This window comes from Paenibacillus agricola (genome assembly GCF_011440305.1).
Lineage (GTDB): Bacteria > Bacillota > Bacilli > Paenibacillales > NBRC-103111 > Paenibacillus_S > Paenibacillus_S agricola.
This window is the reverse complement of sequence record NZ_JAAOIW010000022.1, coordinates 1-103,585: the sequence shown is the minus strand read 5'-3', so window position 1 is coordinate 103,585 and position 103,585 is coordinate 1. Positions and strand designations below refer to the sequence as shown.

At 42.6% G+C, this 103,585-nt stretch carries 98 protein-coding genes and 14 pseudogenes; 76 read left to right on the top strand and 36 right to left on the bottom strand.

Annotation, left to right across the window (positions count from 1 at the left end):
* The 13 genes from G9U52_RS34325 to G9U52_RS34265 all read left to right on the top strand — a co-directional run.
* The coding region (locus G9U52_RS34325; RefSeq protein WP_166156486.1) for a transposase at nt 1-606 on the top strand (606 nt) is incomplete at its 5' end.
* A 124-nt stretch (nt 607-730) separates the two neighbouring features.
* On the top strand, nt 731-895 hold the full coding sequence (locus G9U52_RS34320) for a hypothetical protein (RefSeq protein ID WP_166156483.1): 165 nt from the start codon (nt 731-733) through the stop codon (nt 893-895).
* Nucleotides 896-1,577: 682 nt separating this feature from the next.
* Nucleotides 1,578-2,471, top strand: coding sequence for a DUF6744 family protein (locus G9U52_RS34315; RefSeq protein WP_166156480.1), 894 nt, complete (start codon nt 1,578-1,580; stop codon nt 2,469-2,471).
* A gap of 90 nt (nt 2,472-2,561) precedes the next feature.
* Nucleotides 2,562-3,674, top strand: a complete 1,113-nt coding sequence (locus G9U52_RS34310; protein ID WP_243767724.1) for an AAA family ATPase — start codon at nt 2,562-2,564, stop codon at nt 3,672-3,674.
* A 69-nt stretch (nt 3,675-3,743) separates the two neighbouring features.
* A complete protein-coding gene (locus G9U52_RS34305; RefSeq protein ID WP_166156477.1) occupies nt 3,744-5,075 on the top strand; it encodes a hypothetical protein in 1,332 nt (443 codons plus the stop codon).
* Between the two features lie 85 nt (nt 5,076-5,160).
* Complete coding sequence (locus G9U52_RS34300; protein WP_166156474.1) at nt 5,161-5,400, top strand: hypothetical protein; 240 nt, start codon at nt 5,161-5,163, stop codon at nt 5,398-5,400.
* Between the two features lie 112 nt (nt 5,401-5,512).
* Nucleotides 5,513-6,073, top strand: coding sequence for a hypothetical protein (locus G9U52_RS34295; RefSeq protein ID WP_166156471.1), 561 nt, complete (start codon nt 5,513-5,515; stop codon nt 6,071-6,073).
* On the top strand, nt 6,070-6,453 hold the full coding sequence (locus tag G9U52_RS34290; RefSeq protein ID WP_166156468.1) for a hypothetical protein: 384 nt from the start codon (nt 6,070-6,072) through the stop codon (nt 6,451-6,453). The genes G9U52_RS34295 and G9U52_RS34290 overlap by 4 nt, the downstream gene beginning before the upstream one ends.
* A 75-nt stretch (nt 6,454-6,528) precedes the next feature.
* On the top strand, nt 6,529-6,951 hold the full coding sequence (locus G9U52_RS34285) for a DUF1249 domain-containing protein (protein ID WP_166156465.1): 423 nt from the start codon (nt 6,529-6,531) through the stop codon (nt 6,949-6,951).
* Nucleotides 6,952-7,068: 117 nt separating this feature from the next.
* The gene (locus tag G9U52_RS34280) at nt 7,069-7,398 is read left to right on the top strand and encodes a hypothetical protein (RefSeq protein ID WP_166156462.1); all 330 of its coding nucleotides are present in this window, start codon (nt 7,069-7,071) and stop codon (nt 7,396-7,398) included.
* A gap of 15 nt (nt 7,399-7,413) precedes the next feature.
* Entirely contained in the window at nt 7,414-8,550 is a 1,137-nt protein-coding gene (locus tag G9U52_RS34275; RefSeq protein WP_166156459.1) for a hypothetical protein, read from the top strand.
* A complete protein-coding gene (locus tag G9U52_RS34270) occupies nt 8,537-8,746 on the top strand; it encodes a hypothetical protein (RefSeq protein WP_166156456.1) in 210 nt (69 codons plus the stop codon). The genes G9U52_RS34275 and G9U52_RS34270 overlap by 14 nt, the downstream gene beginning before the upstream one ends.
* Nucleotides 8,747-8,881: 135 nt before the next feature.
* Nucleotides 8,882-9,040 carry a hypothetical protein gene (locus G9U52_RS34265; protein ID WP_166156453.1) on the top strand — a complete coding sequence of 53 codons (159 nt, stop codon included), beginning with the start codon at nt 8,882-8,884 and terminating at the stop codon, nt 9,038-9,040.
* Between the two features lie 44 nt (nt 9,041-9,084).
* Here the strand turns inward: G9U52_RS34265 and G9U52_RS34260 are convergent, their stop codons facing one another.
* Both G9U52_RS34260 and G9U52_RS34255 read right to left on the bottom strand, forming a co-directional pair.
* Nucleotides 9,085-9,711, bottom strand: coding sequence for a hypothetical protein (locus tag G9U52_RS34260; RefSeq protein ID WP_166156450.1), 627 nt, complete (start codon nt 9,709-9,711; stop codon nt 9,085-9,087).
* 1 nt (nt 9,712) lies between these two features.
* A complete protein-coding gene (locus G9U52_RS34255; protein ID WP_166156447.1) occupies nt 9,713-10,120 on the bottom strand; it encodes a hypothetical protein in 408 nt (135 codons plus the stop codon).
* Nucleotides 10,121-10,590: 470 nt separating this feature from the next.
* Between G9U52_RS34255 and G9U52_RS34250 the strand changes: the two genes are divergently transcribed.
* The 5 genes from G9U52_RS34250 (at nt 10,591) to G9U52_RS34235 (ending at nt 14,799) form a co-directional block, all read left to right on the top strand.
* Nucleotides 10,591-11,711, top strand: a protein-coding gene (locus tag G9U52_RS34250) for an IS3 family transposase (protein WP_166156444.1) whose coding sequence is annotated in 2 segments (ribosomal slippage) — nt 10,591-10,840 and nt 10,840-11,711 — 1,122 coding nt in all. Because the reading frame shifts where the segments join, the coding sequence is not laid out codon by codon here.
* Nucleotides 11,712-11,991: 280 nt separating this feature from the next.
* Entirely contained in the window at nt 11,992-12,225 is a 234-nt protein-coding gene (locus G9U52_RS34245) for a DUF2538 family protein (protein ID WP_512699217.1), read from the top strand.
* Between the two features lie 72 nt (nt 12,226-12,297).
* Nucleotides 12,298-13,521 (top strand): IS256 family transposase, encoded by a 1,224-nt coding sequence (locus G9U52_RS34240; RefSeq protein ID WP_166156438.1) that lies wholly within the window; start codon nt 12,298-12,300, stop codon nt 13,519-13,521.
* Nucleotides 13,522-13,754: 233 nt separating this feature from the next.
* A complete protein-coding gene (locus G9U52_RS41145; RefSeq protein WP_279538793.1) occupies nt 13,755-13,877 on the top strand; it encodes a hypothetical protein in 123 nt (40 codons plus the stop codon).
* Nucleotides 13,878-14,067: 190 nt separating this feature from the next.
* Nucleotides 14,068-14,799, top strand: a complete 732-nt coding sequence (locus tag G9U52_RS34235) for a hypothetical protein (RefSeq protein WP_166156435.1) — start codon at nt 14,068-14,070, stop codon at nt 14,797-14,799.
* A gap of 150 nt (nt 14,800-14,949) precedes the next feature.
* On the opposite strand, the gene G9U52_RS34230 is transcribed toward G9U52_RS34235, so the two are convergent.
* Nucleotides 14,950-15,675: a geobacillin-26 family protein gene (locus G9U52_RS34230; protein ID WP_166156432.1), complete on the bottom strand. Its 726-nt coding sequence runs from the start codon at nt 15,673-15,675 to the stop codon at nt 14,950-14,952.
* A 158-nt stretch (nt 15,676-15,833) separates the two neighbouring features.
* On the opposite strand from G9U52_RS34230, the gene G9U52_RS34225 reads away from it, so the two are divergent.
* Nucleotides 15,834-16,103, top strand: a complete 270-nt coding sequence (locus G9U52_RS34225) for a hypothetical protein (RefSeq protein WP_166156429.1) — start codon at nt 15,834-15,836, stop codon at nt 16,101-16,103.
* A gap of 290 nt (nt 16,104-16,393) precedes the next feature.
* Here G9U52_RS34225 and G9U52_RS34220 read toward each other — a convergent pair whose 3' ends face one another.
* The 5 genes from G9U52_RS34220 to G9U52_RS41140 all read right to left on the bottom strand — a co-directional run bounded on the left by G9U52_RS34220 (nt 16,394) and on the right by G9U52_RS41140 (nt 18,839).
* Complete coding sequence (locus tag G9U52_RS34220; protein ID WP_166156426.1) at nt 16,394-16,879, bottom strand: YhjD family protein; 486 nt, start codon at nt 16,877-16,879, stop codon at nt 16,394-16,396.
* Nucleotides 16,876-18,135 carry a DNA polymerase IV gene (locus tag G9U52_RS34215; protein WP_207953382.1) on the bottom strand — a complete coding sequence of 420 codons (1,260 nt, stop codon included), beginning with the start codon at nt 18,133-18,135 and terminating at the stop codon, nt 16,876-16,878. The genes G9U52_RS34220 and G9U52_RS34215 overlap by 4 nt, the downstream gene beginning before the upstream one ends.
* Entirely contained in the window at nt 18,132-18,341 is a 210-nt protein-coding gene (locus G9U52_RS34210) for a hypothetical protein (protein WP_166156420.1), read from the bottom strand. The genes G9U52_RS34215 and G9U52_RS34210 overlap by 4 nt, the downstream gene beginning before the upstream one ends.
* A gap of 52 nt (nt 18,342-18,393) precedes the next feature.
* A complete protein-coding gene (locus tag G9U52_RS41975) occupies nt 18,394-18,564 on the bottom strand; it encodes a LexA family protein (protein ID WP_375790314.1) in 171 nt (56 codons plus the stop codon).
* Between the two features lie 149 nt (nt 18,565-18,713).
* Nucleotides 18,714-18,839: a hypothetical protein gene (locus tag G9U52_RS41140; protein WP_279538792.1), complete on the bottom strand. Its 126-nt coding sequence runs from the start codon at nt 18,837-18,839 to the stop codon at nt 18,714-18,716.
* Between G9U52_RS41140 and G9U52_RS39535 the strand changes: the two genes are divergently transcribed.
* Complete coding sequence (locus G9U52_RS39535; RefSeq protein ID WP_207953385.1) at nt 18,778-19,008, top strand: hypothetical protein; 231 nt, start codon at nt 18,778-18,780, stop codon at nt 19,006-19,008. The genes G9U52_RS41140 and G9U52_RS39535 overlap by 62 nt on opposite strands.
* A pseudogene (locus G9U52_RS34200) lies at nt 18,971-19,406 on the top strand (xylose isomerase); the annotation flags it as partial. The gene G9U52_RS39535 and the pseudogene G9U52_RS34200, both read left to right, overlap by 38 nt.
* Here the strand turns inward: G9U52_RS34200 and G9U52_RS34195 are convergent.
* Nucleotides 19,384-19,554, bottom strand: a complete 171-nt coding sequence (locus G9U52_RS34195; RefSeq protein WP_166156413.1) for an Arm DNA-binding domain-containing protein — start codon at nt 19,552-19,554, stop codon at nt 19,384-19,386. The pseudogene G9U52_RS34200 and the gene G9U52_RS34195 overlap by 23 nt on opposite strands.
* A 295-nt stretch (nt 19,555-19,849) precedes the next feature.
* Here G9U52_RS34195 and G9U52_RS34190 point away from each other — a divergent pair, with 295 nt between their 5' ends.
* The 5 genes from G9U52_RS34190 to G9U52_RS34170 all read left to right on the top strand — a co-directional run bounded on the left by G9U52_RS34190 (nt 19,850) and on the right by G9U52_RS34170 (nt 27,080).
* Nucleotides 19,850-20,704, top strand: coding sequence for an ABC transporter permease (locus G9U52_RS34190; RefSeq protein ID WP_166156500.1), 855 nt, complete (start codon nt 19,850-19,852; stop codon nt 20,702-20,704).
* 28 nt (nt 20,705-20,732) lie between these two features.
* On the top strand, nt 20,733-21,614 hold the full coding sequence (locus tag G9U52_RS34185; RefSeq protein ID WP_166156410.1) for a carbohydrate ABC transporter permease: 882 nt from the start codon (nt 20,733-20,735) through the stop codon (nt 21,612-21,614).
* Between the two features lie 83 nt (nt 21,615-21,697).
* Nucleotides 21,698-23,320: an extracellular solute-binding protein gene (locus tag G9U52_RS34180; RefSeq protein WP_166156406.1), complete on the top strand. Its 1,623-nt coding sequence runs from the start codon at nt 21,698-21,700 to the stop codon at nt 23,318-23,320.
* A gap of 95 nt (nt 23,321-23,415) precedes the next feature.
* Nucleotides 23,416-24,549, top strand: a complete 1,134-nt coding sequence (locus tag G9U52_RS34175; RefSeq protein WP_166156403.1) for an alpha/beta hydrolase family protein — start codon at nt 23,416-23,418, stop codon at nt 24,547-24,549.
* 173 nt (nt 24,550-24,722) lie between these two features.
* A complete protein-coding gene (locus G9U52_RS34170) occupies nt 24,723-27,080 on the top strand; it encodes a helix-turn-helix domain-containing protein (protein WP_166156400.1) in 2,358 nt (785 codons plus the stop codon).
* A gap of 269 nt (nt 27,081-27,349) precedes the next feature.
* Here the strand turns inward: G9U52_RS34170 and G9U52_RS34165 are convergent, their stop codons facing one another.
* The 4 genes and pseudogenes from G9U52_RS34165 to G9U52_RS34150 all read right to left on the bottom strand — a co-directional run.
* Complete coding sequence (locus tag G9U52_RS34165; RefSeq protein ID WP_166156397.1) at nt 27,350-27,541, bottom strand: hypothetical protein; 192 nt, start codon at nt 27,539-27,541, stop codon at nt 27,350-27,352.
* A complete protein-coding gene (locus G9U52_RS34160) occupies nt 27,538-28,245 on the bottom strand; it encodes an HsdM family class I SAM-dependent methyltransferase (RefSeq protein ID WP_311764971.1) in 708 nt (235 codons plus the stop codon). The genes G9U52_RS34165 and G9U52_RS34160 overlap by 4 nt, the downstream gene beginning before the upstream one ends.
* Nucleotides 28,246-28,282: 37 nt before the next feature.
* Nucleotides 28,283-28,558 (bottom strand): annotated as a pseudogene (locus G9U52_RS34155) (histidine phosphatase family protein); the annotation flags it as partial.
* A 14-nt stretch (nt 28,559-28,572) separates the two neighbouring features.
* Nucleotides 28,573-28,887: pseudogene (locus tag G9U52_RS34150) on the bottom strand (NUDIX hydrolase); the annotation flags it as partial.
* Between the two features lie 187 nt (nt 28,888-29,074).
* Between G9U52_RS34150 and G9U52_RS41505 the strand changes: the two are divergent.
* Nucleotides 29,075-29,353, top strand: coding sequence for a hypothetical protein (locus tag G9U52_RS41505; RefSeq protein ID WP_311764970.1), 279 nt, complete (start codon nt 29,075-29,077; stop codon nt 29,351-29,353).
* Here the strand turns inward: G9U52_RS41505 and G9U52_RS34140 are convergent.
* Together G9U52_RS34140 and G9U52_RS34135 are read right to left on the bottom strand one after the other, a co-directional pair.
* Nucleotides 29,275-29,580 (bottom strand): annotated as a pseudogene (locus G9U52_RS34140) (reverse transcriptase domain-containing protein); the annotation flags it as partial. The gene G9U52_RS41505 and the pseudogene G9U52_RS34140 sit on opposite strands and share 79 nt — an antisense overlap.
* Nucleotides 29,581-29,696: 116 nt before the next feature.
* Nucleotides 29,697-30,362, bottom strand: coding sequence for a GntR family transcriptional regulator (locus tag G9U52_RS34135; protein ID WP_207953381.1), 666 nt, complete (start codon nt 30,360-30,362; stop codon nt 29,697-29,699).
* Nucleotides 30,363-30,668: 306 nt separating this feature from the next.
* Between G9U52_RS34135 and G9U52_RS34130 the strand changes: the two genes are divergently transcribed.
* From G9U52_RS34130 to G9U52_RS34080, 11 genes are all read left to right on the top strand, one after another.
* Nucleotides 30,669-31,640 carry a sugar phosphate isomerase/epimerase family protein gene (locus G9U52_RS34130; protein WP_166156384.1) on the top strand — a complete coding sequence of 324 codons (972 nt, stop codon included), beginning with the start codon at nt 30,669-30,671 and terminating at the stop codon, nt 31,638-31,640.
* Nucleotides 31,641-31,768: 128 nt separating this feature from the next.
* On the top strand, nt 31,769-32,581 hold the full coding sequence (locus G9U52_RS34125; RefSeq protein ID WP_166156381.1) for an SDR family NAD(P)-dependent oxidoreductase: 813 nt from the start codon (nt 31,769-31,771) through the stop codon (nt 32,579-32,581).
* A 149-nt stretch (nt 32,582-32,730) separates the two neighbouring features.
* Entirely contained in the window at nt 32,731-34,059 is a 1,329-nt protein-coding gene (locus G9U52_RS34120) for an ABC transporter substrate-binding protein (protein ID WP_166156378.1), read from the top strand.
* A gap of 47 nt (nt 34,060-34,106) precedes the next feature.
* Nucleotides 34,107-34,985, top strand: a complete 879-nt coding sequence (locus G9U52_RS34115; protein WP_166156375.1) for a carbohydrate ABC transporter permease — start codon at nt 34,107-34,109, stop codon at nt 34,983-34,985.
* Nucleotides 34,986-35,003: 18 nt separating this feature from the next.
* Nucleotides 35,004-35,846: a carbohydrate ABC transporter permease gene (locus G9U52_RS34110; RefSeq protein WP_207953380.1), complete on the top strand. Its 843-nt coding sequence runs from the start codon at nt 35,004-35,006 to the stop codon at nt 35,844-35,846.
* Between the two features lie 47 nt (nt 35,847-35,893).
* Complete coding sequence (locus G9U52_RS34105) at nt 35,894-36,661, top strand: SDR family NAD(P)-dependent oxidoreductase (protein WP_166156372.1); 768 nt, start codon at nt 35,894-35,896, stop codon at nt 36,659-36,661.
* 23 nt (nt 36,662-36,684) lie between these two features.
* A complete protein-coding gene (locus tag G9U52_RS34100) occupies nt 36,685-37,680 on the top strand; it encodes a sugar phosphate isomerase/epimerase family protein (protein WP_166156369.1) in 996 nt (331 codons plus the stop codon).
* 11 nt (nt 37,681-37,691) lie between these two features.
* Complete coding sequence (locus G9U52_RS34095) at nt 37,692-38,474, top strand: SDR family NAD(P)-dependent oxidoreductase (protein ID WP_166156366.1); 783 nt, start codon at nt 37,692-37,694, stop codon at nt 38,472-38,474.
* A 54-nt stretch (nt 38,475-38,528) separates the two neighbouring features.
* Nucleotides 38,529-40,502: a YjhG/YagF family D-xylonate dehydratase gene (locus G9U52_RS34090; protein ID WP_166156494.1), complete on the top strand. Its 1,974-nt coding sequence runs from the start codon at nt 38,529-38,531 to the stop codon at nt 40,500-40,502.
* A gap of 1,460 nt (nt 40,503-41,962) precedes the next feature.
* On the top strand, nt 41,963-42,274 hold the full coding sequence (locus G9U52_RS34085) for a hypothetical protein (protein ID WP_207953379.1): 312 nt from the start codon (nt 41,963-41,965) through the stop codon (nt 42,272-42,274).
* A gap of 122 nt (nt 42,275-42,396) precedes the next feature.
* Nucleotides 42,397-43,623 (top strand): MFS transporter, encoded by a 1,227-nt coding sequence (locus G9U52_RS34080; RefSeq protein WP_166156360.1) that lies wholly within the window; start codon nt 42,397-42,399, stop codon nt 43,621-43,623.
* Between the two features lie 356 nt (nt 43,624-43,979).
* Here the strand turns inward: G9U52_RS34080 and G9U52_RS34075 are convergent.
* Nucleotides 43,980-44,393 (bottom strand): annotated as a pseudogene (locus tag G9U52_RS34075) (tyrosine-type recombinase/integrase); the annotation flags it as partial.
* Nucleotides 44,394-45,348: 955 nt separating this feature from the next.
* On the opposite strand from G9U52_RS34075, the pseudogene G9U52_RS41970 reads away from it, so the two are divergent.
* Nucleotides 45,349-45,580, top strand: a pseudogene (locus G9U52_RS41970) (ATP-binding protein); the annotation flags it as partial.
* A 168-nt stretch (nt 45,581-45,748) separates the two neighbouring features.
* On the opposite strand, the gene G9U52_RS34070 reads toward G9U52_RS41970, so the two are convergent.
* The 5 genes from G9U52_RS34070 to G9U52_RS34050 form a co-directional block, all read right to left on the bottom strand.
* Complete coding sequence (locus tag G9U52_RS34070) at nt 45,749-46,234, bottom strand: IS3 family transposase (RefSeq protein WP_166156357.1); 486 nt, start codon at nt 46,232-46,234, stop codon at nt 45,749-45,751.
* A gap of 44 nt (nt 46,235-46,278) precedes the next feature.
* The gene (locus G9U52_RS41135; RefSeq protein ID WP_207953378.1) at nt 46,279-46,575 is read right to left on the bottom strand and encodes a transposase; all 297 of its coding nucleotides are present in this window, start codon (nt 46,573-46,575) and stop codon (nt 46,279-46,281) included.
* A 92-nt stretch (nt 46,576-46,667) separates the two neighbouring features.
* Nucleotides 46,668-47,210 carry an IS4 family transposase gene (locus G9U52_RS34060; protein WP_311764974.1) on the bottom strand — a complete coding sequence of 181 codons (543 nt, stop codon included), beginning with the start codon at nt 47,208-47,210 and terminating at the stop codon, nt 46,668-46,670.
* Nucleotides 47,211-47,394: 184 nt separating this feature from the next.
* The gene (locus G9U52_RS34055) at nt 47,395-47,691 is read right to left on the bottom strand and encodes a hypothetical protein (RefSeq protein WP_166156348.1); all 297 of its coding nucleotides are present in this window, start codon (nt 47,689-47,691) and stop codon (nt 47,395-47,397) included.
* A 217-nt stretch (nt 47,692-47,908) separates the two neighbouring features.
* Nucleotides 47,909-48,778 (bottom strand): coiled-coil domain-containing protein, encoded by an 870-nt coding sequence (locus G9U52_RS34050; RefSeq protein WP_166156345.1) that lies wholly within the window; start codon nt 48,776-48,778, stop codon nt 47,909-47,911.
* A 309-nt stretch (nt 48,779-49,087) separates the two neighbouring features.
* Here G9U52_RS34050 and G9U52_RS34045 point away from each other — a divergent pair, with 309 nt between their 5' ends.
* The gene (locus G9U52_RS34045) at nt 49,088-49,285 is read left to right on the top strand and encodes a hypothetical protein (RefSeq protein WP_166156342.1); all 198 of its coding nucleotides are present in this window, start codon (nt 49,088-49,090) and stop codon (nt 49,283-49,285) included.
* Nucleotides 49,286-49,515: 230 nt separating this feature from the next.
* Nucleotides 49,516-50,487: a site-specific integrase gene (locus G9U52_RS34040; protein WP_243767722.1), complete on the top strand. Its 972-nt coding sequence runs from the start codon at nt 49,516-49,518 to the stop codon at nt 50,485-50,487.
* A gap of 572 nt (nt 50,488-51,059) precedes the next feature.
* On the opposite strand, the gene G9U52_RS34035 is transcribed toward G9U52_RS34040, so the two are convergent.
* The 3 genes from G9U52_RS34035 to G9U52_RS39530 are packed head-to-tail and all read right to left on the bottom strand — an operon-like array spanning nt 51,060 to nt 52,512.
* Nucleotides 51,060-51,437: a VOC family protein gene (locus tag G9U52_RS34035; RefSeq protein WP_166156339.1), complete on the bottom strand. Its 378-nt coding sequence runs from the start codon at nt 51,435-51,437 to the stop codon at nt 51,060-51,062.
* Nucleotides 51,427-52,158 carry an MFS transporter gene (locus G9U52_RS34030; RefSeq protein WP_166156336.1) on the bottom strand — a complete coding sequence of 244 codons (732 nt, stop codon included), beginning with the start codon at nt 52,156-52,158 and terminating at the stop codon, nt 51,427-51,429. Before G9U52_RS34030 ends, G9U52_RS34035 begins: the two co-directional genes overlap by 11 nt.
* Complete coding sequence (locus G9U52_RS39530; RefSeq protein WP_207953384.1) at nt 52,159-52,512, bottom strand: SRPBCC family protein; 354 nt, start codon at nt 52,510-52,512, stop codon at nt 52,159-52,161.
* Between G9U52_RS39530 and G9U52_RS34020 the strand changes: the two genes are divergently transcribed.
* From G9U52_RS34020 to G9U52_RS33985, 9 genes and pseudogenes are all read left to right on the top strand, one after another.
* A complete protein-coding gene (locus G9U52_RS34020; RefSeq protein WP_375790311.1) occupies nt 52,422-52,727 on the top strand; it encodes an ArsR/SmtB family transcription factor in 306 nt (101 codons plus the stop codon). The genes G9U52_RS39530 and G9U52_RS34020 overlap by 91 nt on opposite strands.
* Before the next feature lie 108 nt (nt 52,728-52,835).
* Nucleotides 52,836-53,045, top strand: a complete 210-nt coding sequence (locus tag G9U52_RS34015; protein WP_166156328.1) for a hypothetical protein — start codon at nt 52,836-52,838, stop codon at nt 53,043-53,045.
* A 482-nt stretch (nt 53,046-53,527) separates the two neighbouring features.
* The gene (locus G9U52_RS34010; protein WP_166156325.1) at nt 53,528-55,261 is read left to right on the top strand and encodes a protein kinase domain-containing protein; all 1,734 of its coding nucleotides are present in this window, start codon (nt 53,528-53,530) and stop codon (nt 55,259-55,261) included.
* A gap of 123 nt (nt 55,262-55,384) precedes the next feature.
* Nucleotides 55,385-55,519 carry a hypothetical protein gene (locus G9U52_RS41130; RefSeq protein WP_279538791.1) on the top strand — a complete coding sequence of 45 codons (135 nt, stop codon included), beginning with the start codon at nt 55,385-55,387 and terminating at the stop codon, nt 55,517-55,519.
* 96 nt (nt 55,520-55,615) lie between these two features.
* Nucleotides 55,616-56,425 (top strand): peptidylprolyl isomerase, encoded by an 810-nt coding sequence (locus tag G9U52_RS34005; protein WP_166156322.1) that lies wholly within the window; start codon nt 55,616-55,618, stop codon nt 56,423-56,425.
* Nucleotides 56,383-58,577 (top strand): annotated as a pseudogene (locus tag G9U52_RS34000) (cyclic nucleotide-binding domain-containing protein); the annotation flags it as partial. The gene G9U52_RS34005 and the pseudogene G9U52_RS34000, both read left to right, overlap by 43 nt.
* A 36-nt stretch (nt 58,578-58,613) precedes the next feature.
* Nucleotides 58,614-59,498, top strand: a complete 885-nt coding sequence (locus tag G9U52_RS33995) for an ABC transporter ATP-binding protein (RefSeq protein ID WP_375790313.1) — start codon at nt 58,614-58,616, stop codon at nt 59,496-59,498.
* 502 nt (nt 59,499-60,000) lie between these two features.
* Nucleotides 60,001-61,273 (top strand): annotated as a pseudogene (locus G9U52_RS33990) (IS110 family RNA-guided transposase).
* Between the two features lie 532 nt (nt 61,274-61,805).
* Entirely contained in the window at nt 61,806-62,363 is a 558-nt protein-coding gene (locus G9U52_RS33985) for a pyridoxamine 5'-phosphate oxidase family protein (RefSeq protein ID WP_166156313.1), read from the top strand.
* Nucleotides 62,364-62,580: 217 nt separating this feature from the next.
* Here the strand turns inward: G9U52_RS33985 and G9U52_RS33980 are convergent, their stop codons facing one another.
* Nucleotides 62,581-63,789: an IS110 family RNA-guided transposase gene (locus G9U52_RS33980; RefSeq protein ID WP_166156310.1), complete on the bottom strand. Its 1,209-nt coding sequence runs from the start codon at nt 63,787-63,789 to the stop codon at nt 62,581-62,583.
* A 335-nt stretch (nt 63,790-64,124) separates the two neighbouring features.
* On the opposite strand from G9U52_RS33980, the gene G9U52_RS33975 reads away from it, so the two are divergent.
* From G9U52_RS33975 to G9U52_RS33940, 8 genes and pseudogenes are all read left to right on the top strand, one after another.
* Entirely contained in the window at nt 64,125-64,862 is a 738-nt protein-coding gene (locus G9U52_RS33975) for a hypothetical protein (RefSeq protein WP_166156307.1), read from the top strand.
* A gap of 183 nt (nt 64,863-65,045) precedes the next feature.
* Nucleotides 65,046-65,315, top strand: coding sequence for a hypothetical protein (locus G9U52_RS33970; RefSeq protein WP_166156304.1), 270 nt, complete (start codon nt 65,046-65,048; stop codon nt 65,313-65,315).
* 1,039 nt (nt 65,316-66,354) lie between these two features.
* The gene (locus G9U52_RS33965) at nt 66,355-67,869 is read left to right on the top strand and encodes a GGDEF domain-containing protein (RefSeq protein ID WP_243767720.1); all 1,515 of its coding nucleotides are present in this window, start codon (nt 66,355-66,357) and stop codon (nt 67,867-67,869) included.
* Nucleotides 67,870-67,980: 111 nt separating this feature from the next.
* Nucleotides 67,981-69,516 carry an HD domain-containing phosphohydrolase gene (locus G9U52_RS33960; RefSeq protein ID WP_166156282.1) on the top strand — a complete coding sequence of 512 codons (1,536 nt, stop codon included), beginning with the start codon at nt 67,981-67,983 and terminating at the stop codon, nt 69,514-69,516.
* 580 nt (nt 69,517-70,096) lie between these two features.
* A pseudogene (locus tag G9U52_RS41965) lies at nt 70,097-70,273 on the top strand (IS110 family transposase); the annotation flags it as partial.
* Nucleotides 70,233-70,745 carry a sigma-70 family RNA polymerase sigma factor family protein gene (locus G9U52_RS33950; protein ID WP_207953377.1) on the top strand — a complete coding sequence of 171 codons (513 nt, stop codon included), beginning with the start codon at nt 70,233-70,235 and terminating at the stop codon, nt 70,743-70,745. The pseudogene G9U52_RS41965 and the gene G9U52_RS33950, both read left to right, overlap by 41 nt.
* Nucleotides 70,746-71,020: 275 nt before the next feature.
* The gene (locus G9U52_RS33945; RefSeq protein WP_166156277.1) at nt 71,021-71,209 is read left to right on the top strand and encodes a hypothetical protein; all 189 of its coding nucleotides are present in this window, start codon (nt 71,021-71,023) and stop codon (nt 71,207-71,209) included.
* A gap of 33 nt (nt 71,210-71,242) precedes the next feature.
* Nucleotides 71,243-71,419 (top strand): hypothetical protein, encoded by a 177-nt coding sequence (locus tag G9U52_RS33940; protein WP_207953376.1) that lies wholly within the window; start codon nt 71,243-71,245, stop codon nt 71,417-71,419.
* Nucleotides 71,420-71,445: 26 nt separating this feature from the next.
* On the opposite strand, the gene G9U52_RS33935 is transcribed toward G9U52_RS33940, so the two are convergent.
* The gene (locus G9U52_RS33935; protein ID WP_166156274.1) at nt 71,446-71,964 is read right to left on the bottom strand and encodes a tyrosine-type recombinase/integrase; all 519 of its coding nucleotides are present in this window, start codon (nt 71,962-71,964) and stop codon (nt 71,446-71,448) included.
* A gap of 320 nt (nt 71,965-72,284) precedes the next feature.
* On the bottom strand, nt 72,285-72,731 hold the full coding sequence (locus tag G9U52_RS33930; protein ID WP_311764973.1) for a MerR family transcriptional regulator: 447 nt from the start codon (nt 72,729-72,731) through the stop codon (nt 72,285-72,287).
* 226 nt (nt 72,732-72,957) lie between these two features.
* Between G9U52_RS33930 and G9U52_RS33925 the strand changes: the two genes are divergently transcribed.
* The 9 genes and pseudogenes from G9U52_RS33925 to G9U52_RS33890 all read left to right on the top strand — a co-directional run bounded on the left by G9U52_RS33925 (nt 72,958) and on the right by G9U52_RS33890 (nt 79,114).
* Nucleotides 72,958-73,938, top strand: a complete 981-nt coding sequence (locus tag G9U52_RS33925) for an aldo/keto reductase (RefSeq protein ID WP_166156268.1) — start codon at nt 72,958-72,960, stop codon at nt 73,936-73,938.
* Nucleotides 73,939-74,124: 186 nt separating this feature from the next.
* On the top strand, nt 74,125-74,442 hold the full coding sequence (locus G9U52_RS33920) for an MFS transporter (protein WP_166156265.1): 318 nt from the start codon (nt 74,125-74,127) through the stop codon (nt 74,440-74,442).
* Between the two features lie 208 nt (nt 74,443-74,650).
* Nucleotides 74,651-75,046 carry a (R)-mandelonitrile lyase gene (locus tag G9U52_RS33915; protein WP_166156262.1) on the top strand — a complete coding sequence of 132 codons (396 nt, stop codon included), beginning with the start codon at nt 74,651-74,653 and terminating at the stop codon, nt 75,044-75,046.
* 78 nt (nt 75,047-75,124) lie between these two features.
* A complete protein-coding gene (locus G9U52_RS33910) occupies nt 75,125-75,454 on the top strand; it encodes a hypothetical protein (protein ID WP_166156259.1) in 330 nt (109 codons plus the stop codon).
* A gap of 136 nt (nt 75,455-75,590) precedes the next feature.
* Nucleotides 75,591-76,573 (top strand): annotated as a pseudogene (locus G9U52_RS33905) (aldo/keto reductase).
* An 89-nt stretch (nt 76,574-76,662) separates the two neighbouring features.
* Complete coding sequence (locus G9U52_RS41125) at nt 76,663-76,794, top strand: hypothetical protein (RefSeq protein ID WP_279538790.1); 132 nt, start codon at nt 76,663-76,665, stop codon at nt 76,792-76,794.
* Between the two features lie 388 nt (nt 76,795-77,182).
* Nucleotides 77,183-78,046 (top strand): aldo/keto reductase, encoded by an 864-nt coding sequence (locus G9U52_RS33900; protein WP_166156256.1) that lies wholly within the window; start codon nt 77,183-77,185, stop codon nt 78,044-78,046.
* Nucleotides 78,047-78,106: 60 nt separating this feature from the next.
* A pseudogene (locus tag G9U52_RS41960) lies at nt 78,107-78,571 on the top strand (cupin domain-containing protein).
* Between the two features lie 132 nt (nt 78,572-78,703).
* On the top strand, nt 78,704-79,114 hold the full coding sequence (locus G9U52_RS33890; protein WP_166156253.1) for a hypothetical protein: 411 nt from the start codon (nt 78,704-78,706) through the stop codon (nt 79,112-79,114).
* Nucleotides 79,115-79,250: 136 nt separating this feature from the next.
* Here G9U52_RS33890 and G9U52_RS33885 read toward each other — a convergent pair whose 3' ends face one another.
* From G9U52_RS33885 to G9U52_RS33875, 3 genes are all read right to left on the bottom strand, one after another.
* Entirely contained in the window at nt 79,251-79,862 is a 612-nt protein-coding gene (locus G9U52_RS33885) for an IS4 family transposase (RefSeq protein ID WP_207953375.1), read from the bottom strand.
* A gap of 1,421 nt (nt 79,863-81,283) precedes the next feature.
* Nucleotides 81,284-81,946, bottom strand: a complete 663-nt coding sequence (locus G9U52_RS33880; RefSeq protein ID WP_166156247.1) for a hypothetical protein — start codon at nt 81,944-81,946, stop codon at nt 81,284-81,286.
* A gap of 18 nt (nt 81,947-81,964) precedes the next feature.
* Nucleotides 81,965-82,336 carry a PadR family transcriptional regulator gene (locus G9U52_RS33875; RefSeq protein WP_166156244.1) on the bottom strand — a complete coding sequence of 124 codons (372 nt, stop codon included), beginning with the start codon at nt 82,334-82,336 and terminating at the stop codon, nt 81,965-81,967.
* A 707-nt stretch (nt 82,337-83,043) separates the two neighbouring features.
* Here G9U52_RS33875 and G9U52_RS33870 point away from each other — a divergent pair.
* From G9U52_RS33870 to G9U52_RS33855, 4 genes are all read left to right on the top strand, one after another.
* Nucleotides 83,044-83,766 (top strand): IS6 family transposase, encoded by a 723-nt coding sequence (locus G9U52_RS33870; protein WP_375790310.1) that lies wholly within the window; start codon nt 83,044-83,046, stop codon nt 83,764-83,766.
* Nucleotides 83,767-84,009: 243 nt separating this feature from the next.
* Complete coding sequence (locus G9U52_RS33865) at nt 84,010-84,495, top strand: hypothetical protein (protein WP_166156241.1); 486 nt, start codon at nt 84,010-84,012, stop codon at nt 84,493-84,495.
* 493 nt (nt 84,496-84,988) lie between these two features.
* Entirely contained in the window at nt 84,989-85,570 is a 582-nt protein-coding gene (locus G9U52_RS33860) for a hypothetical protein (RefSeq protein ID WP_166156238.1), read from the top strand.
* Nucleotides 85,571-85,652: 82 nt separating this feature from the next.
* Nucleotides 85,653-88,202 carry a DEAD/DEAH box helicase gene (locus G9U52_RS33855; RefSeq protein WP_166156235.1) on the top strand — a complete coding sequence of 850 codons (2,550 nt, stop codon included), beginning with the start codon at nt 85,653-85,655 and terminating at the stop codon, nt 88,200-88,202.
* A gap of 856 nt (nt 88,203-89,058) precedes the next feature.
* Here G9U52_RS33855 and G9U52_RS33850 read toward each other — a convergent pair.
* Nucleotides 89,059-89,781: pseudogene (locus G9U52_RS33850) on the bottom strand (IS6 family transposase).
* A gap of 1,189 nt (nt 89,782-90,970) precedes the next feature.
* Nucleotides 90,971-91,948, bottom strand: coding sequence for a tRNA dihydrouridine synthase (locus G9U52_RS33845; RefSeq protein WP_166156231.1), 978 nt, complete (start codon nt 91,946-91,948; stop codon nt 90,971-90,973).
* A gap of 322 nt (nt 91,949-92,270) precedes the next feature.
* Between G9U52_RS33845 and rlmD the strand changes: the two are divergent.
* The 4 genes and pseudogenes from rlmD (at nt 92,271) to G9U52_RS33825 (ending at nt 96,814) form a co-directional block, all read left to right on the top strand.
* Nucleotides 92,271-93,642 (top strand): annotated as a pseudogene (gene rlmD, locus G9U52_RS33840) (23S rRNA (uracil(1939)-C(5))-methyltransferase RlmD).
* A gap of 274 nt (nt 93,643-93,916) precedes the next feature.
* Entirely contained in the window at nt 93,917-94,891 is a 975-nt protein-coding gene (locus G9U52_RS33835; protein ID WP_166156228.1) for an ABC-three component system protein, read from the top strand.
* Nucleotides 94,875-95,102, top strand: a complete 228-nt coding sequence (locus tag G9U52_RS33830) for an ABC-three component system middle component 6 (protein WP_036651942.1) — start codon at nt 94,875-94,877, stop codon at nt 95,100-95,102. Before G9U52_RS33835 ends, G9U52_RS33830 begins: the two co-directional genes overlap by 17 nt.
* Nucleotides 95,081-96,814 (top strand): DUF2326 domain-containing protein, encoded by a 1,734-nt coding sequence (locus G9U52_RS33825; protein WP_243767718.1) that lies wholly within the window; start codon nt 95,081-95,083, stop codon nt 96,812-96,814. Before G9U52_RS33830 ends, G9U52_RS33825 begins: the two co-directional genes overlap by 22 nt.
* A 604-nt stretch (nt 96,815-97,418) precedes the next feature.
* Here the strand turns inward: G9U52_RS33825 and G9U52_RS41955 are convergent.
* The 4 genes and pseudogenes from G9U52_RS41955 to G9U52_RS39520 form a co-directional block, all read right to left on the bottom strand.
* Nucleotides 97,419-97,850 (bottom strand): transposase, encoded by a 432-nt coding sequence (locus tag G9U52_RS41955; RefSeq protein WP_375790312.1) that lies wholly within the window; start codon nt 97,848-97,850, stop codon nt 97,419-97,421.
* A 54-nt stretch (nt 97,851-97,904) separates the two neighbouring features.
* A pseudogene (locus G9U52_RS33815) lies at nt 97,905-98,964 on the bottom strand (IS110 family RNA-guided transposase); the annotation flags it as partial.
* A 1,029-nt stretch (nt 98,965-99,993) separates the two neighbouring features.
* On the bottom strand, nt 99,994-100,158 hold the full coding sequence (locus tag G9U52_RS39525) for a hypothetical protein (protein WP_207953374.1): 165 nt from the start codon (nt 100,156-100,158) through the stop codon (nt 99,994-99,996).
* A 25-nt stretch (nt 100,159-100,183) separates the two neighbouring features.
* Nucleotides 100,184-100,435 carry a hypothetical protein gene (locus tag G9U52_RS39520; protein WP_207953373.1) on the bottom strand — a complete coding sequence of 84 codons (252 nt, stop codon included), beginning with the start codon at nt 100,433-100,435 and terminating at the stop codon, nt 100,184-100,186.
* 103 nt (nt 100,436-100,538) lie between these two features.
* On the opposite strand from G9U52_RS39520, the gene G9U52_RS33805 reads away from it, so the two are divergent.
* On the top strand, nt 100,539-102,848 hold the full coding sequence (locus G9U52_RS33805; protein ID WP_166156224.1) for a stalk domain-containing protein: 2,310 nt from the start codon (nt 100,539-100,541) through the stop codon (nt 102,846-102,848).
* Nucleotides 102,849-103,585: the final 737 nt, after the last annotated feature.

Sequence of the window (103,585 nt, the reverse complement as noted above, 5' to 3'; positions counted from 1 at the left end):
GGCAAGTTGCCTGGAACCCTCATTGCGGATGCTGGGTATGGTGGGGAAGAAAACTATGCGTACTTGGAGGAAAAGCAGGTGGAAGCCCTCGTCAAGTACAGCACCTACCACAGGGAAAAGTCAAAGGCCTGGAAAGCCGACATCAGCAAGGTCGACAATTGGACTTACAACGAAACCGAAGACACTTGGACTTGTGCGGCAGGGAAACCGCTGGCTTTTCGCTATGAAAGCAAAGAAAAGACGGAAAGCGGTTATGAAATCCGCCATCGCCATTACCGGAGTGCAAGCTGCGAGGGCTGCCCGCTTAAACCATCCTGCACCAAAGCAGCTGGGAACCGGGAAGTGAAAGTAAGCCACGCGTACATGAGGTTCAAGAAGCAAGTGAGGGAAAAGCTCAAAAATGAAGAAGGCTATGCACTCATGGTCCGAAGAATGGTGGAACCCGAAAGTGTGTTTGGCCAGATCAAAAACAATCGGGGATTCAAGCGCTTCCTGCTTCGTGGCTTACCCAAAGTGAGCTTGGAGGTAGGTTGGCTTTCGCTTGCCCACAATTTGCTCAAGGTAGCAGCTGTGGACGAAAAACGAAAAAAGGTTGGGCAGAAGTAATCCTCTGCCCAACCCTTTTCGTTTTTTTTCATCATTTTGAGATGAATGGCTGCCCCTTTATAGAAAATTATCTACTTATGGGACAGCCCCTGATCTTGTTATTGCTATGAAAGGAGTGGTTCGAATGCTGTACCAAGTGATCAACCTTCTTAGCCATGAGCTTAACACTTTAAAGCCTTCTGATATTCTTGATATGGATTATGATTCCGACAACAGGATTATTGTTACTGGAAATAATCAGGAAAAATATTTTTTGCTAGCGACCGAAGACATAGTTAACAAACATTAAACCGTAACAACAAAATGATAAGCATACTTATTTAGAATGATTTTTCTAACTTCATTTATGGCAGGAAAGAATTTCATGGCAGAGTTTTCTTAAGGTCCTTATATTAAGCATCTCAATGCGCTACAGCCCAAGTATCTCTTAGAGGTATTTGGGCTGTAGCGCATTCTTAATGTCCATTATTGTAATAAATAGACAAATCCCTTATAATAAAACGGAACACTACACTAGGCACACGTCTTTTTTTAAACTTAAAAAAGATAGTGACTGAAACCAGCGAGTGTATTCCCCCGAATAATTTTATTAATTTATGTATTATTCGAGCAGGGAAACGGGACTCACACCAAAGGGAATCAAAAGAATCGCATTGATTCGAAGTTGTCAAAGCCCTAATTACAGCCTTTAAGCGATAGTAATTAGACTGGTGAGCACAACGCGACCTTCGTCGAAAAAATAGGATTACGCTACCCGTGTGTCCTTTGTATCTAATTGCTAAAACAAAAGCTGATTCATTCTCTTTCTTTGAGGATGCAATCGGCTTTTTTTATTTCTTCATAAAATTAACGATCCTTCTGCCTTACTTGGTAGCCATCTGCTTTTTTAGTAGACTAGCTCATATCACAAGTAAAAGTAGAATGATCGTTATTTTTATATATAAAAAAATAGCTTTAGGAGGAATATTATAATGATCAATTTAGAAAATGTACATGCAACCCAACATGAAGGTGCTGAAAGTATTATTGGGTATTTAACCTGGTTTTCCGTACCTGATCAAGTGGTTACATTGGAGAAGCTCCAGGATCTTTTTGATGAATGCGACTTGGACAAAGAACACTTACCAACCAAAATCCTTGTGCATCATGCATTCCGAAGGGCTACACAAATTAAAGACAAACGCAAAACAGAACATGCAGGGGTCCACGAGAATTACATAACTCGTGAAGTTGCCTGCAATCTGGATGGAATTATTCGCCATATTGTTTGCGAAACGGTGGATACTAAAGGGAAACGACTTAAATATGAAGAAGATGCAGCCATACTGATTCTCGAGCGAAAAAGCGAGATCGTCAAGTACTACGGTATGAATGCTTATGCAAAAGCATTAGCGAAACAAGCAGCAATAGAATTTGAATTGTACAAAAAGACAGTAAGTGTCCAGACGCTGAGAAGCATCGTTCAAAGTCTATTACAGACAATGGCACCAACGCCTGTAAGACCTTCTGGAGGCGTATATTTTGTGCCTAAAAAATTCGAAGAGCAGATTAATAACATGAATCGCTTCTTGTCTGTATTGGACAAAGGAGAAGGTCGAGCCATCCCTCTGATCAACGACGAGGAAAACCGAGACATGATTCGCGGCAAGCTATTGGATCATATCGGCGGCACGATGGATTTATGCAATAAATCCTTGAGCGGCGAATTAAAAGACCACCAGGTCCGAGAAGTGTTGGATAATGCAAAGCGTGTGTTAAGAGATTACACGAATTACACATCCATCATTTCAAAAGATGTAACAACAATGGAGGATATGATTGATCAGATTAGAAAATCTGTGATAACCATAACCGAGAAATTTTAAGCAAATGGCTAAGCTAACTCGCTTGCCTTTTTTTATGCCAAAAATAAAATATAGAAAGAACGTTCAAATGAACGTTTAGGAGGAAATATCATGCCCATGCAAAAATTAGTCCAAATTCGGGCCTACTTAACTAGTAAATTCGTTGAACGTGAATCCGTAGTGGAAGCCTTGTTGATAGCATTAATTTCACGTCAGCACCTCTTACTGATTTCTCCTGCAGGAACAGCAAAATCTGCTTTATCAGCAGAGCTTGCCAAGATTGTCGATGGTGCCAGTTATTTTCAGTGGCTGCTAACCCGATTTTCGACTCCTGAGGAATTGTTCGGCCCTATTTCACTTAAAGGATTGGAACAGGATGTTTACCGGAGAAATACTACAGGTAAATTGCCTGAATCGCATATCTCTTTTATTGATGAAATTTTCAAGGCAAATTCAGCAATATTGAATGCCCTTTTAACCATCATTAATGAAAGGTTATTCTATAATGACAACCAGATTGTTAAATGCCCATTAATGAGCGTAGTTGGTTCAAGCAATGAGTATCCTGAAGAAGGGGAAGGGTTGGAAGCTTTGTTTGACCGTTTCTTGCTTCGGTATGAAATCGGTTATATCGCAGATGAACCCAACTTCATTTCCATGATGAGAGGTACAGGATACCAGGTTACAGCACCCAGCATGACGCTTACTGAGTTGGAGCATTTACAAGATACCGCAGATCTCGTGGATGTGCCTGACAGTCTGTTGTTCGCTTTATCGGCTATAAGGACAGAACTGAGAGACGCAGGTATCACACCATCAGACAGGCGGTATAAACAGTCTTTGTCTTTGCTACAAGCAAAGGCATTGATTGACCAAAGAACTGAGGCCAAGCTTAGCGACCTCATGATACTGTCCAACGCACTTTGGGAAACAGTTGGACAAAAGGCGAAAGTAAAAGAAGTTGTTGAAAAATTTGCAATGGATCGTATCATGAAGGCGCTGCAAGATATTGAACAGTCCATCCTTGATATTAACAATACACCGTTACCTACTTCTGCTGTCGCTATGGAGCAGTTAGAAAAATTAAAACGACTGGAACAGGAGCTTACAAACCTTCAGAACGACCTAAGTAAAACACCGGATCACCAGGTTGATTTAGACCGGATCACGGGCTTGAATAAACAAGCAAAATCTAATGTTGGCTCAAAATTGCTGGAATATTAGGGGGCTAATCACATGAATCAATCCGTGATGAATACCGATACCTATGACCGCAGGCGATGGGGGCAGATCTTGGATCTTTCCCCTCGTTTACAGATAATTGAAGCCGATGGATTAGGGAGCTTACCCTTATTTTCACCTTTAATGGGTGATATGTGGTCCTCCCTTTTCAAAGTAGCACCTACCTTGTTAGAGGAAGTAGAAACACAATTATTGCCTAACCATAGTGTAATTGAACGTTTGTTGAAAGATGAAAATTATCAACAATTCCGTTCAACCACTGTGCTCGATGATTTTGCTTCAGCCGTCGGCTCGATTAACTTATCAGAGAAGGTGCTTGAATGGGTCAACCAACAAGCATCCAAGGATCAGGAATTTGCCAAAATGATGCGAGAAGCTAGAGAGCTGCAGCATGCAGATGTAAGACATCCAGAAGATCAACAAAGCATGGATGATGCCGCGCAAGCTATCCAGCAAAAGCTTCAGGAAATGATGGCTCTTCCATCGTTTTCAAAAGCGCTACAGCAAGGGTATGACGACACAAAATCAAGCCAAGAGGCGTTGCAAACCCTTTTTGGTGGTTTAACAGCAGGTGACCAGAAAGGGGAACTACATAAGGTTCCCTTAAATGAAAAAATAGCCTTAGCTGATAAACTCAAACGTACACCCAAGCTTAAAAAAATTGCAGAATGGGCAGGGCGTTTTAAAGTCATTGCCCAAAAAAAACAACGTACTAAAAGCAAAGATTCCCTTTCTCGTAGCGGTGTATCCATTGGCGATACATTAGAACGTCTGCTGCCTACTGAATTAGCCTTGCTTCAAAACCCGCTGACAAAGCTAGACTTTTACCGTAAATACTCGGAGAAGCAGCTTATGCAGTATGAGGTCAAAGGAAAAGAGGAGCTTGGAAAAGGTGCTTTTATCTTATGCCTGGACCAATCCGGAAGTATGAGCAGATTAGATGACCAAAGCAAGGGTTTCATGCTTGCTCTAATGGCAATTGCAAAGAAGCAAAAGCGCGACTTTGCTTTTATTCCATTCGATACAGCGGCAAAAACCTACAAATACGAAAAAGGTAAAATCACCATGACACAAATGGTTGAGCTTGCCGAAACATTTCTAGGTGGTGGAACAGACTTTATTCCTCCCCTAAGCCATGCGCTTGAAGTGGTGAAAAATAGTAAATTCAAAAACGCGGATATCATTTTCGTCACCGATGGAGTTTCTTCACATAACCCTTGGTACGAAAAGGTGTTTAGTGCAGCGAAAAAGGAGCATGGTTTCAACGTTCTTTCGATTCTGCTTGGCACATCGAATAAGAGCATTGTCAAACTGTTCTCAGACAATATCGTTTTGGCGAATGACTTCACTAGTGAAGAAGCGCTTAAAGCTTTTGAAATTTAATATATTCGTAGAAAAAAAGAAAAGAATACCCTTGATTTTTTGGGGTGGTTCTTTCCTTTTTTTTATTTTAAGGAGGATATCAAAAATGTCAAAAAAAAGATGGATCACCTTTGAAGCAAGGATCGATATGTTAATCGATGTCGGTGAGGAAACGTTAGGTGCCACAGTAAACTGCTTGAAGGAACACGTTCAAGTTGCATTGGCTGAAGGCAATTCCTTTATCCGAAATGTGCTCGAAACTGAAACCCAACAGAAAGTGGAGATGGACTTGTTCCGGATCCCTCCTATTACCCACACAGAGGTGATAAAGCAAATATCATATTAAAAAAGTAAGTTGGCCTGGTTAAGATAGGGATCACCCTTAAATGAATATTTAATAACTGAACATAAAAAGGGTTTTCTGTTCCACTATCTGACTTATTAATGGAGGTTTTATTGTGATCGATAATATTCTAGTTATTCTTATGGCTGTTGGGCTAATAGCTCTCTGCTTTATAGTTGTTCCTGCTTCATTTATCTTCCATAAGAAGAAAAAAGGTCTGTTTTTGAACAAACGTTATATTTGTTCATGGAATAAATCATACGAAGCCTATGAAATACATTGTTTCGTGAGATATGTTATTTGGAGATCCAGCAGCACGGATTACAAGGCTGACCGAAAAGAAGCCGTCGAGATCCTTAAGCAACGTTATCCAGATAATAAAATTATTGCAATTACTGCGATGCTTCAATACCACTACGAAAATGAGTTGCGATTAGTAGGCATACCGATCCATTATTCGTTTTTGAAGCGCATATCCGTATTTGCCAATAATATTTTCTCCATTTTTTTGAATGTTTCGAATTGGTTTCATGTACGCAAAACGGGTGAATGGCAGATTTTACATTTAGTAAACCGGGCTTGGATAACCCCGCCAAAGTGTTATGTGATCCATAGTCCAAGCAACAAATTAACCAGCTTAAGGAGTCAGAATCCACTACGGAGGAAGACTCAATGAAAAAACAAGCGATTATCCAATTAAAAGACCGGCATAGGTTGAGTGCGTCTATAAATGAAATGTTCGATGGCAACCCAGATGAAAAAGAGCGTCCTAGCCATGATCTGGTGGGAACTCTATTGTTTATAATTGGAATGAACTTTCTGAAAGTTCAAAAATTGAAACGCCCACTTTCTAGTGTGATGACTAATCCTGTCACTGGGATAGACCAGGAAGAAGCTTGCAAGTTATTAAGTAAAAATGGATTTACAAAAGAGGAATTATATACACTAGAGTTCTTCAATATACACGGTACGAATGAGGATCTAATCCGTTATTTAGATAGACTCATAGAAACATATGAGAATCCTCATTCTAAATTTATAAAGAAGTATTCATAGGTATATCCCTGAAGCACAGGGCAAGTAAAATCATCTTCCCCTGTGCTTCGGGGGAGTACTATGGAGGCTATGAAGATGACAAATATTTACGAAGATAACTTTAAATTGATGGATCAGCTGCTAGGTAGGGAACTCCATAACTTCGCATCCGGAGAAAAAACTTATATTAAACTGCATGCGCCAGGTTACATGGACTTAATCGTTGAATTCATTGGCATAAATACATTGTCCATGACACATTATTTCTCCATGAATGGTGATTTGGTGCAAGATCCTGAAATGGTGATTCTTGTAGATTTAAATTTGTCTATGGTAGAAGCTTTGTCCTTTCAAAATATGTATGTATACCAAGAGGTTTATGAAAATCTGGAACGAACCCTGGTATATACACAAAGGAAAGCGGCGCAAAACATGTTTCTAACCGAATGGCTCAAGAATTTAAGAGATCAGGGTTACTTCCTTTCAGCTCCCCTAGAAGGAAGGAATCTTGATTGTTAAAAACGCTGGTTACTTATCCAGCCTAACAGAATAACTTCATAATAATACCCCTGATGCACAGGGAAATCTAAAATCCCCCTGTGCATATTTTAGGGGTGATCTATGGAGGGACTGCCATTGAAACATATTATCTGCTACAGCGGCGGTGAAGCTTCAGCTCAAGTAGCTATAGAAGTTGCCCGTAAGTATGGAATATTTGAAAAGGCTAAACGAGCTGAAGAAATTATAAAATACAGCATCTTAAAAGGAATTTATATGAGAGAGCTTGAACCGATGTTTGCAGACATGCAGGCAGCTGGTATCCAAGGTGATGAAAAAATGAAGCCCGGCACTTTTTGGAGCAAAGCAAAAAAAATTCTTGGAGAACAACCTTTAGATGATGAAACATCTGGCAGCTGCGAAATCTTGCACCAGATGGATCTATCTGAATTTCTTGTTTTTCAATAAAAAAGGAGGCATCCAATGAGTAGAGAATTGTTTTTCGGTACTTTACGTAAATTGAAAGATGATATGGACAAACCATTAAACGAGATTAGGAAAAAGTACCAGGCACCCTATCAAGGCATGAAGAAAACTGGTTGGATCGGGAAGCTGCTCTTTAAAACCTTTTTAGGCTTTAAAGGGCAACCGGCTCCGAATCCCAGTGATGTAAATATTGTATTGGCTATGCTTTCTAATACAATTATAACTTGGGGCGTATATGTTGGATCAGCTGCATTTCTAGGCTTCAATAACATCATCAACTTGCAATGGGGCAGTATTCTTACATGGTTGTTTCCAGCTGTCTTTTTCCTCATAGCAGCTTATACAAACTTTTCGAGAATGCTAGACATAGAAGATCCTATGTTCGATATTGATGCTTATAGCATCTTTAGAAGAAAAGAATACCGGATGATTTTGACGTATTTAAAAGAACCTCTATTTTCGTTTAATGAATTAAATGATTGGATCGACAAAGAGATCATAGCAAATAAAGAAGATAGCCAAACAGTAAGAGACTTAAACGAACATAATCAACAGTTAGAAAACGATAAGGCAGTGCTTCGTTACCAGAAACAAGTTCTGTTAGATCAAAGCGTTCAAATGCAATCAGACTATATTGCAATTCGTGATGAACTCTTGAAATCAGTAACAAAAACAAGTGGAATGCTTATTGTGTATAACCGCGCAATTGACATTTTATACTGGATAAAGGAACCTTCCCAGTTAAGGAAGGAAAATCTACATTTACTTTCGGATTACAGTTTATTTGAGCTTAGAAGGGACAATCTGTATAAACTTGACTCTCTGGGACCCACTGAGACTCCCGATATTATACCCGTAAATGACATAGCCTTCAGCCATTATTCATCAGTAATGGTTATTAAAAACCAAACCAAAATTGAAGTAAGTGAAAGTGATCGGCCAGGGCGCTTTGTCGCCTCCTATCGCATTCCCATGCCTGGTAATCTGATATGGGTTTACAACTTCCATTACACTATTGAATCAACTTATGATATAATACAGACAGAGGAGTTATATCGTCTTGTAAAGATTATGTGTCAACTCCTCAATGAACGAAATTTGATCAAAGAGGGTGTTTCAGATGGTACAAACTAAAGCTAAATTAGTTTCATACGCAACAGTACTGCAGGAAATTACACAACAGGTGCGGCTTCTGGATGACGTACATCAAAGAAACATTCAATCCTTTGAGATCAAAATGAACAAATACGATCTCCTCAGCGAAAAAATGGATGAAACTATTAAAGAACAAAAAATACTTATAGAATCATTAGTAAAAAGTACAGCCTAACTATTACTACAAAAAAAGCGAGGAACAGAGTCTTTTACTCTGTTCCTCGCTTTTTTATATTTTCTTTTAGTAGTTTAATATGTTCTTCATTAGACCATACTGGGATTTATCAAATCTCAGAAAGCAGGGATTCTTTTGAAGGAGAAAAAAGGAAAGTTGATAAAAGGAGATTTTAAGCGCCTTCCCTCTTACAAAGATCAGTTAGATGAAGTTCTGAAAAAGGTCGAGCAGCATGATCGAAGTATGGCTAAAGCCAAAAAAACTATCAATGATATCTTAAATAATAAAAATTAAGGGCAACATGTATAAAACTAAATTTTTTGGAAACGATTAATGTTTCATTCTGTTAGTCTATCAATGAATACGCCCATAATTTCCCTATGGTCTTTCGTTCGGATTTCATGAACTATATCCCGAAGCAAAATCGTGACTACTTCTTCAACGGTTAATGAAAAGTTAGGATCATTAAGGTTCAAATCCAATAATAGAAAGTTCATTCTACGCATTGCCTTTGGATGGATATGAAATGAAATTATTTTGTATTTCTGCCGCGGCTCGGTAACTTTGCTTTCAACTAAAACCCACCGGTTCTGTGATTGTTGTTTTAAATCACTTTGAATAGACTTCAGGTATTTATTTTGCTTTGCCTGCAGCGTATTAGCTAAACTCGCTAATGGAAGCCCGATGCTAATTTGTTTAAGAAAATCGGCTAATAGAATCGAAGTTAGTCCTTTGAATGTTATTGAACATTCTCCCTCCGTTGCATCGTAAATATCATCTAAAAACACTCCTAGACGCGAATATTCAGAGATTGGGATTTTAACTAATATTTCTTCGTATTCTAGTGGCTTTTCAGCTTTCGATCTAAATAAAGAAGATATGAGCTGCCATGTTAGATTCTTATGGCTCTCAATATGGGGGGTATCTGCAATTAACGGTAGATTTGTTGCCTCTTGTTTTAACATATTAAATACTTCCCTCCTTAAAAAAGCATTCTAATGAATAGTGGATCAAGCGGTAGACCATTTGACGCTCTGAAATATCATAGTGGATTGCTAATTCTGCAATGACCTTATACCACTCTTCAGCAGGTTTAACATGCATATACCTTCTTGTGTCTTCATATGGGTAACTGGGTATTCTCGGCTCTTGCAGCTGCAAGGCTAACACTAATAGATGTGTGCAGCAAGCAGTCTCGGTCAATTTCAAGTGCTTTCCAATGCGCCTTAACCTCATTCGTTCATCTGGAGTTACCGGAAATCGGATGTCATGAAGTTTATCCGAACGAGTCTTTCTCTCTTTCTTTAATGGCTCCTTCAACTTTTTATGAGCATTTTGATTTCTTGCTTCTTCTATAATTTGGTTTATGAACACCCATCTTCCCCCCTATTATAATTTATTAGCTCATTTATGAGTTTATCTCAGGGCCACTTGACCACTTGACCACTCCTTAGTACAAGTTATGAGTGGGGGAGAGGATATATACACTTTTTCAATAATAATCTATTAGGAGTGGTTGATAATGAATACGAAGCAAAAAAGTCTCAAGGATCTGGCAATTGAATTTTGTAAACTTGCCAAAAAAAATCAAAAAGAAATAATGGTTCGTGAAAAGCCAAAACCGCACAAATGAATTTCTATGATTTTAGTATGCAGAAAAATAAATAAAAAAGCTCCAGTCAGCTTATGAGCCCTGGAGCTTTTTGTGTTTAATCAATCGCAAAGTTTGTCCTGTGGAAATTGCAAAACTATTTCATGATATCGTGAATCGGCTACACTAAGTTGGACAGAAAAAATAAGGGCTTGTAGAATAAACTTATCATGCTAAGGAGCGGATCTCTACAATGCCTGAAAAACAACGACGCACGTTTACAACCGAATTCAAAAAGCAAAAGGTGCAGCTCTATGAAAATGGGAAATCCAGAGCAGCCCTTGTGGAGGAATATGACCTCACAGCTTCTGCTTTAGACCGCTGGATCAACCAAGCTCAGACAACGGGCTCCTTTAAGGAGAAGGATAATCGCTCATCAGAAGAAGAGGAATTGATTGCTTTACGAAAAGAGAACCAGCGTTTGAAAATGGAGGTGGATATTTTAAAGCAAGCCGCGCTGATCATGGGACGAAAGTAGCTATCATCCAGAACAACCGTGATAAATACTCGGTATCAGCAATGTGCGACGTCCTGCAAATCGCAAGAAGTACATTTTATTACGACGCCCAAGAACGAGCCACTGAAGATGATATCACTGAAGCTATTGTAGACATCTTTCTCAAGAACCGAAAAGCCTACGGCACACGCAAGATCAAAGTGAAGCTTCACGAGCGCGGGTTCATCGTCTCCAGACGCCGCATTGGCCGCATCATGAAAGAGCAAGGGCTTGTTTCCACTTACACGGTGGCACAGTATAAGCCCCATAAAACGGCGTGTAACGAAGCGACAACGGCGAATGTTCTGAAACGGGAGTTTGAGCAAACGGAAGCTAAACGCTTCGTCTTCAGTGATTTGACGTATGTGAAAGTCCAGAACCGATGGCATTACATTTGTGTGCTGGTAGATCTGTTTAATCGAGAAATCATTGGCCATAGTGCAGGACCGAACAAGGACGCTGCTCTGATTACCCATGCCTTCGCGACCGTTAAGAGTGATCTACGCCAGATTCAATGGTTTCATACCGACCGTGGCAGCGAGTTCAAAAATCAAAAGATGGATGAGCTCTTGGAGACTTTTGAAATCGGTCGATCGCTAAGTATGAAAGGCTGTCCGTACGACAACGCTGTGGCTGAAGCCACTTACAAGATCATGAAAACAGAGTTTGTGAACCAGATGAACTTTCAGAGCCTTCGTCATCTAGAGCTGGAATTATACGATTACGTCAACTGGTTCAACAAGCATCGCATCCATGGAACTTTAGACTATATGACGCCTGTTCAGTATCGACAAGAAGCCCTTAAAAAAGTTGTCTGATTTACTGTTGACAATCCAATCGTTAATATAGAAAGTGAAAGGCAAGAGTTACAAGTTGGTATTTTTGAATTTAATTTCTCATTTTTTTTATCCAATACTTTGCGGCGGAGTTAAAAAAAATATTGAGGTATCCGGAAGGATCTACCTATTCAAAAATAAAGCCTTGGCTCGATGCAAATCCAACAATAGAACAACAATTCACAATAAAGAAATTCGGAGAAGGAAATTATAAATTTGTAATATTTCAACTTAAAGGATAGAGAGGATTGCGAATAATAAAATGGAGGTTTCAAATATGTATTTTACAAATGATGTACATCTTGAGAATTATGCCGCAATTCAAAGAGCCTTAAATATTAATCCGAGTAGGTATGAGTATTTAGCAGTTGCGTATGTACTGGCATATCCAGATATTTATCAGAATATTGAATGGTCGGCATTTCAAATTACAAGAAAATTCGAAGGGCAACATGCATTCGACTTTCCCAGCTTGTCTGGAGGTTCTGTACAATAAATTGTGTAACCTACTAAAGTCAACGAAACATGGGCAAGCTACATGTAAGAGTTGAATGAGGAGGAGTTACACATGATCACGAATGGATTATTGAACAAACAACAGCTGCGCCAATTTGTAAAAGAGCACAATTTCCAGTCTACCGAGGACATCCAGGCTACGCTGAAAGAATTATTTAAGGATGTGCTGCAGGCTACTTTAGAAGCGGAATTAGATACGGAATTAGGCTATGACCGTTATGATGCCAAAACGAAAACAACCAAAAATAGCCGGAATGGGTTTACGAAAAAGACGGTGGCCAGCGAGTATGGTGATGTCGAGATCCAGGTGCCACGGGACCGTCTGGGTGCTTTCCAGCCCGTGGTGGTGAAGAAAAACCAAACGAATGTGACGGGCATTGAAGAGCAAATCATTGCGTTATATGCCAAGGGTGTAAGTACTCGGGACATCCAGGATCATTTGGAACAGCTGTATGGGATTGAAGTCTCGCCTACACTCATTTCCAATGTAACCAACAAAATCGTGCCCGTGATTAAAGAATGGCAAAACCGCCCGTTACAAAATGTGTATGCCGTCGTCTTTCTGGATGCGATCCACTTTAAAGTGAAGCAGGACGGGCATATTGTCAATAAAGCGGCGTATATGGTGATCGGGATTGACCTCGATGGCAACAAAGATGTGTTAGGTATCTGGATTGGTGAGAACGAGTCTTCCAAGTTCTGGTTAAGCGTCTTGACAGAATTAAAAAACCGCGGCGTGCAAGATATCTTGATTACCTGTGTAGACAATCTCACGGGTTTCAGCCAAGCAATTGCTGCTTGTTATCCGCAAACGGAAATCCAGAAGTGCATCATCCACCAAATCCGCAATTCCGTCCGCTATGTCTCGTACAAGGACTTGAAAAAGGTCACGGCGGATCTCAAGCCGATTTACAAGGCAGCGACCGAGGCGGGCGCTTTATTGGAGCTGGAGCGCTTTGAAGAAGTGTGGGGAGAGAAATACCCGTTGATGGTTCGTTCCTGGCACCAAAATTGGGATGAGCTCGCTACATTTTTTAAATACCCGCCTGAGCTGCGGAAATTAATCTACACGACCAACATGATTGAAAGCTACCACCGCCAATTACGCAAAGTGACCAAAGGCAAAAGTATCTTCCCGACGGATGAATCCCTGTTGAAAATGCTGTATCTCGCCACGGTGGATGTGTTACGGAAATGGACGGGGCGGGTCCAGAACTGGGGGCAGATCCTGCTACAGCTCACCGTTCATTTCCCGGAACGCGTCCAAGTCCGCTAAAGCAGCTTTATATGGAGGGGCAGGCCTGATAGGCTATCTGCCCCGTGCGGAGAAGCGTTTAGCTGATTCGCAGCACCGTACGTTCATCAGGCCTGCCGGAGGCTCCGTGTCAAGCCCGGCACCGCAGTTGCTAGATTTGATTTTGAGAGGTTACACAAAATTCTTGACAGACTCTGTCTGGATCCACAATCCATCTTGCTTTCCTGGCTGAAAGCCTCATGGATCGAACCTCTGTGAATATAGGAAAGGCTCTAGAACGGTTCGATGATGAACAGTACCTAGTAGCTCTACAGGCGATTGATATACGCCGCGGCACACTATCTATCGGTATTTTAAATAAGCTAACGAATCTTTGAGCGAAAAGGCGATGGAACCGGATCGTTAATGGAGATATTCGTATATAGATACAAAACAAGCAAATTCGCGAATAGTATATATCTGCAATGCTGGGGCTGAACCCTCAGTAGTCCGAGCATCGTTCGATACTCATGAATGTTGGTTATACAATGATCTTTCTAAAAACAAATATATGGGAAGACATGCAGCATGAAGCAACTAAATGTAACCTCTATGGTCTTTGAGACAGAGGAACTAAAAAAAGATTTTATAGCAACACTCAATGGCAGTAAAATCAATAAAATATTCACTATCGAATCAAATGATATCATGTATGAAAAGCCTGAGTTTATGCTAAGCGAATTAAAAGGGCAATGGTATATATATAGCTCATCAGAAGAAAATTTACCTATATACCCTTTTAGTAATCTGGATGAAGTCATCGCATATGCTCAAGATACATATAAAGATAACTACCTTCAAGTCAGCTGGTTCATTATGGAAAACATGCTCAAACGGTATAGCAAGCTATTCCTGGATACTAGCGTATTCACAGCCATATTAAATAAAAATATTGAAGAGCACGTATTTATAGCATCAAAAATGTTGAGCCTTGTCGAAAAAGGATCTGTTGAAGCCATCGCTTCAGTCATATCTCTGAGTGATATTCTTCCATTAGGTAAGAGTGAACACGAGCAAGCGCATTTATATCTATTGATGAATAAATTTAAAAATCTAACTTGGGATCCAGTGGATTTGGAAACCGTTAAAGAAACCACGAAACATCATTCTAATTACCTGGGAGACTTTAAGACTAGTCTTATTATTGCAAGCGCCATTACCACCAATAAACAAATTGATGGCAAGATTGCGTTTATTAGCATAGGGGAGCCTAATAACAGATTGGTTGAAATCGATCACTACGCGTTCTATAAATCATAGTTCAACTTCATAGGGTAAAGTTCCCCGTGCCTAACTAAGAAAAGCCTTAAGACAAATGTCTTAAGGCTTTTTTTTGTTAACAAAATATAATAGATTTCGTTAGTTTGGGTGTTAAATTCATCAATCTATCAATTTTATTTTAACTATATTTTAGATTACATATGATAAATAAAATTTCGCATCATTATGTGCCGAGAATGCATTCCAGCAATAGGTACCTGCAGCTGCTCCGCCCCCTGCAGCAAGTGCAATTCCAATAATTGTGGATGCGCCTGCTGTTGTAGGGGCCGCTATTACACCTGCAATAACAGCCGCTGCAGCGCTACCTAGAGCTGCAACTGCCGCAATTTCTGAAGACTTAGTTGTATCGACTGCTATTCTGAAATAATTTAAATTGCTGAAATTTGCACTTGTTTCATCAACAGCGTATACTGGCGAGGCAGCTACACTGATATCCCATAAGTTTTCCCAATAAGGACTTTGATCGAATACCTTATAACTTGAACCCCACCAATTTTCATATCCTGAAGATATTAAATCTCCAAAAGCGAACGGAGTTATGGATGGATTCGTTGTTTGCGGCGATTTTCCAGTGAAACTAACAATTGGTGCATTATTCTCCTGGACACTAAATACATTTGTTACTTTGTTGTATGTCACAACAGAAACATCATTTCCGTGTACGACTTTTACAGTTCGTTCATCCGCAGTTTCTTTGATAATTGACGTTGTAAGCTTGACTCCATCTTGAGTTGTTATTGATTGTGGAGAGTCAATTGGTGCAGAAGCAGCAAATGCAACGGGTGCTGCTAGCATACTTAATACCAATACTAAGGACAATAACGTAGTAGATATGATATTTTTACTTTTCTTCATTCGTTTAACCTCCATATATTTCTATTTTTATATTACACTGTAAATAATTACATATATTAAATATATTGTATATAGGTATGGGATAATCTTCCTATATTTTAATATATTTGGAAATATGATATTATCTAGGTAAATATGTTTATACAGGTGGTGATTAAATGAGTGCTATGAGTGATCTGTTTATGATGATGTGGACTATTATCATCATCTTTGCTATGTCAGTATTTTTTAGGATCGTATTTATACGACAAAAATTTACCATTGATATGTTGCGTATTATAGTTAAAGGGATGGAATTAAAAAATCCAATAGATATCGAGCTTCAAAAACTTCTAGCTCAAGGAGAAAGAAAGAGAGCAATTAAAATGGCTCAGAAAATATATGGATTTACTCCACAAGAAGCGGAAGATCACATAAATTCCCTTTAATGAAAAAAATGATATCAAATCAATAAATAAAAAAACAGGATCCCCTTTAGCGGATTCTGTTTGTGCTTAACATACATGGCATAAAGGAGACGATCATTAATCGATATGCTCAACACGAAGATATGAACCGAACCATGTGCTTATTTGAGAAAGAAGGAAGATACTACGAACATATCCAAAAAAGACGCGACCGATAAAAACCAGCAATGATCGTTTTTGTGAACTGAGGAGTCCTTCAGAATAAATAGCAGTGAAAAAGAAGCCCTAAGGATAAACTCATCCCTAGGGCTCTAAACGTCTTTAATAATATTCAGCATGCTTTTAACATACTCGCCAAGCATAACACTGAGCCGAGACTTCACCACATCGCGCATGATTGCAAACGGATACTCGTAGCCGCGGCAAAGATATTTATAGTTCAGGTCATCATCAGGACGTATATCTTCATAAACCTTGATTTTCCTTGCCTTCAGCTCGTTTTTATTTTTGACCATTTCAGTATGGATCCGGTGCATAAGGATTTGAGTTGCTGATATATAGTAACGCCTGAGCATGTTGGTGGATACCTCAAACTCTTTCCCATTTTTCTCCACCATAGTAAGTAACATCGGGAGCAAAATAGATTTAAGAATCATTTCATGCTCCTCAGCAGTTGGTTTTTGTACCTGCTTGTTCACTGTCTCTGGATTTTGTCGATTGATCAGTGCTTCTTTGTGTTGCGGCAGTATCATCCTGGAAGACTCCCAGCGACCATTACCTTCAAGCTTTTTACTCATTTGTAATGACCTCCTATAATAAGCGCCCTATGTTTCGCCTTGCCTGCTGCACCAAATGATGAAGCCCTAGCGATTGCGGCGCTGCCAAATCTGTCTTTAATCGAATCTGTAGCTTTTTCTAGCGCTCTTTGCCTCTCTTGGTCTTCGAACATAGTGAGCTGGTAATCAGTATCTTCAATTAGTCCGCTGATAGTCACGCCAGCTCTGCGTACAGGCATTCCATCCCAAAATTGGTAGAACAGCTTTCTGGCTGCCTCGTACACCGTGTTAGTAATGTTAGTTGGATCAGGCATAGTCATTTGCCTAGAGAATCCTGTGGGGGCATCGTAGGGGCTGCACATGCAGCCAACCGTTATAGTCGATCCCATATAGCCTTTACGCCGCGCATCCCTGCATATTTCCTCAGTCAATTCGAGTAAAATCGTATCTATCTGATCTTCTCTAATAAATTCAAATGGAAGGGTCATCATGTGGCTGATAGACTTTGGAGCCACTCTGTGGGTGCTTGGCGTTACCTTAGAATCATCAATGCCATTTGCTGTTTGCCAAAGCAGAGTCGCATGAATATCTGCATTTTTCCCAAATCTAGTCCTAAGCATGCTTTTGAGCTTTGGCAGCGGGGTCTGCGCCAGCTCTTCTATGGTATGGACACCTAATCGGAAGAAATGCTGTGTCATACGCCCTGCAACACCGAACATTTTTTCAATCGGGAGCTTCCATAAATCGTCGGCAATAGTTTCTTTATTCATTATATATATACCTTCAGCATTCTTCTTTCCGAAGTGATCACAGGCTAATTTTGCAATCATCTTTGTACTTGAAACTCCAAACCGTACCTTAACCCCTGTCGCAAGCATGACTTGAATTTGGATCTGCTTTGCCATTTCTTCAGGCGAACCAAACATCCCTACCGAATCGGTCACATCCAAAAACGACTCATCGATGCTAAATATTTCGACAAGATCTGTAAATGATTCATAAATTTCTGTAATTCTAAGAGAAACATCAATATACATTTGCATACGCGGTTTTACTATGATCAGATCAGGACACTTGCTTAGAGCCTCTCCCAGCCGTTCAGCAGTTGCTACTCCATATCCCTTTGCAATAGGGCAAGCACTTAATATAACTCCTGAACGGCGAGATGGGTCGCCAGCAACTGCAAGAGGTTTACCCGTATACTCTGGGTGGGATGCCTTCTCTACGGAGGCATAAAAAGCCTCGCAGTCTATTAAGCAGATGACTTTATCCTTCATACAGAACACTTCTTGGCAAGAGAAATAGCTAGAATATTTTGCAAACTAAATACTCTCAACCTTTTTTTTGTGAAGCAATAAGCACATAAAAAGTTATTTTTTATTGAATGTATCTCAATAAATCGTTGTGTAATGACATTCGGCTTATCTATATATACAATTTCCACTTGTTGACCTACATAACGACTAAGCTGTTTTTTTTCCATCTTCATCACCATCCCATTGCACGATTTTGAGTGTCCGAGGCTTACCACTTTCCTAGTCTATGTATCCAAGTTTTCTCATGCGTTCCAGGTAACCATGAGCTGTGGAAGAAGATTTTAATCCTGTATACAAACAGATATCCTGAATGGATGGTGAATACTTGTGAGTACTTATAAAAGAAACAATAACCGTAAGGATACTTCTTTGCTTTTGAGTTAAATTCATAAGCGCGCAAAACGGGTGATTGCTGCTATCAGGAAAATTCATGACGGCACGGATGTCACGATTGCGATTGTTTGCCATGCCGCTTTTGGCTCTGTTATGCTAAACGAATTGCTGGGGAGGGTCCATGCGATCATAACCGGTTCAGCTTTTCACATGCGGCTATAGCTAGGGTTGATATTGAGGATGACGATACGGTAAGCCTTCGGCTCCTGAATGATGTCGGACATCTTCGGCGGGAGATGGTCACCGAAGGGCTGGACTTGTAGGCTAGCCATTCAAATTAGGGTTTACAAGATGCAAAAAAACAAAATGATTTATTTGCGGCAGGTGAAGCAGAATAATATGTCGGAAATTTTTCGAAGAGATCTGGCGCTACAAGCAGCTGTCGAGGTTGGAACTGGTCGTCGATGCAGCAACTACACTGTCCTTTCTGCAAAAATATGATCTTATGCAGCACTTCAAGCTGAATCTGGAAGCGAACCATGCCACGCTCGCTGGGCATACGTTCGAACATGAGGCTGCGTGTGGCGCGGATCAACGGCGCACTTGGATCAATCGACGCTAACCAAGGCGATTTGCTGCTGGGCTGGGATACGGATGAATTCCCTACGGATCTATACGCCTCAACACTGGCTATGTACGAAATATTGCAAAATGAAGGCGGAATCGGCCGTGGCGGAGTCAACTTCGATGTGAAGGTTCGCCGTACGTCCTTCGAGCCGATTGATGTTGTCTACGCACACATCAATGGTATGGATGCATTCGCCCGCGGGCTACAGGTAGCAGCCAAATTGATCGAAGACCGGGCATTCGAGAGCGTTATCGAAGACCGCTACGCTTCTCCTGCTTTGTTTTGAAGCCCCGCTTTTTATATTGCTGTGGCTTGCCATCTGTTTTAATCCCATGGGTTAATGTAAAGTACCAGCTCTTGTCATCCTTTTTTATGATCCGCACGTACGACGGTTCTGTGATAGCCCCATGCAACTGCATGGGGCTACTCGATTTTTTCGATGATTGTCACATCGGGCTAGTGAATCTTAAGAATAGAATACCGTTTAATCAATTCAATATGGCCACATGAAGAATTGCATATTCCATAAAGAATTATATATTTACATTTCTTACACGTCACCATTAGGATGAAATTCATAACCGAAGTATAGCAGGCCTGCTGATTCTGGATATTTTACAGTTTTAAAATGAATAAACAATAATAATAAGTTAAGAGGTAACTGCGGTGAATAAAACAATTTCTGTCCTTATCCAGTATCGTTATCTTTATTTAATGCTTCTTCCGGTAGTCTTGTACTATTTATTGTTTCATTACGTTCCCATGTTTGGCGCTGTGATCGCCTTTAAGGATTACACTCCCGGGAGAGGAATTATGGGAAGCCCATGGGTAGGCTTCTCAAACTTTACGGATTTTTTTCAAAGCGTTTATCTATGGCGTCTTGTGCGGAATACTATCACTATCAATTTATATGAACTCATTTTCGGATTTCCGGCACCCATCATTCTGGCGCTTATGCTCAATGAAGTCAGGGTACGAATATTTAAGAGTGCGGTGCAGACCATCACCTACCTGCCTCATTTCATATCCGTAGTAATCGCTGTTGGTATCGTTCTGGATTTTTTTTCAACCGACGGCATTATCAATGCATTGGTTGTCGCCATGGGAGGAAAGCCTATTTCTTTCATGACGGAGTCCAGTTTGTTCTATCCCATCTTTGTAGGATCCAATTTGTGGCAGCATCTTGGGTGGCGAAGTATTATCTACCTAGCAGCCTTAAGCGCCATTAATCCTTCCTTGTACGAAGCTGCTAACGTCGATGGTGCCGGCAGATGGGCCAAATTGAAGCACATCACTTTACCCGGTATTATGCCTATCATCGTCATCATGCTCATCCTGCAAATAGGTAATATGATGAGTGTGGGGTTCGAAAAGGTTATGCTTATGTACAATCCTTCCATTTATGAAACAGCAGATGTTATTTCAACCTTTGTTTACCGCAAAGGGCTGCAGGATATGAATTTCAGCTACAGCACCGCGGTTGGCCTGATTAATTCAGCGATAAACTTTACGCTACTGATTTTCGCAAATACTATCAGCCGTAGAGTAAGTGAAAATAGTTTATGGTAGAGTTTATCAGATAAGGAGAACACCGATTATGAAACATTCCGTTTCCATTTCAAATCGTTCATTTGATGTCATCAATTCGACATTGCTCCTGTCATTAATGGTGATAACGGTTTACCCATGCCTGTACGTGTTATTTGCTTCCGTATCTGATGGCGTGGCATTGAATGCCGGGAACAAATTTTTGCTGTGGCCAAGAGGTTTCCAACTGGAATCTTACAAGCGTGTTTTCCTCAACCCCATGCTCTGGATAGGTTACCGCAATACTCTCGTTTACGTAGGGCTGGGTACGGCCTTGAATTTACTGCTGACCTCTTTTGCGGCATATGCTTTATCCCGGCGCTATCTTCCCGGAGGCAAGACTCTTATGAAATTGATTATTTTTACCATGTTCTTCTCCGGGGGGATGATTCCATCCTACCTTCTGGTGATGAATCTTGGAATGATCAACACCATTTTTGCCATGATCATCCCAGGGGCTATCAGCACATGGAATCTTATTATCCTTCGATCGGCCTTTATGGGGCTGCCCCCAAGCCTCGAAGAGTCTGCTAAGATCGATGGGGCCAATGATTTTCTGATTCTGTTCCGGATTGTAATTCCATTGTCCTTGCCTGCGATGTCGGTTATTTTTCTATATTACGCTGTAGGACATTGGAATGCGTTCTTTGACGCCCTTATCTATCTGAGAAAGAGAGAAATGTTTCCCATTCAGATGGTTTTACGTGAAATCCTGATCCTCAACGACCCCTCCATGCTGGTGGGGGTTACCGACACTGTAGACCGCATGCAGGAAACTATACCGCTCAAGTACGCAACCATCGTTGTATCTTCGATTCCCATTTTACTTCTGTATCCGTTTCTCCAGAAGTATTTTGTAAAGGGCATGATGATTGGGGCGATCAAGGAGTAAATGGTGAAGGAATCGCAACAAAATAGGCATGCCGTCCCATTTGGGATATAACATAAAATTAATTAAATCTAGGAGGATTCTTAATGAGAAAGTTAGGTTGGAATAAATCTGGTACTCGTGCCATGGCGGTTTTAATGTCCGTCAGCCTGTTGTCCGCTTGCACACCAGCAGCCTCCGACAAGCCATCGGAAGCCGCAGAGCAAACCAAGGATGCCAAGAAGATGACAAGTATGAAAATATTCACGGAAATGGGTTCATGGGCTTCACAGTCCACAAAAAATTATGGAGAAAATCTGGTATTTCAGGAAATGGAGAAAAAGACGGGCGTGAAGGTGGACTGGATTCACCCCCCATCGGGCCAGGGAAAAGAACAATTCAATCTGATGATCGCCTCCAATGATTTGCCGGATGTGATCGTATACGATTGGTTCAACGTTCCAGGAGGAGCAAAAAAATACGTTGATGATGGGGTTATCCTTGATCTAACGCCTTATATAGAGAAGCAGGCGCCCAATTTCACGAAGCTTATGAATGAAAATCCAGAGGCCAAAAAGCAGACTATGGATGATGCAAGTAAGTACTATTGTCTTCCTATGCTGCGTCTTCAGGATTCTCTAAGAGTTACGGATGGGCCTCAAATTCGTGTGGACTGGCTTGATAAGCTTGGCCTGAAAAAGCCGACAACCATTGATGAATGGTACAATGTGCTGAAGGCGATTAAAACCGGGGACCCTAATGGCAATGGCAAGCAGGATGAATGGCCTATGACCGGCCAGAAGTTTACAGGCGGCAACGGGATCGGAAACTTAGCAGCGGCATGGGGCATATCCTATGATTTCTATATTGATAGCGGCCAAGTCAAATATGGACCTATGAATCCTAAATTTAAGGAGGTTTTGACGTTCATCAACAAGCTCTTCGCAGAGGGTTTAATTGATCCGGATTACATGCTGAATAATAGGGAAAAACAGGACTCCAAGGTGATTAGCGCTGTATCCGGGGCATTGTTTGCGGTTCAGCCCAGCAACTTTATGAGAACTATGGCAGAATCCGGACGGGATCCGAAATTTCAGATGAGTGGTATTTCATGGCCTGTGGGACCAGCAGGAAAGGCTTATTCGCTAAGCAGTTCGTACACTTACCAGGCCGTATCCCCCTGTGTGGCAGTGACCAAGAAGGCAAAAAATCCGGAAGAAATTATATCGTGGCTGGATTATGCCTATGGCAAAGAAGGCAACCTTCTATTTAACCTTGGCGTAGAAAACCAGACCTATACAATGAAAGATGGTAAAGCAATTAACACTGACCTCATTGAAAAAAATAAAGATGGATTGTCCTCATCTGCTGCCCTTGGCAAATACACTATGGCTCTTAACGGATGGGGCATGTCACAGGATATTCTTTATCATCAACAACTTATGAGTCAATATGGTTATCCTGCTGCGGAAAACTGGCGTACTTCGGATACAAGTTTGATTTTACCCCGTCTTTCCTTTACAGCGGAGGAAACCCAGGTCGTAGCGCGCAGTAAGACTGACGTTGATACTTATGCTTTGGAAATGTTTGACAAGTTTACGACAGGTAAAGAGCCTCTCGCCAACTATGATAAATTTATGCAGCGTTTAAAGGACATGGGAATCGATAATCTGACCAAGACTTATCAGGCAGCTTATGATCGATATCAGAAACGCGGAAACAATAAATGATTGTAACGAGTGTCTCGCAGCAGTTCTGCCTGCGAGATACTTGTATTTGGACAACAGACCTAAAAATAGTTTGTGAAGAAAGTGAGTGAGGAAAAATGTCGAATCATTTTTATAAGAGCCCCTTACTGCCCGATCCTCTTTTGGGGTGCGAAGGAGAAAAGATCCTTACTGCAGAGCAATGGCAGCAAATACGGCGTCCTGAGATTCTGGAATTGTTTCATGAGCATGTCTACGGCAGGGCTCCACTACAACGCCCCCAATACTTGAGATTTATAACCGTGGATAAAGGCGAAGGATGGATGGGCGGAAAAGCGGTGAGGAAAAAAATAGATATCGGTTATGAAGGCCCTGGGGGAAACGGCGTCATACATCTTTATCTTTTTGTTCCCGCTCAAGCCATCCGACCAGTTCCAACTTTCCTTCTGATCTGTAACCGGGAAGCTGAGAATATGGATCCAGACCGAGAGGTGCAGAGCCCATTCTGGCCGGCGGAACATATAGTATCCAGGGGCTATGCGGCAGCGGTTTTTCACGTCGAGGACCTGGATCCAGATAAACATGACGGATTTAAGAACGGTGTTCACGGTATTTTTGATCCGCCGGAGGTTCCTCGACCTAAAGATGCCTGGGGTACGCTTGCTGCTTGGGCATGGGGAGCCAGTCGCGTCATGGATTATTTGGAAACCGACCCGGATATCGACGATAAAAGCGTAGCCCTCGTCGGCCATTCCAGAGGCGGCAAGACAGCGCTATGGTGTGGGGCACAGGATGAGCGCTTCGCCATGGTGGTTAGCAATGACTCAGGTTGCGGCGGAGCTGCAATCACCCGATGCAAAAAGGGCGAAACCATTAACAATATAAATGAACGTTTTCCCCACTGGTTTTGTGAAAATTACAAGAGCTTTAACGGCAGGGAAAATGAGTTGCCGATAGACCAACACATGCTGCTATCCCTAATTGCTCCCCGGCTACTTTATGTTGCAAGTGCTTCTGAGGACACATGGGCGGATCCGGATTCGGAATTTCTTGCTTGTACCCACGCTGAACGTGTCTATAACCTGCTCGGCCTCAAAGGTTTGGAAACCTTAGATATGCCGGCACCCGAATGCCCACTGCATCAGGGAAGCATTGGATATCATCTGAGAACCGGCAAACATGATCTGACCCTTTTTGATTGGAATTGTTTTATGGATTATGCGGACCGCCATATGAAGGAAGCTCGATTGTAAGCTCATAAGTTCATGCTAAAGTTGATTCTTTTATCTCTTAATTGTAACCTACAAATTAATTGGCTATGGTATACTCATAAGAAAACCGCAACAGTTAATAAAGTAAACCGTCACATCTATCAACAGGACGAGTATTGTATGATTTACAAAGTGAATGAGAGTGGGTGAAAACGATGGGTATTTGGAAGCATCTTTACAATTTGAAAAAAGAGAATCTTTTTTTATGGTATTTTGTCTCCTATACCCTCATGCTGGTCATTCCCATCGGCATCATCTCGGTCATCGTTTATGGAAGTCTTCTACGTACTCTGGAGGAAGAGACCGTAAAATCCAACATAACCGTCATCAATCAAGCTCGGAATACCATTGATATGAATCTGAGAGAGCTGGACCAATTTGCCTTTGAAATATCCAATAATCCCAATGTATACGATTTTGTATCTAGTAAAGAGACAGATGTTGTCGAGGCCAATATTAAGATGAAGAATATTATAAAGGATATCAATATTTCTGGTGTAAATGTGTCTAAAAACTTTGGTGAGGCAATCGGCATCTACTCTATAAAAAACGACATTATTATATCCAACACCACTAAGTACGAACCCGATTCTTTTTACAAGACGTTTGCAAACAACGAAAGCATTCCCTATCTTACCTGGATATCACAAGTCAAGAGTGCCACTAGCCGCCAGTTCTGGCCAGCAGTCACTACGATGAGTAAAAATAAGTCAGACCAAAGAAGCATAACCTATCTGCAGCCGCTTACCCAATTCGGGATCAGCAACAACGCGGTCCTGATTACTATAATGGCAGAAGATAAGATCTGGAATTTCTTTGGAAAAGGCGACATGGATACGAAGAGTTACCGTGCGATCCTTGATAAGGACAACCAGTTGATTACTTCTGCGCCGGGTTCCATCGATTCCATACCCGTTGATTATTCCACACTATTCCAAAATGGTCGTGATCATCTGTTTTTCAACCATGACGGGAAAAAATACATTGCGATCTATTCCTTTTCCCTGGTGATTGGCTGGAAATATGTAACTATACTCCCGGTCACCGTTTTCATGGAGAAAATATCCTACATGTATCTCCTGTTTTCTGTGGTTCTGTTGATCTGCATTCTACTGGGCCTTGCCCTGTCCTATATTTTTTCCGTACAAAATTACAAGCCCGTCATAAGTGCCCTTCAATGGATCCGTGTAAACCAGAAGGAAGAGATCGTAAGCCAAAAAGGCGAATATGAGACCATCATGAGCACGATCAAGGAGATGTTTACAGAAAACCACCTGCTGGAGAACCAGCTTCACAAACAGCTCCCCATTCTGAAAGTTCACTTTCTGCTCAGACTGCTGAAAAATGATACCATTGATGCCACTGAAGTGAATGAACTTCTGGAATTTCATTCGATGAGGTTTCCCTACGGTTTTTATATGGTTGCCGTAGTAAATATTGATGATTACAGCCGATTTCTGCAAAAGGAAGTTGGCGCAGGCAAAAGCCTGGTCCGTTTTGTGATCAGCAACATCTGCGAGGAAGTCATCAGGACCAAAGGACATGGGTTTGCCTTCGAGATTGAAGGGGATAAAGTTGCGCTTCTGATCAATACGGATGCACCATTGGAAGTAGAGGGCGAAGATACTCCTGGCGGCATACTGAGGCAGATTAAGGACTACCTGAATACAAAATTTAAAATCGAGGTAAGCATAGGCGTGGGTAGTGGATATTCCAGCTTGGAGATGATTCACCAATCCTATAATGAAGCCATTACCGCATTGAACTACGGGCTGATCCGGGCAAGAAACGTCATTATCAACTTCGAACACACCAAAGAGTATGCTAATAATATTCATTACCCTCTGGAAAAGGAAAATCAGCTGATCAATTATGTGAAAATGGGGGATTTTCCTTCAGTAGAAAGCTCTCTGGACAAAATTTATGAAATCAATTTCATACACCGGAAGCTCTCCCCGGGAATGATATACTGCCTCCTTAACAATATGGTTAGCACATCCTTTAAAATCCTGGAGGAAATCCAATTGGACTACCGGGATATATTTGATGAAGAGACGGATGTCTTCCAGGGCATTAGCAACAGTAAGGACGTTGAAAGCATCTTTGTCAAAATTAAGGGGATTTTTAACAGGCTCTGCGTCTTAATCAACGATAAAAAGGCATTTAGCAATGTTTACTTGCGAGATGGGATCATCCAATACATTTGTGGGCTATATGCGGATAAAGATTTGTCCCTGGTTAAAGTGGCCAACCATTTCAATCTTTCGCCTCCCTATATCAGCACATTTTTCAAACAGCAGACAGGGTACAATTTTTCCGATTATTTGAACCGCTTTCGCGTACAGCGGGCAAAGGATCTCCTTGCGGAGGAAGGTCTATCCATTCAGGAGATTGCGGACCAGATTGGCTATAACAGTGCAAATACGTTTATTAGAATATTCAAAAAATATGAATCCGTAACTCCCGGGCAATACAAGGAGAGCCGGCGCGCCGGTGCTGTCCCGGTATTATAGGTATGAAGTTATTTGGGAATACCTTGAATCTACTTGGGAGAATGAAAATGAAGGGTTTGACGTATCTTGAAGGCGCGGCTGGGATAGAGAAGTTCACCCAAACACGTCCAGGAGATGGATTCCCAGAACATGTTGCTGCATCGAGGAAGCTATTGTCTCGTGAAGTAAACGCCTGCATAGAAGGAATACGCTCCGTTTATCCCGACTGTATTATTGACGTTTGGGACGGTCATGGTCACTTTTTGGGACAGGGGTTCGACTCGATTGAATCAAAAATAGCGACGGTACGGTCGGTTGCGTTCAAAAGACGCTTCCTGGTGTACCGTCGCACTGCCTAGGGGAAGTCTATATTTAGTTGTACGATAAGGAATAATTTGGTTGGAGGCGCCACCCGGAGTCGAACACGGGGATAAAGCTTTTGCAGAGCTCTGCTTGTACTCCGAATATCTGGAAAAGCTCATACCTTTAATCCCTCCAGCATCGCTTTTATACGCTCTGTAACCGCCATGAGATCGGCATCAATTTCCTCCAATGGGCGTGGCGGCTGAAACACGTAGAAATGCCGGTTGAAGGGTATCTCGTAACCTACCTTGGTTTTATCGTGATCGATCCAGGCGTCTGCGACATGGGGAAGCACTTCTCGCTTGAAGTAGACAATTACATCCTCATTCAGTGGTACGTTCTCTGTGTCACGTAGGCTAGAATCAGGCTGTGGCTTGCCTTTCAGCTTACCCTTTTGTCCTAATAGGATGTTGCCGATTTCATCACGTATTGGCCTCTCTACAGTGACGGTACGGTATCCAAAGTCGGTGTTATGAAAGATGCGGCTGATTGGCTTCCCGTCTTTATTAGCTTCCGAGAAGCTGCCAAATAGTTGGGTGATCTCGGCGATGTGATCCTCGGCCAGTTCCTTGCGCTTACTGCCCAGTGATTTGCGGATCTTCTGCCACATACTACTGGCGTCAATCAGCTGCACTTTACCTTTGCGATACTCGGGTTTGCGGTTGGAAAGAATCCATATATAGGTAGAGATACCAGTGTTGTAAAACATGTCCGTAGGCAAACCAACAATTGCTTCCAACAGATCGTTTTCAAGCACGTAGCGGCGTATTTCACTTTCGCCGCTGCCTGCTCCTCCGGTAAACAGTGGCGCTCCATTAAGCACGATGCCGAGCTTTGTCCCCCAACCCGCAGGACGGTTAGGATAAGCCGGCTAGCACTCCGTTATTATATTCCATTAAATCAGCTTCAAATCGGACCGGGCATCCAACGGTACTGCCGAGTACTGAAGCGGTTTCAATTGCCCGTTTCAAAGTGCTTGCCCATATGTAATCCAGCGGGAATTTGGCCTTCACCTGCTGAGCCATCGCCTGTACTTGCTGCCGGCCTGCTGCGGTCAATTCGAAATCAGCTCGTCCTTCGTGGACATGCAGAAGGTCTGCCTCGGATTCACCGTGCCTAATTAATAAAATTTGCATGTCATTGCTCCTTTTTATAACCCAATATAGCGTTTATGTCCTTGATAGCTTCCAGCTTGGGGAAATTCATCGAGAACCAGATTCATGAACGTTTCCGAGAATCCATACTCGGGCAAAGCGCGGATAGGAACCATTAACACATCATGGATGTGAGTAGTCTCAAATTCATTGGTAGGACGGGTAAGCTCGCCAGACTTTTTGTGCAATAGGAAGGTGATATGAACCAGAGAAGGCTCGGCTTCGGGCAGATCGCACACATAAAGAAGCTTTACGATGCCTACATCAAGCCCGGTTTCTTCCTTCATCTCTCGGATCAACGCCCTATCGAGTGCCAGCTCACCCACGATCGCCATCTTGCTGTTTCAAAAAAATATGGCTGGTGAACTCGATCCGACAGAGATTATCACGCATAAAGCACCTATGGATCAGGCACACGACGCGTATAACACCTTTTACAACCACGCAGACGAATGCAATAAATTCATCTTGAAGCCTTAAATAATGGCATGAGAAGACATGATGGCTCCCAAACCACTAGACTTACAACAGGGGGGCTTGCTGTCAACACTGCTCTCGAATATTGTGCTGAATGACCTCGATCACTGGGTAGCTGGTCAATGGGAACTCTTTCCGCTGACGCAACCTTTCAAATCAAGAGCTGGCGAAAGGTACGCGAAAATACGCTCTAGCCTGAAAGAAGGCTACCTGGTGAGGAAGCCTTTTGAAGGTATTCCTTCTCCCTTGATTTCAGCTTTTAGCATTTTAGAGATGCACGCTAAAACCTTTTTATCCTGAATGCCCATATTCCAAAGTTGCTTCACGAGCAAGGTATGGTTGACGTTGTCGAAGAACCCCTTTATGTCAATGTCGACTACAAAATACATCGACGCCTGATTGATAAGGAATGGAACTCTTGCCATGGCATGGTGTGTTGATCGAAGGGGTCCTTTAGCTATGGGCTCAAGGACTTGCTTAAAGCACTGCTGAATAATGCGGTCGAGGATACAAGGGATGCCAAGCGGTCAACAGCCTCCACGAAGACCCGATACTCACTTTCGGATAGTTCTCGAAAGCTCGCACGGCCGCTTTGGCAACCTCGATGCGTTCGCGACCGTACTGCCACTGGCGTAATTAGATGTTAATCGATGAATATTTTTAATAATTCACTTTGCGCTCGTCTTATATGTGCATCCACTATTGCGACAGCCTTGTAGGTATCGCCTTGCTGTAGGTGGTGTAATATTTCTGTATGCTGTGCGTATTGGGAAATCATCCGCTCAAAGGCATTCGCATAAAAAGCTCTTGCAGTAATGTAATGCGTATTTAATTGAACGAAAGAGTTCACCAAAATTTCATTTCTGCTTAGACCTACAAGAAGCATGTGAAACTTGTGATCGGCATCATTATACGCTAGATATTCAAACGATTTTTTTTCGCTCATTTGATTCATAAGTTCCGTTTCTTTCTCAAGAGCTTGAAGGCTCTCAGGATCCACTGTTCCATTGGTAACAGCAAAGACCTCGATCATCCGACGGGCTTCCATAATATTGAGGACATCGATACGATTGAATTTGCGCACAAAAGTTCCGACCCGCGGCCTGATTTCCATAAGCCCTTCCTGAGCCAGACGGTTAAGCGCCTCTTTGACAGGCTGACGGCTTACGTTCAATTGAGTTGAAATTTGTCCGATATCAATCTGTTCCCCAGGTTTATATAGGTTTTGGAACAAAGAAAGTCGAATACGACGATATACTTCGTCGGTCAACGTTTTTAAAACAATGGGTCCATTCAGCAAATAAATCACTCCGTATTAGAATTATTGACAACGCATATTGTACACTTGATCTTCCGACAAGAGTAATATTCTAGACATTCGGTTAAAAATGAAGTAGACCGACATCACATTAGAGTTGACAATTTATATGATCACTGTTATATTTTACTATGTAATATATTACATATTACATGTGATATAATTATAACACAATATCTAGACATAATGCTTGATTTTTGGAAGTTAATGTGAAATATTCTTCTTTTCTGAAATCAAGAGAATAAATTTACCGATTAAATGATAGCGCATACATTTGTTGAAGAGGGGAGCAACGAAATGCGACTGGGTCTATCTGTGTATGGAACGGTCTACAGTATGGGCATTTCACCGGATTCAGGTCGTCCTACGATCAGACCAACAGAACTTATTGATCAAGCTCTTGCATATGGATTAGAGGGGGTAGAGATTCCCATCTCGTTGTTGGAGAACGAAGATGCAGCAGCCGTTGCAAAATACGCGAGCGAGCGAGGTGTGTTTATCGGTCTCGAGACGGTCGGATTCGAGCCGCATCATCTCGCCGAATCCATTGAGCTGGCGGCGCGTATGGGAGTCCCTACTCTGCGCACAATTGTTATGGGAGCCAAATTAGGCGGGGATCGGCGGGCTTTGGCAGGACGTTGGAAATCGTTTCTGGATGACATACATACAGAGCTTCGCAAGGCGTTAGAAGTAGCTGAGCATGCGGGTGTAAATCTCGCTGTTGAAAATCACCAGGATATTGCCTCCGAGGAGCTGCTGTGGCTCTGTGAATCACTTAATTCAGAGAATTTCGGTGTCATCTTCGATACAGGCAGCACTTTGGCCACTGCCGAAGATCCTGTTGACTTTGCAAGACGGGTGGAGAAATATATCAAGCATGTCCACTTAAAGGATTACTCGATTTATCTGAGCGAAGAAGGCTATCGGCTTGTCCGTTGTCCTCTTGGGCAAGGAGCGGTCAATTTTTCAGAACTATTTTCGATTTTTTCCAAAGCTTGCCCGAATGTAACCATGTCAGTAGAAGTAGGGGCGCTGGAGGCCAGACATGTCCGTATGCTCGCCGACGACTACTGGCCGGATTATCCCCCACGTACCGCTGCTCAACTTGTTAAAGTATTACGCATGGTTCAGGCGAATGCGAAGCCACCGGGAGATTGGCGGACTCCTTATGAGAAGGGCGAATCGGTAGAAGCGATCATGGCATACGAAAACCGACAATTGGAATCAAGCTTGGCTTATATCCAACACGCTCTCCGAAAATATGGATAACAGGTGATTGCGAATATGCGATTGCTGTCAATACATCCATGAAAGCAATTGACTGAGGGGGGATGTCGAAGTATAAACATCTGTATTGCTATCTTACTTGGGGCGGACAAACGGAAGGAGGACTACTTTTGCTCATTGATCTGCATGGTAAAGTAGCTATCGTTACTGGAGCGGGGCGGGGAATCGGTCGAGAGATTGCTCTGACATTGGCCAGGGAAGGAACGAAAACGATCGTCATCGACTTAAACCCAGCCTTTTTGGAAGAAGTGAAAAAAGTTTTTGATGAAAATGGTCTGGAAGGGTTCCAACAAGTCTGTGATATACGGGATTTCTCCGATATCCAGCGAGTAATCCTAGAAGCTGAACAGAAGTATGGGCGTATCGACATCTTGGTTAACAATGCCGGAGTGGCGGGCGGAGGACCGGTAGAAAGTCTGTCCGAAGAGATTTGGGACCTTAACATTGATGTAAATTTAAAAGGTACTTTCCTAATGTGCAAAGCTGTAATTCCTATTATGAAAAAGCAGAAGTATGGACGCATCATTAATGCCGCTTCATTTGCGGCCATTATTCCCAGTTATGGGGGTGCGGCCTATGCTACATCCAAAGCAGGCGTTGCCCATTTTACGCGGGTGCTTGCCGGTGAATTGGGTCCGTGGAACATTACGGTTAACTGTTATGCACCAGGGGTTATCCCTACCGAGATGAATCACTTTGCGGAACTGTCTCCTTTAGAACAAAAACAGCTGCTAGATAATCTTTCGCTGCGCAGGTGGGGCAACAAAGAAGAAATAGGAAATTTGATTTGTATTTTGGCCTCCGATTATGCGGGATATATTACTGGAACGATGATCGACATCAGTGGAGGGAAGCTGGCGACCCAGGTTCCTCGTATAGCCTATGAACGAGCTGAAGCCGAAGGATGGAAGGAAAATTTGTAAGCCCTTTCATCATGTAACCTCAGTTATACTGACACAGTAATAAGATTGAATCCGAATTAAGCGGATGCTTACGGGGGTAAGTTTCTGCAAAAAATCAGTAGATGCTTACAAAGTAAGTTCTGCTACACAAAACTTTAAGGAGGAGAAATATGTTAAAAAAGGGATTATCTCTAATGCTTATGTTCGTGTTAATGTTCGTTAGTGCCTGCAGCTCGGGAGGAAGTACGAACACACCCACAGCAACCCCCAAAGATGGAGCAACTGCTCAACCTGCTCCAGCCGCAGAAGCTAAACCCAAAGGTAAGCTGGTGTTTTGGGATAAATCGGAGTATGTAAAGGATTACAATGATTTTCAAAAGGAAAGAGTTGCACAATTCGCGAAGGATTTTAATGTTGACGTTGAATATGTGGCCATCCCGCCAGCAGATGTTAAAACCAAGCTGCTTGCTGCCGTCGAAGCAGGAAATCCGCCTGACCTCCTATTAGCGGATGATTTTGTCGCCAAACAATTTGTTGCGAACAACCAACTCGTGGAAATTTCAGATATTCTGAAGCAGCATGATTTTAGAGAAGATTCGAAGAAATATGCATATGCATTAGAAGGTTGGTTCGAAGTTCCAGCTTATCATAGTCCCAATGTTATGTATGTCCGCAAAGATAAAATGGAAGAAAAGAAGCTTGGACAACCAAAAACATGGGAAGATGTGAAAAACGCGGCCATAGCCATGAATGATCCGAAAAACAACTTCTATGGACTTGGTTTTCAACTTGGCGGAGGTGGAGATTCGGAAGGCCGGATCAACAATCTAATCAGGACCTTCGGTACTGATTTGGTCGATAAGGATGGGAAGGTCACCATCAACACACCGCAAGCTTTGGAAGCTATTAAATATGACGCAAGCTTCTTCACGGAAGGTCTATCCCCCCAAGGAGCTGTAACCGGGGACGATGCTTATAACAATAACGCATGGTTGGCCGGGCAGGTTGGAATTATTTTTAATTCCAGTAGTGTCTATGCGGCTATGAAAAAAGATAAGCCTGAATTGCTAGAAAAAACTTGGATCCTGCCGTGGCCTGCCGGTCCTAAAAGACAGTTTGGTTCTGGCGGCGGCACAGCTTTCATTATGTTCAAAAAAGCCAAAAATACGGATACCGCCAAGCAATACATCAAATTTTTCTTTGACAAAGATTCTTATGGGAAATTGCTTGAGAAGCTCAACGGCTTGGGTGGACCGGTTCTAAACGGGCTCGAAAATACACCATTCTGGCAAAAACCGGAAAATAAAGCTTGGTTCGATGCAACGAGAAACATTGTACCGCTTGGCGACCCTGGACCTCCGGATGCCCGCGCTTCCCAAGTAACCAGCGAAAATATTCTTTCTAAAGGCGTTCAAAAAATTGTCGTCAATAAGATGGATCCGCAAAAAGCGTTAGACGAAATCGAAAGAGATTACAAGAAAGTGTACGAGAAAAAATAATACGCCGGTTCCTACACTGGCGTACTCTCCCTTGGGCAGGTGAAATCATGCTAAAATCGAACCGAAAAAGCGATTTGCTTTTGGGGTATACGTCAGTAATGCCGATCATCATCATCATCTTCGTGGTGATCGGCATTCCTTTTTGTAACGCGCTGTACCTCAGTTTGACCGATAAAACGGTGGGTGCCGATGCACATTTTATCGGTTTGGACAACTATCGTGAGATTTTCTCCGACCCCGTCTATTGGAAGGTGTTAAAGAATACCTTTGTTTATTTCATTACAGACGTATTTTTCAAACTGGTTTTCGGGATGATATTCGCTTTGACCCTCAACCAGCAATTTTTCGGAAGATCCGTTATCCGTGTGCTCTTCCTCGTTCCATGGGCTATTTCGGGGATGGTTGCGGCACTCACTTGGAAATGGATGTATAACGATACCTTCGGCATTATTAACCAAGTGTTGCTCAGCAGCGGTTTGATTGACATTCCCATAGCTTGGCTGAGTGGTCCCAACATTGCTCTGGTTTCCGTCATTATCGTAAATATATGGCGTGGAATTCCATTCTTTTTATTCAGCATTCTTGGAGGGCTGCAAACCATTGACAAGCAGTTGTACGAGGCTGCCAAAATTGACGGGGCAGGGACGATACGCCAGTTTATTTCGGTAACGATTCCCTCCATTAGTTCGGTAATTATTATTACTACCATGCTTTCCTCAATTTGGACCTTTAACGATTTTGAAAATATTTTTCTGATTACAGGCGGGGGACCTTTGTACAATTCGGCCGTAATTTCCGTATACACCTATGAGGTGGCATTCCTCCAAAATAATATGGGTAAATCGCTAAGTGTTGCGGGATCTATTATCCCTATCCTGCTTGTTTTGATGTTCTTCATGACAAGGAAGCTGGGCAAGGAAGAATGAGGGGAGGTGGAAATAGTCGTGAGAGCATCCGCTATACGTGACATTCGAAAGAAGGTTCTGATTTATTTCATTGTAGCGGTCGGTTTGATTTGGACGCTGTTCCCTGTGTACTGGATGGTCAAGACGTCCTTTACGCCTAACAATCAGATGTACGATGCCAAGCCAACATTAATCCCTACTGAAATCACGACACAACATTATTCCGATCTGTTCAAAGAAACGGAATTCATGGGCAATATGAAAAACAGTTTATATGTATCCGGTTTGGCCACAATATTATCCCTGGTGATCAGCATTTTCGGTTCCTACGCTCTAACCCGGCTGCAATTCCGGGGCAGGAGCTTTCTTACAAAGAGTATTATCATTTGTTATTTGATGCCGGCGGCGGTCCTGTTTATTCCGATGTATGTGCTTATCAGCAAGCTCGGTTTTGCCGATAACAAGTTCGGTTTGCTCATTATTTATCCGACATTTATCGTCCCTTATTGCTGTTATATGCTGCTCAGTTACTTCAAAGCCATTCCGAAATCTCTGGAGGAGGCTGCACTTATCGATGGCTGCAACCGGCTGCAAACGCTATGGAAGATTGTTCTCCCTATTGCTGCACCAGGGATAGCGGTTGTTGCTACCTTTGCCTTCACCATGTCATGGAATGAGTTTTTATATGCGCTTGTTGTAACTACCAGCCCGAGCCAGCAGACCGCGACGATCGGGATTGCGAGCTTTAAATTTTCTGATACCTTCATATGGGGGCTACTTATGAGTTCCTCGGTTGTCGCTTCCATCCCGGCAGTGATTTTATATCTGGGTGCGCAGACTTTTGTAATCGGTGGACTTGCCGATGGTGGGGCAAAGTATTAAAAAAGCTGTACAAAAATGGCTGAAAAAGTCAAAAGGGGAGGAAGCCGATGAGTTTGGATAAGTTCAAATTAGATGGCAGGGTTGCGCTGATTACCGGCGGATGCCAAGGGTTGGGGTTGGTTTTTGCCCAAGCCCTTTCAAATGCCGGAGCCATTGTGGCTGTAACCAGCAGGGATGAAGCGAAAGCAGCAGAAGGTGCCCAGCGGATCAGGGAGGAAACCGGTCGCCAGACGCTCGGCGTAGCCGTCGACGTTACCGATGCTGGACAGGTTCGCCGTATGGCGGAAGAAACGGTCCGGGCTTTGGGCCGCATTGATATCCTGATCAACAATGCCGGGATTAACGTCCGTAAGCCGATCCTAGATTACGACGAAGAAAGTTGGGACCTTGTTCAAAACACGAACTTGAAAGCACCTTTCTTGTGCGCCAAGGCGGTGGCTCCCTATATGATCAAGCAAAAATACGGAAGAATCATTAATATGTCGTCTATGTTAGGAACAGTAGCACTCCCGGAACGATCCGCGTATTGCTCGAGTAAGGGTGGTTTAATCCAATTAACGAAAGTGATGGCACTGGAATGGGCAGAACACAACATAACCGCTAACGCTGTTTGTCCGGGACCGTTCGCTACCGATTTAAACAAGGTGGTTATGGACAATCCAGAGGCTAACCAATTTTTTTTAGATCATCTTGCCATTAAACGTTGGGGAAATCCGGATGAACTCTCTGGTATAATCCTTTATTTGGCTTCCGAAGCCTCCAGCTTTATGACAGGCTCTTCACTTACTATCGACGGCGGTTGGACCGCATCCTAATACAAAAGAAAGGGCTGAAGTGCATGAGATACGGACTCACTGTATATGGCACTACCTATGATATGGGTATCAACTCCCAATCTGGCAAAAAGCCGATAACACCTAAAGAATTAATCGATATAACGGAAAGAAATGGTCTCGAAGGCATCGAGATCCCTTTTCAACTGTTAAAAGAGAATAATCCAGATGAAGCTGCTGACTATGCGCGCGCTAAGGGTATGTTCATTAATATCGCCGCAGGCGGCTTCGATCCCGATGAGTTGAAGGAAGCGCTGGTGCTTGGGAAACGGGTAGGCGCCATAACGGTCAGAACGGTAGTGGGCGGCGCCCATTTCGGTGGAGACCGTCGTCATATGGCCGGCACGTGGAAACCGTTTTTGGATCAAATTCTAACCTCTTTTCAAGAAGCTGCGGAAACGGCTGAGCAGACGGGCGTCAATCTGGCTGTCGAAAATCATCAGGACCTGGCCTCCGAGGAACTGCTCTGGCTTTGTGAGACTATCGGCTCGGAACGTTTTGGTATCAATCTCGACACGGGAAATCCGTTGGCAACTGCCGAAGAGCCCAACGATTTTTTTCGGCGGGTCGCTCCATATGTGAAAAATATCCATTTGAAGGACTATTATATTTATTGGTATGAAGAAGGCTATCGGCTAGTAAGGTGTCCGATGGGTCAAGGCTCGATTGATTTTCCCGAGCTGTTCCGCATATTCTCAGAAGCCCAGCCGCAGGTAACCATGTCACTTGAACATGGAGCACTCGAAGCTAGAAATGTTAGGGTGCTACAAGAAGATTACTGGACCGAATATCCAGAGCGCTCTGCAAGCCAGCTTACACGCTTACTTCGTTATGTGCATGACCGCGCGAAAGTGAGCGGCGATTGGAGAACCCCATTCGAAAAAGGGGAATCACCTACGGCAATTATCGCTTATGAACAATCGCAAATGGAAACGGCCCTTTCCTATTTAAAATCTTTGATCGTTCAGATTCGGGAGAAAGAAAATTTGGTAAAAAGTTGAGGTGTAAATAAATGAGTGTTCTTGATTTGAAAGGTAAAAATGCGCTTGTCACCGGTTCCAGTCGTGGCCTGGGCAGACAGTATGCTATGGATCTGGCCCGAGCGGGCGCAAATATCATTATTCATGATGAAACCGCCGAGAAAGCAGCGGAATTTAACGAGGCTGCTTCAGGCTACGAAGTCGCGAAGGAAGCTGCTGCACTTGGTGTTAAATCCGAATTTATCGCAACCGATTTGGCTGATCCCGCCCAGGTTGAACAATTGATCGCCCGATCCATTGAGATTTTAGGATCCATTGATATATTAATCAACAATGCGGGCGGTGATATTGGCTTTAAGACTCCCCGGCCGGAGCCTAACGATTCACTGGATATTAGCGTCGACGACATCCGTTCTGTGGTCGAACGCAATCTTTTGTCCACGATGTACGCCTGCAAATTTGCCGGTCAGCATATGCGTGAGCGGCGCAGCGGAAAGATTGTCAACGTTGGCTCAATAGCAGGACATATTCCTGTGACATCCGGTGTGATTTATGCCGCAGCTAAACTAGGAATTTCTCATTATACGAAAAGCTTGGCTGTACAGATGAGACCGTACGACGTGAATGTGAACTGCATATCCCCAGCACCAACCTACACAGGTCGTTTTTCGGCTACACGCACGGTAAAAAGTGAAGAAGGCTTATCAAAGCTACAGCGGATTGCCCATCCTGAGGATATGTCCAAAATCGTGATGTTTCTCTGCGGGCCGCAATCCGAATATTTGACTGGGGAAACGATCGTTTGTTGGATATAACCAATCTGAAACAACCACAGGAGAATAAAAGTGAGCGATGCCATTCGTTACATCATGGGTCAGGATGAGCCCGAAGATTATATGATTCAGACACATGCCCCCGGACCTCAGGGGGCGTTGCCGCTAACAGCGGATATGCTGACCAATCTTCCAAGCGGTGATTTGTTTGGCATGAGCCAAAATGTGGGCATGGGTTGGAAGCCTGAGAAGCTCCGCGGAAAGCAGGTTCTTCTGCTAAGTACACAGGGAGGGATGCGCGCTGATGACGGTACCCCGATTGCTTTAGGCTACCACACCGGACATTGGGAAGTCGGATTGCTGATGAAAGAAGCAGCGCTGGAAATTAGCAGGATGGGGGCTATTCCGTTTGCGGGATATATAAGCGATCCGTGTGATGGACGGTCCCAGGGTACGACAGGCATGTTCGACTCGCTGCCTTATCGAAACGACGCTGCTATGGTTTACAGGAGGCTGATCCGCTCCCTACCAACCCGCAGCGCTGTCATAGGAATTGCGACCTGCGATAAAGGATTGCCAGCAACTATGATCGCGCTTGCGTCCATGCATGATTTACCTTGCATCATCGTTCCCGGAGGCGCGACCCTTCCCCCTGAATACGGTGAGGATGCAGGCAAGGTTCAAACCATCGGGGTCCGGTTTACTCAGGGAGAGATTTCCCTGCAGGAGGCTGCCGAGATGGGCTGTCGCGCTTGCGCTACACCGGGAGGCGGGTGTCAGTTTTTGGGCACAGCGGCGTCTGCACAGGTCGTGTCAGAAGCGTTGGGTATGGCGTTGCCGCATTCCGCTCTGGCGCCATCCGGGCAAAACATCTGGCTGAACCTGGCCAGACAATCAGCAAGGTCTGTTATGTGGATGCAATCCACAGGCTTACACATGAAGGATATACTAACCGACGCAGCCATCGAGAACGCAATGGCCGTCCATGCTGCTTTTGGCGGTTCGACCAATTTGCTACTGCATATTCCGGCCATAGCCCATGCTGCGAAGTGCCGAATTCCGGAGGTGTCGGATTGGAATCGGATCAACCGGAACGTACCAAGACTGGTAAGCGTGCTTCCAAACGGACCCGATTATCATCCGACCATCCGCGTCTTTCTGGCGGGAGGCGTTCCCGAGGTTATGCTTCAATTGCGTAAGTTGGGCTTGTTGAACGAAAAGGTTAAGACGGTTGCTGGGGACGATTTGTCCGCTGTGCTAGATTGGTGGGAACATTCGGAACGGCGGCACCTGCTGCGCAAGCGTCTACAGGAACAAGACGGTGTCAATCCAGATGATGTTATTATGAGTCCAATGCAGGCTGCTAAGCGAGGATTGACATCCACCGTGACATTCCCGACGGGTAATATCGCTCCTGAAGGCTCAGTTATTAAATCGACCGCAATCGATCCTGAAAAGGTGAGTGCTGATGGGTTTTACCGTCATAGTGGGCTTGCTAAAGTGTTCACAACCGAGAAAGAAGCCATAACAGCCATCAAAAAGGGAGCGATTCATGCAGGGGATATCCTCATTTTGATGGGCAGAGGACCATCCGGAACAGGGATGGAAGAGACGTATCAATTAACCTCAGCGCTAAAATATCTACCCTTTGGTAAACATGTCACACTGATTACCGATGCCCGTTTTTCCGGTGTATCGACCGGAGCCTGCATCGGTCATGTAGGTCCTGAAGCGTTAGCTGGCGGCCCGATTGGCAAATTGCGGGATGGCGACAGAATTGAAGTGACCATTGATCTGAACCGGCTGGAGGGAACCGTACATTTTATCGGCCAGGGCGATGTAACATTCAGTCCCGAAGAAGGCGCGGGAATTTTGCTTAACAGGCTACCACATCCTAGTTTGGCACCGGATCCTGAGCTTCCTGACGATACTCGTTTATGGGCCGGCCTACAAGCTGCAAGCGGCGGGACCTGGCGGGGAAGTGTTTATGATGTGGATCGAATTCTTGCAGTTCTGGACGCAGGGAGAACTTATTTGGAACAACTTGAGAAACAGAAGCAGAGGAATTGAATAGCGTTTTACAGGTTATACAGGGGCTGTCCCATAAGTTCCAAAATTGACCTTAGGGCAGCCGAAGGCACTGAAAAAGTGTCCTTGAAGTAAAAAAAGGCATAATACCTCGGGCGGCAGCCGAGGTTTTGGTTACTGGAAAGAACTGATGAAAATGTGCGTGCTATGTGAAGATGATAAATTCAACATCCAAAGTAACGGTGAAATGGTGATCTTCTTTGTTGATCCTACCAGTGAAGAGAACTTGTCCGATGATCGACAATTTGACTGGCTTTTCTCCTTAAGCCGAGGTATATTTTATTCTTTTTACGCAAAGTAAGAGAGTATCGACCCTATAGATTCGCTGACAAAAGATCTGGGAGATTGAAGACGAGTTTTTAATTAACCATTTTAGAGCCGCTTCTCGAGCTTGACTCGGGAGCGGTTTTTTTATGAAGAAATATAACAAAACTAACATATCTATTGTATAGCCCATCTTCCGCACATCATAAATTGTCGAGCCATAAGATTGATTGTCGAGGTGAAGGAATCGGGTAGGAAGGTCACGAATCATTCAGAATATCCTTCAGAATGGGGTGTTTCCATGGCGATGATCAAAGAAGGCTTTCAAGTTATTTATGCCTGCTACCCCTCCGTTATTGCTCACTTTTGCGATCAATTACAGCATTAACCACACCATTGCTTGGGAAGCCTTGGAGAAAGAAGGGATTCGCTTCTGTTTATCCACACGCCTCATCTGCTGTGCTGATCGGTGTTACGCGTGTACTTGAGAGGGACCAGGGGGACTCAACGAAGAAGATTTGGTCGGTGGTAATTATTTAAGGGGCGGTCAATTTCTTACCGGTAGTTACGACTACAGCCATTGTGGGGCTTGTTATGAGATTCATTTTCGGTGCTTATAAAGGGTTGGTCAACGAGATTTAAATGAAGCTTGGAATGATTGGCCAGCTGATTGATTGGCTTGGAATAGGAAGTTTACTTGTAGAAACAATGACCAAACAGATGCTTTAGTAACTGATGGATGTAAGAAATGAACACCAAAAAGTAAAAAAGCAATCCTTAAATGAAAGTAGATACCGAATTATAATTATACATATAACGGAAAAGGGGATGAGTAGTAGATGAAGAGGATGGAACACCAAGATGTTTACCTGTGGTCTTAATACATCAGAGTTAGTGAATCGCAAAAAAAGCCGTCTGTAATTACGACAGCTGAAAGATGTTAGCCGAACAAGCTTTGTATTCCTGTTTAACGACGTAACTTAGCGAGAAGCCGATCGCGGTAGCCACGTGGTGTTTGAAAGATCACTTGTTCTCCGTGTTCGTGGCTATGGAACAAGTGATTCTTCATTCTCCCATAGAGTAACCCATCTTTATCTATATAAGTTGAACTAATGTAACTTGGAAGGAAGTTCAAGTCACTGATGTCGAATAGGTTAAGATCAACTATTGGACGGGTGATGAATGTGAAAACGGTAGAGGAAAAGTTAATTGACGTTGAACAACGACTGAAACATGAGCAAAGTAGAAGGATGTTTGAGCGTTATCAAACTGTAAGGCTGCATCTTCTTGGTCAAGATAATGCCCAAATTGCCGTAAACATCGGAAGAAAAGAAAGCGCGGTGGACACGTATCTCCGCCACTATCTCAAACGAATAAAAGGACACCTTGAATCTAAGGGATACAATGAGTATGAACTCGGTTTTAGAGATAAAAATTACTTAACCCATGAATATAGCTTTGAAAATTTTAAGGCTTCTTTTTCTGGGTAACAAGATAACGCTTGTAACATGGAGCTAAAATGCTCAAGGATGCTTTTTAATTAACCGATGGCACTTACATAGAGAATCTCTTTTCCTTTTGTTTAAATTCGTCGGAAGGGGGTATGTAATAAATGCAGGCATATTCTTGGAAATTAAACCTATTTGTGTTGTGGATTGGAGCTTTTTTTATCAGCATGTCCTTTTCTATTTCTATTCCTTTCTTACCGATCTTTTTACAGGACCAGCTTGGAATCCACGACCATCTTGAGCTATGGTCGGGTGCGGTATTTTCGGTAAGCTTTCTGGCAAGTGCATTTGTTTCTCCATTCTGGGGATCGCTGGCCGACAAATATGGCAGAAAGCCTATGCTGATTCGCGCCGCGACTTGCCTTACAATTATCTATTCGCTTTATTATTTTGTGCAAAATCCATATCAGCTTGTTGCGCTGCGAATTTTGGAAGGGCTTCTCGCCGGTTATATCCCGGCTGCGGTTGCGCTTGTTGCGACGAACACGCCCGAAAAAAAGGTAGGCTATGCACTTGGAATAATGTCAACCGCTATGGCTACAGGCAGTATCATCGGCCCTCTGATAGGGGGCTTTGTGAGCCACTTGATAGGTAATCGTGAAGCCTTCCTATTTTCTAGCTGCATGTCATTGATGGCATTAATTACTGCATGGATTTGGGTGAAGGAAGGGGAAATCAACAAATCATCAGCTCGTACCAATGTGCTTGGTGACCTGAAGCTGGTATTTTCTAACCGCAGCTTATTATTCATCATCATTACTACTTTTGTCGTGCATACATCTGTTATGATCATCGAGCCGCTGCTAACGATTTATGTTATTCAGCTTGGCGCGAGCAGTGGCAATGCTTCCTTAAGCTCGGGAATCATCTTCTCTGCTGTGGGGCTAGCCACCTTGATTGCAGCCCCCAGGTGGGGGAAATTCGGCGGCACCTACGGATATGACAAAATATTGTTTATCGGTCTAGTAGGTGGAGGGCTAGGGAATTTGCTTCAAATAGCATTCCATGATTTAATCGGTTTTGGTTCCTTGAGGTTTATATATGGATTGTTTTTTGCGGCCGTCTTCCCGGCAATAAGTTCTTTAATTGTCCAATTTACTGACACAAGCTTTAGAGGCAGGGCGTTTGGGCTCAATCAATCTGCAATGCAGATGGGAACTATGGTGGGACCTATGCTAGGGGGGCTTCTTGCCAGTGTGGTTCCAATCCCTTATGTCTTCTTAATTAACAGTTTATTGATCCTGGCCATTGCTGTTGTAGTTAAAGTCCTAAAGGTAGGGCAGGGTGTTCGTGCCAATAACGAAATCGTAAAGACAGAAACGACCTTATAAAAAATGAAACAATTTATAAGGCGGTTAAAAAAGAAAAGAAACGAGCATTTAGCGCAATTAATTCGGATGATCAAGGAAGCACTGTACAAAAGAGAGGCTATCCATAAGCACGTAAGAAGCATGCACACCAGCCGAAAGTGGTGACAAGAAAATAGTCCGATAAGTTTCCGCCTAAATACGGGGCAGGTGGCCGGGCAAACGACCTGGTATGATCTTTGAGACGCCCGACTCTGTATGAATGGTCTTTTCAGGATAAGTAGATAGTTCTTGCTCTAATCGCTCATGAAATCTTAACTCCTCTCTGTAAGGATGTATAACAGTCTTTGTCTTTTTCATCTTAAATCACCTTTGCTTCATTAATTCAGCTGAAATATTGGCTGTGCTTTCTCCCAATCTTTACGGATGTCTTCTTTTGAAGGATGTAGGTATAAATTCATCGTTGTTTGAATTTGTGAGTGCCCCAGTCGTTCTTGCACCTGCTTAATATCTTTCGTTTCCAGATAGAACATCGTTGCATGTGTATGACGAAAAAGGTGGGGATGAAGTTTATTTATTCCTGTCTTCTGCCGCAACCGTTTAAACAAGGATTCCACATCAATGGAGGTCATTGGTTTCCCTTCATTTTCACCCCGAAGCTTCACAAATACAAAGTTCGAACGAAAATCCAACTCATCAAGGACTTCATATAAATAGTCGTCAAATAAGTCCATTAATGCCTGGGAAACAAAAATTCCCCGTTCACCCGTTTTGAGCTTTGCACCGTTTTCTATGAAGAGTTTCGGGCGGAGGCATGTGGAACGCTCGTCACATATAAATGTGCAATGTAATAAATCATCATAGTCAATCTGGTCTGGTAGGATCGCTTTCTTTCAGAATTCTTTCATGGTACTGTGATAAGATTCAATCTGAGGAATTAATTTTGACATAATCGTTCATCTTCGACTGAAAATGAAGGAGGATGAGGATGAGGATGATGCGACTTAGGGTCAGAATGCTGCTAACAAGGATTGGATGATCGTACTGTCCATGATATTTACGATCGCTACACCCTTTTGGTCTACAGCGGATGGAAATGTCGCATATGCCACTGCGCCATTTTCGGGGTGGGTTCAGGGACAATCGATCGGTACCCGCTGATTTTCAACATTTGACTGCGAAGTATTACTTAGATATGGTATAATTTTACTATTCATAATATATGCTTGGTCTTTTAGAAGTAACATGAGTTACAACTAATATCTATACTTTGAGATGACACCCTATGCAAACATGAACAATGTTCAAATACAAGTTAAAAAAACAGATCAACCCACAATGATACTGGCAAATCCGGAAGAAATGAAGCAAGTCCTTCTGAACTTTATGAAAAATGCAGTTGAGGCCTGTGCTCATGTTTCCAACACTATTAGTCTCTTTGTTTAGCAAGTCAGTTTCGGACAAAGAATTATCCATTAATTTTGCGCATCATGAAAAAGTGCAGGCAATCAGCCACGTAGCAGCTTCACGAAGTACGAAACCCGCTTACAGCACCTGTTCGCGCCGATTTGTGAGTGGTTTCGAGATTGAGAGGTATTCAGAAAGTATGGTTTCCGTACGTTGTATTTCATCCAAACTTATATCTACATATTGGAGCATTTTTTCTTTGGACAGGGAATTTTCGCGAATGAGTTGTAGAAATCCCTTAACTGAAAAGTAGTCATTAAGTTAGTCGCACAAAATAATCAGGTTGTATTGACAATTAGAGACAATGGGATTGGAATGGCTGAGGACTCAAGTTAAAAGCTTAGGTACTATTTATTTTTAAACTAAATCAAGTGGTACAGGTCTAGGTCTTACATTTTCGTATCAAGTAATTCGTTCTCTTTCTGGGATGGTATCTGTTAGCAGCGAACCGCAGGCAGGTACGTTATTTACAATCACCTTACCGCGTGATTGTGGAAAGACCAAAGTGTTGTAGAAAATTAATCAGTACAGGTGCGAACAAAATAAAAAAAAGCATTATTGTTGAACAGAGAATTAAAGAATTTGTACGAATCATTTTTGCGATTTTAAATGGAATTAATGAAAGGAGAGAGATTAATTATCGAAAATAAGATAAACCAAGAGCAACAACCTTTTTAGCCCCCTAGAAACAAGTTAAGCCCAGGTGGTACGTGATTATGGCACGGTCAAACACGTCTAGGATACACATAATGAAGAAGAAACGATGCTCTCCAGCCACCCAACCATACTTAATATCGGTTTCCCACAGTTGGTTAGAACCTGTAATCACACGGTTGTTAGCCAGCCGTCTCGGGTGTTTCATTTTCAGCTTACGTTGCGGTCTCAGAACCCCCAACCGCTTGCATAGCCTGTATACTTTCTTCTTGTTAATCACAAGCTGGTGGCGTCTTTTTAGCAGCACAGTGAGCTTGCGGTAGCCATAGGCAGCCCCTTCACCCGCCAGGAACTCCATCAGCCATTCGCAGATCTCTTCATCACTTACGAGCTTGCCGTCTGTCTTATAAGAGTAACCGGGTGCGGGGCGACCGGCTCTGTGGATAGGTTTCCTTTCAGCTTTATTCACATGTGCATAATACGTCGATCGTTCGACTTCCAGCACACGGAGCACGAAGGCAATCCTATGCCCTTGGTCAATATACTTCTGGGCGGTTTCTATTTTATCCGCAAGTTGGGGTTCGTTTTTTTTAGTAGGTCTTTGAGAATTTCCCTTTCCAGGGCTTGTTCCGCCAGTAGCTTTTTCAGTTTTTCATTCTCATGTTCAAGCTGTTTGAAATCTTCAGCAGTAGGGATAAAAGCGGCTTGCCTCTTGCTGGCTCCATCCAACTGATCCACATCTTTACGGTTCAGTTCTTTTGCCGCCCACCGCAAAACCATCTTTGGATCCAGTTCGTGCTGCCGGGCTACGGCTGTAAAGTTCCCAATCTCTTTCCCTTTTCGAATGATATCCATCTTGAAATTAAGGTCATGCTGTACACGCTTCATAACGTTCCCCACCCTCTAATATTATTGTATTTCATTAAGGGGTGTACTGTCCAAGTCTTCTAGGGGGCTAAATAGGCAGGCCTATTAAGAACGAGCAAACGTGAAAATTGGATAAAAGAGAGTTTCGTATAAAGAGGAATTGTTGCGTTTGAAGCGTCAAACAGACATTTTAGCAAAACGTAGACCATTAAAGTAGCTCTAAACAGTTGACCGTACACGGCATTTTCAGTTGTGCCAAACAAAGTGGGAATATTCAGATGCTGTTTAATCCAGTGGAAAAACACCTCGATCTGCCAACGAGCTTTGTACATCTGTGCAATTTGCTCGGCGGTGACTTGCATCAAGTCCGTAACGACTCGGATTTCTCGACCTTCACAGTCCTGAAAGACCACTACGCGGTGGCGTTCTTCAGATCGACACTGTGGCGTTCCAAGCTGGCAAGTGATATCACGAACAACGGAAGAACTTATGTCTTTTTGACGACGTAAGGCACGTGGATTTTCGAGATGCACATTGTCTCGTAGCCGAATGACGAACGACTGTCCGTCCTTTTTGTAACGATCCAAACGTTCGAGCTTTCCATAGGCACGATCCATAACCATGATGTAATCGACTTGGCTCAATCCCTCGCTCACCGGACCGTCATGTTTTGAACCTGACGTTCAGTGGTTGTTCATTTTCAGCCTGTAGCGCCACATGCAGCTTAATGCCAGCTCGTTCACCATGATACGGTGCCCAAGGCAAACGGGTTCTACCAACCGTTACGGTCGTAGAGTCAATGAGAAGCTACTCTTTAGGAAACGCCAACTTTCTGCTTGTTTTCCGATTGCATTTGCTCACAAGCAAGTGAAATAACGCTTTGAAATACCGAAAATAGAACGTCCGCAGCTTTACCTGAAAAAAGCCAATGGAAGCCGCGTGGTCGACGCCATATCGATAACTACCCCACTCCTCGAATGCTGCCATACACCAATATTGAAGCAGATGGTACACCGTAAACTTGCGAGCTTTGTCTTCGTAATCGGCAATTTGAACAACGGATATGACTTCCTCCGGCAATAGAATCGTGGTAGATTTTTTCATGGAGCCGCCACCTTTCGATTGTTTGTAGGGGTACAAACATTTTACTGGGTTGGCGGCTCTTTTTCTACCATTTAGTGGTTAATCAACAGGTCTGATATTTTAATTATATTTGATAGTATTGGTAACAAGGTAACAACTTTTGAGAGGGGGGTATTAAAAATCAATAAATGATACGAACAAAGCCCATTTTTTATTTATTTTACAATACCTACTAAAACTAAATTTTAGGCGTCTGCATGTTCAGATCCTCTACCACTGGCCTGGAGAGCCTGTCTATTAGCTGAGCAAGCCGTGTTGCATGCTGTTCATTGGCGGCGGCCAATTTCTCCTGCCACTCCTCCTTCTCCTTCAACAACAACTCCCGGCTCTCCATCTCCTTTTGTTTAAGCTGGAACTCCGATTGGTGATGGTAGCGGGCCTCTGCCTCTTGGGCAGCTTGCTGGCTGCGGGCGGCTTCCCGCCGCAGTTCACTGGCTTCTTCCCGGAGCAGCCGTTCAGCTTCCTGGTGTTGTTCCATATTTTCCTTTCGCTTATTTTCGCTAAACAGGAGATGTTCCCTCAAAGCTGCAGCTTCCCCTGCTGCAGCTTGCAGCACTCCTAATTGGGCTTCCAACTGGGCAGCCTTATCTTTAGAAAGGCGGGCGAGTTCCTCTAACGCGGTGCCCGCTTTAGCAGCTTGTTCGGCCTGCAGGCGGTATTCATTGGCCTGTTTGTTCGCGACGGCCAGTTCCTCATCTTTTTGGGCCAGCTTCTTGAGTAAAATCTTGTTTTCTTGCCGGGCGGCTTCCCGCTCTGCTTCCCGCTCCATTGCAAAAGCAGCGGATTGCCCCTTAAGGTCATCGACCGAATTCTCGCCTTCTTCATAAATCCGGGCTGTAGCATGGTAGATCCGGTTCACGAGTTTTTCAATTTCCCTCAGGGTATGCGAAGCAGTGGGGTTCCGTTTTTGCAGGTCTTTCATAGTCTCCAAGGCCATAAGGGATTCCAGGTACTCGTCAGCCTCCAAGCCTGAGGCTGCAATGCGGGCATTCACTAAGGCCATTCTTTCTTCCGTCATTTTAATGCCCTTCGTCACTATTTTTGACATTCAAACCATCTCCATATTATATTTAAAGTTAACCATAAAACATTGATTATAAAAGAAGTTAACCAGTTAACCATTGTATTATGGTTAACTATATCATAAATAAATGTAAAATAATAGATGAAATTGGTAGTGGATTATGGTATGCTGGAGGCAGGTTTCTAACGTCCGATACTATAAGCGTATCGGACGTTAGGAAGAGATTGTTGAAAAAAGGAAAAAGAGAGGGAGGGTACATTTTGGCTAGAAAAACTTGGGCAAGCAGTTAAAGGTTTTTGGGCACAGATAACAAAAGAAATGATGGTAATTTGAATGCCGAGCAAACAAAGGGCTAAACTACTAAAGGAAGCCAAGTACCATTATGGCCACATGGTCAAAGAAATGGACTGGAATAGCTTAAAGAATTGGAGTTTGTGGCCTAGTGCTTTTGTAAATGCCGGCAGATCTGTCCCCCAGTTTACATACGAAGCGGAATTTGCCGAAAAAATGGTCGGCAATAAGATACAATAAATTGATTGGTTGTAACCCTTTGTAAGCAAGCTGGTTAAAGCAGCAATGGGTTACTCGCAATAAGGGGCGGTAATATATGTTATGTAAACTTTAAGGAGTGAATATTTAACGGAATTAATAAAAATAGAAGGATCGTTTTATGGATGTATTAGCGACTACGGATTAACGAAAGAGGATAAGCCTTTGGGCTTTAGTTAATACGTTTACTATTTCGCAGAGGAGGGGATGCTTTGTTAGGCAATAAAGTGAGGCAGGAACTGGAACGGGTGGAGGCTGAACTGCAAACACTCAAGGAGCAAATGAAGACATACCAGTCCGCGTCGAAAGCAGACAATACACGAAAATCTTATAAAACGAATTGGCACCATTTCGAGGATTGGTGCGAGCAACACAGATTGCCTTCTCTGCCCACCAACGAAGAAACCTACGGCCTTTATCTAACAGCGCTGGCCAATTCCGGATATAAAGCAAGTACCATTAGCCGGCGTATGAGCACGATCGCCACAGCCCACGAATTGGCTGGGCATGCATCACCAAATACGAAGAATATTCGGTCTGTTATTTGGGCCGGCATCCGGCGATTGCATGGAGTTGAGGAAAAGGGGAAACAGCCGATCGTCCTGGAAGTGCTGCTGCCGATGCTTGCCGCTATCCCAAATAGCCTGCTGGGTGCACGGGATCGAGCAATGGTTTTGCTAGGGTTTGCTGGAGCTTTCCGGCGGAGTGAATTAGTTGGCCTCGATGTGGAGGACATTGGGTTTGTTCCTAAAGGGCTCGTTGTTAATATTCGCCGCTCTAAAACGGACCAGGAAGGGAAAGGGCAATCGATAGGCATCCCCCGAGGCACCAAACCGGAAACGTGCCCTGTCACGGCCTATCAAGCGTGGATTGAGGCGGCGGGCCTTACAAGTGGTCCTGTATTTCGCCCAATGAACAGGCATGGAGCCATTTTGCCGAAGCGCCTATCCGACAGGGCGGTTGCGAGGGTCGTCAAAATTTATGCGGCTGCGGCAGGTCTAGATGAAACGGAATTTGCTGGTCACAGCTTGCGGTCCGGTTTAGCCACGGTTTCCTGGCAAGCAGGAAAAAGCGAGCGGGCAATTATGGTGCAGACACGGCACACAACAGTGGCATCGGTTAGAAAGTATATTCGGCCGAAGTCTCTTTTTATAGAGAATGCTGCTGATGGTATTGGTTTGTAGCCATAGAGGGAAGGGAGCATAGAAATGAAAATGCAGGTTAATAATTACAGGTTTAGATTAAAAATTCAATAAGAAGGTGGGATATCATTGAGAATAAATAAAGATTCGATTGTCAGGTATTTCAACATCCTCATGCAGAGCCTAGTTATAGAGGCGATACTTTGCATGGGGTTGACATTTAGCAAGATTATATCGCCCAAAAGGGGTCCCGCCAACATAACGCGCAAACGTACGCTAAGGTATATTTATTGGATCATTCGCCATACTTGCGCAAAAACAGGCTGCCACGGCAGCCTGTTAGTTTATTGAACTATCGTGCCGTTAGTCATTCATGCACTGCAAGACCAGCGCTGCACCACAAAGGGGGAATTCCAGCGTAGCTGACACTACCCGCAAACGCATTTATATAAGTGTAAAAACCTTCCAAGTCTGGAGAGTTCTTTTTTATGAGTGAAATATAGTACCAACTGCAGCCTGTTTGTTTAACTCCCTCGTGTCCCTTTAGCGGAATGACCAGCACAAAGCCAATTTCCTTCATTTGAAGAAAGCCGGCTACTTTCTATGAGCCACTGCTAAGCAAAGAGACTGATTAAATTGCCATCGGGGTCCTGCACAATCCCATAGCGCTGCCTCCAGACAGCATCCCATGGCTCGCGGTGTCCGCTGTATCCATGCTCCGTTATTCTATCGAACAACTTGTCTACCGTTTCGTGGTTGTCGCACAGAAATGCCAGCTCAATACGATGACCTGCGGGCTCGTCCCAACCGCCATAAATGTCTTTAATGGTTTTTTGTGTGTCAAAGGCCAGTCGGAAACCGCTTTGCGCAACCTCAACGTGTATGTCGTCGTTGGCACGCTCCGGTATTTCCAATCCAAGTATGCGATAGAAGTCTAAAGCCTTTTTCATGTCTTTCACAACAATGCCGATCATATCGAATTTAATTCCCATGACTCTCAGCTCCTAAATTTGAGGTTTGGCTTGCACGCCGTGAAAATAAGAAGTACATAAAAGAACTGCACAATATAACCAGAATCATTAAAAGCGTTAAATTAACGTACACCAACGACTGTTTCTCCATAACGAACGAATGTAACGGAAATGCTAGAAAGGAAACATCCAGCAATTTAGCCGCCATAGCTGTGCCCAGAGCTTGTGCAATAAACATGCCCAAACTAAACAATCCCATGCTGATTCCGATCTGATTCCCGCGGAGCGTGGAGGATACGCTTTCGGTTATTGATGTTTGCGAAAAAGCATACCCCATGTTCATGACTACCAAGGCCGCCGCTATCCACCACACCCATTGATCAATGCTTATCCAAATTAGCGCAAATCCAAGAGCGATCAAACCCAACCCGGTGAACGTAACATAACGGGTCCCTTTTTTCACAACGATATTTCGGGCTATTTTTCCGCACAACGCCGCACAGATTGCGCCGGGAAACATGACTGATCCTATCGATCCTATCGTATCGGCACTTAAAGCATATAACTGAAACAGCATCAGCGGCAGCAAAAACATCATCGTCATAATCGCGCTGAACATAAGAAATCCGATTATAACGCCGATTCTGTACAAGGGGTTCTTAAAGAGCGTAGTCTGGAGAAACGGATACGCATGTGCCCGAATATGAATGGCAAACCAAATGCCTGCTGCGAGACTACACAACTAGGCTAATACCTTTTTAAGCTCGCCGCACCATTTACCCCAGCCATACCTAGCGCCTTCGAGACCTTGAGCATTGGCGAATCCGGTTTGTTCGAGATGAAGGTTAACCTTTCCGTCTCCTAAATCCTGCAGCGTCCAGGTGACCGTGTGCTTCTCCCCTCCGCTGGCCCAAGTATAGGACACCCGGTTTGGTGCGTCCACGATAAGCACTTCTCCATGCTTAGGAGAGGGTGTTGTGAGCGAGAACAACCCAGTTGCGGGATGTGTTTGACGCGATTGCAGATCCAACCAGACGCCGACTGATTCGTCTGTTAGCAGAGGCAGAGGAGATACCGCTTCATGAATTAACGGCACAGTTTCAAATGGGCCGTACAGCAGTATCCAAGCATTTGTCAATCCTTAAAGAGGCCGGACTTGTACTTGACCGAAAAGTCGGCAAAGAAACGCGATTTAGGTTAAACGACGCTCCGCTCAGAGAAATTCATAATTGGTTGACTTTCTACAACAAGTTCTGGAATACGAATATGTTGCGCTTAAACCAACTATTAGAGGAGGAAGAAGAAGAATGAGTTTAGCACCATTCAGCTAGACAATACACACTTGAAATACCCGCTGCTGAAGTATAAGGATATTACCTACATACCGATGATCTGGTCGGTCAGGCGACGGCGCTGCGTTTGAACTGGAGTCAGGAAAGCGGCTTATCCGTTGGTCTTGATATTCTGATGAGCGTAAAGCAGGAGCTCGATATGGGCGGTTCATTCCGTAATGAGCGTTATACCGCCCAAGTTGCGGATTTCTCCGTCAGTGTCAATCAGGAAGCAGTTAACAATGCAGAGCAAACATATCCACTCCTTGTGTTTCAGGAATTACCTATTTCCCGCTGACCTGGGATTATGCTGTATAGTTTTGCAGAATGGTGCTTTAATCAATATAGAAGAAGTGATTATATGCATAATGCCATTTGTGTAGGCTTTTACGAACATTGAGTACAGGATGAAGTTACTCGGAGGGCAATACCTACAGAGTTAAGCCCTTTATTTTTGAAGATGTAAAGACGTTATTTGAATGGACGTTACGAAGGCGCGTAGGTCTCTATGAAGAAATCATTAAGGATTATAACCTAATTAATCATACTAATTTTGAGAAATAAGTGTTAAAAGGATGGTCCATGTTTCCGCATTGGCTATAAGGCTGTTTTCACTTATAGGCTGAAGATGAGATTTGGGGGTATGATTATTGCACATAATTGCTTGCTGGAGAAGATGCTAACGGATGAGTCTTCTCTCCTACTTGTAGCGATATATTTTCTCTGCTTTTTCTGTCGAATGTTGTAAAATAAACAAAAAGGCTTGGCAGAGGAGAAAATATGCAGGATATACCCGGATATACGTATCTTCATACGATCTACGAAGACGAGAACGTGTGGGTCGTTCATGCGAAGGATGATGCCTTATCCAAGCTAGTTGTCATCAAGACGGCCAAGCCAGGACAGCGGATGATGGTCGAGAGCGCTAAGCTAAGTCACGAATACGAGCTGTTATCAGACTTGGATGTGTCGGGGATCTTTCGGCCTTGCGCACTATTGAGAGATAGGGGCTCCCTGGCACTGGTGTACGATATTATTCAGAGCGTCCCGCTCCGCCACGAGATGAGTCGAGGTCCGTTACCGCTTGAACGTTTCTATCCAATCGCAATTAGGCTGCTTGTAGTTCTACATGAACTTCATACACGACAGATTATTCATATGAATGTTAGACCCGATACGGTATTGGTGAAGCTGGAATCCTTAGAGGTTTTTTTGACCGGATTTAATGATGCGGTTACTGAAGGCGGACGCTTCTTCGGTGCTCCAGACGAAGGAAGTCCACCCTATATGGCACCTGAACGTACCCAGTCCAGAGGTGGCAATATCGATGTGACAAGTGATTTGTACTCCTTGGGAGTGACTCTGTACGAGGCATTGTGCGGCTCACTGCCTCTGGAAGCGACAGATCCCTTGGAATGGGCTTATGCCCATAAGGCCAGACAGCCTGTGCCGTTGCATCAACTTTGTAAAGTTACAATTGGGTTGTCCAACTTCGTGATGCGGTTGCTTGCGAAGCAGCCTGAGGAACGTTATTCGAGCGCGTCTGAAGCGAAGGCTGATCTGGAACGTTGTTATCGTACTTGGGGGAATTTAAATTCAGGAGCCTCTAAGGAGATAGCACTGCAGTTGGCTATGTCGAGGATTGCTTCGACTTCCTTAGTGGAGTTGTCCGAACAAACGACTGAAGGCCATTACCCCGCATCTGTTCGGATGGTTGCAAAAATGCCAATTGTTCAGCGACGTTATAACGACATGCTGGAGATCGATTATGAGCAGATGCTAGATATGGCAACGGTGTTCAAGGCCTCGCAGGCCTTCGCAGCAGAGCGTGACTTGGAGACTCTCTCGAAAAAGCTGCTAATACTTGTAATGGAATGTGCGGGAGCGCAACGGGGCAGTTGGATCGAATATGATCAGAAAGGATTGATAGTGAAGAGCCGCGGGGAGGAAGGTGTCGGTTGGAGGAGCGTGCGGCCAGCAATCCCGATTGCCGAAGATCCGAACGTTTGGAGAGAGCTGGTGGAACACGCAGACAGGAGCTGGACGGCGGTTTGGGTGTCGGATGCGAGCTGTGAGGATAGCTACGAGAACCAAGCTTATGTGAGAACATCCGGCGTACGTTCCGCTTGCGCGATCCCAGTAATTTTCCAGGGAACTCTGTCGGCAGTCCTCTACATGGAGAATAACCTCATCACTAATGTATTTAAGCCACACAAGCTTAGCGTTCTTCAAATGCTGTCTGCACAAATTATGCAGGTGAAGGCATCCATCCAGGTTGAAGGGGGCACTATTGGAGAGAAAGTTCCTGCTGCGTTGCCGGAAGCTGCTTTGACCCTCCGAGAGCTGGAGGTCATGCATCAAGTAGCGGAAGGTCTAACCAATAGGCAAATTGCCGAAAGGCTGCTCGTCACTGTCGATACCGTCAAAGCCCATGTCAAAAGCATCTTTGTGAAGCTAAAGGTTAACAAGCGGATTCAAGCGGTTCTGGTCGCGCAGGCTAGGGAGCTGTTGTGAGTCGGTCGTCGGATGAAGTCAGTAGTCCACTGACTATTTATTACCCGAATGGGTAATAGTATTAGACTTGACGGGGTGATACGCTAGAGTTGTGCAAGAGAATATGATAAAGGTGGTGATCAAATGTCCGAAGAGAATAAAGAGCAGAACGAGGAGCTTGAGCTTAAGCTCGAGGATCTTCAGGAACAGGTAGCAGAAGCCGAGTTAGAACAGGTTAGTGGTGGTGGAGTGCGACCACGCACAAGGCCACCGAGATAAGACCGGAACGACATAGCCATTATCTCAAAACAAGGGACGCATCAGATTCCTTGTTTTCTTTATATTCATAACGTTAAGGAGAAGGTGAGATCCACAGTGTTTGAACATCATGCAGCGGTGCTTATGAACGGGAAAACGATTTCTTTAAGGGATGTGCTTAAGTATGCCTTGGCGATGGATGCGATGCCTGCACTGGAAGGATTGATTGACGATCGCGTTCTCACGTCCTGGGCACACGAACGGAATGTGGAGGTCTCGCACAAGGAGCTGCAGGAGCGGGTCAATCAATACCGCCAGGAACGAGGCTTATTTACCAGTGTCGCTACGAAGGCATGGCTGGATAGTCGGCAATGCTCGCTTGCGGCTCTAGGATCATTATTGCGCCCGGGTTTGCTACGAGATAAGCTTCGCCGAGACGTCATCTCCGATGAAGAGGTACGCCGTTACTTCTATGAATATGCAGCTGCCTTGGATCGGGTCGCGATCTCCCGACTCGTCGTCCGAGAATATGGGGAGGCGAAGGAGATGCAGTATCGGCTGGAGGAGGGGGAGGAATTCCAAAGGCTGGCCAAGCAATATTCGACGGATACCGCAACACGGTTATCTGGAGGTTATGTGGGACAGGTCGGACGTTCCTATGGAACTGTGCAGATTACCGATTCTATATTCGGCGCTCAGCCTGGTGATATCGTGGGACCGATTGAGATGAAGGAGGGATACGTCCTCTTGCAGGTGGAAGCCCAATACCCAGCAGTGCTGGATGAAACTACGGCGGATACTATCATGGAAAGCTTGTTCGAAGAGAAGTGGCAGAGCTATAAGCTTAAAGCGGGTATTCGCATTGAATTGTGGGATTCCATAAGATGCAGCGGGGAGAAGACGGAGTCTGGAGGTGTCCTTCCATGAGCAGAGAACGTGCGATCCATAGCTTGAATCTGGTTCCGCTGTTCAATTTGTTCGACTCGGAAGAGAAGGGGTTGTTGGCCGCGCATGCAAGGGAGCGCTCCTTCCGCATGGGCGAGTCGATCGTGGACGAAAACAACCAGGGTGAGGCATTCTATATCGTAATCGCCGGACAAGCTCGCAAAATTGGAATATCCAACGATGAGGAGAAAAATTTGGGTCTGCTTCATCCGGGGGAGCACTTCGGTGAGTATGTTCTGTTCGGGGGTGAAAGCTTATCCAGTGTTATCCATGTGCGGGCTTCAACTGATTTGCAGGTGCTGGAGCTTAGCGGTCCCAATTTCCGGAAAGTTATCGGCCAGCATCCCCAGTTAGAGAAACAGCTTAAGGCGTATATCTCTTCCGACGTTATACGCGCTTTTCTAAAGAATAGTACAGTATTTACCCATGCGGATCACTCAGCGATCCGTTCATTATTGACGTGTCTGGAGGTATGCGAGTATTCGTCTTCGGAGTACCTCGTTCGGGAGGGGGAGAAGGGAGAGTCCTTCTACATCCTAGAATCGGGGTCTGCAACGGTAGAGAGGGGAACGGATGTGGTGAATCGGCTCTACCCCGGTGATTTCTTCGGGGAGCTCGCCCTATTGACTGGAGGTCTACGGAAAGCCAGCGTACGGGCAGTGGAGCCGGTTAGAGCCTATCGGCTTGATAAAGTGGACTTCGACCGGCTCATCGCAGAGTTTCCCGTTATCTTGGAATCGATCCGTCGTATTTCAGATCACTACGGTGCCGAGGCTATGAATATCCCGTTGATGCGTGGTCTGGAAGCTGGCGATGTCGGCAATGAAGTCTCTGCTGCTGCCGAGCTGCTGCTGCCCTCGCTAGAGAAAAGGAGAGCTCGTATGGGTCTGGGCTTTTGGCGACGCTTGCGACGATCGCCTCGCCCGGCGTTGCTCCAGCAGAGCGAGATGGACTGTGGACCCACATGTCTTACGATGATCGCTCGACATTATGGCATGAACGCCGGTGTAAACCGGATGCGCGAGCGCTGTAATGTAGGGACAGAAGGAACCTCGATGCTGATGCTGGTGAAGACAGCGGAATCACTTGGTTTTCAAGCACAAGGAATCAAGGCGACCCCAGCTATTCTGCGGGAGTTATCGGGTCCGCTTATCTTGCATTGGGAGGGCAACCACTACATCGTTGTCTATGAAATTCGAGACGATGAGCTGGTAATTGTGGACCCTGCCATAGGCTATGTCGAGACAGTTCCTCTTCCCTATGTGCTGGAGCATTGGACAGGATTCGTTGTAACACTGAAGCCGACCGAATTACTTATTGAGCTCGACGATAAAGAGCGCTTCTGGTCACGTTATATTGATTATTTTCGCCCCTATCACAAGCTGTTTGGCTCTAGCCTGGCCCTCGCCATCTTGCTAGAGCTCGGCTTGCTTGCTTTTCCAATCGCAACACAACAGATCTTCGACCGCGTTCTGGAAACAGAAGGCATTTCCTTATTGAACCAGCTGTTCATTGGGCTGTTACTGTTCGTCTTGGTCATTGCCGGAGGAACTGCGGTGAGGCAGCTATTGGTCGGACGTCTGGCTTATCGAATCGACAACGTCATGCTGAATGGCTTCTATAAGCATCTGTTCCTGCTTCCTTATACGTATTTCGTTAAACGAACCTCCGGTGATATTATTACACGAGTCTTCGAGAATGAGAAGATTCGAAAGCTTCTGACAGACCACGGCTTCCTCTTTTTGCTTGACGGAGTTTCTATCGTCGTGTACGGCATTCTGATGTTCTACTACGAGGCTCAGCTCGCACTAATTACGCTTGCTGTGATACCTCTATACATGCTTCTATACGGTAATTTATTGCGGCTAATGAGACGTAATGTCCGTAAGCTGTCTTCGCACAAGGGGAGTCTCACACGCAGATTGTGGAGGCTATCGGTGCTATCGCGTCGGTTAAGGCTGCTTCTGCCGAACAGCGTGTAAGGAGCAAGCTTGAAGAGAAATTGAAGAAGCAGCTTGCGTTAAGCTATGAGGGAAATAAGCTGGAAATTGTGGCAACGGCAGGATCGTTGTTCATTCGATCTCTTTGTAATGTTGTTCTTCTCTATTTCGGTGCTAGGCTAGTAATAAGCGGACTATTAAGCTTAGGGGAATTCGTAGCTTTTACGGTCATGTTCACTTCTTTCCTGTTCAGTCTTGAGAGCATCTCGCGCCTGTTCGGTGAATGGTCCGAAGCTCGAATATCGATGGAGCGACTGAATGATGTATACGAGTCAACTGTGGAGCATCCGTACCCGGACAGTATGCGGATCCTACCTCGCATTCAAGGACATCTGCGCTTCGACAATGTTTCCTTCGCTTATGGTCAGGGCTCAAAGCCGGTTCTCCATAACGTGAGCGTGGAGTTGACACCTGGCTTGAATATCGCATTGGTGGGAAGAAGCGGGTCAGGCAAGTCGACAATCGCGAACCTGCTGCTTAAACTGTTCGAGCCGACACAAGGGGGAATCTATATCGATGGGTATCCGCTGCGACAGGTATATGCGGACTCCATCCGTAAGCAAGTGGGATATGTTCAGCAGGAAACCGTTATGTTCCGAGGGACCATTGTGGAGAATATTGCCTTCAATAGCGATAGCGTGTCGTTGGATGATATCGAACGGGTATCCAAGCTGGCCGGTGCCCATGACTTCGTCGATCAGTTACCTCTCGGTTACCAAACAATGGTTGGCGAAGGGGGCATGCGCTTGTCCGGAGGTCAGAAGCAACGAATCGCCATCGCACGGGCACTGCTCGGTAATCCCCGTATTCTGATCTTCGATGAAGCAACCAGTGCTCTGGATACGGAATCGGAACGTATCATCCAGCAGAATATGGATGCTATCGTGAAGGACCGGACAACGCTTATTATTGCGCATCGATTAAGCACCATCCGCAGAGCAGATCTTATCCTGGTGCTGGATCAGGGGGCGATCGCCGAGAGAGGGACTCACGAGGAACTGCTCCGTAAGAGAGGCCTCTATTACTATCTCGTTCACCAGCAAACGGAGGGATAGAATGGTCTTCCTTCTGTATCTCGATGAGTATCATCCTTATGCTCTTTGTAGAATTCAGAAGCTGCATTATTAAATTTTTAATCCTGTTTTCCGTGATCCTTCGTTCCCCTTTGCATGAGAGAAGATACTCTAATTAGCTATTGCTCTTGGGCTGATTATCAAATTCAATGAAGAAGAAACAACTACCAGAAAGGGACGCCTAATCAGGTGCCCTTTAATTTCGCTGTTAGAGTGCTACGCTGAAACGCTTCGATCTTCCTTACAGTGGATACTACCTTTGTTGATCCTGGCGCGACAGTGACGGATAGGGAAGAAGGAATACCGATTACGATTATAGCTTAACGAGGCTGCCGACATGGATCATGGAATAAATGCCCTATATTTATGAATGAAATTAACGATCGTGTTATAGAGCCTATACAATCTAACCATTGAGTAAGGGGTATCTTCAAGGTTACGCAAATGTCTTTGTACAGGCAAAATTGATCGACCTTTCGTTATTATGATTATTCACTTGGTTATAAGAATCATAACTCAAATCACTTCTGCAACATTAATTGTTGGCGTGGATATCGCCAAATTCAAACATGTGGCCAGGGCGCAAGACTTTCGCGGGGTCGAGTATGGGAAGCCAATTGCGTTTGAGAACAGCCTTAAAGGCTTCGAGTTCTTCGTAAGTTGGTTCCGGAAGATCATGTCGGAACACGGATACAAAGATGTATTAGTCGGTAAGGAGCCAACCGGCCATTACTGGCTGAATCTCGTTCATTACCTGAAGGAGCATCATATTTCTTGCGGCGTTGCGAATCCTTTGCATGTGAAGAAAAGCAAGGAGTTAGATGACAACTCACCGACTAAGAATGACGTGGAGGACGCCAAAGTCATCGCTCAGCTCGTTAAAGACGGAAGATACGCCATACCGAATATTCCTCTAGGCATCTACGCAGAATTGCGTGAAGCCATGAAAATTCGCGATCATCTGTCTACCGACCTGAGCGTTGTACAAGGGCGCGTCCATAACTGGCTGGACCGCTACTTCACTGAATTCCTGGGAATGTAAATCAGCTATCCAGATGCTAAGTCTGGGTATGTTGCCACATGAACTCGTATCGTTATCGGATGAGTTCTTTCTGGGGCATCTGAGACAAGTTGCAAAACGTGGGGCTGGCATTAGGCGGATACAGAACCTGAAATCAGCAGCTAACCGTTCTGTGGGCATTAAGCAGGGCACGGAATTAGCCAAGATGGAACTTCAACTTCTGCTTACACAGTACCAACTCATTCAAGGTAAGTTTGAAGAGCTCCATCTGAAGCTCGACGAATTAATCGAACAAATACCTGGTGTAAATCAACTGTTAGCCATTAAAGGCATTGGGAGAGATACAGTAGCTGGCTTCCTTGCTGAGATCGGCGACATAGGCAATTACCATCATCCGAAACAGATCGTAAAGCTCGCGGGACTGAACTTGCGGGAGAATACATCCGGTAAACATAAAGGACAGTCCAAGATAACCAAGAGGGGAAGAAAGAAGCTTCGAGCCCTTTTATTCCGAGTTGTTATGCCTCTGGTCGCGAAGAACCAGGCCTTTAAAGCGCTGCATCAATACTATACGAAACGTCCAGATAACCCTTTGAAGAAAATGCAATCATTGATCGCACTTTGTAACAAATTGATTCGAATCTTATTTGGCATTATGAAAAAAGGCCATGAATTCAGTGAAGTAAAGATGTTACAGGATATCCCTCGGTTCGCTAGTTTAACAACAGCAGCATAAATAATAGCATTCTCTTTTCTTTTAGGATTGAAATGAAGAGGAAACACAGACAACTGAAGCACGGATAAGTCGGAACACAACTAACATACGGACGAAGATCCTGTCGGGCAGCATATCCGACCTCTACCTCATGGAAAGGTTGAATGAAGGAATGTGGGAGCATAGACTCTGTGAGACATGGGAGGGTTGACCTCCATGAGACATGTGGAGATCCATAGGTGCGATCATACTTTGCCTAAATAACCACTTTTTGTTAATAAGTGGCTAGGTGGATGTATCTTTTTGTTTTTCTGCCCCCAGATTCTTCTTCTTCTTCAACATGATTCCAAGATGAAGTTGTCTTCACTTCTTACATAACATCGAAATCCTAAGATTAAGAGAGTAGTCAGGAGAAAAGCGAATCCTCATAGAGGGAGTATGCGTAATAGATAAACCCTATAGAGGATATAGCAAATATATATTTTAAAAATAAGTCAAGAAATACGATAATGAATGTTAACAATTCAATTATTTGGTAGAGGAGAGACGCAATATGGGAAAAATGTTTACAGCTATACACCCCGAGCATGAAAAATTTATTATCAAGCAACGTGTTTTTTTTGTGGGCTCCGCTCCCTTGGATGTCGTGGGCCACATCAACATTTCCCCCAAGGGGCATGATGTGCTGCGTATATTTTCACCAACAGAAGTCGCTTATTTGGATTTAACAGGCAGCGGCAATGAAACGAGCGCTCATATGGAGGATAACGGGAGAATTACACTTATGTTCATGGCTTTTGAGGGCTCTCCCGAGATTTTACGCTTGTACGGTACAGGCCGCGTGATCCTACCGAGCATGGCGGAATGGGAAGAGTTAGTTAAGCACTTTGATCTTCTGCCGGGTGCGCGTCAAATTATTTTTATACAAGTACATGCAGTAAAAACATCGTGTGGGTATAGTGTACCGTTCTTCTCCTATTCCGGGGAACGTGATACGCTTCAAAAGTGGGCCGTGCAGAAGGGTGAGGAGGGTCTTGAAGCTTATCGGGAGGAGAAGAATGCCATAAGCATGGACGGAATTATTACCTCAATCGGTCAGAAATTGATCTAAACATGGTTGGAATATACTTTGATGGAGGGGCATAGCCTCTCATTTTTCAATCCTTTGTTAACTCACATTTCGCACCTCTATGACAAGCTATACCAGCTAATAGCTTGTCAACATTTCCAGAGAATCTATCAGAAATCCTATGGTATAGTGAAAAATAAGCATGCCAAACAACCTCCCAATTTGAGAGGTATTGGAAGATTATACCATTAACTTTTTGTTATGCTGGACGGAATGATTTCTTGCTTATTAAAATGGCATATAGCCAATGAACCAGCTTATTCGCACACGCTATTAGGGCCACTTTGTGAGGCTTTCCTTCGGCTCTTTTGCGGTCGTAGAAGTCTTTAATTCGAGTGTTGCGAGAACGGATTAGGCCACACTGTACGGCCATAACTAGGGCATATCTAAGCTGTCGGGAACCACGTTTGGTAATTCGATTTCGAGTTGCGGTGAACTTACCTGAAGCAAAAACACTGGGATCAATGCCAGCAAAGGCTACTAGTTTCTTTGGATGATCAAATCGGTCGACTTCTCCAATTTCCGATAAAATTGTTGCCGCAATTTTAGGGCCAATACCGGGAATCGACTGGATTAAATCATACTCTTCAATCTCTTTAGCCAGGGCATCTATGTTCTGTTCCAACTCAGCAAGGTGCTCCTGGTATTGAAGAATAAGAGTGATCAGGATCTTTAGATTGATTAAGTGGCTTGAGTACATCGTTTGCTGAAATGGATTTGCTTTTGCCGCATCGAGCAGCCGTTGAACTCGTTCGTTAATCCAGTCTTCCGAGCGACTACGTTTTGAAGAAAGTAGAGTACTGATCTTGGATTTAAGTGTTGATGTGTCAGTTTGCAAAACCGAATGTGATGTTGGAAACTCGTTTAAAAAACGTAGTGAAACACTAGAATACATAGCCCCAAAGACGCCTTTATATGCAGGGAAAACTTGATCCAAGACAGCTTGGAATTGCAGCTTTGTTTGCACACACATCTTTGAAAAGGCCTCATATTGCCGCGTCAGATAGCGCAGATTAAGCAGCTGAACGCCTCTTTTTTTGAAAGGTTCAAACTCTTCTCTATAGTGAAGCTCACCCAAAAGATAAGCATCAGCAGCATCCGTTTTTACTTTACGAAGATTGGATTTTCTAAGCCGATTTGAAATGAGTGGATTGATAACAATGAACACATAGTGATGCTCCTCGAGGAACTGAACGACGGGGCTTTGGTAGTGTCCGGTTGCTTCGAGAATCAGCGTAGGACGATGCCCAGATGCATGCTCGACGTCCCGAATCACTTGAAGCAAGATTTCGAGTCCTTCTCGCGTATGCTCGAAATGAAATGTCCCTCTGTATGGTTTTCCACGATCTAAAAAAGCTTGTCCATGGCTTTCTTCTTTGGAAATATCTAGCCCGATAACTGGATTCATCTAATCTCTCCTTGATGTGAATTTACCGGCAGCCTCTATAAATCTTCTTGTCGCTCCATAGCATCGCATGTGATACGGGATCTATGTCCCAACCAGCCTCAATCATGGTCATGACAAGTAGAGGTGAACATTATAGCGTTCGGGATCAAGTCCCACGGGCAGTTACGTTCGACCCGGCTACCTTAATCCTCAGAGCAAATGCAAAAAGGATCAACCAGATAAAACTGGCTGACCTCATAATACGAACGGGCAGTTATACGCAAATTTTCATTGCTAGGTGACTAGCTCCTTATCTCTCATGGTATACTGACCATATATTGTTTTGGAGGTATTTCATGGCAGAAGTTCGTATAGAAGAGCTAGCCGAAGGCAGCGGCAAATCGCGGAATAAATACTTTCGCATTCACGGGCCAAAGGGATTTATTAAGGTTGCTATTACATATGCGTATAAGCATGGTGTAATTCAATATCACGTCGATGGGTACGATGCAGGGAATGGATGGATAGAAAACGTGCGCGGCTTGCAAGAAGTGATGCGCGACGCCATCGGTTGGACGTTTACCCATCGGGGAAAATGGGCGGAATCGCTCTATACTAAAGAGGGAAATCCTCCCCCAAAAGTGACTATCGAAGAAGACGACCATGGGAAAACGGTAACGTTCGATGGTCCCACCGATCGGGTAACGTTTTCTAAACGGACTACTCGAGCGGAGCAGCAGCAACTCCGGGATCTCCTATTTAAGGGAAAGGAGAGCGTAGCCTGCGCGATCTGCGCTCGATCTTTCCCTCCTGGGATGATGATCACCGCTCACATTAAGAAGCGAAGTCTTGCAAGCGAATCGGATCGGCTTGACGATAACATCGTAGTGCCCATGTGCAAAGCTGGCTGTGACGCACTTTTTGAGCTCGGTTGGATTGGGGTGGAGGATGGGAATGTGATAAGTCTTCGTGCACAACCATCCACAAGCTCAGTTGAAGAGTTGATCACAAGCGTCAAAGGTCGCGCTTGCGCTTATTATCGTGGCAGTGCCATTGTATACTTTCAGTGGCATGCAGCACACCACAAGTCATAGCACTTGGATTTGGTGAAGAAGGCTGAAAGAATCGCACAGAATGTGCATCGTTACATTCCAGGGGCGTGCGGCCTGCATCTCCGCGGTCGTGATGCTCACTCCTCGGCTGCTATGATTACGGGCAGGATAATTCAGCAAGAAGTAGAATAATATTAACAAATTATGGGGAAAGGAGCGGTCATTATGGACAATCATTTATATGAATTTATGCGTATTTCGATTTTTAGAATGTGTGAACATTACCTTCCTAAATTGAAAATAACCTTGGATGACTTGAATAAAGAGGTTCTTTGGAAACATGAGACTGAGAGGCTCAATTCGATTGGGGGAATTGTGTTGCATGTAACACAGCACATTCAAAGGCACGTTATTAGATACTCAAATTCCGATAAGGTTGAAGGTGGAATAGAAATCACTTCCCTGATGAAACTACTCTTTTTTCATCGGACTTAATTCAACTTATTACTATCCGTTTTAATACCTGGAGGGAAGTTATGACTGATTACTTAGAAGGGAACATGGAAGAAAAAAACCTCGACATGTATAATATTTATCATTTAGTTGAACACACAGGGTATCATTTAGGACAATAATCGATCGAGTTCCAAAGATTGACCAGCAGAAGTTTTCAGTTTGTTCAAAATGGAATCAATGAAAGAAGTTTAAAAGAGCTAATTTATAGAGACTAAACTGTTCCGCAAGTAAGTTTACAACCGCAATGCGACTAATCCTCGTGTTGTGGTTTTTCTTTGTTATGTTGTGTCCGCGGCGGCAATGAAAATTGACCCCACCCAGTGCCGAATGAATTACTATATCGAGTTTGAATAAAGTTAACCCTCGTCAGCCCCGTACCAAAATTCTACAATTCCAGTGTATGCACAGTTGCAGTTGAAGATTATACCCTAATTGATGGAACTTGCTTGACCTAAACAATAGCAAAATCATCAGATACCACCACATTGAAGCCCAATTTCCTTAGCTTCGCTTTATCGCTGTTTTCTGAAAATAAAATTTTTGCGAAATTGAAACAGATGTCCTATCTGATGCGAAATAGAAGGTGTACGCAACTTCTTGGCTTCTTCTCCCGACCAATCATAGTAGGGGCGGTCAATAGAAAAAATTGATTTTGTTCGCAACTTATCTAGGGATTGTAACGATGGATAGGGTGTAAAGAGAATCTGCTGACGAGCAGTTGACATAGTACAGGTAAGGCAACGTGAAGGCTAGCCACCTTGCCCTCTAATATAGTCCGAAATTCATTAAAAAATTTCGGTGGGGGGCTGCTGAAAAATTTCTTCATCTGTTTCAAATCTTTCACTGGCAAATTTACGTAATGAAAATGCAACCAATCCTCGCAAAATTGTGCTATTATTAGAGAAAATATTCCATTATTTTCAGAAATCCAACTGATGCTTAGATAAGGAACTTAGCGATGAATGATCTATTCATAGATTTCCTAACGATATTACTGCCAACCTACTTTTTCTTTTATATGGCTATCACATTATTCGATCGCAACAAGAATAGCAGTTTGAACCGGGTCGCTGCGCTCCTCATGCTGTCTTTTTTGTTTTATTTTCTTGGTGAGTATATCAAAACTTCTTTGCTTCCACAGTATCAGATGCAGATTGTGCTGTACGGGAGCGCTCCTATGCTGCTGCTCATGATTAGTTCTTTGGTCCATCTCTGTTTGCTCGTCGGAAGTCCCGTTACGCTTCCTATGCAGCGAATGATCAAATGGATATATGCGGCACCATTCACCACATTAATTATCATGCTTCTCTGCAAGGATCACACGGTATTGTTCAATTCCAATATCACCGATGGAAGAAGTCCGCTGGATCCGTTGTTTCTGCTTCTGACCCTCATGTATGTGGGCGGATATATTCTGCTTTCCGTCGTCATACTGGCAGTATCCTTGTATCGTACCCGGGAAGCTAAACGCAGAGGTCTGCTGGGATCACTGCTCTTGAGCTTGTTCGCATTATTTGCCTGGTTTGTTATCGTAACGATGCTGCTGGTGATGAAATTTATAACAAGCCGGGAATCGATGGTTCTTTATTTTATTGGTTATTTATTGTGGGCTGTCGCACTGCGCCATCTGATCGGCAAGCATGATTTTTTACCGGATTACCGTAAGCTGTTCCATATTTTGTTCGAATCTGCGCCGACCGCCATTCTGCTTTTGGATAAAAAGGGCGGGGTAAGAGAGATGAACCCACGGGCCAAGCAATTGTTTGTTGGTTATCCATCTCAAAGGATCTCAGAGGTTCTGATGGTTGACGAGACGATGAGTTTAAAGGACAGACTGGCTTTATTTATAGTGGAGCGTGGGAAAGAAGCCAGGTGGGAGATCAGCTTAACCCATTCGGATACAAGCCATCTTGATTTAATTGCAGGCCTTGACGTGCTTGAGGAGACGGGTGAGGAGCTGCTGGTGATGCATCTAACCGACATAACGTCGCTGAAGGAAGCGGAACGAAGATTAATGGAATCTGAGCAGAACTATAAGTACTTGGCCCATCACGATGCTCTTACCGGATTGTATAACAGGGCGGCGATTCAGGAGCAGCTCCACCGGATGATCCGGGCTCAAGAACCATTTGCCCTGGTTCTCATCGATCTGGATAATTTCAAGTTGATCAATGATACTTACGGTCATTTGGTCGGAGATCATTATCTGAAGCATATTGCCGCCTTAATGAAGGATCATACCATTCCTGGTGAGTTTGTAGGTCGTCTAGGTGGAGACGAGTTCATCCAAATCATCCCCGGCATAGACGATGCGGCCGACTTCAACCAAGAAGCTTACAACCGGATAACCTCGTTATTCAAGCATCCCTACGACCTTGAAGGGACGGCTTTGCCGGTTACTTTCAGTGCCGGAGTCAGCTTTTACCCGAAACATGCCGCTGATATTACCGATCTGCTGTGGAAAGCGGATGAAGCGATGTACACTGTGAAGCGCAGAGGGAAAAATGAAATCTCAGTCTATGCGGGCTACTAGAAATCCAGTTTCCTATCGATATGATAAATACAAAATGCTCACTCCCAGAATATGTGCGATTCCCCTCCCAATAAACTATATTTCGAAGCATCATGATGAAAGAGGATGAACATGACTGTATATAGAACCTTCCTTTCTAAGCTTGCACGCAACTATTTTCTTGGTTCATTCTTTACAACTCTGGGAGTTGGTGGCGTTTTAATTTATCTGGTGACCCCGCCAGACGATGTAGAAAGAAATGCTTTATTCACCATTTTTTTTATTAGTTTAGCGGGAATGGTCACTTTGAATCAACTTACCTTGTACCATCAATTGCGTCCCATTCGTATTTACTTCAAGCATTCGGAAGCAAACTATGAGATGCTTAAGGCAGCATATGTCCAGACACACCGTTTTGCCATACTCACCGCAAAACGCATCCTTGGTCCAAGTGTGTTAGGTTTCTTTTTAACTGCAGCTTGCACGATTTCTATAGCCCGTTATGGAGAGTGGTTGCATATCCCCTCTCGTTACTTGTTTTATTACTCCGTGGGAGCATTATTGATAACCGTAATACACGCAATGCTGCAGTTTTTTCTCGCCTCGGAAACGATACGGCCTCTGCTGATCTACCTTCGAAATGATTCAAATCACCGATTTGGCAAGGACATATCCTTAGACGGGAACGTTCTTCTTTCCCTTCGTGCAAAATTCTTGTGTTTTTCGCTAATTATCGGTATTTCGCCAATCCTTTTGTTTTCCTTGGTGGCCAGGCTCAGGTATGAAGAGAATGCTTCATCCGACAGCTTTTGGCAGTGGGCCGGCATTATTATTGGATTTGGAATTGTGCTTTCGGTTGTCTATGGTTGGCTTTTCTCTCGTAACATTCAGCGGCCCATTGATCAACTACAATATGTGATGAATGAATTGAATAAAAGCGAATTAGAAATCAAGGCTTCAGACATTTACTCCGATGAATTCTCCCGACTTGTCTCCGGATTTAATGGAATGGTGGAAGGGTTGCGCGAACGTGACAGCCAAAATAATCAGTTAGTAGAAAGTTATTACTCAACGCTTGCTGCAGCACTTGATGCAAGAGATCCCTATACTGCCGGTCATTCGGAGCGTGTTGCTCGTTATTCTATTCGGATTGGGCAATGGGCGGGCCTTTCTCCATTACAGTTGGAGATGCTTAAAAAAACGGCACTTCTACATGACATTGGGAAAATCGGCGTTCCAGATTCGGTCCTGCATAAGGAAGGTAAGCTTACGATTGAAGAGTTTAATCTGATAAAACTTCATCCAGTCCTTGGAGAATCGATACTTAGGAGAGTTCAGCCAGAACGCGCTATGGCACCTTTGCTTCCAGGTGTTCGGTCTCACCATGAACGTTATGACGGAGGGGGCTATCCTGACGGTTTGGAAGGAGAGGGCATTCCTCTTTTTGGCCGAATTATTGCTGTGGCAGATGCATTTGACGCTATGACTTCTGATCGCCCTTATCGGAAGGGAATGTCTTTTGAAGAAGCGCTTTTAATACTTAGACAAGGTAAGGGAAGTCAATGGGACCCCATGCTCGTACAGTTATTTATAGATAATGTCGAAACTGAAGCCCTCGAATGCGACCTATCCAACAAGACAATCTCTTATGGAAAAACAAAGAGATAGCCTATCTGTCAAGCAGAGAACAAAAGTGAGCGTCAAATAGCCCCCACCTAGCAGTCAGATGGCAGCGAGTGTATGATGGATGAAGATTAAGGGATGCGACAGGTATCCTGTAGTGAAGATGACCATGGCATATAGGGCTCCAGTGCCTTCGGATCTTGGAGATCCAAAAGCTGAGGCAACTGCTCAAAAAGGTACATGAGGTACCGGGATAAAGGTCTTGTCATTTATGACATCAAGTTCTTGTCAACCGACAAGAATGTCGGAAGTCAACATCATTATTACATTAAAAGTCGCTTAAATTACGGCTTTTTTTAGTTATGTAATAAGGTTCTTGTCATCGGTCGATGTCAAGAACCTTATTACATTTCCGATAAATGACAAGAACCTTATTACATTCCCGACGCAGTAACATAATAAATATTATGCAAACTTATGTTGTCGGTACTCGCTCAGCGAACGGGCAGCATTCCTGTAATGAGTAAGAATGACGTTTGAACAATAAAAGACCTCTTGGTATCATAAGAATTGTCCTAAGCTGGCCAGCAAAAAGGACGAATTCGAACACCAGGAGGTTGATAATATGAATTATAACCAAAATGACAAGATAGCTCAAATCACATCTCAAACGCTAATCATAGGCGTAGATATTGCTAAGTACAAGCACGTTGCACGTGCACAGGATTTTAGAGGGCATGAATTCAGGAAGGCTTACCATTTTGAAAATACGAATTCAGATTTCAATCACTTTCTCGGTTGGACATTATTCGTTTGAAGAGATTGCCGATATAGTCGGGAAAAGCAGTGCGAATTGCCGGCAAATTTTCCACCGCGCCAAAAAAAGCATCCATGTCGACCCGGACCAACAACCGTCGGTTTCCATTGCGGAGGATAAGATTAAAGAGTTTGTGAATTCGCTGTTGCAAGGAAATACGACGAAGCTTCTTGAACTGGTTAGTGAGAATGTTGTGCTCTACTCGGACGGCGGAGGCAAAGTAAGCGCGGCACAAGTGCCTGTTGTCGGGTTTGAGCAAGTGCTGAAGCTTCATCAAAATGTGATCAACATGCATGCGGGTAAATTTACGTACTCGTTCCTCATCGTGAATGGGCTCCCCGGAATCCGCATTCGTTTGGATGAAGGGATTCAATATGTTTATTCTTTTGCTTATCGAGATCATAAGATCGAAGCGATTTATACTGTCGCAAATCCGGAAAAGTTAAGACATCTATAGAATCACTACTTAAAAAGAGCTGTATAGTAAAATTCTACGAAAGGAGCTGCCGAGGCACTCCTTTCATTTTTTCGCCGGTAAACCTGTTAAGGAGAACCGTACCATATATTCAAACAAGTCACGGTTTTCATCGGTTCAACATCGCTTAGGGTTACTTTGAGCACAAATCAAGAGTAACCCCTCTCTCTTGTATGTTTAACGTATTAAAGGAAAAACAACTCAGAAAGGCCGTCCCGCGAAGAATGGCCAGATCGCTACGCTAACGGAGACGATAGTTGAATGAGGCAGACCCCCGCTGTGGTCTGTTTTTTATTAAAGTAACGGGCAGGTTAGTTCCAATATATGGTGCAATAAAACCGATCATATTCATTCTATTTAAGGGGCTTATTATGAAGGTTGTGAGGGCTACAAAGGATGACCTGAACGATGCAACTGCATCCTATCTTCAGGTAACGGTGGCGTAAACGCAGGAAGCAATGATAGATATCTCTGAGAGGATGAGTGAAATGACAGGGAACCTGTTTCGAGTGCTGTTCATTGTGGTGATGATCGCCGTTATCGTGGGTGTCGATATACTGTACTTAAGACATCACTTTGCGACCCGGTTAATCGTCAACATCGGAATAGTTGCGGTGTTTGTCACCGTCTATTTCATCTTTTTCAAGAAATCGTAAGCAAAGTACGACAGATTCTTAAGTCGTTAAAGGGTACTATTGGAGGCAGCTGAGATGGAAGGGGCCGAATGGTTGGAAATCTCCTGCAGCTTGGCCACGTCCTGATGCCGCTTGTAATAGTGGTAGCCAAAGGTTTTGCGCATCGTGTGTGTCCCGATATCGGTCCGATCGATCATGGCACCGGCTTTGATAAGCGTCCTGTAGGCTTGTGTTGCAGATATAGGGCCGTCCCCTTTGCGGGAAGGGAATAACCAACCGTCCCGATCCATGCCCTTTGTATAGGCCTCTACATCGGTTTGAATGGGTTTGAGAAAGACCCGGCGGCGCTTGCCGCTTTTTTCCCCCGAGAGCAGCAGGTGATCCTTCCCCTGGACGTCCTTCACGCGCAGGGCCACGATATCCGATACACGCAGCCCGGTATTGATCCCCAGCAGAAACAGGAAATAATCCCGTTCGCTGCACCACCGGCGCAGCGATTGCTTCATATCCTCGATGTCCTGGAGCGAGCGCAGCAGCTGCACATCGTAGGTTGTTTTTTTAGTCATGTTTCCGGTTCCTCCATGATGAAAGCATACGTTAAATGTATGATTATCTTATGAATGGAATATTTTACCTGATAAAGGCAGGAAAATCAAGGGTTTTAATGTACGAAAATACCCATTTTCGTACATTGGATCCGACATAAAAAAGATCCCCTACTGGAGACCACTGCAAAAGTCGATTTTTTCAGATCAAGAAAATAGTCAAAGAAAAACGAGCCTCTAGAATCACTTCTAAGGCTCGTTTCATGTATTGGGAGAAAAATCTGTTGTATTGAATAAATTGATCACTGTGATGCTGTGAAAAATGGAATACTTATCATATATCATAGATCAATTTTTCCTTTAAGCTCGCGTATTTCATCCGGCCTGTCTTCCGGTTTCATGTTTTTAGGAACAGAAGTTGTTCCAGCAGCAACTGCGGTATCATAAAACCAACACTTATATTTGATCGTATTCAATGTTTTCTGCAGCGATTCAATCTGTTCCTCGACAAGCTTTTTTCTTTCATAGAACATATCGCGGCGCAGTTGGAGAGTCGAATCCCCCTCCATATACCAGTCGACAAACTGCTTGATCTCTTTAATTGACATACCTGCGGCTTTCAAACATTCAATCAGCCGAATCCACCCAAAATCCTTTTCCTTAAATATTCGTACACCACCCGCACTGCGTTCCACAAAGGGAATCAACCCTTCTCTGTCGTAGTACCGTAAAGTATACGAGGTTAATTGCATTTTCACCGCCGCTTCACTAATCGTATAGAGCATAATCCCACTCCTATAAGTTTTTTTATAAAAACTATTGACTTACAGTTAACTGTAAGTTGTAAGCTGAGACTATCAATACTTCCCGATTTTGTCAAGATGGGAAAAAGGAAGGAAATAAGAACGGCTTGAAACAAATAGGAGGTGATGAAATACTCTAGCTGGCAGAAAAAAGATAACCACAAAGGTCACAAGAACTGGAAAAATGATTGAAATATAAGGAGAGATTGATATGAAGACACGATTTTTGGGAAATGGATTGAAAACATCTGAAATTGGCATTGGTTGTATGGGATTAAACCATCATCGCGGACCAGCAAAGGATAGAAACGAAATGATCTCGGTTATCCATGCTGCCGTTGATTTGGGGGTCACTATGCTTGACAGTGCGGAGGTTTATGGGCCGTATACAAATGAGGAATTGGTGGGCGATGCTTTGGTCGGTCGAAGAGAGAAGGTTCAGCTTGCGACAAAAGGCGGGCACAAGATCGGTGATCCTCAAGGCGGGCTTGACAGCAGACCTGAATCTATTCGCAAAGCCATAGAGGGGTCTTTACGCCGGCTTAAAACCGACTATATTGACCTATATTACATCCACCGTGTTGACCCCAAGGTCCCGATTGAAGACGTAGCGCTAGCGATGCAACAATTCAAGAAAGAAGGAAAAATAAGACACTGGGGACTTTCAGAAGCCGGAGCAGAAACTATCCGCAGTGCTCATGCAGTTGAACCATTGACTGCGGTCCAAAACGAATATTCTATGTGGTGGCGAACTGTAGAGACCACCCTTTTTCCAACGCTGGAAGAACTGGGAATCGGAATGGTTGCTTATAGTCCCCTTGGGCGTGGATATCTAACCGGTAAATTCGACAAGAATATGTCTTTCAGCATAAACGATAACCGAGCAGAGCTGCCAAGATTTACGAAGGAAGCTATGGAAGCAAATCAAGTGGTCATTGATTTCATAGAACAATTAGCAATGGAAAAGCAGGCAACTCCGGCTCAGATTGCATTAGCATGGGTATTAGCACAGAAACCCTGGATTGTGCCAATCCCAGGAACGACAAGGATCGAGAGGATTCAGGAAAACAATGCTTCAGCGGAAATCATTTTCACCGAAAGTGAGCTCAAACAAATAAATAATGTTTTAAGCAAAATGAAAATAGTTGGTGACCGCTACCCCACTTCTCAGCAAAACAAGATCGGAATATAGTGAATCTTGCCTCTTTCGCTAAAAAACTGCTGGTACAATATCATCATTATGTCTGGAGGGATCAAAGATAAACAAATCAACTTTACACCTGATGGAAGAGAGTCAATATGCAAACTTATATCTTGGGGTCCCTCCAACAAAACGCGGTTATCTTAACTACATTTATGAAAATTCAGATCCCATGCGATGTCGTACATTGTTTACACGCCGCAAATGTTTTCGATCCTGTTTGCCATGAATGGGATTGCTATTATGATGGGAACACAAATTGTCAAACGAGTCGCTGGTCGGCTGACGGAACTCAGTATATTTCGTATTGGATTATCGCTATCCTTTATTTCTACTTCCGCTATCCTGATCTCAGTTCTCTCTATGGGGTCATTATCGGCGATATTTGTTTCAACCTTCTTATTTGCTGTATCAATTGGGATCATTGGACCGGTTTCTTTTACCTTAGCAATGGAATCGCATGGACAAATTGCGGGGAGTGCTCTGCCGTTCTAGGCACCTTACAATTCGCACAAGGCGCAGTTACTTCCCCGCTTGTGGGAATCGCAGGCGAGAATTCACCATCCCTTTCGGAATCATTATATTTACAACCAGTTTACTGGCTATCGTTTCCTATATCGTCCTTATTAGGAAGGCGGAGACTTTAGGCGATGTAAACAACAACACGGAAAAAATACGCAACCCTAATGGAGGAATATAGAAAATGGAAATCAGAAGAATCGGATCCCAACCTTCGAGGAAAGGACCGTTTGAATATTTCACCGGCACGGTTCGCATCGATCCACTGTTTGAAGCAGCCGATCCTGCACGCGTAGCTGGAGCCAGCGTTACGTTCGAGCCAGGCGCACGGACAGCATGGCATACGCATCCACTAGGTCAAACGCTGATCGTAACGGCAGGCAAAGGACGGGTTCAACGTTGGGGAGGTCAGATCGAGGAAATTAGTCCCGGTGACGTGGTTTGGTTCCCACCGGGGGAGAAACATTGGCATGGAGCTTCGCCAACCACAGCTATGTCGCATATAGCCATTCATGAACGTCTTGATGGCAAGGTCGTTGATTGGATGGAAAAAGTCAGTGATGATCAATACCAGTCCTAAGACACGCGAGTGTGCATAAATACCCGTTAATCGTTAAGACTTGCAATGGTTATTCAGATGTAGCATTGGAGTGAGAGTATGGAGATGACTTTAGCCATTCTAAACAAAAACGTAAACCCCCAAATATCAGATGAAATTAAATGTTTATTGAAAGAGATTTATAATATTTCAGAAGGCGAAGCAAGTTTTATCATTAATAACAGTGGTGAAATAGTAGAAAGTTTATTAATCGACTATACTCCATATGTATACTCTATCCAAGAAATTACAAATGATATTAGAAACACACTAGACAAACACCTGAAACAAGTGAATGAGGAAGAACAAACTTTATTAAAAATGATGAACGAAGCTGCTGTATGGTACGTGTTTGACCGAATAAGGCAGTTTTACAAGAACGCAATTTAGGCTGGTTAATGTGAAATTGTTTATTGGGAAATTTAAAGAATAATTTTTGAATGAGAAGTTTTATGTTTTGAGCTCAATATTTTCACACAAGCTTGAAGGCTTGATTTACAAATACGATTAAAGAAAGGGAAGGGTTATGGAGAAAAGAATATTGGGAAACAATGGATTGGAAACCTCAGTGCTTGGATTGGATGTATGGGGCTAAACTATCATCGGGGTCCGGCAAAAGACCGTAATGAAATGATTCGGGTAGTGCACTCCGCTATTGATGCTGGCATTACCATGTATGATACAGCAGAAGTTTATGGGCCTTACACAAATGAAGAGCTTGTTGGTGAGGCGCTTGCAGGTCATCGAAGTATGGTACAGATTGCGTCAAAAGGCGGCTTTAAGATCAATGGTTTAACAAATGAGCTTGACAGCCGACCAGAGTCCATAATCCGTTCGGTTGAAGGGTCTTTAAAAAGATTGCGAACGGATTATATCGATTTATACTATATCCATCGTGTAGACCCAAAGGTTCCAATTGAAGAAGTTGCGTTGACTATGCAACAGCTAAAAAAAGATGGAAAAATAATCCATTGGGGGTTGTCAGAGGCAAGTGCTGAAACCATCCGCCGTGCGCACTGCGTTGAACCACTGGCGGCAGTGGAGAGTGAGTATTCGATTTGGTGGCGAGAAGTAGAGAATAACATTTTCCCTGTACTCGAAGAATTGGGGATTGGCTTTGTTGCCTATAGCCCTCTGGGACGTGGATTTCTCACCGGGAAATTAGACAAGAATACATCCTTCACCGAGAATGACAACCGAGGGGAGCTTCCTCGGTTTACTAAGGATTCAATGGAAGCAAATCAGGTAATCATTGATTTTTTGAATAAATTGGCTAAGTGGAAAAATGTAACCCCTGCACAAATAGCACTTGCATGGATACTTTCCCAGAAGTCCTTTGTTGTTCCAATTCCTGGGACAACAAACATCAGCAGAATCTCAGAAAATGTTGCATCAACTGATATCGTTTTTACTGAGCAGGAGATGATGGAGGTCAATGAAGAAATCGCCAAGATCCTAATTGTTGGTGACCGTTATCCTGAAGCAGAGAAGAAGAGGACCGGCAAATAAGCAATGAAGTTCCGAATTCTGCCGACCGATCAAATCAAAAACAAAAAGTTTCATTAAAGAAAAGGTGAAAGAATAGGTGGTTAATTGGAATGAAAGCAAATTTCATTTACGCTACTGGTGATGTTAGCGTAGAAGAAGTAACCGTTCCGAAATTGCAATATAACAATGCAAAGGAGATTAAAACATGTTTAACGAAACTTACAGATTATCAAATGGCGTAGAAATTCCATATTGATACTGCTCAGGCTTATATGTTGGATTTAGTGCATCTCTTATTGCCGGTGTACCCATAGGTCGTTTTGTGGCTGCAGCATTCGGCTGGAAGGTCATCTTTGTGGGTATCGGTATTCTTAGCTTACTTGCGATCACTGTGGCTCAAATGATTCCGCCCACAGAAGGTGATTGCTCCTGTTCCCCTTAACAATCAACTGGCTCTTACAAGATCAGCATAATTCCGGAGGCTTCTGGAGCGAGAGCGACCAGGTTAAACTGCAGACCCGGCCCGGATTTCCGGGTTCTTCAAGCATCTCTGTTTAATGAGAAATGGGAAAACCAAGTATATAGGTCAAGGTACTACAAAAAATATAACAATGCAAAGGAGACAAAAACATGTTTAACGAAACTTACCAGTTATCAAATGGTGTAAAAATTCCCAAATTAGGTCTTGGTACCTGGCTGTTTGACGATGAACAGGCAGCACAGGCATTACGTGATGCGGTATCTATCGGATATCGCCATATAGATACTGCTCAGGCTTATAGGAATGAAGCTGGTGTAGGCGAAGGAATCCGTTCCTGTGGTGTCGCAAGAGAAGAACTTTTCATTACGACAAAGGTTGCTGCAGAAGCAAAGAACTATGATGCAGTTACGCAGTCCATTGATGAGTCTTTAGCAAAAATGGGACTGGATTACATTGACCTTCTGATTATCCACAGCCCACAGCCTTGGAAGGAGTTCCGTGAGGAGAACCGTTACTTCGAGGAAAACAAAGAAGTATGGAAAGCAATGGAGGATGCTTATAAGACAGGCAAAGTAAAGGCAATCGGTCTTTCTAACTTCCTTCAAGATGATGTAGAGAATATTCTTGCAAGTTGTGAGATCAAGCCTATGGCAAATCAGATATTGGCACATGTAAGCAGTACTCCTTTGGAACTAATTGAATTTTGCCAGAAGAATGACATCATGGTAGAGGCATATTCACCAATTGCACACGGTGCAATCCTTGATCATGCAGAGGTTAAGGTAATAGCTGATAAGTATGGAGTATCTGTTGCTCAGCTTTGCCTGCGTTATGATATCCAGCTTGGTCTTGTAGTCATTCCTAAGACCGCAAATCCAGATCACATGAGAATCAATGCAGAGCTTGATATTGTTATCAGCGATGCAGATATGAAGACTTTGAAAAATGTAGAGCACATCCAGAATTATGGTGAGCATAGCTTCTTCCCGGTATTTGGCGGGAAATTAAAGTGAACAGGTAATGAATGGGGACTTTTTATTGCAATTGATCAGCAAGAAGATACAATATTAATAATATTTTTTGGAGGAACCAAAAAGGCAAAACATGAAGAAGTAAAAACGGCGTTATTTTCCCAGTGGGTGAAAAAAATGAAGCATACGCACAATATTTTGTGGGACAAAGTTTTCTTAAAAAAATTAATTGCTGATCCTAAAGTGAGCGTAGGTGTTGTACTTTTGAACCAGGATGCAGAAATAACTGGCATATTCATCGTGATGGATTTCAGCTTTTATTAGTAATGGTGGCGAAGGTTGGTACCAAGAAGAAGGAAAACCTCTTATTGTTACCCATGATGGTGTTAAAACTGGCATAGTGCTACAAAAGACAGCTGGTTTGAACAGATTGCAATCCCTGCAGGCAAGCCACGATGGCATACTTCACCAAAAAATACGAGGAAATTCATGATCGTTACGGATGCCAAGCATGGATTTGCGGCAGGATTACCATGGAGAAACACTTCACTCTTGGAAAAAAATTAAATTTATATCAAGACAGCACTCACTAACGTATCTGCATTTGCTTCTCCGGCACCAGTTCAAAAGTATACTGAGGGTTTAAATCATCAAAACGTCTCTGATTTCGCCAAATTAAGCATCACAGATAGCCAAGTTGTGGAGCAAACAGTCAAAGATTTTTTTGATAGTTTGAATCAAAAAGATTCTGTAAAGTATTTAAATAATGTGGCACATTCTGAGGAAGACAGCACAAAATATGTAGCTTCTAACTTAAATGAGGAGAAAATTGAATTTGAAATCATTAAATCTCAGAAAATCGATGATTTAAAATATGAAGTTCAAGTAAAGAAGACTCAAAATGGTAAAGAATATCCTGTAATTCCTTATGATGTGGTATTGGAGGGAGCAAAATGGAAAGTAGATCCTACCAATATTTTTGTTACACCAAAAGTGATACTGGAGAAAGAGCTAGGTATTTCTTCATTGCCTTTACAAGCGACCTACGCACAAAATATTGTGGGAGAAAATGAGCAGTTTATTGTAAAGAAAATCACTAGCGTTGCATAAAACTCATCCGCATTAGTAGTCGAAATATTCTGAACAATGATTTGACTGCGTATACCAAAAAGTTGATCTCCTCTGAGAGGTAACCTGTCCATTTGGTAGTTTATGTAATATATATAAGATCAAGGGAGATGGAAAATTAGCTTCGTTTGCTTCGTCTTCCTGCCGATGAGCGAAGGGGCTTGTAATGTATGCGTGTTACCCATTCCTGTTCGGATTTCCAGAGCAACACTTTAAGCCAACGACATAGATCCAACAGGCTATGTTTCGTACCCGTCTCTATCTTCATTAATACGAGCAGACAAAAGGCAATCAGTGCCATCCATACTTGGTTCATTACCGCCCGTTCGCTCGTTCCGTAAAAGTTCCTGATCCGAACATGCTGCTTCATCCACTTAAAAAAAGTCTCTATCGCCCATCGTTCGCGGTAAATCTGCCCGATTTCATCCGCACTCAGATCGAATCGGTTCGTTAGAATAGCGACGGGATTCCCTTCGGAGTCTACGCTGTGGATCAGGCGCAATACGTTCTCCATTCGCTTCTGTGGCGTTCCTATGACGACCATTTCGTCCGTGAGTACACCGCTATCTGCGGGTAGCATGAAGGTTTCAATCGGGCGGATCACTGCGTTTTTCTTCGTTCGAGTGACAAAGAAAATGCCGCGGTCACAGTAGTCATCGAATCTGGCATAATCGAGGTAACCACGGTCGAACACATACGTGAGGCCGACTTCATCGACCAAGGCATCCAACTGGCTCCGATCATAAAGGGCTGGTTCGTATTACCAAACGAGGGCGCTCCGGTCTTCGAAAGTTCTTATACTTAGCCGTATTGCACTTAGTTGTAAATAATGAGGAATTTCGATCGCTTCACCACCACTACACTCGAACTAAAAAGATGAAAAAGATACATTCTATCATTAAACTATGTGGGAAATTAGCACGAGTTCTGGTAGGCATTGTTCGTCAAGAACAAACTTACATTCCTGAGAAAGTTATTACTGCTACTACTGCAGCTTGAGTAAAATAGCTTAATAAAAGACGTAAGTTGGCTTGTTCGCAGGATTTCGGACAAAGAAAGCACCCGAGTACTGAATTCTCATTCCTTAAGGGCACAGACCCGTGAACGAAGCAGATCAGCCTCCATCTCTTGGACAGGTATAACGATGGAATGACAGGGTATTATGACCCGTTGAGTCATGGGAGGGAGAGCCACCGAGAGTAGCATGGAGCAGTGTGCAGGATATGGAACGATATGGGAAAAGATGACGATCCCTCTGTTTCCGCATGCCCTCATGTTTCTAGGGGACTCCCATCACTATCTGATTCATTCGTTCACCACTACTATGAGATGTGAAATCCTGCGAACAAGCGAGCATACGTAAGAAAATCTCATCATTCTGAGGGAGGAATGAGAGGGCATAGACCCGTTGAGGCATGGGAGTGAAAGCCTCTAGGGGTAATGTGGAGAATGCGTGCATTAGAATGGGAATATATGGGACAATTCTACGCTCCCTCTATTCCCGTATGCCTTCATATTACCGAAGTCTATGACAGTGCCCCTCATTTTGTCTTTAACTCCTTACCCACTGGGTGAAATTCTGCAATAAGCGAGCATTCATGAGAACACTGAATCGTACCGAGGGAGTTGAAACTGAGTGCTTGCGAAAACTGGCTTCTCTTGTAGAGTAAAGGAACCGGCTTTTTCATGCAGCGAAGCTTAGCTCGTACGATTTTCCCCGTTTCGTGATGTGTTTATTGGTGGTTGGGAATCAGATCCATTACCGCAACCGCTATAAACACTTCAATGAGTGCAATAGCCTAGATCAGCTATTCAAAACTAATTTGGTGGCCAAAATATCATCGCTGAAGACACAGTGTTTGAGGCTTGTTAACGCGGGTATCAGCTCTTTATCCAGGAGGATCTATTAGAGGGCTTCCCGAACCGCCCCGTGAGCATGAATCCGTATGTGTATGTGGAGAATAACCTCCTACCAGAAAGTTCTGGTGACCTCATAATACGCAAGGGCAGGATAATTCAATTCAATACCAATTTATAGTGATGACTTTCAACGATCATAACAGGTGTTCTAGAGAGCATGTAGCGTAACAATTCAGCTTCATTGCTCACTTTTCATTCCGTAACCTTCCATGTAAATCCACCTCTCCATATTTATTCAGGTTTCCATGTAGGTTCAAATATTTTCCTCACTTTATCAGGAAGAAGCCGTTTGTAATGGTTGGGTATGTGAGGATAGCAATAAGTTAATTTATTACGGTTAAGATTTGTGATTTGTCCTAGGGCATCCCATTCCTCATTGGATAGTTCTTGTTTGCAGTTTATACAGTGGTGGATTTCCCTTAACGACGGCTGAAGATTATTTTGACCAGGCTTTTTTAAGCCAGACTCAACATTTAAAAGATGCTTCAGAGCCGGGTTATTGCCCCAGTCATTTTTTCGATGGGGTGCCAGATCACGCCAACCCATTTGCCACTTATCGACGGCATGAATAAAGGCACGATTCACTGCCAGATCTAAGGCTGGAGCTAGCTGATCTTCTAATAATGCTTTTCCAGCCTCAAGCTTTTGCAATCCATAACCATCCCGAAAATAAGCACCGATTTGTACCCGAACCACGGCCTTTACATAATGTCCTGAGAGATTAATGTCGGTTTCCCGCAGCTCCAGACTCCAGCGGCTGCTGGTAGCTTGCTCGATTCGGTCAGTGTACACCTGATTAGGAATGTAAGCCATACCCCCATTTTGAAATTGTACTGTACCTGCAGGAAAAGCCATTTTAAGGTCACTAACAATCTTCTCATAATCCAAATCCATGAACCGTTACCTCTCTTTCTAATGGCCATCAAATTCATGTATGTAGGAATCGAATTGACGATAAACCTTTTGTGCCAATTCCACACGTTCAGGAAGCTCAAGCTTCAGCTGTAGAAAATAAGTAACACCACTGCCTGTAATCGAATAGAAACGATTAAAACGCTTATCGCCATCCCACCAGCGATCCACATGACCTTTATCAAATAGGAACTGCAGCCGCGTTGTTAAATACGCATTATTAACGCCGGTACCGTCAAGCTTACGAAGAATAAATTGCTCCATTTGGTTGTTATACTGTTTACCTTGTTGCTGAAGCACGCCTAACACCATAAAATCAATGACTTGTTGAACTTTAACGACACTACCTAATGTTTCATGTTTTTGTTCCATATTAGTATTCCTCAAATTGATCAACTCCTTAAAAAATCGTCCATGCGTATGCTACTCAAAAGCTTACAGCCTCGCTATCGATCATTATACCATATTTACTTGCAAACAAAATACTTGTTGCCATCTCTTTAATCTTTACTGGGAACAAAATACGATGTGATTTATCTTTATTTAGACCCTTCCGACATGTTTGGAACTTTAATATATATCTAGAATGTACATAGAAAGCTAATTCCGAATTTGTAACTATATACATGTCCATTTTTTGCTACGTAACAATCCAGTAACAGCATATAATTCTTCTACTAGATCCGTACATAGTTACAATACGGTGGGTTGGGGGGCGGGCAGGGCGCTACGCGCAAAGACGGTCGGAAAGGTAAGTTCAACATTAAAAGATACCGAGCTAAACGTTTTATAGAACTACATACATCGAAAAACTGTAAAGAAAATACGAGACTGAGAGCAGTACTGACTTGAAATGAGCATCCAACCTACCTATCAATAAAATGGGGATAGATATACAAAACCAAAGTTGAAGGCCAGCAAGCAGTCTGATACGAAGTACCCTACCCAGGAGTTTGAACCGAATGTAAACAAGTATTTTGTTACCATGTATTTAAAGATTCTATAAGTTGCCTATCATTTGAACGGTTGTGGTGCAAAGCTCTAATTCATGATAACGTAACTGATAATGAAGTCATGGGATGGAGCAACTTATTTTGGAAACGAAAATGGATCTATTTAAATGGAAGCAATATGAATCGGCGATCATTTTACTAACGGTGAGGTGGTATTTGAAATATAGTTTAAGCTATCGAGATATAGTCGAAATGATGGGCGAGCGAGGATTAAAGATTTCACATACGACGATCATGAGATGGGTCCATGAATTTGGACCCGAAATCGACAAACGAATCCGTACCTTTTTGAAACCTACAAATGATTCTTGGAGGACTGACGAAACCTACATAAAAGTAAAAGGACAGTGGAAGTATTTATATCGGGCCGTTGATTCTATGGGGAAAACCATTGATTTCATGTTATCTGAAAACCGGGATATACCGGCGGCTAAGCGTTTCTTTACAAAAGCTTTGTCCTCTCCACACAATCAAATCCCACGTGTCATCACCTTGGATAAAAATCCAGCCTATCCACCAGCCATACAAGAATTAATTAAGGGTAAATTATTACCAAAAGAAACTTTGATTAGACAGACAAAATATCTAAACAACATTGTGGAGCAAGATCACCGATTCGTTAAGAAAATCACAAAACCGATGCTCGGTTTCAAATCATTTCTAACTGCAGAACAGACATTAAAGGGAGTCGAGGCTATGCATATGATTAGGAAAGGACAGGCCGAATATAATTCGTCTGTCCTCTCTGCAGTTGAATGGCTTAATGAAATATTTGGGATCTCGGCATAGTTAATTACAATTTATTAGGAAATCGCTATCTTTTTTAATTCTTGCACCACAACCTTTTTAAGAGTGTAAATCCTCCGACTGATATTCTTATGTTCGTTGAATAATTAAAGCAGAGAATTCGGGCTTCAGTTTATTGTTGTAATTAAGTTGGAGGAACAAATTTAGTAATCGTTCTTGAGGATATTCATTTTCAAGAGTTATTACTGGAAAAATGTAATAACAACAAGAGGAAGGTGATCATAAATGAAGGCTACAATGAACGAATATAGTATCGTGAACAAGACAAGGATTGATTCGCCAAGTCAGAAGAATCCCACAGACGATGATCTGCAATTCTCATTCTTCTTGGGTGACTCCGATAAGATTAACGCTGGTATCGGAATAGACATTGATGACACATACAATTTCCACTTAACAGAGAGTGATACTCCAATTGAGCTTCCCGATACAGTAATGGAAGACGTTCAACACGAAGCTCCATCTACGTATAAAGTTGACAAAATAGAGATCATCACAGATTCCTGCAACCCAATAGAACCTGAACAAGGGCAAGTAGAACCAAGATTGCACATCTTTGCCGATGAGGATACCGATTCAGAATCAGTCTACCATCATATTGAGAAGGTAATAGAGAAGAGTGCCAAACTGTTCGCTGAAACCAGATCAGCAATAGATGATCGAATAATCAAAGTAGAAATGGAAAATGTTAAAGCATCATCATTTATCTAAGAAAAAATACAGATTGCGTTGGAAAAAGCACCTTCGGGTATATGTCGACCAGAGACCACCAATTGAAGTGAACTCATACCTAACAGATCCTAATTACGCTCCTAGCACAGGAACGCCCCACAAGTATAACCCTTCTAATATTGACTTGAAGGCGGCGTTAAGATTCATGTCGGTATGGGAGCATGTGATAACGGATGTGAATAACATCTTAGATCCTACAGGTAAACAGAAAAGTATTGAACTTGATGGTAAGAAGGCTTGTGATGTGTATGGATTCAAGTTTAGAGAAAATCGTAAACCATAAGTCCCTTCCGGGTTCCGCGGCTTCCGCTGTATGAGAAGTGAAGTTAGAAAATCAACGGATGCGGCTATCCTAAACAGGTACCCGCATTTTTATTTCCCGAGTGGGGATTTTGTCGATTCGTGCTTAAGGAGCAGGAGTTAAGCCCCTTGTTGGCGAATATTTACAAATGACATTGCTTGTGAATTCTACATGATGACATCGAAAGTACAATGCCCTCTTTGCGGCAACGAAGCAGTACTAAAAAGAGATGGTTCTGAGGTATATCAAATAACTTGTCCAAGTTGCGGTGAATTTCAGATCACCCAGGATTGTTTTGATGATTTACCTGCCGCGCGTAAACTTCAGCCGCAGTTGATGAAGGTGTCGGCATTTACCAGATCACGGACAATTAATAAGGAACCGGTAGTCACATTGTTCATAGGTAATCCAGGCGATTACCCTGAAGGGTATACAATTCCTCAAATCATTAACCAGTTCCCATCCATTCCAGATCGTAACTTGAAAGTCCTGGGTAATCTTCAAGGTCTTTCGACATTTTTTGGCGATCCAGTATTGATTGAAACAAAAGACTATCCTGTTTTCTATCCCGAGGTGAATCATGAAAGTCCGAGCTTAATGATGATGAGAACTCTAGTCGAGGAAGTACTCGTTTCAGGTGAGGTAAAATTCCCGACTCAGCTCACTGTTACGGCTAAAGGGGTTTCGATGTTAGGAGGTCAGTCATCACCAGTAGCACCTGCGACACCCATCAGAATTGTTGAAGTGTTATGAATCGACAACACAAACTAACAAATTTCGACATGGAGCTTAATATATAATGATGGGACTACAAAAATAGGAATGGAGAATCAGAATGAGTTTATTCAAAAGTAGGATCAGAGGTGGGAACGGCGGGGGACCAACGAAGCCTACAGACCCAACTGAGATTTTCAAGACTTTGATTCATCAGGAGGGGTATGACTACCTTCGGGATATTCAAAAAGACTTTTTAAAGTTGTGGCATAGCAAGCGCGAACAAGGGGATGTAGTTGGGATCTTAAATACAGGCGCGGGAAAAACCCTAATTGGTCAACTGATGCTTCTTTCTAAGATGAATGAAGGTGTCGGACCTGTAGTTTATCTCTGTCCTGACAAGCAACTCGTGGAACAAGCCATTGAACAGGCTGCCATACACAATATACCTGTAGTGACAATCAATCAGGAACCAGGTCAAGCAGCAGAGTTCCCGCATGAGTTCTTGAACCGAAAAGCTATTCTTATTACCACATTCGAGAGAATGTTTAATGGTCGCTCAATCTTTGGCGTCGATGGGTATGGGAATCGTCCAATTCAAGAGATCGGCGCGTTAGTTATTGATGATGCTCATAGTTGTATTAAGAAGGCTCGTCAGCAAAGTACGATTATTTTTGAGAGGGATCATCCTGCATACTCAAAATTGTATAAGCTATTCGAATCTTCAATTCGTGAGCAAGGTGAAGGGGCGCTAACTGCCATTAAGAATGGAGATACTACGGTTTCACGGATTGTTCCCTACTGGGTTTGGAGGCAGCATAAAGATGCGGTATTTAATATCCTTCAAAAGTTATATGCAGACAATGATGATTCTGTCTTTTTCTCTTGGGGTATTATTGGTGATGAATTGTCTAAGTGTCAATGTTATATAAGCGGTAGTCAAATTGAAATCACACCGCTTCAAATACCTGTGCAAAGAATCCCTTCATTTTTCAACGCCAAGCATAGGTTTATTTTGTCGGCAACATTTAATAACAGTACCGATCTGATAACGGAACTCGGGATTGAAAAGGATTCAGTTATAGCCCCATTAGAGGTTGATAACCAAGGGGACGCTGGAGAAAGGCTAATTATTGCGCCGAAAAGGTATTTTGCCGATTTGACAGACGAAATGATGCGACCGATTATCGCAAAATATGCTGAGAAGCATAATGTTGTGGTAATTGTGCCGAATGGTAACAAGGCAAAAGCATGGGCTAAATTTAAGCCGATTCTTGTCGACAAAGATAATATACTAGCCGCGACTCAAAAACTGAAGGATACCCAAGGTAATCTTATGGTATTCCTGAACAGATATGATGGGGTCGACTTGGCGGGAGATTCTTGTAGGATTCTAGTTCTTGATGGTAAACCGAGCGCGTATTCTGCAAGAGAACGGTATATCTCGATTGCTCGCGAGGGGTCACCTTTCTTAAATGCCCAAACTGCTCAGACAATTGAACAAGGGTTGGGCAGAGCAGTAAGGTCAGGCAGTGACCATTGTGCAGTTTTCATTCTAGACAATTCATTGCTCAACTTTATTGGGGTTGATGCGAATCGTTTCTTCTTTAATCCTGCTACAAGAGCGCAAATTGATTTTGGTCTTGAGTTGTTTGGTGATCACAAACCGACATCTTCGGAAGAGGCTTTGAAGGAGATTTATGGGGCGGTGGACGATTGTTTAGCTGGTGATCAGGAATGGCGACAGTTTCACAAGGATATGATTTTGAAAGCTGAACCAGACGATAAAAGCGGGACATCTCACCTGCTCGATATTGCCGAGACAGAGAGATTGGCGCTTAAAAAGTATCGTGACGATTTTTATGAAGATGCTTGTAGTGTGATCCGCGATATTATGAACACTCATAAAGATTCTATGAGCAATATCGATGAGGCTTATTATCTACAAATGGGGGCAACTTTAATAGATTCATTGAATCCAGTCGGAGCTGCTGACATGCAGGTAAAAGCCAAGAGCCTTTCTTCGAAAGTACTAAAACCGCAAGCTCATACCTACTCGAAGCTGACCAAGGTAAAAGGTCGGCAAGCTGATATTGTGGTTAAGTGGTTAGCTCAATACTCCACTGGAACAGATGTGGTTATTGCTATTGAGAACTTATATACAGATTTAATTTACTCCCCCGATGTTGATTCTCATGCATTTGAAAAGAGTGTTCATCAAATCGGTGAATTCCTCGGGTTTACTTCTCAGATGCCGGAGGAAGATGAGGGCGATGGTCCGGATAATCTATGGAGAATGGAAAACGGAGTCAATCTTATCATCGAGGCGAAAAATAATAGCACTAATGACAGAGTATCTAGATCAGAGATTGAGCAGTTACTTCATTCAATTCAATGGCATAGCGATAAATATGGCAGCGAACAGGAGTACATCCCTATTATGTTACATAGGGGCACAAAGTCATTTGAAAATGCCCATCCTTCAGATGATAGCAGAGTCATGCATGAAGCGTTGTTAAAACAACTGAAGGACGCCCTTTCGAATTTGGCTAAAGCCCTTTCCCAAAAGCCACCTAAATTTTGGTCGATTGCTGAGGTGCATACACTTCTTTCAACCAATGGTCTGTTATATAGTCAATTCGTAGATAAGTACACAATACCTCTACGATAAAGACTTCAGTCGTCCAGTTTTACTAGCGACTCCTTAAGCTGTCGAGAAATTCGGTAGCTTTTTCTTTTCTCATGGATAATGTACTAATGGTTGAGTGAAAGCATCTCAGGACTTTATTAAGCAATTGGAGTTATTGTATGAACAGTACGAGAAAGAAGTATCAGAAAAGTTGAAAGCAGGTAATCTTAAGGACACCACCGCCAAGACATACCTTAGCCACTCCAATAACTTTGTCAGATGGTGTCGAAATGATTTCGTACCAGAGACAGAAACCAGTAATGCAACCACGTTTAGCCGAGGTCGGCTAACAGCATGTTGTTAGCCCTGCAAAATCATCTGCAGGCTGCAAAACCATATGGTATTATGTGGAAAATACGACATATGAGGGTTATAAAATGTCTGTTCCTGACAAGAAAATCATCGTTAACAAATTAACTCAAAAATATGGCTGTTCCCTCTCAGCGATCAACAGGAAGCAAATTATGTTTCAAGGTGTTAGCGGTGAAAGCGGATCGTTCTCTGCACACCATCTTCCAAGCTCCATACTGATAATCTGATATTTGGTCCTCAAAAAACACAATATCATTCAGCTATCAGGACACTATAGTTGAATAACAAGGGTCAGTTTGCTTCAGCAAACTGTCCTTTGTTAATTACGTTTATTCTTCTAAGTGATAACTATATTCAATGGTTATGAGTATGGTACTGGAATTATCTTTTACTAAGAAATTGACAATTTGCCTTAACGTACCGTTCTCCAATGGTGCTTAATACTAATTCGTCATCATGAGATTGAATTATTGGTTGTGGTGCAAGAATTAAAAAAGATAGCAACTTCCCATTAAATTGTAATTAACTATGCCAAAATACCAAATATTTTATTAAGCCATTCAACAGCAGAGAGGACAGACGAATTATTTTCGGCCTGCCCTTTCCTAATCATATGCATGGCCTCGATTCCTTTTAATGTCTGTTCTGCAGTTAGAAATGATTTGAAACCGAGCATCGGTTTTGTGATTTTCTTAATGAATCGGTGATCTTGCTCCACAATGTTGTTTAGATATTTTGTCTGTCTAATCAAGGTTTCTTTTGGCAGTAATTTCCTCTTTATTAATACTTGTATGGCTGGTGGATAGGCTGGATTTTTATCCAAGGTGATGACACGTGGGATTTGATGATGTGGAGAGGACAAAGCCTTAGTAAAGAAACGCTTAGCCGCCGGTATATCCCGGTTTTCAGATAACATGAAATCAATGGTTTTCCCCATAGAATCAACGGCCCGATATAAATACTACCACTGTCCTTTGACTTTTATGTAGGTTTCGTCAGTCCTCCAAGAATCGTTTGTAGGTTTCAAAAAGGGACGGATTCGTTTGTCGATTTCGGGTCCAAATTCATGGACCCATCTCATGATCGTTGTATGTGAAATCTTTAATCCTCGCTCGCCCATCATTTCGACTATATCTCGATAGCTTAAACTATATTTCAAATACCACCTCACCGTTAGTAAGGTGATTGGCGATTCATATTGCTTCCATTTAAATAAATCCATTTTCGTTTCCAAAATAAGTTGCTCCATCCCATGACTTCATTATCAGTTACGTTATCATGAATTAGAGCTTTGCACCACAACCTAGATTTAGATGGCCTGCCTTGAGGGCAGGCCATATTCCATAATGGAATGGGAAGTTATTGGAATGGACGAGCTACCCAATCTGGTTGATAAAAACTACAAGTGATCAAGTCAACGATGGAACGAAATAAGAAATACCACAACTATCCGTTTACCACGAATTGTGACCACTATTATTCGCTCATATTATTACAAAACCGTCTGGATAACTGGGAAAGATTTTCGCAAATCATCCTAAGTTTTAAAAACAGTCGATGTACCCCCGTAAGTAAAAAGAGTGATATGTTCGAGAAAACGATAGCTATTGAAAGGTCTGGTATTCCTGGATTTATCACAAGAAAAACGGAAGCCGAAATGTTAGCCTACATAAAAGTACTAGAGTGGAAAATCGACGATTTACAAGGGATATGGTTAATGAATCCCACCTGATGGTTTAGCTTATGCCGTTATTTGGGCACGGTTTCCTGGAGTAAAGAAATTTGTTGGTTAGGAATGTACCGAAATTCGGAAGAAAGAAGATCATCGTAAAGTAGGATGAAGGAAAACTTGCATTCAATTAGATGAAGGGCGTTGGGAAATTAATGAAGCTAATATTCGCCTTACAATGAAATTTTATTTCACTTACTTAAAACTCGGAAGGATGAATTCTTACATAAAAATCGATAAAATTTATAAAAATTTTATGAAATATGACAAAATTATACAAAATTTTTAAGATGAATGTGATAATATGGTCTGAGCACAAATTATTACAAAAATAGGTAATCGTGGTTATAATTTGTGCTGAAATTATAGCCTACAAACGAACTTCTCTTTGTTCCCCAATGAATTAGCACTTTCAGTTAGCTTTTTGTGAATCGATGATGAGCGACCGCGCTTAAGCGGTAGATTTCATCGCCGATGGACCAGAAAAACGCTCCATGCAGTAATCAGGCTGAGAAGTCTGTAGCATCAAGAGTTTCCTTGAGAGGAAACTCCGTTTGACAACATAGTGCAAAAATGAGAGACCTTTCAAGAGTTCATTGAACTTTTGGGAGGTCTCTCATTATTTTTAATGATTTTGAATAAAACTATAATTCCTTAAAAAGACTTGTTTTTACAGCAAGTCTTTTTAATCATGCACAGGTGGGATGCTTCAATCTAATGCTTCATCTAAAACATTTTTTGCTAAACGACGTACTTCATCTGTTGACTTGGTATCCATTAATTGGTTTCTTAGTTCGCCTGCGCCTCTAAATTCACGAACATAGATTTTGAAAAAGCGAAGAAGTGGTTTAAATGGACGTGGTTCGGTTTCATTTGAATATTTATCGTGAAGATCTAACTGTAAAAGAAGTAAATTGAGAAATTCCTTCGCGCTATGTTCTTTAGGTTCTTTTTCAAAAGCAAATGGATTGGTGAAAATACCGCGGCCAATCATGACACCATCAACGCCGTATTGTTCTACTAATTTTAATCCTTTTGCGCGGTCAGGAATATCTCCATTAATGGTTAACAACGTATTTGGAGCAATTTCATCGCGTAATTTTTTTATTTCAGGGATTAGTTCCCAGTGTGCATCTACTTTACTCTTCTCTTTTTTTGTACGAAGGTGAATGGAAAGATTCGCAATATCTTGTTTCAATATATGTCCTAACCAATCGCGCCACTCGTTAATATCATGGTAACCCAATCTTGTTTTAACACTAACTGGTAATCCACCTACTTTTGCTGCTTGAATAATTTCTGCCGCAACTTCAGGATGTTGTATTAATCCAGCACCTTTTCCATTGGATGCGACGTTTTGTACTGGGCATCCCATGTTTAAATCGACACCACGAAAACCAAGTTTTTTCATATCAATACTCATCTGTTCAAAAAATGCAGGTTTATTGCCCCAAATATGAGCGACAATCGGTTGCTCATCATCTGTGAACGTTAATCGACCACGTACACTGTCTTTTCCTACAGGGTGACAATAACTTTCTGTATTTGTGAATTCCGTGAAAAATACGTCGGGTTTTGCAGCTTCACTAATGACGTGACGAAATACAACATCTGTGACATCTTCCATTGGTGCTAATATAAAAAACGGCTTTGGTAAATCAAGCCAAAAATTTTGTTCGTTACTCATATTATCTCCTCCTGTTGCAACATATAAAAACGATATAAGCTATAGCAAAGTCCTTTACCCATCATACAGAGTATCATTTTTTTTCGTTCCTTGCACAGAATCAATTGTGTAAGAGACAGACATCAATTAATGTAAAGAACATTTTTGGTGTCTGTCACCCATCACACTTCAAACTTGATGTTATTGAATTTGTATGAAGTGCATGCTCATTCTGCCCCATTTTCGTTATAATGATAAGGTATGTCTGTTTTGAAGAGGTACACAAGCATTGTGGGAACAATCCTTCAATACATGTATGGACTGTTGAAAGGGGAATCATTCCTTGACTAATATAAAAGAACAAACGCTCGTCGCTGAAATTGACCATTTAGATGAAAAAGGCAATGGAAAAGCTGTGATTTGGCGTGAGAGTGATAAAGGTTCCAATCCTAGAAAGCTGAAGCTAACGATTCCGCAGACGCTCATAGGGGAGTCAGTGCAGGTCGTCGTCGATGATCCCGATAAGAAACGAAGAAAAGTAATACCTGTAGAGATTCTAACTGCAAGCCACGAACGGACGGATGCGGCTTGTCCTCATTTTGAGCTTTGCGGAGGTTGTGTATGGCAACACTGGACGTATGAAGGTCAATTGAAGCATAAGACTAAGCATGTGAAGAACGCATTGAAACGTAAAGGATTAGATTTTGAACGATCGGTATGGACGACCCTTGGCATTACCGTAATAAGATGGAGTTCACTTTTTCCCCTGAAGGGCATATTGGAATGCATGAACAAGGGAATTTCCGTAAGATCATCCCACTGGAAACGTGTCTGATTGCAGGCCGGGCATGTTAGAAGTCGGCGAATGGGTAAAGGAGTTCGCCCTGAAAGGCTATGACAAAGATGCACATGATGGGCTTCTTCGTCATTTGATGGTGCGGGAATCGTTTGCGACCGGAGAAATGATGTTGGCATTGTTTGCTACGAAAACGCCTGACGGTGAATTGGCGTCTGCAGTTGAAAATCTTGTCGAGCGGATCACGAAGAAGTTCCCGAATGTGAAAAGCCTTCTTTGGCTTGTGAACACAGACTGGGCGGATCGCACACAATCCGAGGATACGCATCTGTTAACGGGGCGTGATTTCATTTATGATGAAATGGCAGGATATCGCTATCGTCTTTGGTTCGATACATTCTTCCAGACGAACCCTTTACAGGCCAAAAAGCTTGTGGACCTTGCGTTGGAAATGGGAAAACCAAAGGAAGACGAGAAAATGATCGACCTGTTTTGTGGTGTCGGCACGTTCTCATTACCGTTCGCGGCACTTGTGAAGGAATTGGCAGGAATCGAGATTGTCGAGACATCGATTGAATCCGCAAAACGGAATGCCATCGATAATGATTTGCATAACACGACATTCCTTGCCCGTGATGCACGAAGGGGACTAGATGAGATGCATGATCATTTCGGATTCGCAGATATTCTGTTGATAGACCCACCACGTAGCGGAGCTGGAGGGAAAGTGATGCGCCGCATTGTACGCTCCAAACCAAAACGGATCGTCTATGTATCATGCAATCCTGACACATTCGCAACTGACGTAACTGAATTGCTGCCATTCGGCTACACGCTTCAAACCGTGCAACCTGTCGACCTGTTCCCGCATACCGTGCATGTGGAGGCCGTAGTAGGAATGCAACGAATAGATACGTAGAAATCCTTTGTTTTCAACACTTTGCGCCGTTTACGACATTTACGAAGGATGGCGCAGATTTCAAAAATAAGGTGCTTAAGGACGAAATCGAGGTTTCGGTCGTGCTGGACCTTGGTTTTGACGTCGAGTGTGTAGACATGTAGTAAAGTGTGTGGAGCGTCTTTAATTAGACGCTTTTTTTAATGGACTTCAATGGGAGAGGAATTTCCAATGATTTGTCGAATAGTCAATGAACGTGGTTTAAATCATTTTTGAATAGGGGTATGTATGGCTAATGAATCGAAGTAAATACTTCAATTATATAGAAGAAAAGCTGGAAGTTTTGGCAAGACGAATTGAAAAACGAGGAAAGATCAATTTATTGGATTTGAATATATATTCAGAGACGTTTTTTGCTGAATTAATGAATTTATTGTTTGGACTTACGTTGGTTAATATGAATATACTTAAACAGAATGTTGAAGGTATTGATTTGGTGGATGTAAACCACAAAGTTGTTGCTCAAGTATCTTCAACCTGTACAAAACAAAAAATTGAAGGCTCGTTAAATAAGGATATATTCCGTAGGTATTCAGGTTACCGTTTCATTTTTGTTTCAATTGCTAAGGATGCAACCAAACTTCGGGATATGAGTTTTATTAATCCACATAATGCTGCTTTTTCTCCCACGGATGACATTGTGGATATAAACACATTATTAAATGTTATACTGAGCATGGAAATCGACAAACAGCGTGAGGTATTTGAGTTTGTTAAAAAGGAACTTGGAAATGATGTTGATCTACTTAAAGTAGATACGAATCTTGCGACCATCATAAACATACTTGCAAATGAGAATCTTGCTAACTGTATTGAATCGCCAGAGATTAATTCCTTTGAGATTGATAAGAAAATAACCTTCAATGATTTATCGGATGTCAAAGACACAATTGATGATTACAAGATATTTTACCAAAAGTTAGATGAAAAATATGCTGAGTTTGATAGGGAAGGCTCGAATAAAAGCTTTTCCGTTTTTCAAATTATCAAAAAGCAGTATACAATGCATCAACATGAAAAAGCTAACTCTAAAGAACTTTTCTACAGTATAATTGATAACATAACCAAGATAATTATCGAGAGCAAAAATTATATTGAAATTCCGTATGAAGAATTGGAGCTCTGCGTCTGTATTTTAGTCGTAGATGCTTTTATACGATGCAAAATTTTTAAGAATCCGGAGGGATATAGCCATGTTATTGCCGGATAATATACATCCACAGCTTAGCATTTACTATAATGGATCTTTAGTTTTGAAAGAACTTAAACAACATGCCAAACAACAAGTGTTTGATCTGTATCAAAGGATTAAAAGCCAATATAACATGTCTTTTCCCACTTTCATGCTTTGTTTAGATTGGCTTTACCTAATTGATTCTGCAAAGATAGACGATGATGGATGGGTGGAATTATGTTCATAAAAACACTGAAAATAACGAGTCGTACAGGGACAATAAGGGAGCTGACTTTTCAATCCGGTTTGAACCTAATCATTGACGTAACACCATCCAATGATGATAAATCTACTGGGAATAATGTGGGGAAAACAACAGTATTAAAGCTAATTGACTTTTGTTTAGGGTCTAACGCTTCAATAATATATTCTGATACAGAGAATAAAAAGGAAGTCTATGAGTTGGTTAAAGATTTTCTTGTAACCGAAGAAGTATTGATTACTCTTATTCTTGTTGAGGATTTATCAGATGAGGCATCAGATGAAGTAGTAATTGAACGCAATTTTCTGCCAAGAAAAAAGAACATTAGGAAAATTAATGGGAAGTCAATACTTGATAAGGATTTTGAAGACGAGTTACAAGGGCTTCTTTTTCCCGACCATAAGGCTGAGAAACCCACATTCAGACAGATCATCTCTCACAATATTAGATACAAGGATGAGAATATAAGTAATACACTTAAGACTTTGGACAAGTATACCTCTGATGTGGAATATGAGACTTTATATTTGTTCTTATTAGGTTGTGACTTTGATGAAGGGGCAAAGAAGCAAGCATTAGTGGCAAAAATAAAACAAGAAGAAGCCTTCAAGGAAAGACTGGAAAAAAAGCAAACAAAAATAGCTTATGAAATTGCTTTAGAAATGATTGAAGCAGAAATAGCTCAATTAAATGAGAAAAAATCAAATTTCAATTTAAACGAAAATTTTGAAAATCAGTTAGATCAACTTAACTTCGTAAAATTTCAAATAAATAAAAGTAGTTCAAACATAAGTAAAATGAAAATTAGAAAGAACCTCATAGAAGAGGCCAAAAAAGAGATTGAAAATAGCAAAGCTAATATTGACTTGAAGCAATTGGAAGTACTGTATGCTGAGGCTAATGCAAATATTTCTAACTTACAAAAGACCTTTGAAGATTTAGTAGCGTACCACAACAATATGGTTGTAGAAAAAATTAAGTTTATAACTGCTGATTTACCTTCTTTAACTGTAAAAATTGAGACTGAAGAAAAGAACTTAAATACATTGTTATCTCAGGAGAAAGAGTTGGCAATGACTATATCTAAAGGTGACTCCTTTGAGGAGTTAGAAAAGATTATAACTGAGTTGAATGATAAGTATCGAATTAAGGGTGAATATGAGAGTATTATCTCGCAATTAGTTGAAGTAGAGAAAAACATTAGTGAAATTGATGCTCAAATTAAAGTAATTGATGATGTTTTATTTTCAGGAAGTTTTGAAGAAAAGTTAAAAGGCCAAATTCATAAGTTTAATAAACATTTTTCTGAAATTTCTTTTGAATTGTATGGTGAGAAGTATGCATTGAAGTATGATAAAGTTATTCATAAAAAGAGCCAGCAGCAAATATATAAATTCAGCGCATTCAATGCTAATTTAAGCTCAGGCAAAAAACAAGGTGAAATTTTATGCTTTGATCTTGCAGCTATATTATTTGCTGATGAGGAAAAAATACCGAGTTTGCACTTCCTACTAAATGACAAAAAAGAATTAATGCATGATAATCAACTGATTAAAGTTGCAGATTATGTAAGTAAAGAAAATATTCAATTAGTGGTTTCTATTCTGAAGGATAAGTTGCCTGTAAGCCTACTTGATAAAGCCCATATTGTTGTTGAATTATCTCAAGAAAGTAAATTATTTAAAATAGAAGAGTAATTAAAATACTGTTTAGGAATTAGTGGGGTTATTTAAAAGGTGATTTAATTCTCTTATGAAAGTTACAATTTCAAGTGTGTATTTTTATACATTTTCATACAAAGGCCGAAAAACTTTTTTCTAATGAATTAAGGAACAAACCATCTTTTTCTCTTGATCAATCGCAAAATTCTAATAAATTATGGAACAACTAAAACGGAGTTATGCGGGTTCGCAGCTCCGTTTTTCTAATCAATTATGGAATATCACAGAACAACAATATCCAGGTAGTTTCGTCAGCAGTACAAGGAGGTGCCTGTTGCAAGCAGATGAAAGCTAGCTATAGCAGTATCACACTCACCTGGATCTCACGGACGAGCCAGCCCTCTTGAAGTCGAAAAATACGTACGTAAAACAAATTCTGATATCAATATTCCTTTTCTTGCTTTCCATAGCTTAGACGAAGATGAAGAAATTAAACTGTTCGATACAATCAATACGAAAGCAAAGGGAATAGGCACTTCTTTGAGTAAATTTCCCCGCCGCGATTCGGATGATATCAGTTGGATGGCCACAGAGATGATGACAAAAAGAGAAAGCCCGTTTAACTTGATAGGAAGTATTATTAGAAAACGTAGCAAAGGTATGCATGTGACACTGCAGAATTTTTATAAAACGAATTATCAGACCTGTTGATTAACCAAATTATGTAACTCAAATAACCACAAGATAGTTGTGTGTTTGAACCCATAGCTGAATTTTCGCAATCCCATACAGATGGTAGTCTATTAAGAACGAGCAAACGTGAAAATTGGATAAAAGAGAGTTTCGTATGAAGAGGGATTCTTGCGTTTGAAGCGTCAAACAGCCATTTAAGCAAAACGTAGACTATTAAAACTGCAAACCAAAGTGGGAAATTCAGATGCTGCTTAATCCAGCGGAAAAACACCTCGATCTGCCAACGAGCTTTGTACATCTGTGCAATTTGCTCGGCGGTGACTTGCATCAAGTCCGTAACGACTCGGATTTCTCGACCTTCAAAGTCCTGAAAGATCACTACGCGGTGGCGTTCCAAGATGGCAAGTGATATCACGAGCAACGGGTCGAAATCCCGAGCATCGCGTATCCCACATCTTACGGCCATGTATAAAGCGTGTCTTAAGCTGCTAGATCCTCTTTTGGTAATGCGGTTAACTGAAGCTGTAAATTTGCCAGAGGCATATACGCTAGGGTCTACTCCAGCAAATGCGACTAGCTTTTTGGGGTGATTAAACCGATCGATCTCACCGATTTCGGAGATAATCGTTGCCGCGATTTTTTCTCCTATACCAGGGATAGATTGGAGAATCGTATATTCTTCCATTTCTTGGGCAAGGGCATCTATTTCGGCATCCAACTTGGATAGGTGCTCTTGGTATTGAAGGATTAACGTGATCAGTACCTCAAGATTAAAGATATGGCTTTGAAATAAGTTGTTCTGAAATGGGTTTCGGGATGCGGCATCTCTTAGCTTTTGCGCCCGTTCCTTCGCCCATTTATCAGAACGACTTTTACATAGCGAAGCTATTTCATCCACCAATGTACATTCGCTGATGCTTAAAACCGACTTCGATGTTGGGATGTAATAGGGTTTGCAAGGACACTTTGGAATATAAGTCACCAAACACACCTACATATTCAGGAAATATTTGATCTAACACGGAATGAAGCTGTAATTTTGTTTGTGCGGATACTCCTGAAATGCTCTCGTGCAGTCTTGTTAGATTACGAAGGTTTAAGCGTTGGATTCCCCTTTTTTTATAAGGCTCTAGTTCTTCTTTATAATAAAGTTCACATAGATGAAAGGCATCAATGGCATCGGTTTTAACCTTCCGTAAGCTTGAACTTTTAGCTCGATAAGCAATAAGTGGATTGACGATAATATACACATATTGATGCTCCTCTAAAAATTGAACAACAGGAGTATGGTAGTGTCCCGTTGATTCCAAAATAACTGTAGGCTTTTTACCCGTCAGGGTCTCAATTTCTTTTAAGAACTTTAGAAAAACAGTATTAAATTCCTCAACATTATGAAGGACACTAAAACTTTTACGATAAGGCTTTCGTTTATCCAAAAATGCTTGAACTTGACTTTCCCCTTTGGCTACATCCAGACCAACGACTGGATTCATACGAATTCTCCTCCTACATCATACTTAATTGTCGGTATCCCCTAAGGCTTCTTGTAATGTCATAGGTTCGCTTGTTAAACGGGATCTGGTCCCAACCAGCCTGAAACATGTTTATACAAGTAGGGGGTGAACAGTTTAGCTGACGGGATCAAGTCCCACGGGCACACCGTTCTACCCCGACTACCGTAATAATAAGACCCTATGAAAAAAGGTCAACCAGAAATATCTGGCTAACCTTATATTACGAACGGAGCACGATAGCTGAATAAAGGGTATTTGAAAAAAACATCCGCTTTTGTGTGAATGTCCATCAACAAAACCTCTCCAGAAGCATAAAAAAGGCCCTACAAACCATTTTCTTTTTCTTGGTCTTAACTTCGCAAGAAAGGGAGAGTGGTAAATAGAACCTTTCTGTTTGTTTGATGCGTTATCGTTTTTTTTATAGACGGTTAACATCATCACAAAATAATAGTTTAAGATCATTCGCGGTGAAACATATCACAAATGAGGCGAATTTTTGGGTATGAAGCCTTATGGGGCGTGAAAAGTTGCCTCGGCGGGCGGGGTGGGGGAAGGTCGTGCCTTGGTTCAAAAACCTCGGCAAGCGGGCTCTTAGAGTCTAGAACAGCATCACCACCTTGTTGGGGTGTGGCAAGAGATGGGCAAAATTGAAAGCTATAATTTTATGGTTCAGTAAGATTTTGACCAATAGGGTCTTCAACAAATAAATCAATGATTTTAAACAAATAACATTTTATGATTACAAACCAAATTCAACATATCTTGAAATCCTACCAGGGCAAATTTATAAGTCTAGCTTCGAAATGAAATGCCCAACAGATTATGTAGATTTATGGTATGGCTTTAATACTGACATTTTTTAAATAAAGTTCTTTTTTATAATCAACATACGCTTCGCCCTGATATTCCACCACAATAAGTTATGGTTAATGCTACCTTTGAGCTTACTCGGTTAATACAAGGTATTATAGGTTCGCCAAGACCATGGTTTATTAATGAACATTTTACTTACTGACGGTACCAATTTAGGCTGCCTCCCCCAAACATCCTAAGCATCGCCCGTCGCTGAATTGTGGATTTGCCCAGCCAAGCCTCGTCTCCATATGCTAAATCCACAATATGGAGCTTGAATATAACTTCTACATGCTTTTCGTAGACGATTACCTTTTCCACATAGTTGCCGATGAACTTCTTGATTTCAGGAAGATCGTTGTTTGCTAGCTAGATGGGCTCCGAACTGAGAAAGCAGTTGTCGCAGAGTTTCCTCTGTAATGGCTGCTTTTTCTTTTATCACCTCGGCTTTGAGCAGTTGCACTGCTTGATTAAACGTTTTTCTTTGGAAGCCCTCGGAGGCAATAACATCAACAAATTCGTAATCTTGAATTGTAATTTCTTTACCAGTATTATTTGTAAATTCTAATTGTACTATATGTTTAATAGATTCCTCCATTATGTGGCATTAATCAATGGTATGGTAAAAACTGTTTTGTTAATATTATCCTCCCATGGTATCATGTTGTGATCAATTTTTACATAAAAGGGAGTGTGTTGTAATGAAGTTGAACAAATTTTTATGCACGACATTAATCGCTGCTACTTTCGTTGGAACAGGGGGTAGCGCAATTGGTTCAAATATAGCTTACGCAGAAACGGGAACATTGGTTTCTAATAGCGTGGAATCATTATCTACTGATCATATTCTCAATATTCTTAAAGACGGTGATGGCACAACCACAAAATTCAAATATGACACCAAGCATGTAATCGAGCCTGGGACAATTCGTGTTTTTGTTAATGCAATTGAAACTAAAGAATTCGATGTAGACTACAAGAATAGAATCATATTCTTCCCGAAAGCCCCTGATATTGGGAGTGAGATTCATCTTGAATATCCTATTAGCGATTTTATCGACCCATCTAACGATCCTAGCAGTTCACCAGGCACAATTACTGTATCTGAAGCTGGAACAATCTCAATTAATATTACACCTAAAACAACTTACAAAACTCTGACCTACTACTTGATCATTTTGAATAGCGACCAGAAACAAATTAAAAAACTAACACTAAATGCTCAAAATCCTGTCGTATCTTCCAGCACATTAAACTCATTACCAAGCGGCACTTATACAATGTATATTCAAATGGTCAGCGGCCAAACGACTCTAAATTCAAAAGCAATTTCTTGGACACCGCCTACCCAATCGACCGAGGCAACGCCAATAAGCACGGCTACGTTCCCTGGCTCAGTGTCTGTGTCGTCTACTGGAACCATTTCCATCACTATTCGTGTTACATCCAGCGATGCATCACAGTATTATTTGGTCGTCAAGAACGTTAATGGCGACATTATCAACACATTACCCGTTGATCCACAAAACCCAAAAATTTCTTTGAATTATAGCTCGGTGCCCGCAGGCACGTATACATTACTATTAAAGCAAGTGAATGGTACATCCACGATTTATTCAAATCCGACGACATGGAAGGTTCCTGCCAAACCTACGGAAACAACGTCAACAGACAGCAACGCATCAACATTCAAATTCCAGTTGCTATCCGGAAGTAAATTCCCAGGGTCGGTTACTACAAAATCCGATGGTACATTCACCATAAATATAACTACCCGTACCATTCCGCCTACGTCAACTTTTTATCTTGTTGTAAAAAATACGCAAAATTCTGTAATTAAGCGAATCGTATTCAACCCTGCAAAACCTTATACCAATTCATGGACAAATTTAAAGCTAACGACCGGCGGATACTACTATTACATTAAAGTTGTCAGTGAATCTGGCGATTTCGCAACATCAGAACCACAATTTTTGCCAATAAATACGAACGGTGCATCCATTCCGCAAGTATTTATTAGTGGACAAAGTCAAATTTACGAACAAGCACCTATCAACCAGAACGGTAATATGCTTGTCCCGCTCCGAGCCATTTTTGAAGCTCTCGGTGCAACGGTAAGTTGGGATCAAAACACTCAAACCGTTACAGCTACAAAAGGAACCATCATGATTGTATTAACTATTGGATCAAAAACAGCCACAGTCAATGGCAAAACCGTCATATTGAACGTTCCGGGTCAACTGATTAATGGATACACGATGGTTCCGATTCGTTTTGTTAGCGAATCATTGGGAGCCAATGTAAAATGGGATAGCACGTCATCTTCTGTCGTCATTACTACAGATGACAATAACGGTCAACCGCCTGTAGATGCCGATGCAAGCATTCCTTCACCCGAACAAGTGACACAGCCAGGAGCTCCAGACACATCGCCAATCTTGACCAATATATCTAAAGATATTGCAAGTCCTACTGATCTTGTCTTTGTAATCGATGTCACGCTTAGTATGACAGATGAAATCGATTATGTAAGAGAAACAGTCAAAAATTTCGTTGATGCTATGCCGCAAGGCTCGCGCTTTGCTGTCATTGCCTTCCGCGATATTAATTTTAAGAAAACGCAAGATTTTCAATACTTTGATTTTACTTCCGACAAAGATGTGCTGAAAGAGAATATTATGGGGTTGACCACTGCTTCCGGAGGAATCACTGACGAGGAGTCCGGATTAGAGGCGATTCACATGGCTGTAGACAAACTAACTGGCAGCAGCAATGCGAAAAGAGTTATTTTCATCACTGATGCACCGGTTCACGATAAAAATATGGAACCTGGCACCACCATTTATTCCATAGCTGATCTTAATAGCGAATTGCAATCCAATCAAGTGACGCTTGATGCCATTGGTCCTTCGAGTGGAAAAGGATATGACCAAATAAAACCGCTTGTAGACGATAACAAAGGAAACTATTTCAACATCGAAGATGCCAATATTAATCTCTTGACCCAGTAAACGATGCAATAGTGAAACTCAAGTTATGAAAACAGCCGCCCTTGTAAGTAGATTGTTCTACTTCAAGGGTGGCTGTTCTGTGTACAGGGTGATGATGCGGTTAAAAGTAAGCAACCCCCGTCCGAAATGGAAAGAGGTTGCTTATTTGATGTTTAGACAAGTATGAAATTCGTTTGGGGTACCAATTGTCGTCAGTCTGAAGGGCAGAAGTTTAACCGTCTGATAAGTCTGATAACTGCTTGTATTTCCAAAGTTACTATCACCTATGGCGATCCGACTTCATTAGTCTAACGGAGCTAACTTGATATTCTTTTTAAAGGAAAAATAAGTTAAAAAATTAGCTAAACAATCCGCTGCTGAAGCCACTGGTGTTGAAGATATTGTTTCGAAAATTATCTGTTTCTACTTTGCTAGAATCCAAGTGTCAATCTTTAAAGTTTAGTGAGAATGGTGCGAATCAACATTCATTTGCGTTTAAGCAATTCGGCAATAATTTGTATCTTTCCTGCAAACATTTCAACCCATTAGATTTTCACAATTGGATATTTACGCGGCGGCGAATTGTGGATTTGGCACACCACGGTTCGTCATGATGAACCTCTGTCCCAACTGTATCTGTTAACTTAAAAGTAGGCCAGCGGAGTCATTGAAAAACCAGCCACAACCGATAAACCAACTTGTAGAACGTAGACAGGTTGGGGGCAGGAGAGAATGATCCAAATGAACATCATGCAACA

Coding starts and splice junctions, on each gene's coding strand:
- G9U52_RS34320 (WP_166156483.1), top strand. CDS start 731: ATGCTGTACCAAGTGATCAACCTTCTTAGCCATGAGCTTAACACTTTA.
- G9U52_RS34315 (WP_166156480.1), top strand. CDS start 1,578: ATGATCAATTTAGAAAATGTACATGCAACCCAACATGAAGGTGCTGAA.
- G9U52_RS34310 (WP_243767724.1), top strand. CDS start 2,562: ATGCCCATGCAAAAATTAGTCCAAATTCGGGCCTACTTAACTAGTAAA.
- G9U52_RS34300 (WP_166156474.1), top strand. CDS start 5,161: ATGTCAAAAAAAAGATGGATCACCTTTGAAGCAAGGATCGATATGTTA.
- G9U52_RS34290 (WP_166156468.1), top strand. CDS start 6,070: ATGAAAAAACAAGCGATTATCCAATTAAAAGACCGGCATAGGTTGAGT.
- G9U52_RS34285 (WP_166156465.1), top strand. CDS start 6,529: ATGACAAATATTTACGAAGATAACTTTAAATTGATGGATCAGCTGCTA.
- G9U52_RS34275 (WP_166156459.1), top strand. CDS start 7,414: ATGAGTAGAGAATTGTTTTTCGGTACTTTACGTAAATTGAAAGATGAT.
- G9U52_RS34270 (WP_166156456.1), top strand. CDS start 8,537: ATGGTACAAACTAAAGCTAAATTAGTTTCATACGCAACAGTACTGCAG.
- G9U52_RS34260 (WP_166156450.1), bottom strand. CDS start 9,711: ATGTTAAAACAAGAGGCAACAAATCTACCGTTAATTGCAGATACCCCC.
- G9U52_RS34245 (WP_512699217.1), top strand. CDS start 11,992: ATGGAGGTTTCAAATATGTATTTTACAAATGATGTACATCTTGAGAAT.
- G9U52_RS34240 (WP_166156438.1), top strand. CDS start 12,298: ATGATCACGAATGGATTATTGAACAAACAACAGCTGCGCCAATTTGTA.
- G9U52_RS34235 (WP_166156435.1), top strand. CDS start 14,068: ATGAAGCAACTAAATGTAACCTCTATGGTCTTTGAGACAGAGGAACTA.
- G9U52_RS34230 (WP_166156432.1), bottom strand. CDS start 15,675: ATGAAGAAAAGTAAAAATATCATATCTACTACGTTATTGTCCTTAGTA.
- G9U52_RS34225 (WP_166156429.1), top strand. CDS start 15,834: ATGAGTGCTATGAGTGATCTGTTTATGATGATGTGGACTATTATCATC.
- G9U52_RS34220 (WP_166156426.1), bottom strand. CDS start 16,879: ATGAGTAAAAAGCTTGAAGGTAATGGTCGCTGGGAGTCTTCCAGGATG.
- G9U52_RS34215 (WP_207953382.1), bottom strand. CDS start 18,135: ATGAAGGATAAAGTCATCTGCTTAATAGACTGCGAGGCTTTTTATGCC.
- G9U52_RS34210 (WP_166156420.1), bottom strand. CDS start 18,341: ATGGAAAAAAAACAGCTTAGTCGTTATGTAGGTCAACAAGTGGAAATT.
- G9U52_RS41975 (WP_375790314.1), bottom strand. CDS start 18,564: ATGAATTTAACTCAAAAGCAAAGAAGTATCCTTACGGTTATTGTTTCT.
- G9U52_RS39535 (WP_207953385.1), top strand. CDS start 18,778: ATGATGTCGGACATCTTCGGCGGGAGATGGTCACCGAAGGGCTGGACT.
- G9U52_RS41140 (WP_279538792.1), bottom strand. CDS start 18,839: ATGGCTAGCCTACAAGTCCAGCCCTTCGGTGACCATCTCCCGCCGAAG.
- G9U52_RS34195 (WP_166156413.1), bottom strand. CDS start 19,554: ATGCAGTTGCATGGGGCTATCACAGAACCGTCGTACGTGCGGATCATA.
- G9U52_RS34190 (WP_166156500.1), top strand. CDS start 19,850: ATGCTTCTTCCGGTAGTCTTGTACTATTTATTGTTTCATTACGTTCCC.
- G9U52_RS34185 (WP_166156410.1), top strand. CDS start 20,733: ATGAAACATTCCGTTTCCATTTCAAATCGTTCATTTGATGTCATCAAT.
- G9U52_RS34180 (WP_166156406.1), top strand. CDS start 21,698: ATGAGAAAGTTAGGTTGGAATAAATCTGGTACTCGTGCCATGGCGGTT.
- G9U52_RS34175 (WP_166156403.1), top strand. CDS start 23,416: ATGTCGAATCATTTTTATAAGAGCCCCTTACTGCCCGATCCTCTTTTG.
- G9U52_RS34170 (WP_166156400.1), top strand. CDS start 24,723: ATGGGTATTTGGAAGCATCTTTACAATTTGAAAAAAGAGAATCTTTTT.
- G9U52_RS34165 (WP_166156397.1), bottom strand. CDS start 27,541: ATGAGCTTTTCCAGATATTCGGAGTACAAGCAGAGCTCTGCAAAAGCT.
- G9U52_RS41505 (WP_311764970.1), top strand. CDS start 29,075: ATGATGGCTCCCAAACCACTAGACTTACAACAGGGGGGCTTGCTGTCA.
- G9U52_RS34130 (WP_166156384.1), top strand. CDS start 30,669: ATGCGACTGGGTCTATCTGTGTATGGAACGGTCTACAGTATGGGCATT.
- G9U52_RS34120 (WP_166156378.1), top strand. CDS start 32,731: ATGTTAAAAAAGGGATTATCTCTAATGCTTATGTTCGTGTTAATGTTC.
- G9U52_RS34115 (WP_166156375.1), top strand. CDS start 34,107: ATGCTAAAATCGAACCGAAAAAGCGATTTGCTTTTGGGGTATACGTCA.
- G9U52_RS34105 (WP_166156372.1), top strand. CDS start 35,894: ATGAGTTTGGATAAGTTCAAATTAGATGGCAGGGTTGCGCTGATTACC.
- G9U52_RS34100 (WP_166156369.1), top strand. CDS start 36,685: ATGAGATACGGACTCACTGTATATGGCACTACCTATGATATGGGTATC.
- G9U52_RS34095 (WP_166156366.1), top strand. CDS start 37,692: ATGAGTGTTCTTGATTTGAAAGGTAAAAATGCGCTTGTCACCGGTTCC.
- G9U52_RS34090 (WP_166156494.1), top strand. CDS start 38,529: ATGGGTCAGGATGAGCCCGAAGATTATATGATTCAGACACATGCCCCC.
- G9U52_RS34085 (WP_207953379.1), top strand. CDS start 41,963: ATGAATGTGAAAACGGTAGAGGAAAAGTTAATTGACGTTGAACAACGA.
- G9U52_RS34080 (WP_166156360.1), top strand. CDS start 42,397: ATGCAGGCATATTCTTGGAAATTAAACCTATTTGTGTTGTGGATTGGA.
- G9U52_RS41135 (WP_207953378.1), bottom strand. CDS start 46,575: ATGGATATCATTCGAAAAGGGAAAGAGATTGGGAACTTTACAGCCGTA.
- G9U52_RS34060 (WP_311764974.1), bottom strand. CDS start 47,210: ATGGTTATGGATCGTGCCTATGGAAAGCTCGAACGTTTGGATCGTTAC.
- G9U52_RS34055 (WP_166156348.1), bottom strand. CDS start 47,691: ATGAAAAAATCTACCACGATTCTATTGCCGGAGGAAGTCATATCCGTT.
- G9U52_RS34050 (WP_166156345.1), bottom strand. CDS start 48,778: ATGTCAAAAATAGTGACGAAGGGCATTAAAATGACGGAAGAAAGAATG.
- G9U52_RS34045 (WP_166156342.1), top strand. CDS start 49,088: ATGCCGAGCAAACAAAGGGCTAAACTACTAAAGGAAGCCAAGTACCAT.
- G9U52_RS34035 (WP_166156339.1), bottom strand. CDS start 51,437: ATGGGAATTAAATTCGATATGATCGGCATTGTTGTGAAAGACATGAAA.
- G9U52_RS34010 (WP_166156325.1), top strand. CDS start 53,528: ATGCAGGATATACCCGGATATACGTATCTTCATACGATCTACGAAGAC.
- G9U52_RS41130 (WP_279538791.1), top strand. CDS start 55,385: ATGTCCGAAGAGAATAAAGAGCAGAACGAGGAGCTTGAGCTTAAGCTC.
- G9U52_RS33995 (WP_375790313.1), top strand. CDS start 58,614: ATGTTCACTTCTTTCCTGTTCAGTCTTGAGAGCATCTCGCGCCTGTTC.
- G9U52_RS33985 (WP_166156313.1), top strand. CDS start 61,806: ATGGGAAAAATGTTTACAGCTATACACCCCGAGCATGAAAAATTTATT.
- G9U52_RS33980 (WP_166156310.1), bottom strand. CDS start 63,789: ATGAATCCAGTTATCGGGCTAGATATTTCCAAAGAAGAAAGCCATGGA.
- G9U52_RS33975 (WP_166156307.1), top strand. CDS start 64,125: ATGGCAGAAGTTCGTATAGAAGAGCTAGCCGAAGGCAGCGGCAAATCG.
- G9U52_RS33970 (WP_166156304.1), top strand. CDS start 65,046: ATGGACAATCATTTATATGAATTTATGCGTATTTCGATTTTTAGAATG.
- G9U52_RS33965 (WP_243767720.1), top strand. CDS start 66,355: ATGGCTATCACATTATTCGATCGCAACAAGAATAGCAGTTTGAACCGG.
- G9U52_RS33960 (WP_166156282.1), top strand. CDS start 67,981: ATGACTGTATATAGAACCTTCCTTTCTAAGCTTGCACGCAACTATTTT.
- G9U52_RS33940 (WP_207953376.1), top strand. CDS start 71,243: ATGAGTGAAATGACAGGGAACCTGTTTCGAGTGCTGTTCATTGTGGTG.
- G9U52_RS33935 (WP_166156274.1), bottom strand. CDS start 71,964: ATGACTAAAAAAACAACCTACGATGTGCAGCTGCTGCGCTCGCTCCAG.
- G9U52_RS33925 (WP_166156268.1), top strand. CDS start 72,958: ATGAAGACACGATTTTTGGGAAATGGATTGAAAACATCTGAAATTGGC.
- G9U52_RS33920 (WP_166156265.1), top strand. CDS start 74,125: ATGTCGTACATTGTTTACACGCCGCAAATGTTTTCGATCCTGTTTGCC.
- G9U52_RS33915 (WP_166156262.1), top strand. CDS start 74,651: ATGGAAATCAGAAGAATCGGATCCCAACCTTCGAGGAAAGGACCGTTT.
- G9U52_RS33910 (WP_166156259.1), top strand. CDS start 75,125: ATGGAGATGACTTTAGCCATTCTAAACAAAAACGTAAACCCCCAAATA.
- G9U52_RS41125 (WP_279538790.1), top strand. CDS start 76,663: ATGAAAGCAAATTTCATTTACGCTACTGGTGATGTTAGCGTAGAAGAA.
- G9U52_RS33900 (WP_166156256.1), top strand. CDS start 77,183: ATGTTTAACGAAACTTACCAGTTATCAAATGGTGTAAAAATTCCCAAA.
- G9U52_RS33880 (WP_166156247.1), bottom strand. CDS start 81,946: ATGGATTTGGATTATGAGAAGATTGTTAGTGACCTTAAAATGGCTTTT.
- G9U52_RS33875 (WP_166156244.1), bottom strand. CDS start 82,336: ATGGAACAAAAACATGAAACATTAGGTAGTGTCGTTAAAGTTCAACAA.
- G9U52_RS33870 (WP_375790310.1), top strand. CDS start 83,044: ATGGAGCAACTTATTTTGGAAACGAAAATGGATCTATTTAAATGGAAG.
- G9U52_RS33865 (WP_166156241.1), top strand. CDS start 84,010: ATGAAGGCTACAATGAACGAATATAGTATCGTGAACAAGACAAGGATT.
- G9U52_RS33860 (WP_166156238.1), top strand. CDS start 84,989: ATGATGACATCGAAAGTACAATGCCCTCTTTGCGGCAACGAAGCAGTA.
- G9U52_RS33855 (WP_166156235.1), top strand. CDS start 85,653: ATGAGTTTATTCAAAAGTAGGATCAGAGGTGGGAACGGCGGGGGACCA.
- G9U52_RS33845 (WP_166156231.1), bottom strand. CDS start 91,948: ATGAGTAACGAACAAAATTTTTGGCTTGATTTACCAAAGCCGTTTTTT.
- G9U52_RS33835 (WP_166156228.1), top strand. CDS start 93,917: ATGAATCGAAGTAAATACTTCAATTATATAGAAGAAAAGCTGGAAGTT.
- G9U52_RS33830 (WP_036651942.1), top strand. CDS start 94,875: ATGTTATTGCCGGATAATATACATCCACAGCTTAGCATTTACTATAAT.
- G9U52_RS33825 (WP_243767718.1), top strand. CDS start 95,081: ATGGGTGGAATTATGTTCATAAAAACACTGAAAATAACGAGTCGTACA.
- G9U52_RS39520 (WP_207953373.1), bottom strand. CDS start 100,435: ATGGAGGAATCTATTAAACATATAGTACAATTAGAATTTACAAATAAT.
- G9U52_RS33805 (WP_166156224.1), top strand. CDS start 100,539: ATGAAGTTGAACAAATTTTTATGCACGACATTAATCGCTGCTACTTTC.